The 115,343-nt window shown below is 66.9% G+C and carries 98 protein-coding genes, 1 tRNA gene and 2 pseudogenes (2 of these 101 only partly in view); 57 read left to right on the forward strand and 44 right to left on the reverse strand.

Features of this window, described 5'->3' with window-relative positions; translation table 11 throughout:
• From ABZ942_RS21775 to ABZ942_RS21800, 6 genes and pseudogenes are all read left to right on the forward strand, one after another.
• A protein-coding gene (locus tag ABZ942_RS21775) for an SDR family oxidoreductase (protein WP_357384691.1) crosses the window boundary here: on the forward strand, window positions 1-256 show its 3' portion. 527 nt of this gene lie to the left of the window's left edge; 256 of the gene's 783 nt are visible here — the last part of the coding sequence; the start codon falls outside the window, past its left edge; the stop codon is at window positions 254-256.
• A 62-nt stretch (window positions 257-318) separates the two neighbouring features.
• Complete coding sequence (locus ABZ942_RS21780) at window positions 319-1,452, forward strand: hypothetical protein (protein WP_357384693.1); 1,134 nt, start codon at window positions 319-321, stop codon at window positions 1,450-1,452.
• A complete protein-coding gene (locus ABZ942_RS21785) occupies window positions 1,439-3,016 on the forward strand; it encodes a hypothetical protein (RefSeq protein WP_357384695.1) in 1,578 nt (525 codons plus the stop codon). The genes ABZ942_RS21780 and ABZ942_RS21785 overlap by 14 nt, the downstream gene beginning before the upstream one ends.
• A 285-nt stretch (window positions 3,017-3,301) precedes the next feature.
• Window positions 3,302-5,134: a phosphoenolpyruvate carboxykinase (GTP) gene (locus tag ABZ942_RS21790; RefSeq protein ID WP_357384697.1), complete on the forward strand. Its 1,833-nt coding sequence runs from the start codon at window positions 3,302-3,304 to the stop codon at window positions 5,132-5,134.
• Window positions 5,135-5,551: 417 nt separating this feature from the next.
• Window positions 5,552-5,716, forward strand: a pseudogene (locus tag ABZ942_RS21795) (helix-turn-helix domain-containing protein); the annotation flags it as partial.
• 436 nt (window positions 5,717-6,152) lie between these two features.
• Entirely contained in the window at window positions 6,153-6,356 is a 204-nt protein-coding gene (locus ABZ942_RS21800) for a hypothetical protein (protein ID WP_357384699.1), read from the forward strand.
• On the opposite strand, the gene ABZ942_RS21805 is transcribed toward ABZ942_RS21800, so the two are convergent.
• Complete coding sequence (locus ABZ942_RS21805) at window positions 6,357-7,799, reverse strand: aldehyde dehydrogenase (RefSeq protein ID WP_357384701.1); 1,443 nt, start codon at window positions 7,797-7,799, stop codon at window positions 6,357-6,359.
• Window positions 7,800-8,008: 209 nt separating this feature from the next.
• On the opposite strand from ABZ942_RS21805, the gene ABZ942_RS21810 reads away from it, so the two are divergent.
• Window positions 8,009-8,311: a hypothetical protein gene (locus ABZ942_RS21810; protein WP_357384703.1), complete on the forward strand. Its 303-nt coding sequence runs from the start codon at window positions 8,009-8,011 to the stop codon at window positions 8,309-8,311.
• Window positions 8,312-8,313: 2 nt separating this feature from the next.
• Here ABZ942_RS21810 and ABZ942_RS21815 read toward each other — a convergent pair whose 3' ends face one another.
• Entirely contained in the window at window positions 8,314-9,108 is a 795-nt protein-coding gene (locus ABZ942_RS21815) for a class I SAM-dependent methyltransferase (RefSeq protein ID WP_357384705.1), read from the reverse strand.
• A gap of 235 nt (window positions 9,109-9,343) precedes the next feature.
• Here ABZ942_RS21815 and ABZ942_RS21820 point away from each other — a divergent pair, with 235 nt between their 5' ends.
• Window positions 9,344-10,516: a glycosyltransferase family 4 protein gene (locus ABZ942_RS21820; RefSeq protein WP_357384707.1), complete on the forward strand. Its 1,173-nt coding sequence runs from the start codon at window positions 9,344-9,346 to the stop codon at window positions 10,514-10,516.
• A gap of 132 nt (window positions 10,517-10,648) precedes the next feature.
• Here ABZ942_RS21820 and ABZ942_RS21825 read toward each other — a convergent pair whose 3' ends face one another.
• Entirely contained in the window at window positions 10,649-12,529 is a 1,881-nt protein-coding gene (locus ABZ942_RS21825) for a hypothetical protein (protein WP_357384709.1), read from the reverse strand.
• Between the two features lie 95 nt (window positions 12,530-12,624).
• On the opposite strand from ABZ942_RS21825, the gene ABZ942_RS21830 reads away from it, so the two are divergent.
• Both ABZ942_RS21830 and ABZ942_RS21835 read left to right on the forward strand, forming a co-directional pair.
• Window positions 12,625-12,930 carry a hypothetical protein gene (locus ABZ942_RS21830; protein ID WP_357384711.1) on the forward strand — a complete coding sequence of 102 codons (306 nt, stop codon included), beginning with the start codon at window positions 12,625-12,627 and terminating at the stop codon, window positions 12,928-12,930.
• Between the two features lie 150 nt (window positions 12,931-13,080).
• The gene (locus tag ABZ942_RS21835; protein WP_357384713.1) at window positions 13,081-14,331 is read left to right on the forward strand and encodes a polysaccharide biosynthesis protein; all 1,251 of its coding nucleotides are present in this window, start codon (window positions 13,081-13,083) and stop codon (window positions 14,329-14,331) included.
• Between the two features lie 413 nt (window positions 14,332-14,744).
• Here the strand turns inward: ABZ942_RS21835 and ABZ942_RS21840 are convergent, their stop codons facing one another.
• Complete coding sequence (locus tag ABZ942_RS21840; RefSeq protein ID WP_357384715.1) at window positions 14,745-15,872, reverse strand: DUF3068 domain-containing protein; 1,128 nt, start codon at window positions 15,870-15,872, stop codon at window positions 14,745-14,747.
• 339 nt (window positions 15,873-16,211) lie between these two features.
• Here ABZ942_RS21840 and ABZ942_RS21845 point away from each other — a divergent pair, with 339 nt between their 5' ends.
• Window positions 16,212-17,330: an acyltransferase gene (locus ABZ942_RS21845; RefSeq protein ID WP_357385847.1), complete on the forward strand. Its 1,119-nt coding sequence runs from the start codon at window positions 16,212-16,214 to the stop codon at window positions 17,328-17,330.
• A gap of 4 nt (window positions 17,331-17,334) precedes the next feature.
• Here the strand turns inward: ABZ942_RS21845 and ABZ942_RS21850 are convergent, their stop codons facing one another.
• From ABZ942_RS21850 to ABZ942_RS21870, 5 genes are all read right to left on the reverse strand, one after another.
• Entirely contained in the window at window positions 17,335-17,754 is a 420-nt protein-coding gene (locus tag ABZ942_RS21850; protein WP_357385849.1) for a DinB family protein, read from the reverse strand.
• A gap of 95 nt (window positions 17,755-17,849) precedes the next feature.
• On the reverse strand, window positions 17,850-22,187 hold the full coding sequence (locus tag ABZ942_RS21855) for an alpha-(1->3)-arabinofuranosyltransferase (protein WP_357384716.1): 4,338 nt from the start codon (window positions 22,185-22,187) through the stop codon (window positions 17,850-17,852).
• Window positions 22,188-22,314: 127 nt separating this feature from the next.
• Window positions 22,315-22,485, reverse strand: a complete 171-nt coding sequence (locus ABZ942_RS21860; protein WP_357384718.1) for a DUF2613 domain-containing protein — start codon at window positions 22,483-22,485, stop codon at window positions 22,315-22,317.
• A 177-nt stretch (window positions 22,486-22,662) separates the two neighbouring features.
• Window positions 22,663-23,754 (reverse strand): isochorismate synthase, encoded by a 1,092-nt coding sequence (locus tag ABZ942_RS21865; protein ID WP_357384720.1) that lies wholly within the window; start codon window positions 23,752-23,754, stop codon window positions 22,663-22,665.
• A gap of 72 nt (window positions 23,755-23,826) precedes the next feature.
• Window positions 23,827-24,315 carry a universal stress protein gene (locus ABZ942_RS21870; protein WP_357384722.1) on the reverse strand — a complete coding sequence of 163 codons (489 nt, stop codon included), beginning with the start codon at window positions 24,313-24,315 and terminating at the stop codon, window positions 23,827-23,829.
• A gap of 206 nt (window positions 24,316-24,521) precedes the next feature.
• Between ABZ942_RS21870 and ABZ942_RS21875 the strand changes: the two genes are divergently transcribed.
• The 3 genes from ABZ942_RS21875 (at window position 24,522) to ABZ942_RS21885 (ending at window position 27,659) form a co-directional block, all read left to right on the forward strand.
• Window positions 24,522-25,685: a glycoside hydrolase family 3 N-terminal domain-containing protein gene (locus tag ABZ942_RS21875; RefSeq protein ID WP_357384724.1), complete on the forward strand. Its 1,164-nt coding sequence runs from the start codon at window positions 24,522-24,524 to the stop codon at window positions 25,683-25,685.
• 88 nt (window positions 25,686-25,773) lie between these two features.
• The gene (locus ABZ942_RS21880; protein ID WP_357384726.1) at window positions 25,774-26,373 is read left to right on the forward strand and encodes a TetR/AcrR family transcriptional regulator; all 600 of its coding nucleotides are present in this window, start codon (window positions 25,774-25,776) and stop codon (window positions 26,371-26,373) included.
• A 29-nt stretch (window positions 26,374-26,402) separates the two neighbouring features.
• A complete protein-coding gene (locus tag ABZ942_RS21885) occupies window positions 26,403-27,659 on the forward strand; it encodes a DUF5685 family protein (RefSeq protein WP_357384728.1) in 1,257 nt (418 codons plus the stop codon).
• Between the two features lie 82 nt (window positions 27,660-27,741).
• On the opposite strand, the gene ABZ942_RS21890 is transcribed toward ABZ942_RS21885, so the two are convergent.
• Window positions 27,742-28,611: a MaoC/PaaZ C-terminal domain-containing protein gene (locus ABZ942_RS21890; protein WP_357384730.1), complete on the reverse strand. Its 870-nt coding sequence runs from the start codon at window positions 28,609-28,611 to the stop codon at window positions 27,742-27,744.
• Entirely contained in the window at window positions 28,608-29,966 is a 1,359-nt protein-coding gene (locus tag ABZ942_RS21895) for a 3-oxoacyl-ACP reductase (protein WP_357384732.1), read from the reverse strand. Before ABZ942_RS21895 ends, ABZ942_RS21890 begins: the two co-directional genes overlap by 4 nt.
• A gap of 362 nt (window positions 29,967-30,328) precedes the next feature.
• On the opposite strand from ABZ942_RS21895, the gene ABZ942_RS21900 reads away from it, so the two are divergent.
• A complete protein-coding gene (locus ABZ942_RS21900; protein WP_357384734.1) occupies window positions 30,329-31,651 on the forward strand; it encodes an acetyl-CoA C-acetyltransferase in 1,323 nt (440 codons plus the stop codon).
• A gap of 204 nt (window positions 31,652-31,855) precedes the next feature.
• On the opposite strand, the gene ABZ942_RS21905 is transcribed toward ABZ942_RS21900, so the two are convergent.
• The gene (locus tag ABZ942_RS21905) at window positions 31,856-33,610 is read right to left on the reverse strand and encodes an SDR family oxidoreductase (RefSeq protein ID WP_357384736.1); all 1,755 of its coding nucleotides are present in this window, start codon (window positions 33,608-33,610) and stop codon (window positions 31,856-31,858) included.
• Between the two features lie 434 nt (window positions 33,611-34,044).
• Between ABZ942_RS21905 and ABZ942_RS21910 the strand changes: the two genes are divergently transcribed.
• Window positions 34,045-35,316: a hypothetical protein gene (locus ABZ942_RS21910; protein ID WP_357384738.1), complete on the forward strand. Its 1,272-nt coding sequence runs from the start codon at window positions 34,045-34,047 to the stop codon at window positions 35,314-35,316.
• Window positions 35,317-36,639: a lipase family protein gene (locus tag ABZ942_RS21915; protein WP_357384739.1), complete on the forward strand. Its 1,323-nt coding sequence runs from the start codon at window positions 35,317-35,319 to the stop codon at window positions 36,637-36,639.
• A 152-nt stretch (window positions 36,640-36,791) separates the two neighbouring features.
• On the opposite strand, the gene gnd is transcribed toward ABZ942_RS21915, so the two are convergent.
• Window positions 36,792-37,820 carry a phosphogluconate dehydrogenase (NAD(+)-dependent, decarboxylating) gene (gene gnd / locus ABZ942_RS21920; RefSeq protein ID WP_357384741.1) on the reverse strand — a complete coding sequence of 343 codons (1,029 nt, stop codon included), beginning with the start codon at window positions 37,818-37,820 and terminating at the stop codon, window positions 36,792-36,794.
• A gap of 306 nt (window positions 37,821-38,126) precedes the next feature.
• Here gnd and ABZ942_RS21925 point away from each other — a divergent pair, with 306 nt between their 5' ends.
• Complete coding sequence (locus tag ABZ942_RS21925; RefSeq protein ID WP_357384743.1) at window positions 38,127-40,067, forward strand: VanW family protein; 1,941 nt, start codon at window positions 38,127-38,129, stop codon at window positions 40,065-40,067.
• 447 nt (window positions 40,068-40,514) lie between these two features.
• Here ABZ942_RS21925 and ABZ942_RS21930 read toward each other — a convergent pair whose 3' ends face one another.
• Window positions 40,515-40,772 (reverse strand): helix-turn-helix transcriptional regulator, encoded by a 258-nt coding sequence (locus tag ABZ942_RS21930; protein ID WP_357384745.1) that lies wholly within the window; start codon window positions 40,770-40,772, stop codon window positions 40,515-40,517.
• Between the two features lie 190 nt (window positions 40,773-40,962).
• Between ABZ942_RS21930 and ABZ942_RS21935 the strand changes: the two genes are divergently transcribed.
• From ABZ942_RS21935 to ABZ942_RS21980, 10 genes and pseudogenes are all read left to right on the forward strand, one after another.
• Entirely contained in the window at window positions 40,963-41,154 is a 192-nt protein-coding gene (locus tag ABZ942_RS21935) for a hypothetical protein (RefSeq protein ID WP_357384747.1), read from the forward strand.
• A 98-nt stretch (window positions 41,155-41,252) separates the two neighbouring features.
• The gene (locus ABZ942_RS21940; protein WP_357384749.1) at window positions 41,253-41,504 is read left to right on the forward strand and encodes a hypothetical protein; all 252 of its coding nucleotides are present in this window, start codon (window positions 41,253-41,255) and stop codon (window positions 41,502-41,504) included.
• Window positions 41,501-41,761 (forward strand): hypothetical protein, encoded by a 261-nt coding sequence (locus ABZ942_RS21945; protein ID WP_357384751.1) that lies wholly within the window; start codon window positions 41,501-41,503, stop codon window positions 41,759-41,761. The genes ABZ942_RS21940 and ABZ942_RS21945 overlap by 4 nt, the downstream gene beginning before the upstream one ends.
• A gap of 410 nt (window positions 41,762-42,171) precedes the next feature.
• Window positions 42,172-42,396, forward strand: a complete 225-nt coding sequence (locus tag ABZ942_RS21950) for a hypothetical protein (RefSeq protein ID WP_357384753.1) — start codon at window positions 42,172-42,174, stop codon at window positions 42,394-42,396.
• A gap of 495 nt (window positions 42,397-42,891) precedes the next feature.
• Entirely contained in the window at window positions 42,892-43,089 is a 198-nt protein-coding gene (locus ABZ942_RS21955; protein WP_357384755.1) for a hypothetical protein, read from the forward strand.
• A 9-nt stretch (window positions 43,090-43,098) separates the two neighbouring features.
• Window positions 43,099-43,458, forward strand: coding sequence for a hypothetical protein (locus ABZ942_RS21960; protein WP_357384757.1), 360 nt, complete (start codon window positions 43,099-43,101; stop codon window positions 43,456-43,458).
• 1,199 nt (window positions 43,459-44,657) lie between these two features.
• Window positions 44,658-44,797, forward strand: a pseudogene (locus ABZ942_RS21965) (N-acetylmuramoyl-L-alanine amidase); the annotation flags it as partial.
• 256 nt (window positions 44,798-45,053) lie between these two features.
• A complete protein-coding gene (locus ABZ942_RS21970; protein WP_357384759.1) occupies window positions 45,054-45,335 on the forward strand; it encodes a hypothetical protein in 282 nt (93 codons plus the stop codon).
• 68 nt (window positions 45,336-45,403) lie between these two features.
• Complete coding sequence (locus tag ABZ942_RS21975; protein WP_357384761.1) at window positions 45,404-45,634, forward strand: hypothetical protein; 231 nt, start codon at window positions 45,404-45,406, stop codon at window positions 45,632-45,634.
• Between the two features lie 432 nt (window positions 45,635-46,066).
• Complete coding sequence (locus tag ABZ942_RS21980; RefSeq protein WP_357384763.1) at window positions 46,067-47,170, forward strand: GGDEF domain-containing protein; 1,104 nt, start codon at window positions 46,067-46,069, stop codon at window positions 47,168-47,170.
• A 54-nt stretch (window positions 47,171-47,224) separates the two neighbouring features.
• On the opposite strand, the gene ABZ942_RS21985 is transcribed toward ABZ942_RS21980, so the two are convergent.
• On the reverse strand, window positions 47,225-49,060 hold the full coding sequence (locus tag ABZ942_RS21985; RefSeq protein WP_357384765.1) for an acyl-CoA dehydrogenase: 1,836 nt from the start codon (window positions 49,058-49,060) through the stop codon (window positions 47,225-47,227).
• A 227-nt stretch (window positions 49,061-49,287) separates the two neighbouring features.
• Between ABZ942_RS21985 and ABZ942_RS21990 the strand changes: the two genes are divergently transcribed.
• Both ABZ942_RS21990 and ABZ942_RS21995 read left to right on the forward strand, forming a co-directional pair.
• Window positions 49,288-49,884: an alpha/beta family hydrolase gene (locus ABZ942_RS21990; RefSeq protein WP_357384767.1), complete on the forward strand. Its 597-nt coding sequence runs from the start codon at window positions 49,288-49,290 to the stop codon at window positions 49,882-49,884.
• A 139-nt stretch (window positions 49,885-50,023) separates the two neighbouring features.
• On the forward strand, window positions 50,024-51,508 hold the full coding sequence (locus tag ABZ942_RS21995) for a prolyl oligopeptidase family serine peptidase (RefSeq protein WP_357384769.1): 1,485 nt from the start codon (window positions 50,024-50,026) through the stop codon (window positions 51,506-51,508).
• Window positions 51,509-51,510: 2 nt separating this feature from the next.
• Here the strand turns inward: ABZ942_RS21995 and ABZ942_RS22000 are convergent, their stop codons facing one another.
• The 4 genes from ABZ942_RS22000 to ABZ942_RS22015 form a co-directional block, all read right to left on the reverse strand.
• The gene (locus ABZ942_RS22000; RefSeq protein WP_357384771.1) at window positions 51,511-52,212 is read right to left on the reverse strand and encodes a class I SAM-dependent methyltransferase; all 702 of its coding nucleotides are present in this window, start codon (window positions 52,210-52,212) and stop codon (window positions 51,511-51,513) included.
• 10 nt (window positions 52,213-52,222) lie between these two features.
• Window positions 52,223-53,443, reverse strand: coding sequence for an erythromycin esterase family protein (locus ABZ942_RS22005; protein WP_357384773.1), 1,221 nt, complete (start codon window positions 53,441-53,443; stop codon window positions 52,223-52,225).
• Between the two features lie 96 nt (window positions 53,444-53,539).
• Complete coding sequence (locus ABZ942_RS22010; RefSeq protein WP_357384775.1) at window positions 53,540-54,646, reverse strand: DUF4185 domain-containing protein; 1,107 nt, start codon at window positions 54,644-54,646, stop codon at window positions 53,540-53,542.
• 177 nt (window positions 54,647-54,823) lie between these two features.
• Window positions 54,824-55,585: a crotonase/enoyl-CoA hydratase family protein gene (locus ABZ942_RS22015; protein WP_357384777.1), complete on the reverse strand. Its 762-nt coding sequence runs from the start codon at window positions 55,583-55,585 to the stop codon at window positions 54,824-54,826.
• A 148-nt stretch (window positions 55,586-55,733) separates the two neighbouring features.
• On the opposite strand from ABZ942_RS22015, the gene ABZ942_RS22020 reads away from it, so the two are divergent.
• The 3 genes from ABZ942_RS22020 to ABZ942_RS22030 are packed head-to-tail and all read left to right on the forward strand — an operon-like array spanning window position 55,734 to window position 58,677.
• Window positions 55,734-57,266 carry an acetyl-CoA acetyltransferase gene (locus tag ABZ942_RS22020; protein WP_357384779.1) on the forward strand — a complete coding sequence of 511 codons (1,533 nt, stop codon included), beginning with the start codon at window positions 55,734-55,736 and terminating at the stop codon, window positions 57,264-57,266.
• Entirely contained in the window at window positions 57,263-58,027 is a 765-nt protein-coding gene (locus tag ABZ942_RS22025; RefSeq protein WP_357384781.1) for a crotonase/enoyl-CoA hydratase family protein, read from the forward strand. Before ABZ942_RS22020 ends, ABZ942_RS22025 begins: the two co-directional genes overlap by 4 nt.
• A complete protein-coding gene (locus tag ABZ942_RS22030) occupies window positions 58,012-58,677 on the forward strand; it encodes a TetR/AcrR family transcriptional regulator (RefSeq protein WP_357384783.1) in 666 nt (221 codons plus the stop codon). Before ABZ942_RS22025 ends, ABZ942_RS22030 begins: the two co-directional genes overlap by 16 nt.
• Window positions 58,678-58,685: 8 nt before the next feature.
• On the opposite strand, the gene ABZ942_RS22035 is transcribed toward ABZ942_RS22030, so the two are convergent.
• Window positions 58,686-59,471 carry an alpha/beta hydrolase gene (locus ABZ942_RS22035; RefSeq protein WP_357384785.1) on the reverse strand — a complete coding sequence of 262 codons (786 nt, stop codon included), beginning with the start codon at window positions 59,469-59,471 and terminating at the stop codon, window positions 58,686-58,688.
• A 134-nt stretch (window positions 59,472-59,605) separates the two neighbouring features.
• Here ABZ942_RS22035 and ABZ942_RS22040 point away from each other — a divergent pair, with 134 nt between their 5' ends.
• The 3 genes from ABZ942_RS22040 to ABZ942_RS22050 all read left to right on the forward strand — a co-directional run bounded on the left by ABZ942_RS22040 (window position 59,606) and on the right by ABZ942_RS22050 (window position 60,551).
• The gene (locus ABZ942_RS22040; RefSeq protein ID WP_135233911.1) at window positions 59,606-59,830 is read left to right on the forward strand and encodes a hypothetical protein; all 225 of its coding nucleotides are present in this window, start codon (window positions 59,606-59,608) and stop codon (window positions 59,828-59,830) included.
• Window positions 59,817-60,113: a hypothetical protein gene (locus ABZ942_RS22045; RefSeq protein WP_357384788.1), complete on the forward strand. Its 297-nt coding sequence runs from the start codon at window positions 59,817-59,819 to the stop codon at window positions 60,111-60,113. The genes ABZ942_RS22040 and ABZ942_RS22045 overlap by 14 nt, the downstream gene beginning before the upstream one ends.
• Before the next feature lie 102 nt (window positions 60,114-60,215).
• Window positions 60,216-60,551, forward strand: coding sequence for a hypothetical protein (locus ABZ942_RS22050; RefSeq protein ID WP_357384790.1), 336 nt, complete (start codon window positions 60,216-60,218; stop codon window positions 60,549-60,551).
• A 2-nt stretch (window positions 60,552-60,553) separates the two neighbouring features.
• On the opposite strand, the gene ABZ942_RS22055 is transcribed toward ABZ942_RS22050, so the two are convergent.
• Window positions 60,554-60,844, reverse strand: coding sequence for a DUF1905 domain-containing protein (locus tag ABZ942_RS22055; protein ID WP_357384791.1), 291 nt, complete (start codon window positions 60,842-60,844; stop codon window positions 60,554-60,556).
• A gap of 104 nt (window positions 60,845-60,948) precedes the next feature.
• Between ABZ942_RS22055 and ABZ942_RS22060 the strand changes: the two genes are divergently transcribed.
• Window positions 60,949-62,169 (forward strand): acyl-CoA dehydrogenase family protein, encoded by a 1,221-nt coding sequence (locus ABZ942_RS22060; protein WP_357384793.1) that lies wholly within the window; start codon window positions 60,949-60,951, stop codon window positions 62,167-62,169.
• A complete protein-coding gene (locus ABZ942_RS22065) occupies window positions 62,166-63,596 on the forward strand; it encodes an LLM class flavin-dependent oxidoreductase (RefSeq protein WP_357384795.1) in 1,431 nt (476 codons plus the stop codon). Before ABZ942_RS22060 ends, ABZ942_RS22065 begins: the two co-directional genes overlap by 4 nt.
• 45 nt (window positions 63,597-63,641) lie before the next feature.
• Here the strand turns inward: ABZ942_RS22065 and ABZ942_RS22070 are convergent, their stop codons facing one another.
• On the reverse strand, window positions 63,642-64,130 hold the full coding sequence (locus tag ABZ942_RS22070; RefSeq protein WP_357384797.1) for a GAF domain-containing protein: 489 nt from the start codon (window positions 64,128-64,130) through the stop codon (window positions 63,642-63,644).
• 98 nt (window positions 64,131-64,228) lie between these two features.
• On the opposite strand from ABZ942_RS22070, the gene ABZ942_RS22075 reads away from it, so the two are divergent.
• The 6 genes from ABZ942_RS22075 to ABZ942_RS22100 all read left to right on the forward strand — a co-directional run bounded on the left by ABZ942_RS22075 (window position 64,229) and on the right by ABZ942_RS22100 (window position 70,553).
• Window positions 64,229-65,614, forward strand: coding sequence for a styrene monooxygenase/indole monooxygenase family protein (locus ABZ942_RS22075; RefSeq protein WP_357384799.1), 1,386 nt, complete (start codon window positions 64,229-64,231; stop codon window positions 65,612-65,614).
• A 121-nt stretch (window positions 65,615-65,735) separates the two neighbouring features.
• A complete protein-coding gene (gene sfnG, locus ABZ942_RS22080; RefSeq protein ID WP_357384801.1) occupies window positions 65,736-66,851 on the forward strand; it encodes a dimethylsulfone monooxygenase SfnG in 1,116 nt (371 codons plus the stop codon).
• Window positions 66,851-68,137 carry an acyl-CoA dehydrogenase family protein gene (locus ABZ942_RS22085; protein WP_357384802.1) on the forward strand — a complete coding sequence of 429 codons (1,287 nt, stop codon included), beginning with the start codon at window positions 66,851-66,853 and terminating at the stop codon, window positions 68,135-68,137. Before sfnG ends, ABZ942_RS22085 begins: the two co-directional genes overlap by 1 nt.
• 46 nt (window positions 68,138-68,183) lie before the next feature.
• Window positions 68,184-68,699 carry an NAD(P)H-dependent oxidoreductase gene (locus ABZ942_RS22090; protein WP_357384804.1) on the forward strand — a complete coding sequence of 172 codons (516 nt, stop codon included), beginning with the start codon at window positions 68,184-68,186 and terminating at the stop codon, window positions 68,697-68,699.
• A complete protein-coding gene (locus ABZ942_RS22095) occupies window positions 68,692-69,216 on the forward strand; it encodes a flavin reductase family protein (RefSeq protein ID WP_357384806.1) in 525 nt (174 codons plus the stop codon). The genes ABZ942_RS22090 and ABZ942_RS22095 overlap by 8 nt, the downstream gene beginning before the upstream one ends.
• Before the next feature lie 215 nt (window positions 69,217-69,431).
• Window positions 69,432-70,553, forward strand: coding sequence for a class I SAM-dependent methyltransferase (locus ABZ942_RS22100; protein ID WP_357384808.1), 1,122 nt, complete (start codon window positions 69,432-69,434; stop codon window positions 70,551-70,553).
• Window positions 70,554-70,590: 37 nt separating this feature from the next.
• On the opposite strand, the gene ABZ942_RS22105 is transcribed toward ABZ942_RS22100, so the two are convergent.
• The 3 genes from ABZ942_RS22105 to ABZ942_RS22115 form a co-directional block, all read right to left on the reverse strand.
• Window positions 70,591-72,027, reverse strand: coding sequence for an alpha/beta hydrolase (locus tag ABZ942_RS22105; protein WP_357384810.1), 1,437 nt, complete (start codon window positions 72,025-72,027; stop codon window positions 70,591-70,593).
• A 130-nt stretch (window positions 72,028-72,157) separates the two neighbouring features.
• Window positions 72,158-72,228 (reverse strand) — tRNA-Gly (locus tag ABZ942_RS22110).
• 26 nt (window positions 72,229-72,254) lie between these two features.
• The gene (locus tag ABZ942_RS22115; RefSeq protein WP_357384812.1) at window positions 72,255-72,767 is read right to left on the reverse strand and encodes a VOC family protein; all 513 of its coding nucleotides are present in this window, start codon (window positions 72,765-72,767) and stop codon (window positions 72,255-72,257) included.
• Between the two features lie 241 nt (window positions 72,768-73,008).
• Between ABZ942_RS22115 and ABZ942_RS22120 the strand changes: the two genes are divergently transcribed.
• Entirely contained in the window at window positions 73,009-73,716 is a 708-nt protein-coding gene (locus tag ABZ942_RS22120; protein ID WP_357384814.1) for a class I SAM-dependent methyltransferase, read from the forward strand.
• 4 nt (window positions 73,717-73,720) lie between these two features.
• Here ABZ942_RS22120 and ABZ942_RS22125 read toward each other — a convergent pair whose 3' ends face one another.
• Window positions 73,721-74,668: a hypothetical protein gene (locus ABZ942_RS22125; protein ID WP_357384816.1), complete on the reverse strand. Its 948-nt coding sequence runs from the start codon at window positions 74,666-74,668 to the stop codon at window positions 73,721-73,723.
• Window positions 74,669-75,064: 396 nt separating this feature from the next.
• Here ABZ942_RS22125 and ABZ942_RS22130 point away from each other — a divergent pair, with 396 nt between their 5' ends.
• Window positions 75,065-75,673, forward strand: a complete 609-nt coding sequence (locus ABZ942_RS22130; RefSeq protein WP_357384818.1) for a hypothetical protein — start codon at window positions 75,065-75,067, stop codon at window positions 75,671-75,673.
• A gap of 98 nt (window positions 75,674-75,771) precedes the next feature.
• Here ABZ942_RS22130 and ABZ942_RS22135 read toward each other — a convergent pair whose 3' ends face one another.
• The 5 genes from ABZ942_RS22135 to ABZ942_RS22155 all read right to left on the reverse strand — a co-directional run bounded on the left by ABZ942_RS22135 (window position 75,772) and on the right by ABZ942_RS22155 (window position 82,213).
• Window positions 75,772-76,950, reverse strand: a complete 1,179-nt coding sequence (locus ABZ942_RS22135; RefSeq protein WP_357384820.1) for a serine hydrolase domain-containing protein — start codon at window positions 76,948-76,950, stop codon at window positions 75,772-75,774.
• 604 nt (window positions 76,951-77,554) lie between these two features.
• Window positions 77,555-79,006, reverse strand: coding sequence for a GNAT family N-acetyltransferase (locus tag ABZ942_RS22140; RefSeq protein WP_357384822.1), 1,452 nt, complete (start codon window positions 79,004-79,006; stop codon window positions 77,555-77,557).
• Complete coding sequence (locus ABZ942_RS22145; protein WP_357384824.1) at window positions 78,957-80,561, reverse strand: hypothetical protein; 1,605 nt, start codon at window positions 80,559-80,561, stop codon at window positions 78,957-78,959. Before ABZ942_RS22145 ends, ABZ942_RS22140 begins: the two co-directional genes overlap by 50 nt.
• 123 nt (window positions 80,562-80,684) lie before the next feature.
• On the reverse strand, window positions 80,685-81,308 hold the full coding sequence (locus tag ABZ942_RS22150; protein WP_357384826.1) for a phosphatase PAP2 family protein: 624 nt from the start codon (window positions 81,306-81,308) through the stop codon (window positions 80,685-80,687).
• Between the two features lie 131 nt (window positions 81,309-81,439).
• Entirely contained in the window at window positions 81,440-82,213 is a 774-nt protein-coding gene (locus ABZ942_RS22155; protein ID WP_357384828.1) for an SDR family NAD(P)-dependent oxidoreductase, read from the reverse strand.
• 139 nt (window positions 82,214-82,352) lie between these two features.
• Here ABZ942_RS22155 and dcd point away from each other — a divergent pair, with 139 nt between their 5' ends.
• Window positions 82,353-82,952, forward strand: coding sequence for a dCTP deaminase (gene dcd, locus ABZ942_RS22160; RefSeq protein ID WP_357384830.1), 600 nt, complete (start codon window positions 82,353-82,355; stop codon window positions 82,950-82,952).
• A 207-nt stretch (window positions 82,953-83,159) separates the two neighbouring features.
• Here the strand turns inward: dcd and ABZ942_RS22165 are convergent, their stop codons facing one another.
• Together ABZ942_RS22165 and ABZ942_RS22170 are read right to left on the reverse strand one after the other, a co-directional pair.
• Window positions 83,160-83,774, reverse strand: a complete 615-nt coding sequence (locus ABZ942_RS22165; RefSeq protein WP_357384832.1) for a TetR/AcrR family transcriptional regulator — start codon at window positions 83,772-83,774, stop codon at window positions 83,160-83,162.
• A 112-nt stretch (window positions 83,775-83,886) separates the two neighbouring features.
• Window positions 83,887-84,336, reverse strand: coding sequence for a hypothetical protein (locus ABZ942_RS22170; RefSeq protein ID WP_357384834.1), 450 nt, complete (start codon window positions 84,334-84,336; stop codon window positions 83,887-83,889).
• A 590-nt stretch (window positions 84,337-84,926) separates the two neighbouring features.
• Between ABZ942_RS22170 and ABZ942_RS22175 the strand changes: the two genes are divergently transcribed.
• From ABZ942_RS22175 to ABZ942_RS22185, 3 genes are all read left to right on the forward strand, one after another.
• The gene (locus ABZ942_RS22175) at window positions 84,927-85,937 is read left to right on the forward strand and encodes an XRE family transcriptional regulator (RefSeq protein ID WP_357384836.1); all 1,011 of its coding nucleotides are present in this window, start codon (window positions 84,927-84,929) and stop codon (window positions 85,935-85,937) included.
• Window positions 85,938-86,006: 69 nt separating this feature from the next.
• Entirely contained in the window at window positions 86,007-87,302 is a 1,296-nt protein-coding gene (locus ABZ942_RS22180) for a pyridoxal phosphate-dependent aminotransferase (protein ID WP_357384838.1), read from the forward strand.
• Window positions 87,303-87,709: 407 nt separating this feature from the next.
• Window positions 87,710-88,981 carry a YibE/F family protein gene (locus tag ABZ942_RS22185; RefSeq protein ID WP_357384840.1) on the forward strand — a complete coding sequence of 424 codons (1,272 nt, stop codon included), beginning with the start codon at window positions 87,710-87,712 and terminating at the stop codon, window positions 88,979-88,981.
• Window positions 88,982-89,152: 171 nt separating this feature from the next.
• Here the strand turns inward: ABZ942_RS22185 and ABZ942_RS22190 are convergent, their stop codons facing one another.
• Together ABZ942_RS22190 and ABZ942_RS22195 are read right to left on the reverse strand one after the other, a co-directional pair.
• Complete coding sequence (locus tag ABZ942_RS22190) at window positions 89,153-90,457, reverse strand: Hsp70 family protein (protein WP_357384842.1); 1,305 nt, start codon at window positions 90,455-90,457, stop codon at window positions 89,153-89,155.
• A 138-nt stretch (window positions 90,458-90,595) separates the two neighbouring features.
• Window positions 90,596-91,918, reverse strand: a complete 1,323-nt coding sequence (locus ABZ942_RS22195) for a UDP-glucose/GDP-mannose dehydrogenase family protein (protein ID WP_357384844.1) — start codon at window positions 91,916-91,918, stop codon at window positions 90,596-90,598.
• A 134-nt stretch (window positions 91,919-92,052) separates the two neighbouring features.
• Here ABZ942_RS22195 and ABZ942_RS22200 point away from each other — a divergent pair, with 134 nt between their 5' ends.
• Window positions 92,053-92,589, forward strand: coding sequence for a YdcF family protein (locus tag ABZ942_RS22200; protein ID WP_357384846.1), 537 nt, complete (start codon window positions 92,053-92,055; stop codon window positions 92,587-92,589).
• 450 nt (window positions 92,590-93,039) lie between these two features.
• A complete protein-coding gene (locus ABZ942_RS22205) occupies window positions 93,040-93,243 on the forward strand; it encodes a calcium-binding protein (RefSeq protein WP_357384848.1) in 204 nt (67 codons plus the stop codon).
• Between the two features lie 796 nt (window positions 93,244-94,039).
• On the opposite strand, the gene ABZ942_RS22210 is transcribed toward ABZ942_RS22205, so the two are convergent.
• The gene (locus tag ABZ942_RS22210) at window positions 94,040-94,354 is read right to left on the reverse strand and encodes a hypothetical protein (RefSeq protein ID WP_357384850.1); all 315 of its coding nucleotides are present in this window, start codon (window positions 94,352-94,354) and stop codon (window positions 94,040-94,042) included.
• Window positions 94,355-94,777: 423 nt separating this feature from the next.
• Here ABZ942_RS22210 and ABZ942_RS22215 point away from each other — a divergent pair, with 423 nt between their 5' ends.
• Both ABZ942_RS22215 and ABZ942_RS22220 read left to right on the forward strand, forming a co-directional pair.
• On the forward strand, window positions 94,778-96,007 hold the full coding sequence (locus ABZ942_RS22215; RefSeq protein WP_357384852.1) for an acyl-CoA dehydrogenase family protein: 1,230 nt from the start codon (window positions 94,778-94,780) through the stop codon (window positions 96,005-96,007).
• Window positions 96,007-97,155, forward strand: a complete 1,149-nt coding sequence (locus tag ABZ942_RS22220; RefSeq protein WP_357384853.1) for an acyl-CoA dehydrogenase family protein — start codon at window positions 96,007-96,009, stop codon at window positions 97,153-97,155. The genes ABZ942_RS22215 and ABZ942_RS22220 overlap by 1 nt, the downstream gene beginning before the upstream one ends.
• A 55-nt stretch (window positions 97,156-97,210) precedes the next feature.
• Here the strand turns inward: ABZ942_RS22220 and ABZ942_RS22225 are convergent, their stop codons facing one another.
• The gene (locus ABZ942_RS22225; protein WP_357384855.1) at window positions 97,211-97,978 is read right to left on the reverse strand and encodes a lytic polysaccharide monooxygenase; all 768 of its coding nucleotides are present in this window, start codon (window positions 97,976-97,978) and stop codon (window positions 97,211-97,213) included.
• 432 nt (window positions 97,979-98,410) lie between these two features.
• A complete protein-coding gene (locus ABZ942_RS22230) occupies window positions 98,411-101,605 on the reverse strand; it encodes a heterodisulfide reductase-related iron-sulfur binding cluster (protein WP_357384857.1) in 3,195 nt (1,064 codons plus the stop codon).
• A gap of 455 nt (window positions 101,606-102,060) precedes the next feature.
• Here ABZ942_RS22230 and ABZ942_RS22235 point away from each other — a divergent pair, with 455 nt between their 5' ends.
• Window positions 102,061-102,771, forward strand: a complete 711-nt coding sequence (locus ABZ942_RS22235) for a hypothetical protein (protein ID WP_357384858.1) — start codon at window positions 102,061-102,063, stop codon at window positions 102,769-102,771.
• Between the two features lie 56 nt (window positions 102,772-102,827).
• Here ABZ942_RS22235 and ABZ942_RS22240 read toward each other — a convergent pair whose 3' ends face one another.
• From ABZ942_RS22240 to ABZ942_RS22265, 6 genes are all read right to left on the reverse strand, one after another.
• A complete protein-coding gene (locus ABZ942_RS22240; RefSeq protein WP_357384860.1) occupies window positions 102,828-103,715 on the reverse strand; it encodes an NRDE family protein in 888 nt (295 codons plus the stop codon).
• 137 nt (window positions 103,716-103,852) lie between these two features.
• Window positions 103,853-105,178 (reverse strand): S1 family peptidase, encoded by a 1,326-nt coding sequence (locus ABZ942_RS22245; protein WP_357384862.1) that lies wholly within the window; start codon window positions 105,176-105,178, stop codon window positions 103,853-103,855.
• Between the two features lie 78 nt (window positions 105,179-105,256).
• Window positions 105,257-106,615 carry a S1 family peptidase gene (locus tag ABZ942_RS22250; RefSeq protein WP_357384864.1) on the reverse strand — a complete coding sequence of 453 codons (1,359 nt, stop codon included), beginning with the start codon at window positions 106,613-106,615 and terminating at the stop codon, window positions 105,257-105,259.
• Between the two features lie 166 nt (window positions 106,616-106,781).
• Entirely contained in the window at window positions 106,782-107,885 is a 1,104-nt protein-coding gene (locus ABZ942_RS22255) for a hypothetical protein (protein ID WP_357384865.1), read from the reverse strand.
• Window positions 107,886-107,931: 46 nt separating this feature from the next.
• Window positions 107,932-110,547 carry a LuxR C-terminal-related transcriptional regulator gene (locus tag ABZ942_RS22260; protein WP_357384867.1) on the reverse strand — a complete coding sequence of 872 codons (2,616 nt, stop codon included), beginning with the start codon at window positions 110,545-110,547 and terminating at the stop codon, window positions 107,932-107,934.
• Complete coding sequence (locus ABZ942_RS22265; RefSeq protein WP_357384868.1) at window positions 110,540-112,261, reverse strand: Hsp70 family protein; 1,722 nt, start codon at window positions 112,259-112,261, stop codon at window positions 110,540-110,542. Before ABZ942_RS22265 ends, ABZ942_RS22260 begins: the two co-directional genes overlap by 8 nt.
• Window positions 112,262-112,554: 293 nt before the next feature.
• Here ABZ942_RS22265 and ABZ942_RS22270 point away from each other — a divergent pair, with 293 nt between their 5' ends.
• A complete protein-coding gene (locus ABZ942_RS22270; RefSeq protein ID WP_357384870.1) occupies window positions 112,555-114,603 on the forward strand; it encodes an IniB N-terminal domain-containing protein in 2,049 nt (682 codons plus the stop codon).
• Window positions 114,604-114,655: 52 nt separating this feature from the next.
• Window positions 114,656-115,343, forward strand: partial view of a dynamin family protein gene (locus ABZ942_RS22275; RefSeq protein ID WP_357384872.1) — the 5' end (the start) only. 1,178 nt of this gene lie beyond the right edge of the window; 688 of the gene's 1,866 nt are visible here — the first part of the coding sequence; its start codon is at window positions 114,656-114,658; its stop codon lies off the right edge, out of view.

Consider the following 115,343-nt stretch of genomic DNA (forward strand, 5'->3'; position numbering starts at 1 on the left):
GGTGATCGCGATCTGGCCGCTGTTCGTGGACACCGCCATGGTGAACGGGGTGGAAACCGGCACGACGAAGTCGCTCGGCGTCCGGCTCACCGCCGAGGACGTCGCGGCGGGCATCTGGGACGCCACCCGCAAGCGCGGCAGGCTGCCCAGGGTGCACTACGAGATCGGCGCGCAGGCAAAGGTCCTGGCGGTCGCCGCGAAGTACGCGCCGAACTGGGCTGTGCGCACCGCGAACAAATACTTCAGCGGTACCTGAGCGGTCGCCACCTGCCGCGTCGCGTCTTCTGCAAGAATTGCGCACCGTAAAGGGGGTGCAACATGCCGACAGCCACCGAGTCCGACGGGCCGCTGCGCGAACGCGGCGTGCCCGCGCGCGAACACGACCAGCTCGACCGGCTCCTCGCCGACCTGCGGTTCGGCACGGGGCGCGACAAGCAGATCGGCTATGCCGCAGGCGCCGCCGTCAGCGCCTGGCGCACGCCGCCGCGGATCCAGGTGATGGGCCGCGCGCACGCGGGCCGCACGACGGTGCTGCAGGCGCTCGCGCTCATGTCGGCGGTGGAGACCGGTCCGGTCGACGAGCCGGACATGCCGGATCCGGCCTTCGACGCCGACATCGTCATCTACGTGCTGTCCGCCGCACCATCGCCCGCGGACCGCCGGGTACTCGCCACGCTGCCGCCGGAGCGCACCATCGTGGTGTTGAACAAGGCCGATGCGATCGGCGGGCGCTGGGGCGACGCGGTCGCCGCCGCCGAGCAGTACGGCCGGGAGGTCGGCGCCGCCGTGCTTCCGGTGGTCGCCTCGCTCGCCGTGCGCACCAGGTCGGGCGCGATGACCGACGCCGACGTGCTCGTATTGCGCAGGCTGGCCACGAATGCCGATGCCGCGCTGACGCTTTCGCCCGACCTGTTCGTCGCCCCCGGCCCGGACCTCGCCGGTCGCGAAGAATTGCTGCAGCGCTGGGATCTGTACGGCGTGAGCTGCGCGCTGGCCGCGCTCGGCCACGATCCGGAGCTCGCCCCGCAGACCCTGCTGCAAATCCTGCACGCCGCAAGCGGAATCGACGCGCTGCACCGCCTGCTGCACCGCCGCTACGAGCAGGTCTCCGCGCTGCGCGGCGGCGAACTCCTCGACGAACTCACCCGGCTGGCCGCCAGGGCGGTCCCCGACGAGGGCAGCACGGCCCGAGACATCTTGGAGGCGTACCTCTTCGGCGACGACGCCCGCTGGCTCGGCCTGTGCGCGGGCTTGGCCCACCCCTCCGTCGCCCACCTCGCCGCGGGCTACGCCGCCCCGGCGCCTGCCGACGCCGACGACGCGATGGCCCGGGCCTCCCGCTGGCGCGCCGTGGTGTCCAGCGACATGCCGCCCACCGCGCGGCGGGCCGCGTTACGCGTGCACAACGGCTACATCCGACTATGGGAACGGATGAGCAGTGCCGGGCTCTGAACCCCAGCCCGCCGGGGCCGACCGGCCGCTCGAGTTGCCCGCCGAGGCGGCAGTCCCACCCGAGACCGCTCGTTCCGTCACTCCACCACCCGAGGTGGAAGCCGTGGTGGCACGGTGGAATCCGCAAGGAATCGCCTTGCTGCGTGCGGTGCAGGGGGCAGGCGCGGCCGGCGCGGTGACCTTGATCGGGCCCGCCGACGCCAACACCACGCTGCTGCGCACCGAGCTCGCCCGCTTCGAACCGCGCATCACTATCGCCGATCCGGTGGCCGACGCGAGTGCGGCGGTGGAGACCACGTCGCCGTCGGGCACCGCGCCGTCGCCGGTCGCGCTGATCCTGTTGGACGCCGGAACCACGATCGGCGCCGACACCCTGCGCATCGTGCATCGCCTGCGCTCGGACGGCACCCGCATCCTGCTCGCCATGAACGGCATTCACGCCTACCAGGATTGGCGCTCGGTGCGGGCCCGTGACCTGGAACTGCTCGCCGCGCAGGGCGCCGTCGAGCTGGACATCCTGCCCGTGTCGGCCCGCCTCGCCGCCGCGGCGCGCACCGCGAACGACGCGGGGCTGATGGATCGGTCCGGGCTCGGCGCGCTGCACGCGGCGTTGGCCGCGGCCGCACTCGGCGCGGAAGCCGAAGGCGGCGGCCGGCTCGAGGCGGTGACCGCGCGCGTACTCAGCGATACCAGGCAGCGGGTCGGCGAGCAGGTGACGGCGCTGCATTCCGGCGCCGAGACGGCCAAGCTGCGCGCGGAGCGGGCCGTGCTGCTCGCCGGTCGCGACGGCGGCCGGGCCACCGCGATGTCCACCCTGCGCGGCCAGCTGCACCTGGCGCGAGTCGACCTGATGACCGAGGTCGGCGCCCGGATCCGGGCGCTGCACACCGCGACCAGGGCCGACCTCGACCGGATGCGCCGCAGCGAACTCGGCGGCTACCCCGAGCGGTTGCAGCACGCGGCCACGGAACTGACCGGCGCGGTCGACGTCGCCATCGATCAGCGACTCGCCGAACTCGCCGCACACATCGACGGCGTCGTCGCGCCGGGAAACAGCCTGCCGTTGCGCCGCCGCGACCCCGCGCCCCGGGTCGGCCCCGACCCCGATCCGCGGCACCGCGGTGTCGAAGATCACCTCATGATCGCGCTCGGCGCGTCGGCGGGTGTCGGCCTCGGCCGACTGTTGGTTTCGCCACTTTCCCTGGTGCCCGCCCTCGATTTCGCGAGCGTCCCGGTGACCCTGTTGCTCGGTGCCGGCGCGGCGGGCTGGGTGGTGCGGGCGCGCGGGCAGCTGGCCGATCGCGCGCACGTGCGACAGTGGGTGTCCGACGCGCTGATCAACGTAAAAGCCCAGCTCGAGCAGCGGGTCGCGACCGCGCTGGTGGAAACTGAGACGGTGCTGGCCGACCGGGTCGTGCAGGTGAGTACGACCCGCATGGTGGACACCGATCGCCGAGTCGCCGAACTCGAGGCCCGTTTACGGCGGATGGTTACCGAACAACCGGGCCAGCTGGCGGCATGCGAACGCGATATTGCGATCCTCGATCGTTGGATCACGGGTTGATCTACTTATAAGAATGGGTACATAGTGACGAACCCGATTCAGTACCGGTCGTCACATCGCGTTAACCTCTAACCAGGAACTTGGGCGTCCGCTAAGTCCTCGTCCGCCGTCCAGCCGGGGCGCGCTTTCGATTGGTCGTAGCGGGTGCCTTCCCGCCAATGGTGGCGCTCGGTGTTAGTTCGCGCTGGTCAAGGGCCGTCAGCGTAGCGACTGCTCGCAGGTCGCTCGAAATGGTCAGCCAGGCGGGGACGCATCGTAGGGACCGCCCATCTCAGGAGAGTTTTCATGACCTCAGCGACCATTCCTGGTCTTCGTGGATCCGACGGTAAGCCGCCGACCGAGCACAGCGAACTACTCGCCTGGGTACAGGAAGTCGCCGAACTCACACAGCCAGATCGGGTGGTCTGGGCCGACGGTTCCGACGAAGAATGGGACCGTCTGACCGCTCAACTCGTCGCGGCGGGCACGTTCAAGCAGCTCGATCCGAAGAAGAAACCGAATTCCTTCCTCGCGCTTTCCGATCCCTCAGACGTGGCTCGGGTGGAGTCGCGCACCTACATCTGTTCCAAGAGCGAAGCCGACGCAGGCCCGACCAACAATTGGGTCGACCCCGCCGAGATGCGCGCCACCATGACCGAGCTGTACCGCGGCTCGATGAAGGGCCGCACCCTGTACGTGGTGCCGTTCTGCATGGGCCCGCTCGGTGCCGAGGACCCCAAGCTCGGCGTCGAAATCACCGACTCCGAATACGTCGTCGTCTCGATGCGCGTGATGACCAGGATGGGCAAGGCCGCGCTGGAGAAGCTCGGCACCGACCGCCCGTTCGTGAAGGCGCTGCACTCGGTCGGCGCGCCGCTGGCCGACGGCCAAGCCGACGTGCCGTGGCCGTGCAACGACACCAAGTACATCACCCACTTCCCGGAGGACCGCGAGATCTGGAGCTACGGCTCCGGCTACGGCGGCAACGCGCTGCTCGGCAAGAAGTGCTACTCGCTGCGCATCGCCTCGGCCATGGCGCACGACGAGGGCTGGCTGGCCGAGCACATGCTGATCCTCAAGCTGATCTCTCCGGAGAACAAGGCCTACTACATCGCCGCCGCGTTCCCGAGCGCCTGCGGCAAGACCAACCTCGCGATGATCCAGCCGACCGTGCCCGGCTGGCGCGCCGAGACCCTCGGCGACGACATCGCCTGGATGCGTTTCGGCAAGGACGGCCAGCTCTACGCGGTGAACCCGGAGTACGGCTTCTTCGGCGTCGCGCCCGGCACCAACCACAGCTCCAACCCCAACGCCATGGCCACCATGGAGGCGGGCAACACCGTCTACACCAACGTCGCGCAGACCGACAACAACGACGTGTGGTGGGAGGGCCTGGAGGGCGAGCCCGATCATCTGATCGACTGGAAGGGCAACGACTGGTTCCTGCGGGAGACCGAAACCCTTGCCGCCCACCCGAACTCGCGCTACTGCACGCCGATGTCGCAGTGCCCGACGCTGGCTCCGGAGTGGGACGACCCGCAGGGCGTGCCGATCTCGGCGATCCTGTTCGGCGGCCGCCGCAAGACCACCATCCCGCTGGTCACCGAGTCCTTCGACTGGCAGCACGGCGTTTTCATGGGCGCCACCCTGTCGTCCGAGCAGACCGCCGCGGCCGAGGGCAAGGTCGGCACCGTGCGCCGCGACCCGATGGCCATGATCCCGTTCATGGGCTACCACGTCGGCGACTACCTCAACCACTGGATCAACCTCGGCAAGAACGCCGACGCCACCAAGTTGCCGAAGATCTTCTACGTCAACTGGTTCCGTCGCGGCGCCGACGGCCGCTTCCTGTGGCCCGGCTTCGGTGAGAACTCCCGCGTGCTGGAGTGGATCGTCGGCCGCGTCGAGGGTTCGGCCGAGGCCACCGCCACCGCCGTCGGCAACGTCCCCGTCGCCGCCAACCTCGACCTCGAAGGTCTCAAGGTCGATCCCGACGACGTCGACGAGGCCCTGAAGGTCGACGCCGCCGAGTGGCGCAAGGAGATCCCGCTGATCGAGGAATGGTTCGAATTCGTCGGCGACAAGCTCCCTTCGGGAGTGCGTGATGAGTTCGAGGCACTGAAGGAACGCCTCGGCTGATCCGCTCGAAACCCCAACCGCCCGCACCGTTCCCCACGGTGCGGGCGGTTTCGTTTGTGCGCCAACAATTCCCATCGATTACCCATTCCACCCGCCCGCAGCCCGAATCGCACTGTCCCCCAATCTTTTCAAGCCCCGCCGTTTGAGCGGCCGCCCATCGGATACACGACGCATGTGCCTACGGCCAATTCAGGCACTGGCGAGTGGCACATGGCGGAGTGGGCTCCTGTGACTGTTTGTTACAGCCATGTGCCACTCGTCCCGCCTCGGCTTCTCATGACGCAGCTGAGCGCTTCGGCGCACAAACCGGCAGCAATGTTGGCGGGAATCCCAATGATCAGTCCGTGAAAGCTCTGTGTGGCGTCGTACGCAGCGGAGCTGTCTCGCCCGTACGACGCTGCGACGCCGGCTCGACGTGCGCAGCACACCGGGCGGGCCCGCGAACTGCTCGAAACCACTGACCTGCCAATCGAAGTGGTTGCGGTGCAGTCGGGCTTCGGTAGCGTGACCGCATCGCGCACCCACCTTCGAGCGGCGACCGGCACAACTCCGGCCGACTATCGCCGTTCGCTGCGACACTGACCGGTCGGTGCGTGGACGCGATCCGATGTGGCAGGACAGCGACTTTCGGCGCGGGCGTCGTGAATCATGGCGTACCCCAACCTGTCGCGAACGGAAGGTGGCCGCCCGCCAACCCGCCTTGCAACAAATGACGGATCATCAATCGCCGTTATGGCGTGTTTCCCGCCGCGCGAACCCATTGCTGTGGTGCTATTGGTAATGGTCGGTGTGCACAGGTCACGAGCACCATAGGTTTGCTGAAGCTCGATATGGGGTAGTTGCCCGGTGTGCGAGATTTGCGCACAAATGGCTTATGCTTGCCGTGTTCTTGGTCTCATGACCTGCCAGTCAGATTGCCAACTGTTTACTGATCGACTGAACTACTTCCCTATCGACATCGGGTTTCCGCGATGCTCGCGGCGAACGATGAGATCGACGCGCGAGAGGTGGTTGGAGCATGACCGATCTGGAGACCGGGGCGTCCATCACGCCCCTGGTTGCCGGTTTCGAACTGGCGACCGCTAGCACACCGCTGCGCCGCGCTGCCGGGCGGTTGCAGGCCGTCCTGCCCCCAGGCTGGCGCGTCGAGATCGTCGACGCGCCGAGCCTCACGGGCCGCCACAGCGAGCCCGTGCTGCGGGTGGTCATGCCGACCGACTGATCAGCCTGCCCAGCCCATGGGCATGAGCAGCGACTTCTGTTCGCAGAACGAGTCGAGGCCCTCCGGGCCGTTTTCGCGGCCGAGGCCGGAATTCTTGTAGCCACCGAACGGTGAGCTGGGATCGAACGCGTACCAGTTGATCGCGTAGGTCCCGGTCCGCACCCGCGCGGCGATCTCGGCACCGTGCTCGACGTCCGCGGTCCACACCGAGCCGGCCAAACCGTAGACCGAATCGTTGGCGATGGCCACGGCCTCGTCCTCGGTCTCGTACGGGATCACCGACAGCACCGGGCCGAAGATCTCCTCCTGCGCGATGGTCGACTTGTTGTCCACGTCGGCGAAGATGGTCGGCTCGACGAACCAGCCGCGATCCAGGCCCTCGGGCCGCCCGCCGCCGAGCGCGACACGCGCGCCCTCTTCTTTGCCTTTGGCGATGTAGCCCTCGACCCGCTCGCGCTGGCGCTCGGAAATCAGCGGGCCCAGTTGCACGGTCGGGTCGTTGGGGTCGCCGACCTTCATTGTCTGCACATGCTCGACCAGTGCGTCGAGGATCTCGTCGTACCGACTGCGCGGCGCGAGGATTCGGGTCTGCGCGACGCAACCCTGCCCGCTGTTCATCAAACCGGAGAACGCGAGCACCGGAATACCGGCGATATCCATGTCCGGCAACAGGATTGCCGCGGACTTGCCGCCGAGCTCCAGTGAGACGCTCTTGAGCTGTCCGGTGGCGATAGCGCCGATCTTCTTACCAACGGCGGTGCTGCCGGTGAAGGTGACCTTGTCGACGCCGGGGTGCGATACCAGGTATTCGGCGGCCTCGGCCTCGGCGGGCAGCACCGAGAGCACGCCCTCGGGCAGGCCCGCCTCGGTGAAGATGTCGGCGAGCATATTGGCCGTAATCGGGGTCAGCGGTGCGGGTTTGAGCACCACTGTGCAGCCGGCGAGCAACGAGGGGGCGAGTTTGTTGGCGGCGAGGAACAGCGGCACGTTCCACGCGGTGACGGCCGCGACGACGCCGCGTGGCTCCCGGCTGACACGCGAGGTACCGAACAGGCCGGTGCGAGTCTCGTTCCACGGGAACGATTTCGCGAGCCCGGCGTACGAATCCAACGCGGCCACCGCGGGAATCTGGTTGAGCGTCATCGCGATCATCTGCGGTGCGCCCATTTCGGCGGTGAGTGCGGCCATCAGGTCGGCCGAGCGCTGCTCGATCAGCCGCGCGGCGCGGGTGAGCACCTGGGCCCGCTCCTCCGGCGGGGTGGACGGCCACGGGCCGTGATCGAAGGCGTGCCGGGCCGCGGCGACCGCGGCGTCGACGTCGGCGCGAGCCACCGCGGGGACGCTGCCCACCGGCTCGACCGTGGCCGGCGAGATGACCTGAACGCGCTCGGCGGTGGCTGGCGCGGTCCAGCGGCCGCCGATGAACAAGCTGTCGTAATGCATGAGAACACGTTACAGTTTTGCCACCCGGTTGTCTGTAACCTGTTTCAGTTCTGGGTCCGCACAGTCTCACTGAGCAGGACGAATGCCAACCTGTCGGTTCGCTTTTCGTAGAACGCACTATTGCGTTCTGTTGCTGGAAAGAGGATGCTAGTAGCTACTTATCAGCGCGCTAGATTCCTGAACCGATACCACATTGGGGAGCCCGAGTCATGGCGGTGCAAGTGGTCGACCGATCGTTGATGACCAGCGACCAGACCGAGCATCAAGCGAAGAGCGTTGGTGCGGGCGGCTGGGTCGTCTCCTTCCTACCGGGCCGGACGCTGACCATCGAGCAGGCCACAGCGGCCATGCAGGCAGCGGAGGCCATCGCCGTCGTCGGAGTCCTAGCGGATCAGGTCGGATTGACCACGCTGGAAACCGTCGGACTGGCCATTCAGGAATCGCCGTGGACTCGGCCGATGCACGAGCCGTGCGGCAGGCGCAGCTGGCGCCGCGGCTGGCTGGAGCCCTAGAGCTACTTTTTGGTAGCCACCACAACGAGATTGCTCACCAATAGCTCTCGCACGACCGGGATGCGAACCAGCCACCAGGCCCAGCGCGGGTGATAGCGCGGGAAGATGGTCCGCACGTCAGCGGAAGTGGCTGCCGCCCAACGCAACCCGTCGGACGCGCGCACCGCGAACAGTGACTTGCCGAACTGGTTCTTCGGTTCCTTTCCAAGCTTGCGCCGATACCGGCGCGCCGCGTACTCGCCACCGAGGTAGTGCCACGGCCCGGTCTCGTGCCCGCCGAACGGGCCGTGCCACACCGTGTACGACAACACGATCAGCCCACCCGGTCGCGTCACCCGCACCATCTCGTCCGCCATCAGCCACGGCCTGGACACGTGTTCGGCGACATTCGAGGAAAAACAGATATCCACCGCGTCGTCGCGGAACGGCAACGCCATTCCCGAGCCGCGCACCGCACCCGCCACCGACAATCCGGCCGCGTGCATCTCCGACGGATCCGGCTCGACCGGAATGTAGCGCGCACCCGTCTTGACGAACTCGTCGGCGAAATAACCCGGCCCGCCCCCGACATCCAGAATCGTCGCCCCCGCCAAACCATTGCCGGTGAGGTCTGTGTAGAAATCGCCGATCATCGCCGCGCTGTCCTCGGCCAAACCGCCGTAGAACACGGCGGGATCGGACTGCTCGAACCGGAAACTACCGAGCAATCGCAGCGACCGACGCAACGTCGCCCGGCGCGCGAACCGGGGCGCGCGCGCTCGCACACCAGCGGACGGCGTCTTTTCGGCTTTCAACACGGCGCCGAGTCTCGCATAACGTGTCCGCCGCACGTGGCGAGGACTGGTCGTTCGCGGTTGGCGCGGTGTGCGCTGGAAATGAACTAGGCGGACGCCATCGGTCGACCAGGCATATTTGCCGACAATGCGCCGGTGGATTGGTCGGCGATCAGGCCTCGGCGCAGGCCTCGGGTTAGGGTGTAGCGCGATATCCGACGTTCCCGACCGGGACCACCTGACCGAGAGAAGCTCGACCGTGCGCGAAGTCCTCCTGCTGTGCTGGCGTGACACCGGGCACCCGCAGGGCGGCGGCAGCGAGCGGTACCTCGAGCAGGTCGGCGCGCAGCTCGCCGCACGCGGGGTCAAGGTCACCCTGCGCACCGCCCGCTACCCCGGGGCGGCGAAACGCGAGCACCTCGACGGCATCGACATCAGCCGAGCGGGCGGCCGTTTCTCCGTCTACCCGCGGGCACTGGCCGCGATGGCACTGGGCAGGCTCGGCGTCGGACCGCTGCGCGGCCTGCGCCCCGACGCGGTGATCGACACCCAGAACGGCATCCCGTTCTTCGCGACGGCCGCCACCAAGGCGCCCGCCGTCGTGCTGGTGCATCACGGACACCGGGAACAATGGCCGGTCGCCGGACGACTGGTCGGCCGAATCGGCTGGTTCATCGAGTCACGGCTGTCCCCACGGGTACATCGACGCAACCAATATCTGACGGTCTCGCTGCCCTCGGCCGAAGAATTGGCGACCCTCGGCGTCGACCAGTCCCGGATCGCGGTGGTCCGCAACGGTGCTGAACCGGTTCCCGCCGGCGCGCCGACCGGCGCCACCGAAACGCGCACCGAGAACCCGCGCATCGTGGTGTTGTCGCGGCTGGTGCCGCACAAGCAGATCGAGGACGCGCTCGCCGCGGTCGCGCGACTACGGACCCGCATCCCCGGTCTGCACCTCGACGTGATCGGCGATGGCTGGTGGGCGGACAACCTGAAGGCCGACGCGCACAGTCTCGACATCGCCGACGCGGTCACCTTCCACGGCCACGTCGATGAGCGTCGTAAGCACGAATTGCTTTCCCGCGCTTGGGTACACGTGCTGCCCTCGCGCAAGGAGGGCTGGGGTCTCGCGGTCATCGAAGCCGCGCAGCACGGTGTGCCGACCATCGGGTACCGCAGTTCGCGCGGACTCACCGACTCCATCGTCGACGGCGTGACTGGTCTGCTGGTCGATGACGTCGCCCAATTGTCGGACGCGGTAGGCGAATTGCTCGACGACCGTGCCGCGCGCACTGTCATGGGGGAGAAGGCGCGCTCTCGTGCGCGTGAATTCTCGTGGGAGCAAACGGGAAACGGTGTGTACGAGGTGTTGGCCGCAGTCGCCCGCGGTGAGCATTCTGCCGGACTGATCGCCTCCCGATCGGCCCACTGAGCCTGTCCGCTGCTACGCACATCGCCGCCGAGTTCCCGTCGTCTTGTCGACGCGCCATCGCTGAGGCGTCATTCGGGAAATGCCGCAACCATGTCCGGGTGAGTTCGCCGTGCCGGCTCGGATCCCCGCGGGTCAGCGCTTTCGGTGCGTGAGTGTTGCGACGAGTAGGCCGCCGACGAGTAGGGCAAACCAAAGTACATGGGCTGCAATGGTAAGGGCGCGATCTGTCGCTGATCCCCGGTGCCGCTGGATGGTTCCGGGGACTCGATACAGGGTGAGATCGTTGTCGCTGAATATCGGATCGAGTTGCGCGAGTGTCGTTTTCGATTCGCCAAGGGGGCCTGGCGTGCCACGTTCGAGCAGGACCCAGCCGACGCCGTGGTCGGCCAGTTCCCCGGCTGAACCGCCGTGCAGCAGTAGGGTTTCCACCGCGCGTGCGCGGGTGCCTTCGCCGGATACGATACGGCCGCGCACCGGGAGTTCGCCGGTTTGCAGGACGTCTCGAGGCACCAGGCGCGGGGCGGGATCCAGGACAGGCGCTTTCCCGCTGTATCGGAACTTTCGGAACATCCCGCCCGGCAGTACCGCGACGTCGCCGGGATCATTCATCCGGTCAGCGACCTGCTGCCACCCGGCGGGGTAGTGCACAGGTCGCATCGCACCGCCGACACCCCACGCGAGATCGAGCAATGGCAGCACCAGCAGGGCGATGAGAATCGTTGCGACCGTGCCCGTCACAGTTGTGGATAACTTCGACACCGGGGCAAAAGTCGCGCCCGGCAGCGCCGCGCTGTCGGAAAGGTCGGTCGTCGAGGCGCCGATCCCTTGTCGCGCCAAGGATTCCGAGGGCCGTGTATCGACAGTGCGCTGGGCACTGTCGATTGGTGCGGATTCTTGGTCAGTCGAGAATCGTCTGGCGAGAACCCCGCAACCCGCGGCAGCGCACAGCGCGTAGGCGGGCATCGCCAGCGCCACGTACTTCTGGGTATCACGCAGCAAGCCCGCACCGGGTACGTGGGCGACGAGCCACTCCAGCACGTGCATGCCCCACGGCGTTGCGCCGAGCGCGGGCAGCACAATGGCGAGTACCGCGAGTACGACGAGTGCGCGACGCACGTATAGATCATTGCCGCCGGTGCTCACCGAACGCACGCCCGTCGCGACGATGATGAGCAGCAGCACAGTGCCGATCAACGCGAGAAGTGTTGTGCGCGAAGCGGGTACCGCGTCGGCGTTCCAGATGCCGCCGAGCCCGGCCAGGCTGCCGAGCGTGCCGAGACCGGGTTCGCCGCGGGCGGCGAATGCGGCGATGCCTGCCGGATCGGACGGCTCGCCGGCCGCCCCGGACAGTGCGGTGGCGGTCAACCACGGCACGGATGCGGCGATCAGTAGCGCCAGTACACCGGCAAGATGCCGTCGCCCGGCAAGCGATAACGCGGTGATGCCGGCGAGCAAGGCGCCGGTCGGCGTAAGGCCCGCTGCGGCAAGGCCTCCCGCCAAACCCGCCCACGCCCCGGCAGTGCCGCGCCGTTCGACCTCGAATCGAATCCGATACGCGGCCAGGGCAACCCATGGCAACGCGGCATACCCGGCGAGCAAACTCCAGTGACCTTGCAAAAGGCGTTCGGCAACATACGGATTCCACAGCGCCACCGTGGCGGCGACCAACTGCGCAGGGACCGCCGCGCCCAGCAGTTCGCGCGCCAGCACCGCCGCTCCGTAGCCCGCCGCCCACAGCGCGACCAGCAGAATCGCCTTGACGATCAGGCCACCATCGACAACCGGTGACAACATCGCGAGCAGCGCATCCTGCGGCACGGCACGCGGCGCGGCGTCACCGAGCCCCAGCGCCGAATCGGTCAAATACGACCGCGGTGTACTCACCGCATCCCGCAGCAACAGATACCCGGACCCGAGCAGCGGACCCGCAATGAGCAGCGCGAGCACCGCGCTGTACCCGGCCGGGACACACTTCACCCACCGGTCGCGCCGCCTCCGCCCGCTCTCCGTCACGCTTGTGCACCCTACGGTCCAATGTCACCGCGCACCGTGCCGCCACGGTCGGAAAAGAACTGGGCAGCCATCCCCGGCCGCCATATCGTGAATCCGTGGTCAGGAGATCCCCGCAGGAGAAGAAGCAGCTGAGCTACGCCAAGGACTGCCGCAACGGCTACGGCGAAAACGACAAGGCGTCGCGCAAGAACCTGCCGCGCAAACGAGCGCGAGTGCATCGTGCCAACCGGCACCGAGCCCATGCGGATCTGCAAGGGGCGACCGGACCGGTCGACGCCGAGTTGTCGGATGCCGCCGAAGTCCGGCTGCGCGGTCGCCGCCCCAAGCTGTTCCGGAAACATCCGGACGTCCCGCTCGCCGACCACGTCCGCTGGCAGCTCAGGCGTCGACAGATCGGCTGATCGGCCTGAACTCACAGATGTTCCACACGCCTCACAGGGAGTGCAGGCCTTGTGAGGCGTGTGGAAGATCTGTGGGTCCGACCAGGTGGTCCGGGCCGAATCGGCAGCTGGGGCAGGGCGGGACGTCCCTGCTGACAGACAGGTGGGACGATGGCGAGCGTGTCTGCTGTCCGTCGGTTTCCTGTGGTGGCGGATCTGACGTTGGTTACGGCGGGGGCGATGACCGCCAATGTGGCGGGATATCTGCTGCAGTTGCTGGCCGGGCGGTGGCTGGGGGTTTCGGGGTACAGCGAGTTCGCGAGCCTGCTCGCGGTGCAGTTGTTGTGTGCGGTGCCCGCGTTGGCGTTGCAGAACGTGGTGGCCAGGGAGTTGGTGCGGGGCGCGAGCGTTGGGGCGCTGCGCGGGTTGCAGTGGCGGTGCGCGGTGATCGTTGCGGGGGTTGTCGCGGTCTTGGTGCCGGTGGTGACCAACGCGTTGAATGTCGGTGTCTGGGCGTGTGCGGCGGCGCTCGGTGCAGCTCCGGCGTTGGTGTTGTTGTCGGGAGAACAGGGAGTTCTGCAGGGCGGCAGGCAGTTTCGGGCCCTGGGCGTGGTGCTCGGTGCCGCCGGGATGCTCCGGGTAGCCCCCGCACTTGTGGTGCTCGCCGTGGGTGGCGGCGCCGCGCTGGCCCTGTGCGCGGCCGCGTTGGGCATCGCGGTTGCCGCAGTGTTCGCGCGGTTCGTCGCCGGGACACCGTCCGCGCGGGCGCGCACCGGAACCGGTGAGGACGCGGTGGTCCACGCCATCGGCGTACTTCCGGTGCTGCGGGCCGCACAGGTGCAGGCGGCGCTGATGGCGTTGTCGTCCACGGACCTGATCGTGGTCCGGATGGTCCTGGACGACGCGGACGCCAGCCGCTACGCGCTCGGCACTATCGCCGCGAAGATCGCGTTCTGGCTGCCGCAGGCGGTCGGCGTCGTGCTGTATCCACGGATGGCCCAGCCCACGCACTCGGCGCGGGCGATCAGATCGGCGCTGGCGGTGTTGTCCGGCATCGGCATCGTGGCAGTTGCCTGCGCCGCGCTCGCCGCGCCACTGGCTCCGCTACTGGCAGGTCACGATTACGCCCCCATCCAAGGCCTGCTGTGGCTGTTCGCCTTACACGGTGCCATCCTCGCGGTCCTGCAGGGCGCGATGCTTTCCGCCATCGCGGTGGACCGCACCGCGCTGGCCGCACTGACCTGGCTCGGCCTCGCCGTCGAAGTGACACTGATGGTTTCGTTCGCCCGCTCGATCCCCACCCTCATCACCACCGTCGCCTCGGTGGCTGCCGTCACCACCCTCGTAGTCGCGATCATCGTCTTGCGCACCGCCGATCGTGACAGCGGCGTACCCATACGCCAATCCGAGCGCCTGCCGTAGACAAGCCGCCCGAACCATGAGTTCGCGCTCATCGACGTGGTCTCCGAGGCCGACGCAGTTGACGAGCCCAAAGCTGTTGGTCGGCTCGGCTTGTGCCGCCAGCCGTGTCACCGCGCTGGCGTAGACGCGCACGGACTTGCCCGATGCGGGTGGAATCGCCTGAGAAGTCTTACGCTGCGGCAGAATTCGTTCGCGCGATGTATCGCTATGCCCGCGTTGCCGATCCAACGCACCAACTGATTTCGTGAGTACCTGGGTAACTCAGCGGGTGCCAGCTGACGCAACTGAACTCTTCAAGTTCCGGCCGCCAATGTTATTGCGCGGCACTCAGTCTGGACTGAATGCGCGAAGAGGCGGATAAGCGTTCGGCCCCCGGTCCAGGGACCGGGGGCCGAACTGTTCAGCTTACTGACTCAAGGCTGCTTCGTGATCTTGATCTGCTCGGTCGGCGGATCGTTGTCCGCACGACGCGCGCCACGGCCCTGGCTCAGCGGCCCACCGCCGCCCGCTGCGGCAGGAGTCGAACCGCCACCGCGAATACCGAGAACCGCACCGACGATCAGCGCGATCACGCCGAGCACACCGAGCACGATCGGCATGATCCGCCCGTACAGCGACAGCTTGTCGATGTTCTCCTTGGCCACCGAGATCTGCGACTCGATGGTGTTCTCGTCGAACACGATGTGCGACTTCAGCGCGGTGACCTCGGGCTTGGAGTCACGCCCGTAGTACAGGTGGATCTGCTCGCCACCCTTGATCACGGTGCCGGTCTTCGGCTCGACCCACAGGTCACGGGTGTTGGTGTACCAGCGCGCCATGGTGACGTCGCCGTCGCCGGGCACGCCCCACTTCGCGGCCGGGAAGGTCAGCTTGTTGGTCGGCGCCTTCACCACGTCGTACAGATTGGTCGCCGGGATGGACTGCTGGAAGTGGTAGACCTTCATGTTGTTGATCTCGGACTCCTCGACGAAGTTGATGTCGAAGGTCTTGCGCGCGTTGAGATCGAAGTACGGGTAGTTCTTCTTCTCGGTCCCGATCGGGAAGCGGTACTGCAGGCCGGTGTGCTGCACCGGATCCGCGATCGACTTCATTTCCTTGTCCACGGTGACCGCGATGGAGCCGTTGGGATCCTTCGCGACGGGCTCACCGGACTTGCGGTCGATGGTGACCCGGTCGATGGTCGCGGTGAGCAGGCCGGTGTCGCCCTGCTTGTCGATGCGGCGCAACGTCTGACCCGCCTGCACCGTCATCTCGTCGGCGTCGGACGGCTCCTCGACGGTGAGGAAGCGCTGCGAGACGAGCGGCACGTTCGAGTCGATCTTCGCGGACCCCTCCGGCGCGGTGAGCGACTTGGAGTCGAGCACCAGGCTGTCCTCGCCGGGCACATTGGTCGCGATGGTGGTGATCTCGAGATCGAGGGGAGTCTTCGCCAGTTTGCCGACGGTGTAGGTCGGGATCAGCAGCGCGGCGACAATCAGCAACGCGCCGAGACCCACGAGCAGGCAGGCCACCGTCCTTCTGGTTCCGGCACTCAGTGCCATGCAAACTCTCCTCGTCGTAGAACAGGGGTCGTTCCGGCGAGTACGGCGGGCCGCCCGCGGCACTCGTGAGCCCCGACACTAACAGTCCGGTGTCGTACCATGCGGTGCCGAGGCCGGAAACGGCCGAGAAATCGCCCGAGTTTAGCGCGGAATGTGAAACGTCGAGTTATCACCTGATAATTGGCGAGGCAGACTGGAGCCCAACGAGTGAAAGCATCGCGGAGCGATTCGATGAGGGGCGGCGGTCGGATGTCGGGTGGGCCCGCAACCCTGCCTACGGCCTCCGCTGCCGACGCCCCGGTGGCGCCGACCCGCGCCTTTCTACCCGCGCTCGAAGGCATGCGCGGGATGGCCGCCCTCGGTGTGTTGTTGACGCACGTCGCGTTCCAGACCGGCGCCGCGGGGACGCCGGTGATCGGGCGGGTGTGGGGACGGTTCGACATGGCGGTCGCGGTATTCTTCGCGCTCTCCGGCTTTCTGCTCTGGCGGCCACATGCCGCCGCGGCGCGCGGGCTCGGCCGCGCGCCGTCGCTCGGTTACTACCTGCGGCATCGCGCCGCGCGCATCCTGCCTGCGTATTGGGCTGTCGTCTGCGTGGTGCTGGTGCTGTTGCCGAGCGCGGCGGGAACCGCCGGGTTGCGCGTCTGGGTGTCGAATCTGGCGTTGCTGCAGGTGTTCGTGCCGTTGACGCTGACCGATGGACTCACGCAAATGTGGAGTCTTTCGGTCGAGGTGGCCTTCTATCTAGTGCTGCCATTGCTGGCGTTCGCGGCGGTGTGGTTGCGCGGCAGTGCCGTTCGATGGCGGGTTCCAGTGCTGCTCGGCCTGGCGGCGATCTGCCTGGGTTGGAACTTCATTCCGGTGCCGACGCCCGACGCGATCCATTCCGACAATTGGCTGCCCGGATATCTGCCGTGGTTCGCGATGGGAATGGTGCTCGCCGAACTCTCTTTTGGTAGCGAACGGCTATCGCAATGGCGTCGGCTGGTGGGTAACCAATGGTTGATGTGGACCGTCGCGCTGGCCGCTTTCCTGGTCTCGGCCACCGATGTCGGCGGACCCGGCGGACTCACGCACGCCGAGCCGTGGCAGTACGCGTCGAAGATGGGACTCGGCGCGATCATCGGCTTCGCACTGCTCGCGCCGCTGGTGCTCGGCGATGCCGGCCGACCGCATCGATGGCTGAAATCGCGGGTGGCCGCGACCATCGGGCGGTGGTCCTACGGCATCTTCCTGTGGCATCTCGCGGTGCTGTGGGTGGTCTTCCCGGTGTTCGGGATCGTGCCGTTCAGCGGGGACTTCGGTTACGTCGTCGTGCTCACGATCGTGCTGACCCTGCCCGTCGCGGCGGCCAGTTACGCGTTGATCGAGGAACCGATGCGGCAGTGGGCGCGCGGCCGGGACCGGGCGAAGCCGGCGCCGGAAGTCGAAGCGGAAGACCGCCTCGCGGCTCCGTGACCGGTCAGGTATCCAACTGCCGGTGCATGTCGAGCAGATGGTGGCGGAGTTCGTGCAGGGTGTGCAGCGCGAGCCAGCGCAGCGAACGTTTTTCCGGCTCCGGGTAGCTGAAGATCAGCGTCCGTTCCCAGTCCTCGGCGTCCAGTCGGTCGAGCACATTGGCGAACAGCAGTGCGGCGTCGCGGAGTTGGCGGCCGACATCGGACGGCTTCTGGTCCGCGTAGCCGTCGTGCTCGACCCGCTCGTCGCGGCCCATCGGCGCGGTCTCCGGCGTATCCGTACGGCGGGCGGCCAGCACGCGCTCCCGCTGCATGAACAGCACATCCCGCATGTGACAGGCGTATTCGAGTGGGGACCAGGTGTCGGCGTCCGGTCGCTGCCGTAGTTTCGGCGAATCGGTGAGGAGTAGGTCCGCGTATTCCACCGCGTGCTCTCTGGCCAACAGCGCGACATCAGTAGCGCGGGTCAGGTCGTAGACGAAACCGCATTCAGCACAGGAGCTCACGCAGGGTCACATTATCAACGAGGTCCGTTGCGGCGCAGCCCGAATGGCCGACCGGGTGGCAGTGCGGCAACGCCGACGGCTATCACCGCGAGTACAGCTGGCAGTTGGGCCCACAGTGAGCCGCCCATGTATCCACCTGAAGCGCGCCACGGGCCGGTCGATAGCGCCGCTGCCGACAGTGCCGTGCCGACGCCCGCCACGATGACGAGCACTCTCGGTGCGATCTGTGGATAGAAGTGGGCAGCAGCGAGTGTGCCTGCGGCGATAATGGTTCCGACCGGACCGGCGATCAAGGTCGCCGCGACCGCGAGGCCGAGTGTGCCGAGCCAGCGCGGGCCCCAGGTCAGCGGTGCGGAATCCGATACGCCGCCAACGGCATTCGTTTCGGCGGCCGGAGCGCCGTCTGCCTCATCTGCGAGGGCGGTATCGGCCTGGTCAGGCGGAGTATCCGCCTTAGATGCAACCGTTTTCGCGGTGCGTGCGCGACGCGGAATCGCCAATGCGATGAGCGGGAGGAGTAGGAACAGTCCGCCGAAGATGCCGAGGCGATACCAGCGATCGGTGGGGAACGAGACGGTGACCGGCCCTGTCGCGCCGGCTGGGAGCAGCCAGGCTTGCTGCCAGCCGTCGATGACCACGGGCTCCAGGGCGCGTCCGTCGGAAGTTGTTGCGCGCCAGCCGACGTTCGTGCTCAGCGGCAGCACCAGCAGCCGAGTTCCGGCCGTCGGCTCGGCCGGTGCGGCGAACCCGGTGCGGTCGAGGCGGAGTCGGTCGACGGAGAACAGATCGGTCGGCCCGACGGTGACGTCGGCGCGGCCCCGCGACAGCGCGAGCGAATCAGGCTGGAGCGGAGCGTCATCCGCGCAGAGGTGCGCGGGAACCGGGGCGCCGGAGCGCAGTTGGTCCGCGGTAGCGGTGACAGTGGTGCGCCGGAGCTGTCCGTCGATGTTGATGGTCGGTCCGATTTCACACGGGACAGTGATCTCTCGGTCGAGTGCCGCAGGCGCGGGATAGTCCGGACCGAGCACCGAAACCTCGGCCAGGCCCGGCGGCTGCGACTGCACGAAGCCGAGCGCCGTCATGTCCAGGACCGGCTGCCAGGACTGGATGCTGAGCTCGATGCGATCGGTCACGTAGGGGTGCAAGGAAATTCGAGTCGGCGTGCCGGGATCGCGCTTATCCAGCTCGCGCACCTGTGGACCGTCGCCGAGATTGACCGCCACCGAGGTGGGTGCGGCAGGTAAGCCACCGAGCGATGGAGTCAGTTCCAGACCGGTCACCAGCGCGGGCTCGGGCAGTTCGATGGTCAGCGTCGGCTTGGCGCCGGTCAGGGTCCGCACCGAGTCCTCCGGCGCGGTCCAACTGGTCCGCGGATCGCCGTCGGTCGCGGCGAACGCGGCGCCGCGCAGGTCGCCGACGTCGGCCTTGCCCCTGGCGACCGGGCGGTCGTGGTCGGTGAGCAGTGCCTCCAGCGCGGGGCCCTGCCTGGTCCGGACGGTCAGCTCGGGCGTGACGGACATGGCTTCGGGCACCGAGAGCGTGCGTTCGAAGGCGCCGGGTTCCTCGGGCGCCAAGGCCAGGGCCTTGCTGCAGCGCACTCGGTTCGGCGAATCGAAACACGCACTGCGCCCGGGGAATTCCTGTCCGAGATCCCACCCGCGGACCTGCGCACCCGCCTGCGTCGGCGGGAGTACGGTTCGGTGCCGGATGTCGACGCGGACCGGCTGCTCGCGGTCGGCGTAGTCGTCCAGCGTGAGCTCGCTGATGCCGAACTGCCCACCGCTCTTGCCGGTTTCGGTGCGGATCGCGGTGATGGTGACCCACTGCGTCTTGCCCGCGGGCAGCGAAACCGACACCGGCTTACCGGGTTCGGGGATGTGACTGGTCACGGTGCCGTTGGCGGTACGCACCTCGACCCACTTCACCGGGTCGCCGATGGCGGCGGCGCTGGTAGTGAAGGTCAGCTGGCCGACCCGGATCGGCTGTGTCAGGTCCAGCCGAAGCCATTGTCCGAGAGCGTGTTCGGAGCCGTTGCTGATCCAGGCCGTGGCCGGATCGCCATCGACGACGGCCGCGGTGGAGCTGCCCGGTGCGGCCCCGCCGAGCTGGGTGGCGTCGGCGGCCGAGCTGGACGCGGTGGTGGTCGCGCCCGACCATTCCCCGCGCACCAGTTCGGCGCCGGGCACCGGGTAGTCGGGCACCAGGTTGTGCGTGCGGCGGGCGTCGTCGGGGGCGCGGACGGCGGAATTGTGGTTGTCGACGCGACCGAAGTCGGACTCCCGGTCCATCGGGGTGTCAGTGATGGTCACCGGCCCGCTCGGCAGTCCGGCACGGGCCGCGTCGGCGGCGAGCAGGGTGGGGGTGTCGGTGGTTCCCGGATCGCGATGCAGTCGTTCGAGCACTTCGGGCCCGCCTTGCACAACGGGTACTGCGCCGAGCGGCACCGTGTACGCGCCGGGGAACGACTGTGGCGCACCGGTTCCGCTGCGTACCTCGGTCGGCGTGCCCGGGGTTCGTGTCTGCACCCGGTAGATCTCGACCGCCGGGTACGCGGGCCGCAGATCGCCGTCGGCGACCAGATCCTCGGCGATTACCTTGGATTCGATCGGATCGCCGAACTCGGCCACCTTCGTCAAGCCGGGCGAACCGTCGATCGCGCTGTGCGCCAACATCGGCCGGGTCGACCGCGACGTCTCCGGATCGAGATCGTTGCGCAGCACCAGAATTCCGATGCCCTGCCCGGCCAGCGTCGCCGCGAGTCCGGCCGAGGGCCTGCCGTCGGCGATCAGCCGCTGCACCGAGTCCATCGCGCGGATGGTGCCCGGCGGGTTCAGCGGCACCGCATCGCGGATCGCCCACGGCGTACTGGCCAAGGCCTGCAGCGGCTCGTCGCGGGTCAGCCCCCACACCTGGCTGCCGAACGGTGCGCCGGGCACGACCAGCGCGCGGGTATCGGAAGCGTTGTGGTGCAACCAGTCCGCGGTCTGCTGCCAATACGCGGGCACGTGGTCGTAGGCGCCGCGCGGGGCCAGCTTGCCGGTCCAGGCCAGCGAGGTGGACAGGGTCAGCGCGGTCAGGATGAGCGCGGCCACCGCGACGGTACGATCCCGCTCCGGATGCGCGAACGCGCTGCGCCACACCGGCATCGGCACCGAGGCGGGTAGCGGCACCTTGGCGAGCAGCTGAGCGAGGCCGAGCACCAACGGGATTCGGATCAGCGGCTCCAGCTTGTGCACATTGCGCAGCGGCGCACCGCCGGAATCCAGGAAGACCCGCACCGACTCCGCGAACGGCCCACCGAGCTCGCCGACGTATCCGGCGCAGATGCCGACCAGCCCGACGCACAGGATCAGCGTCAGCCGCCCGCGGTACGGCATGGACCGCATCGCCAACCCCGCCATGCCCGCCGCCGCGAGCAGCCCGGTGGCGAGCACCGCCGCGGGCTGGGTCACCAGCACCGCGCCCGCGATGCGCTCCGGCGAGACGAACGGCGTCCAGCTGTCGGTGCCGCGCAGCACCTCGGCGAGCGAGGCCCATTGCGTTGTCACGCCGGACGATTCGATGTAGTCCAGGAACGGCGGGCTCACCTTGCCGAGCAGCAGCAGCGGCACCGCCCACCAGAACGTGGCGAGCACCAGCAACGGAACCCAGGCCCTGGTGAATCGCCACCACTCCCGATTCGGCCGGTACGACGCCCACCACAGCAGCGCGGGCAAGAACGCCGCGACCGTAGCCACGGCATTGACCGACCCCATCAGCGCGAGTGCCAGCGCGCTGCCGGCCGCCGATTCGGCTCCGCCGCGTCGCTCGCGTCCAGCAGGTGCCTGTCCAGAGTTGTCCGGTGTGCGATCCGAGTCCGCCCCTGTTGCCGGTAGACCGACCGCGCGCCGCCGATTCCGGTAGCTGATGCCCAACGCCGCCGGCGCCAGCAAAACCCACGGCGCCAGCATCATCGGCAGTGTCTCCGAGGAGATCGAGCCGAGCGTGGTGAGCACGCGGGGCGACAGCGCGAACGTGACCGCCGCGATGATGCGCGACCCGCGGGTGCCGACGCCGAGGGTCTCGCAGAGCCGGATGATGCCCCAGAACCCGGCGAGCAGCAGCAATGCCCACCAGATGCGCTGAGTGGCCCAGGCGGGCAGGCCGAGTACGTGGCCGAGGGAGAAGAACGCGCCGTGCGGGAAGAAGTAGCCGTAGGCCTGGTTCTGCACCTGGCCCATCGGAGCCTGGCTGCTCCACAGATGACTGGCGCGTGCGAGGAAGCCGAGCGGATTCTGCGCCAGGTCGTATTTGGTGTCGGCGACCGTGCGTCCCGGCGTCTGCAGAAAGGTCAGCAGGAACGCCGCGAGCACCGACGCGAGGAACCAGCGTCTACCCAGCGGCGCGGTAGAGAGCGTTTGCGAGTCGCGAATGCGCGAGGCCGCGCTGTGCCGCCGCGCCGCCGGTCGGAGCGAGTCGGCAGGTGAAGCGGGGGTCAGCTCAGCGACTGCCGTACTCGACGTTGTTCAGCAACGCGGAGTCCTTGTCACCGCTGCGGTCGATGTCCGGACGCGAGTTCTGCTGCACCGCCACCGTGACGAGGAGCACCGCGATCACGCCGAGTACGGCGCCGCCGACAGCACTCGCAACACCTGGAACAGCAAACTTCATTGCGGCACTCCAATACATCGATGCAGGCACATTCCCGGTCAACCTAGCAGCCCGGTCCGCTATCCGGTGCGTTCAGCCCGCCGATTCCCGGCAGGTGACGCGGCTGGGGCGGCGATCACAGCGGATGGACGGCGCTATCAGCCGCCCGCGCGGACGGCAGACGTCGAGCGCGCCGGGTCAGTGTGTCGGGATGGCACAGTGCAGGCCGCCGAGCAGGGTGCGCAGCTTGGCGGTGGTCTCGTCGAGTTCGGTCTTGGGGTCCGAGGCGGCGACGATGCCGCCGCCCGCGTAGGCCTGCACGGTGCGTCCGTCGGCCGACAATTCGGCGCAGCGAATGGCGACCACCCACGCCCCGTCGCCGCTCGCGTCGCACCAGCCGACCGCGCCGCCGTAGAAGCCGCGGTCTTCCTCCAGATCGGCGATCGTGTCGAGCGCGAGCCCGGTCGGGGTGCCGCAGACGGCCGGAGTGGGGTGCAGCAGCAGCGCCAGGTCGAGGGCGGTGGTCGAAGCGTCGCGCAGCCGTCCGGTGATCGGGGTGGCGAGGTGCCAGACCTCGTGGGTGTTGATCAGTTCCGGGCCGTCGGGGATGGACAGTTCGGCGCAGACGGGGGCGAGTTTGTCCCGAATCCACTCGATGACGAAGGCGTGCTCGTCGCGATTCTTGGTGCTGGCCAGCAGTTCTCGGGCCTGTGCCGCATCGGCGTCCGGATCGGCGCGGCGCGGCGCGGTGCCCGCCAGCGGCCGCAGCGTGACCGTGTCGCCGTGCTTGGCGATGAGCACCTCGGGTGTCGCGCCGACCAGCGTCGCGCCGGTGCGCCCGGCCGGTGTCAGGTCGACCGCGAACACATTCGCGTGCGGATGCCGCGTCAGCAGGTGGGCCGCGACCAGTTCGGGCGCCAGCGCGTCGGCGGCCTCTGCCACCACCGACCGCGCGGCCACCACCTTGCGCAGCGGCTGGGCCGGATCCTTCAGCTGCTCAACGAGTTTCGTCACCCGCGCGATATGTTCAGCGGCACTGGGGATTTCGGTGACGAACCGCACGGCGGGCAGGTCGGGCAGCGCTGCGGGCCGCCACGGCCCCGCGGTGTGCAGCACCCGCTCGGGCACGCTCAACGCGGCGGGCTTACGCGGATCGAACGGCAGCGCACCGACGATCATCGTCGCGCCGTCCCGCAGCGCGGCCACCGCCCGATCTGCCGCATCGAACGCGACCCGGCTGCCGGATGCTCGGACCACCTCGTCCGGCTGAGCAAGCAGGAAACCATCCATAGTCTCTCGACCCTAGCCCCGTGCGGCCCCACCGCGGCCTACCCGTGAGCGCCCTCACGACTCCACTCGGTGCTAGCCCGTTTTGGCGACGGGTTCCTTGCCTGGCGGGACCATCAGGACCGGGCGGTGGCAGTGCTTGAGGACCGCGTCGGCGACGCTGCTGTGCATCAGGGCGCGGATGCCGGTGGCGCCCCGGGTGCCTGCGACGATGATGTCGACGTCCAGGTCGTCGGCGCATTCGACGATGGCGTTCCAGATGGTCGTCGTGCATTCGGCGGTGCGCGCTTCGGCATTGAGTCCGGCGAGTTTGGCCAGCCGGACGCCCTCGGTGTTGATGGTGCGGGCGTCTACGTAGGCGACGTCCTCGATCTCCTCGTCGGGCACCCACTCCGGCTGCATCACCCCGGACAGGCCGGACAGGCGAGCGGCTTGGCGCACCATCGGCTCCCACGCGGTCAGCACGACGGCTCGGTCGGCGCTGAGGAACCGCCCGGCGTACTCGATGGCCCGCTTGGCGTTCTCGGACCCGTCATAGGCGATGAGCATCAGATCGCAGGGCATGGTGACCTCCTGGTGGGAGACTCACGGCTGTTGAATAAGGCTACCTTGACCGAGAGCGGCCCACCTGCTGCCGCGCGGAATCGATCTCGCGTCGCAACACCCAGTTCGGATAACCACGCAGGCCGACTCGCCGGTGTTGTGCTACCGCCCGATCAGTGCGGCCTCGCGCAGTCGCGCCTCGCAAGCGCTCTGTACGGTTGACGTCCATGCGGAAGACGCCCCTGCTCATGCTCGCCGTGCTGGCCGCCGTCGCGACCGCCTGCTCGAGCGGCGGTGGCGGCGACTCCACGCCGTCCCGGGCGGCGAATCCCGTGCCGGCGTCCGTATCGCCCACGCAGGCAACAACATCCGCGAAACCGGATTGCACGGCCGGCTATCTCGCGCAGTTCACGCTGCGGCAGAAGCTGGCGCAGCTGTTGACCGTCGGCATCACCGGCGACGCCGATGCCGCGAACGTGGTGCGGACCGAACAGGTCGGCGGCATCTTCGTCGGCAGCTGGACCGATCTCTCACTGCTGACCACCGGCCAGCTCGACCAGGTCAAGCAGTCGGCCAAGGTGCCGCTCATGGTGACCATCGATGAGGAAGGCGGCCGCGTCTCCCGGGTGGGCAGCCTGATCGGCAAGGCGCCGTCGGCCAGGTCTACGGCGCAGACCATGACCGCCGAGCAGTTCCACGACGCCACGTTGACCAGGGGTCGCGCGTTGAAGGACCTCGGTGTGACGGTGGACTTCGCGCCGGACAGCGATGTGAGCAGCCAGCCCGACGATTCCGTCATCGGTGACCGTTCCTTCTCCGACGATCCCGCCGTGGTCACCAAGTACGCCGACGCCTACATCCGGGCCATGCGCGAGGCCGGCGTCGGCACCGTGCTGAAGCACTTCCCTGGTCACGGCTCCGGCTCGGGCGATTCGCATCGCGGCGCGGTCCGCACGCCGCCGCTGGCGGACCTGCAGAATGTCGATCTCGTCCCGTTTCGCAACCTGATCAAATCCGGCGCGGGCGTGATGGTCGGCCATCTCGACGTTCCCGGCCTCACCACCCCCGACGTGCCCGCGAGCATCAGCCCGCAGGTGATGGCGTTGCTGCGGGGCGGAAGTGGTTACGGTGCCGCGCCGTTCGACGGCCCGATCTTCACCGACGACCTCAGTGGCATGGCCGCGATCACCAGCCGTTTGTCCATCGCGGACGCAGTGGAGGCCGCGCTGGTCGCCGGCGCCGACAACGCGCTGTGGATCAGCACCAATGCGGTATCCAGCGTGCTCGATCAACTGGAGCAGGCCGTGGCGGCGGGCCGCTTACCGGCCGCGCGGGTGGACGCGTCGGTGCTGCGCATGGCCACCTTCAAGGGCGCGCTTCCGCGCTGCTGAGGCACTGTTTCCGCGACTGGTGAGCAAATACGACCCGCGGAACTTACCTTGGAGTAATATATGAGCTTCACCATTGGTAGGAGAGTGGATGGCGGGCGGAACGAAGCGACTTCCTCGGGCGGTTCGTGAGCAGCAGATGCTCGATGCCGCCGTCGAGGTGTTCTCGCGGAAAGGCTTCCACGATACGTCGATGGATGCCATTGCCGCCGAGGCGAAGATATCGAAGCCGATGCTGTACCTGTACTACGGCTCCAAGGATGAACTGTTCCGCGCCTGCATCCAGCGCGAGGGACTGCGCTTCATCGAATCGGTGGTGCCCGCGGGTAATCCGCAGCTGTCGCCGCACGAACAGGTGCGGGTGGCGCTGGAGGGTTTCCTCGGATTCGTCGACCGCAATCGCCGCTCCTGGCAGGTGCTCTACCGGCAGGCCATCGGCCAGCAAGCGTTCGCGTCCGAGATCGAGAACGCCCGCGAGCGCGTCATCGAACTGACCGCGAAGCTGCTGGAATCCAGCGCCAAGCACCCCGAACCCGGCACCAACTTCGACGTGGTCGCGGTCGCCGTGATCGGCGCGGGCGAGGCCATCGCGGATCGGGTGGCCAGCGGCCGCATCGAGGTCGCCGAGGCCGTCGACCTGCTCGACGATCTCGCGTGGCGCGGTCTGGCGGGACGTAAGAAGGCGGAGTAGGCGACGCCGCGGCGTTCCGGCTCGCCGTTGTGGGTGATCGACGTGTAGCGGTTGCCGCGTGGTTAACGGCCTGCCAGAGTTCGGAGATCATCAAGCGCAAGACCGGCTCCGACCAGGACGAGCCGGGGGAGAACGGGGCGGAATTGTTCGGGTTGCTCAGGCCGTGTTCGCACGGCGCGGCGAAGTATGGAATCGATGCGGCCGAGTGGCGCACGCATATGTGCGGGCTGTGTCTGGGGTTACGGGATGGGCACGGCCAATTGGCCCGTGCGACAACTAATGTCGATGCGATCGTGTTGAGCATGCTTACCGAGGTGCAGTCCGCGGGCGCGGTCGAGCGCACGACGGCGGGACGGTGTGCACTGCGGGGGATGCAGCGTGCGTCGGTGGCGTCCGCGAATTCACCCGGTGTGCGGCTGGCCGCTACGGCGTCACTGTTGTTGGCGTCGGCCAAGGTTCGTGACCATGTGGACGATGGTGATGCTGCCGTCCTGGCTCGTACGCCGATGGCCAAGGCCGCGAGTCGATGGGCCGGGCAGGCGCAGGTGAGCGCACAGCGGATCGGCCTGGATGTGGCGCCGCTCATCGCCGCGCTGAACGCGCAGGCGCAGCTGGAGCAGGCCGCGGGCGCAGGGACGGATGCGCTGGCGCGATTGACCGCGCCGACCCAGCTCTGCGCATCGGAGTTCTTCGCGCACACAGCGGTTTTGGCCGATCGCCCGGAGAATGTCGACGCATTGCGCACTGCGGGTTGGCAATTCGGCCGGATCGCGCATCTCGCCGATGCCGTGCAGGATTATGAGCAGGACCTGACGCGCGGCCGGTTCAATCCGCTCGCCGCCACCGGCACCACCATGCCGCAGGCGTACGACCTACTGCGGGAATCGGATTCGCGACTGCGCGAAGCCGTTGCACAAGCCGAGCTGGACGCGGTACCCACCGTCCGCTGGATGCTGCTCGACCCGTTGGCGTCGGTGCTGCGCAAGCTCGGCCAGGGCATCGGCACGGTAGTCGGCCATACCTGCGGGGTATCCCACGACCACGCCGACGTGCAAATGCACTCGCGGCGTACGGGCCAGCGCCCCGGCCTGAGCGAATCGCTCACCCTCATCCTCGGCTCGTACTGCACCGGCTACGCCTGCTTCGCTGAACACACCCAGCCGTGCACCGGCGAACGCAAGCAACCGTGGATCAACAACTGCGATTGCGGCGGTTGTGATTGTGGTTGCGGTGACTGTGATTGCAGCTGCTGCGATTGCTGCGGCTGCTGCGACTGCAGCTGCTGAACCGTTTGCCGCGCACATCGCGTAGCTGAAACGACCGGAGCCGCACCCTGATCGGGTGCGGCTCCGGTGTCCGTTCACTACCTCAACGCAGCGTGGCGGTGAGGTGCGGGAACCCCTTCTTCGGGTTCAGCACGGCCAGATCCCAGCCGCCCGCCACCTGATCCGCGTACACGTTCACCGTCGACGGCAGGAAGATCGGCTTGCCGAACTTCACCGCGTAGGTGGCCTTGCCGGGCACCCGGCCCTCGATCGTGCCGAGGATGTGCGCGGCCGACCACATGCCGTGCGCGATCGGCTTCGGGAAGCCCAAAGCCTTGGCGCCCAACGACGAAATGTGGATCGGGTTGTGGTCGCCCGACGCGGCGGCGTACTGGCTGATCGTCTTCTGATCGATCCGCCAGGTGCGCAGCGGCGGCGGCGCGGCCTCCTCCGGCTTGGGTTCGGGCTTCGGCCCGCCCGACAGCGAGGTGCGCTGCTGGTGCAGGAAGGTGGTGACCTGTCGCCAGACCAGCTCCCGGCCGACGCTGATCTCGCTGATCGCGTCGACGAGCAGCCCCTTCGGGTGCTCGCGCAGATTCTCGATGTGCGACTTGATATCCAGCGGCTCGCTCACCGAGATGTCGCGGGTCCGCTCGATCAGGTTCTCCGCGTGCACCGCGCCGACCGCGACGAACGGAAAGTCACGCTGCACAACGAGTTGCATCACGATCGGGAAGGTGAGGATGAACGGGTAGGTCAGCGGCAGCGCATCGCCGAACCGCAGCCCGGTCGCCCGGCAGTAGGCGGCCAGGTGATCCGGATCCACCCGCAGGCCGTCGAGCTGACTCGACCGATCCGGCAGCGTCGATTTACGACCCGAAACCAGCGGCAGCGGAATCGCGCCCAGCGCGGCCTTCAGGTACAGCGGGCCGTTCTTCGGTGTCTCTTTCAGCGAGATCACTTGCGTCATCATGCTCCGATCAGGCTCTGCCCGCAGACGCGAACGATGTTGCCGGTCACCGCGTTCGACGCCGGGCTGGCGAAGAAGGCGATGGTCTCGGCGACGTCGACGGTCTGCCCGCCCTGCAGCAGCGAGCTCATCAGCCGGCCCGCCTCGCGGGTGGTCAGCGGGATGGCGGCGGTCATCGCGGTCTCGATGAAGCCGGGCGCCACCGCGTTGATGGTGATGCCCTTCTCCGCCAGCTTCGGCGCCTCGGCGTTCACCATGCCGATGACGCCGGCCTTGGAGGCGCCGTAGTTGGTCTGGCCGCGGTTGCCCGCGATGCCCGCGATCGAGGACACGTCGATCACCCGGCCGCCGTCCTTCAGCGCGCCGCGGGCCACCAGGCCCTCGGTGATCCGGTGCGGCGCCGCGAGATTCACGTTGAGCACCGAGTTCCAGCGGCCCTCGTCCATGTTGGCGAGCAGCTTGTCCCTGGTGATGCCCGCGTTGTGCACGATGATGTCGATGCCGCCGAAGCGTTCGGTGGCGAACTCGGCCAGCTTCTCGGCGGCGTCGGGCGCGGTCACGTCCAGCGCGAGCGCGGTGCCGCCGACCTTGTTCGCGGTCTGCGACAGCGCCTCACCGGCGGCCGGGATGTCGGCGACGATCACGGTCGCGCCGTCGCGGGCGAATACCTCGGCGATGGTCGCGCCGATGCCGCGCGCGGCGCCGGTGACCACGGCGACCTTGCCGTCCAGCGGGCGGTCCCAGCTGGCCGGCGCGGTGGCGTCGTCCTTGCCGACCCGGATGACCTGGCCGTCGACGAACGCCGACTTGGCCGAGAGCAGGAAGCGCAGCGTCGACTCCAGGCCGGTCGCGCCGGTCGAGGCTTCGGGGTGCAGGTAGACCAGCTGTGCGGTGGCGCCGCGCAGCAGCTCCTTGGCGACCGAGCGGGTGAAGCCCTCGAGCGCGCGCTGGGCGATCTGCTCGTCCACCGTCGAGGCCAGCTCGGGGGTCGTGCCGATCACCACGATGCGGCCGGAGGCGGCGATGCTGCGCATGGCGGGCTGGAAGAATTCGTAGAGCTGCGACAAATCCTCGATCGACCCGATGCCGGTCGCGTCGAACACCAGCGCGCCGAACTTGGTTCCGGCGCTTGCCGAATCGGCGAAGGTGTAGTCCGTCAGCAGCGTGCGCAGCGGCTCGGCCACCCGGCCCTTGCCGCCGAGCAGCACCGGCCCGGGCAGAGCGGGCTCGCCCTGCTTGTAGCGACGCAGATTCTCCGGCTGCGGCAGCCCGAGCTTGCTCGCCAGGAACTGACCCGGGGAGGAGTGTACGAACGATCCGTAGAGGTTGGGCGCACCCTTGCTCTTGCTGGCTGCCACTGTTCCTACCTTTTCTGTGTTGGATTTTGCGGCGCTCGCTGTCCCTGCGTGGTTACGCAAGCTACCGCCTTCGGGACTGATGCTCACGCCGCCGGGTGGCCGGCGGCGTGCACGGTCCCTGCCGTGTGGTTACGCAAGCTACCGCCTCCGGGACTGTCGCTCACGCCGCGATGCTGTTCTCGGGTCTGCTGGTTCCCCCGGCATTTGGTCTGCTCACGCACATTTGCGGGGGTACGGTGTCGACAACAAACTTACTCCAGAGTAAGTTTAATGTAAACCAACCGCGACGGGGCGCCGATCAGTGGAGACTTCCACGCGGACTCCGGAGCGCCGAACATCCCCAACGAGACCTGGAGACTCGAGTGACAACCAAATCCCGTTCGGCGAAGAGCACCGCCAAGACCGGTAAGACCACCCGCCCGGTCGCGATCGTGGGCGGCAACCGGATTCCGTTCGCTCGCTCCGACAAGGCGTACGCGCACGCCTCCAACCAGGACATGTTCACCGCCGCGCTGGACGGCCTGGTCAGCCGCTTCGGCCTGCAGGGCGAGCGGCTCGGCATGGTGGTCGGCGGCGCCGTGCTCAAGCGGGTCGGCGAGCACGGCATGATCCGGGAGAGCGTGCTCGGCAGCAAGCTCAGCCCGTACACCCCGGCCCACGATCTGCAGCTGGCCTGCGGCACCGGCCTCCAGGCCATCGTCACCGTCGGCGACGGAATTGCCCAGGGCCGCTTCGAAGCCGGCATCGGCGGCGGCACCGACACCACGTCCGACGCCCCGATCGGCGTCAGCGAGGGCATGCGCGAGTGGATGCTCGACGCGAACCGCGCCAAGTCCAACAAGGACCGGCTCAAGCTGGTCGGCCAGCTGCGCCCGAGCATGCTCGGCATCGAGATCCCGCGCAACGCCGAGCCGCGCACCGGGCTGTCCATGGGCGAGCACGCCGCGATCACCGCCAAGGAATTCGGCGTGCCGCGCGAGGCGCAGGACGAGCTGGCCTACCTGTCGCACAAGAACATGGCCGCCGCCTACGACCGCGGCTTCTTCGATGACCTGATCACCCCGTTCCTCGGGCTGACCCGCGACGACAACCTGCGTCCCGGCTCCACCGTCGAGAAGCTGGCCACCCTCAAGCCGGTGTTCGGCGTCAAGGCGGGCGACGCCACCATGACCGCGGGTAACTCCACCCCGCTGACCGACGGCGCCTCCGCGGTGCTGCTGTCCAGCGAGGAATGGGCCACCGAGCGCAACCTGCCGGTGCTGGCCAACCTGGTCGACAGCGAGGTCGCGTCGGTCGACTACATCCACGGCCCGGACGGCCTGCTGATGGCCCCGACCTACGCGGTGCCGCGGATGCTGGCCCGAAACGGCCTGACCCTGCAGGACTTCGACTACTACGAGATCCACGAGGCGTTCGCCTCCGTGGTGCTCGCCACGCTGTCCGCGTGGGAGTCCGACGCCTACTGCAAGGAGCGGCTCGGCCTGGACGGGGCGCTCGGCTCGATCGACCGCAGCAAGCTCAATGTCAACGGCTCCTCGCTGGCGGCGGGCCACCCGTTCGCCGCGACCGGCGGACGCATCGTCGCCTCGACCGCGAAGCTGCTGGCGGAGAAGGGATCCGGCCGCGCGCTGATCTCCATCTGTGCCGCGGGCGGCCAGGGCGTCGTCGCCATCGTCGAGCGGTAGCTCCCCCCCGCCTCTCCGCGTCTTCAGGCCAGACTGAGTGCCAGTGGCGTTGGCGGCTGGCGGTGCGGCGCTGGGTGAGTTGGCCGGTCCCCGGTGAGTTACCCATGTCCTGACGAAATCAGTTGTCGCGCTGAGGCGATCGAGTGTGAGCACGCGACGAGGGCGGTATTCGGTCATGCTGTGACCGAATACCGCCTTCGTCTGTCAGCGCACCAAACTGCCTCGGGTGGCGGCGAATCGGACTACTCCCGGTGCGAAGCGGCCGAAGACGTACTGCAGCCGGGCTTCCGGAGTCACCGGGACGACGTCCTTGTTCTTCCGCACGGCCCGCACGATCTGCTCGGCGACCTTGTCCGGACCGTATCCGCGCAGGCGGTACAGGCGGTCGTAGAGCTGTTGTCTGCGCTGCTCTTCCTCGGCGGATACACCCGACATGCGCGTGTTCGCCACGATGTTGGTGTGCACGATGCCGGGGCAGATGGTGCTGACACCGATTCCGCTGCTGGACAATTCGGCGCGCAGGCAGTCGGAGAACATGAAGACCGCGGCCTTGCTGGTGGAGTACGCGGTGAACGCCTGCTGCGGGGTGTAGGCCGCCATGCTGGACAGGTTGACGATGTGCCCGCCGATCCCGCGCTCGGCCATCGCACCGGCGAAAGCGCGGCAGCCGTTGACGACTCCGTGCAGGTTGACCGCGAGTACCCGGTCGAAGTCCTCGGACGAGGTGTCCAGGAACCGCCCGGCCTGTCCGATGCCGGCGTTGTTGATCAGGACGTCGGGCACGCCGTGTTCGCGGATCACGCCGTCGGCGTGCTTGCGCACCGCGGACTCGTCGGACACATCCAACTCGTAGGCGTGCGCTTTGCCGCCCGACTGAGCGATCAACGCGACGGTCGCCTCGGCCGCGACGCCGTTGACATCGGACACCACGACTTCGGAACCCTCGCGTGCGAACGCCAGCGCGGTCGCCCGGCCGATACCGCTGCCGCCGCCGGTGATCACGACGAGCTGATCCTCGAACGGCCTGCGCGACACGCCCATTCGGGCCCGGCGCAACGCCCGGGCCGGTGGTGCACCCGCCACGGAGTCGATCAATTCGATCGCGGCCGAGGCGAGCAGCTCCGGGTGCGAGAACGGCAGCCAATGCCCGCCCTGCACCACCCGCAGCCAGACCTGATCGGCCCACTGATCCTCGTCGGCGTAACTCGATTGCCGCACTGCCGGATCGCGGGTGCCGATGATGATCTGGGTTGGCACCGTGGTGAATTGGTCGCGGGCCCGCAGCGGATTGGCGGCCCAGGTCGACCGGTAGATGCGCAGCCCGTTCGCCATGTCCTGCTTGAAGGTCGGCGCCAGGTGAATCCGCTCCGGCGGCGCGCCCTCGGCGGCGGAAAGCCCGGAGCGCCACAGCTGTTCGCTCATCCCCAGCTTGATCGCCGCCTTCGGCAGTCCCGGTAGTGCGAGGAAGGTCGAGTAGGCGAACGAACCGAGCTGGGCCAGCGGCAGCGCGATATTGCGCGGCGTCGGCCGGGCCAGCCGGGCGCGCGCCCACTTGCTGACGTGCGCGATGCTCGGCCCGGAGACCGAGGTGAACGACGCGACCAGGCGTTCGGCGTCAGGGCCACAGACGATTTCCCAGGTGGCGACGCTGCCCCAGTCGTGCGCGAGCACGTGCACGGGTGCGCCGTTGCCGAGCGCCTCGATCACCGCGACATAGTCGGCGGCCAGTGTCGTGGTCGAAATGGCTGCGGTGCCAGGCGGGTTGGACGATGCTCCGTGCCCGCGGTTGTCCACGCTCAATACCCGGAACCGGTCGGTCAGCTCCGGAACGACGTTGTCCCACAGGTGATGTGAGTCCGGCCAGCCGTGCAGCAGCAGGATCGTCGGCCCGTCCGGATTCCCTTGCTCGTAGACGGCGATGTCGACCTCGCCATTGCGGACCACATGCTTCTCGGCCATCGATTCACCCCACTATCCGGGCCGCGGCGGTCGCGGTCCGTGGACGTAGCTTCCGCCCCATTCTGTCTGAGACGGTGAGATTCGGGTAGTCCCCTGCTACCTCGATGGCCTGCGGGTGGCCCTTGTGAGCTATCTCATGAATTTTGATTCACATCGCCCAGGCATTTCACCATGTCCACAGGACGATTTATCAGCAACTAGCAGGCAACTTACGTGTTACACGTTTTCGTCGGCTGCTGAATGCTCGTCACATCGACGTTTGCGGTCGGGCTGATCTGTGTGTTTACCTGCACGTCACCTACTGTGCTACCGGGGCTATGCGACTGGCAGGGCGATTTATCACTGCCTTATCGATACGCAGCTACCGGCAGGACATCTCTTCGGCTTAACGAATTACTCGAATCGAGCTAGCAGAGAGGAAGGCTGAACAGCTGATGCGAATCGGTATGGCGCTGCGCGCCACCGCACTGGCTCTCGCGGCCGCGACCGGTCTCGGACTCGCGTCCACCGCCCCGGCGGGAGCCGCCGGCGACGTGGACCGCTACCTGGACCTGCCGCTGGTGAACCGAGACGCCGCGAGCAGTCCCGGCGGCGTCAACCCTGAGCTGCCCTATGACGTGAACGAGCTGCGCGGGCTGTTGGACGAGGCGCGCGCCGAAGGGGTTGCGCCCACCCGATACGCCGCCCTGCTCTATCAGTACTGGCTGGTCGACGTGACGAACAAGGCGGGCATCGACCTGCGGTCCTGGGATCCGCGGGCCGGCGTCGAGGCCAATCGCACCAACCTGATCAGGTCCTATCGCTACTACGAAGACCTGCAACTGAACCACCGCGAACTGCAGTGGGCGGGCATGGGCGGTCAGGTCGGCGCCGACTTCGGCGGCGGGCTCATCGATTTCGAGCTGATGGGCAACATCTACGGCCTGCCCGGTCTCTCCGAATCCGCGCGCGGTGTCATCGCCGCGGTCGAGCAGGCCGCCGGACCGCAAGCGGTGGCCCAACTTCCGCACGGGCTGATGGCGCTGGCCGAGGCGGGCTCGCAGATTTCGCCGGAGGACCTGCGCTACATCATCGGGATGATCCTGGTGATGCAGAAAAACATCTTCTCGGATCTGATGCCGATGCACGACGCCTACGTCACCGAAGGCCTGCCCGCACTGCAGGAGTTCCAGGCGGCCGGGCTGTTCGGCGACGACATCATGACGGCCTGGCGTGGGGTCGCCTCCGGTGATTACGGCCGGATCGCCTCGGGCAACGGGACTCTGCTGCGCAGGGAACAAGAATGGGTGATCCGCGACCAGTGGGACGCGGTGCGCGGCTATAAGGGCAGCGTCGGCGAGGCGATCACCTACGTCAGCGGTGCGGCCGGATCGCCGTCGGTCGCGGGCGTCGCGCCGCCACGGGAATTCAACCCGGTGCGCATGCAGGTGACCATGGCCAACGGTCAGCCCGCGCTGGTGACATTGCCACTGCCGGACTGGAATTGGTCCGAGTTCGATTCCCGCTGGGACTACATCACCACCGAGCTGCTGCCGAAGTACAAGTTCCAGGTCGAAAACAACTGGCCCGCACTGGAAGCCGTGATGCGCACGCCCTACGAGATACAAATGGAATCGCATCGACCGCTGTTCAACATTCCGCAGCTGTTGGATTCGGCCGCCAGGCAGATCCAGGTGACTCCGATCGACACGATGGCGGTGCGCTAGATGAAACGCTTCACCGTGACCGTCGCGACGGTCGCCTCGTTGGTGCTCTGCGCGGGAACCGCTGCCGCAGAACAGGAAATGCCGACGCCCGGACTCGACCGGGTCTTCAACGGCTTCGTCGTCGGGCAGATCCAAGGCGCGCAACCGGTTCCGCCGGATCAGGCGTTCCAGGCGTTGCTCGCCAACGACCCGTTCTATCAGGAGCCGTCGCTGACCGGGTCCGAACAGCCGGGGACGTTGCTGAAGGCCAAGAAGGTCGACGTGATGTTCCTCGGCATCACCCCGCCCGACGTCGAGGCCTACAAGCTGATGTACGTGACCACCGGCATCGACGGAGTCACGCCGACCATCAGCACCGGCATCCTGATGATCCCGAATCACGGTGCGCCCGTTGGTGAGAAGAAGCTGATCTCCTATCAGGAGGCCAACGACAGCGTCGGCTGGTCCTGTCATCCGAGCACGCAGTGGACCGGCGGCGACCCGCTGGACGGTTCGTCGTGGTCGGCGCTCGGCCCGCTGGCGCTGATGTTCGACAAGGGCTACGCGGTGATGATCTCCGACGTCGGCAACGACGGGGACCGCAAGCCGCACGGCGTCTTCGCGGGCAAGTTCGCCGCGCACGCCCAGCTCGACGGTGTCCGTGCGGCGTTGGCGCATCGCGAGGCCGGACTCGACCCGAACGCGCAGACGGCGTTGTTCGGCGTCGCGGGCGGCGGCGTGGGCGCGGCCTTCGCCGCCGAGCTGCAGCCGACCTACGCGCCGGAGCTCGACGTGAAATCCGCTGTGCTGGAAGGGATGGTGGTGAACCCGCGCAACTTCATGCGGGTCGCCGACGGCTCGGTCGGCTCCGGTTTCGCGCTGGCCACGCTGCTCGGCCTGGAGCCCGCGTACCCGGAGATGGCGGTGAACTCGAAGCTGAACCCGGCAGGCGTCGGGTTGGCGAACGCCTTCCGTACCCAATGCCAGACGCCCGCCTACTTCGGGCTGCCGTTCCTGCCATTGAATACGCTGTTCAACTCCGGGCTGAGCCCCGCCGACGAACCCGCCTTCCAGCGCGCGTTCGAGGACAACATCCTCGGTCGCTCCGGCACGCCGAAGGCCAAGGTGGCCATCACGTCCTGCGTCGCCGACGACTCGCCGATGTCGCTGGTGCCCGCCAAGGACTCGCGGGAACTCGCCGATACCTACCGGGCAGGCGGCACCGACGTCACCTACCAGCCCACCGATTGCGGCATGGTCCGCATGCTCACCGATATCTACGGCTGGGGTACGGACCTGTTCGGCATGCAGACGATCGACTGGATAGATCGCAACTTCGACTGAAAAGGATTACCCGCCATGGCATTTCTCTACGGCATCAACTATCTGTTCTGGTACGGCCCGCTGGCGGTCGCCAAGCTGATGGCGCAGGCGGCCGGCTTCTGACCGGTCGTTGCGTACCGCGGCTCCCGCACCGTGCGGGAGCCGCGTTTTCGCTACGCGCCGGGTAGCTCGTTGTGCCCGCCGAACGCCTTGCGCATCGCCGACAGCATCTTGTCCGCGTACAGCGATTCGCCGCGTGACGAAAACCGTTGGAACAGTGCGGAAGCGAGCACCGGCACCGGAACGCCGGTGTCGATCGCGGCATCGATCGTCCACCGGCCCTCGCCGGAATCGGAGACCCGGCCGCTGTAGGAATCGAGGTTCGGGTCCGCGTACAGCGCGCTCGCGGTGAGGTCCAGCAACCAGGAGGCGACCACCGAACCGCGGCGCCACACCTCGGTCACCTCGGGCACGTCCAGGTCGTATTTGTAGTACTCGGGATGCTCGAGCGGCGTCTCCTCGGCGGAGAACTCGCCGTCGTGCTCGTTGCCGTAGTTCGCCTTGTGCAGGATGTTCAGTCCCTCGGCGTAAGCGGCCATCGCGCCGTACTCGATGCCGTTGTGCACCATCTTCACGAAGTGCCCCGCGCCCGCGGGTCCGCAGTGCAGGTAGCCCTGCTCGGCCATCGACGGCTCGCCGGTGCGTCCCGGCGTCCGCTCGGCCGCCTCGACGCCGGGTGCGATGGACTTCAGCAGCGGATCCAGGTACCGCACAGGATCGGCCTCGCCGCCGATCATCAGGCAGAAGCCGCGGTCCAGGCCGAAGACGCCACCCGAGGTGCCGATGTCCACGTAGTGGATGCCCTTGGGGCGCAACTGCTCGGCCCGTTTGATGTCCTCGTGGTAGCGACTGTTACCGCCGTCGATGATGATGTCGCCCGGCTCCAGCAGCTCGGCGACCTGGTCGATGACGGCCCCGGTCGCGCCCGCGGGGATCATCACCCACACCACCCGCGGCGTTTCCAGGGTGCGCACGAAATCCGCGAGGTCGGTGCTGCCCTGGAAGTGGTCGCCGAGCTCCTGGCGCAGGATATCGATCTGGTGTGGGCGGCGTTCGTAGCCGACGGCGGTGTGCCCGTCCTTGACGATGCGACGCACGATATTGGCGCCCATCCGCCCGAGGCCGATCATTCCCAGCTGCATGCCATCCATCTCCCTCGTGTGTGCGGTGGCCGAACACTCGTCTACCGGATTGTCCCGCTTCGGTCCGATCCTGGTCCGTTCGGCGGTGTAACGCACGGTGCGCCGCACCGATAATCAGATCGGCTCCGCGTAGTTGCCAGACCCCCGACCCGGCAACTGCGCGGGGCCCTTTGCGTGTACCACCTGCTTCTTTGCACGGAGTTAGCTGCAGATCGGTGCTCACCGGCCGATGTCGGCGTCGCGCACTATCGTTGGCGGGACTCGCATCCTGTGAGTCCCAACTCAACCGAACGGGGAGGACGGTTCGTGACGAGCCAGTCGAGCACCGGACGCCGTGGCCACCAACCGGCGGGCGAGGTCGGCTTACGCCAGTTGCTCGAATCGGCCCAGGCCCAAGGGTCGGCCCAGGCCCACGGAACGGCCGAGACCAACGAGGCGAACCCGGCCCAGGCGTGGGGCGGCGACTCGGCGCCTACCGAACCGATCCGGGTCACCCCGTCCCGGCGCGCCACCCATCGGGCCGTGCCCGCCGAGCGCCCGGCCCGGCGGCCGATCTCCGGACCCCCGCCGCAGCGGCTGAATCGCACCGTGCTGAAGCGGGCGGGCATCGCGGTCGGTGCGGTGCTTGCGGTGGCGGGCATCGGCTACACGGTCGACTGGGTGCTGTCGTCCGGGCAGGTGCCGCGCGGCACCGTGGTCGCGGGCATCGAGGTCGGTGGCCTGGACACCGCCGCCGCGGACGCGCGATTGCGCGCGGAGCTCGGGCCGAGATCCGATCGGGAACTGCCGCTGCGCATCGGTGACGTGCAGACTCGGCTGGTGCCCGCCGCCGCGGGGTTGGCGGTGGACTGGGACGGCACCTGGGCGCGCGTCGGCACGCAGCCGCTCAATCCACTCACCCGGCTCGCCTCGTTCTTCACCACCCGCGATGTCGCGGTGGCCAGCGCCGTCGACGACGCCGCGCTCGATCGCCAGCTGACCGCGCTGCGCGTGCACGACCGGCCGTCGGTCGAGGGCACCATCGCCTTCGACAAGGCCAGACCCGTGGCCGTCGCACCGGTGCCCGGCCGAGTGCTCGACGTCGCCGCCGCACGCGACGAGCTGATCGGCAACTGGATCACCGGCATCACGGTCGACCTTCCGGTGCACCCCGCGCCGCTCACTGTCCGGCCGGAAGCGGTCGATCAGGCCCTGCGCACGGTGGCCGAGCCCGCGGTGCGCGCGCCGATCACGTTCGCGGGCAAGGGGGCGTCGGCCAAGCTCGACCCGGAGCAGATCGCCACCGTGCTTTCCTTCGTGCCCGACGGCCAGGGCGGCCTCGGCGTTTCCATCGATCAGAACATCGCGGTCGGTTTGCTGGCGCCCCAGCTGGTGGCGACGGAGATCGAGGCGAAGGACGCGACGTTCGCACTGACCGGCGGCAAACCGACGGTGGTGCCCGCGGTCGTCGGCGACAAGATCAACTGGCCGAAGACGTTCGAGCAGTTCACCGCGTTGCTGACCGCGCCGCAGGAACGCAACGGCCAGGTGGTCTACGAAAAGGTGGAGCCGAAGCTCACCACCGAGGCGGCGCAGGGACTCGGCGTCATCGAGCCGATGGGCTCGTTCACCACCAACGGATTCAGCGGTCCGTCCGGCGTGAATATCAAGGTGGTCGCCAGGAAGGTGAACGGCGCGGTGGTGAAGCCGGGGGATACGTTCTCGCTCAACGACTTCACCGGCCCGCGCGGCACGGCCGAGGGCTACGTCGAGTCCGGCATCATCGACCACGGCCGGCCGGGCACCGCCGTCGGCGGTGGTATCAGCCAGTTCGCCACCACCCTCTACAACGCCGCGTACTTCGCGGGCATGGAGGACGCGGGCCACACCGAGCACAGCTACTACATCTCCCGCTACCCGGCCGCGCGCGAGGCGACCGTCTTCGACGGCGCGATCGATCTGAGCTTCCGCAACAACAGCCCGACCGGTGTCTTCATCGAGGCCGTCACCACGGATTCCGAAGTGACCGTTCGACTCTGGGGCACCAAGACCGTCGAGGTCGAATCCGTCACCGGTGACCGGACCAAGCCGACCGAGCCGACCACCGTCAAGCTGCCCAAGGGCAAGGACTGCATCGCCTCGGAGGGCGCGCCGGGCTTCACCACCTCCGACACCCGCATCATCACCGACAAGCGCTCCGGTCGCGAGGTCTACCGGCACACCAGGACGGTCAAGTACGACCCCATTCCTGTCGTGAAATGTGAGTGAGCGCAACGATTCCGGGGCAGTGCCCCGTCTCCGTCGACGAGCCGCGCGCGGCCGCCACCTGGCTGCTTCTCGCGGCTCGAGCTGTCTTCTGGCTATCCGGTAACGCGTTACCGGTCGGACCGGGGGTGCGACGAAACATTCTGCGGCAGGGCGACTTTGGTGGGCGCCCCCCCGGCGAATGGGATATAACTACGCCAGATTCCGGGACGCGAGTTCGGTTCCGTCTCGGAGTGGGGCTCGAGGTAGAGCGAAGTGTAGGCGTTTTCCCGCGCCGGCCGCTGTGCCCGCATGGCTCTTTACGGCGCTGACGCCGATTTCACGGCGTGAAGTGTTGCGCCGCAACAGTTTGCCGGTCGGAGGTCCGATTCACTGTCTCGTGCAGTAGCTTTCGCGCCGCCGAGACCTGGGCGGCGACGGCAGCGGATGGCGATGTTCAGTTGGGTCGCGTTACTCCTTGGGGCGTTCGACGTCGCGCAGTGCCGCGGCAACGAACTCCCGCATCGGAATGTCGAGCGCCGTGCACAATGCGTGCAGCTGCTGCATGTCCGGGGACCGATCGCCGTTCTCGAAGCGTTGGATCGTGCTGACCCCGAGTCCGGTCAGTGCGGCGAGTTGCGGGCGCGTCAGAGCCCGTCGAGCCCGGGCTGCCCTGAGCTCCGCTCCGACCGCACGATTGATATCCGAAGGTACCTTTTGCACACCCATACGGACCATTCTGAGGTCCGAATGGCTACCTGGCAAACGACATGCCGTAAAAGCGCCGAGGATCCCCGCAGGGTATCGGGCATTTCGCCCCATAAAGATCACGAATGAGTTGTGACAGGTCCAAACAGATCTTAGTGAGCTCCTTATGGAACACCTAGACCGCGTGGTTGCCGGGAGAGTGCGGTGCGCCATGTCCGATGCGGGACTTTGTCTCGAGGACTTGGCCGCATGTTCCGGGCTGCCGGCATCCGACCTGCGCAGCCTGCTTGCCGCGCACGGCTCGTTCACCGTGGACGAGCTCGTCCGGATCGCCGCGGTGCTGGATGCCGCATTGTCGACCTGCTGCCCGACGAGGAGGGCATGCGATGACCGTCGCCGATGACCGCGGCTCTCCCGACGAGTCTCAACTGGGAGTACGGCGTGTCACATCAAACATATTGTGATGCGAATCACGCTGTGCCGCAAGGTGGATGAGCTGTGTTGAGCGATCGATCAGCTACCGCCGCGATGGCGCTCGGTCGGGTCGCGCGCGGCGTGCCGCGGCTCGCCGGATTCGGCGCATGGCGGCCCGGCATCTCCGGCATTCCCTACCTCGGCGGCGATGAACCATACGCCGTCGCAATGGTTCTCATCCACGATCCACGCAACCCTCGGGTACGCAGTACGACACTGGTCGCCACACCGCACCGCGCGGCGGAAGCGCCGACCGACGACGAACAGTGCCCACGGTGAGAAAGCCGACGCGAACCCGTCGCGCGAACCGCGCACTCGAGATATTCCGGCACCATATCGGTGCGCGCGTCACGTTCACCGGGCTCGCGGTCGAACGCGGTGTCACCGAACACGGCGTCATCGTCGACGTGGATCACCGAATGGTGTACGTGGACTACGGCTATCCCAATCCGATTTGTGCCGAACTCGGCAATGCCATCCCCACCCACTCGTCGAACCTTCGACTGGAAACCACTATCGCAGCGGCAGATATCTAAGTTACGTTGTTTTCATATGAAATAAATCACAACATAACCCCTGAATAGCTGGGTACTCGTAATCGAGTCGGCCGCCTGTGGGTTCATGCTCTGGAGTTGCTGGATATCGGTTCACGGGTTTGAGACGCGCTTCCTTTTGTGTGCTACTGACAGAGCGCCAACATGCTGCTATGCGGATTCTGCCTCCGCATCGGCTGGATGGCCGTAGAAGTCGCAGTAAGACACCAGATTTGCAGGACTTGTTCCGAAGTCCTCACTGTGCATGCCCCGTTATCGATCGGCAATAGCACCGTAGTCGACGGTGTGGCTGAAAGGTCGCTGACCGACGAATCCCTGTGATAGAAAAATATTGCTCGGCGACCAGCAGGTCGCCGATGGAGGGTTCAATTCTTCAAGGGGAAGATTTCCAGATGAGCAAGATTCGCGTGTTCGGCGTTGTGTTCGCGGCTAGCGCCGGCATCATCCTGGCCGGTTCGGGCCTGGCCTCGGCCGCCGACACGGGCTCCGCCGACAGCGGCTCCGCCAGCCTCAGCGCCGACGCCAAGGGCAACGTGGCCGACGAGGGCACCGGCTCGTCCTCCGTGCTCGTCGACCTCATCAAGGCGCTGAGCTCGGGCTCGGGGGCCGCGAAGTAGTTATCGAAGACACCGACATGCCTTGATCCACACCGGACGGCATATCGGCTCGGAGGGCAGACATAATTGCCCCACCTCGCAGGAGGTGGGGCAATTGTCGTTTCGGAGGCATCGCCGACTCCCGGTCAGCTGCTCAAAAGTAGCTATTTACCTGCGATTTCGAGGCCAACACGTATTCCGGGCTTGACATCCGCCGAGCGTTAGGTGCTGCCACGTGCAGCGCCAGAGCTGCGCCCTCATCCTGAACTTCCCGGGAAACTTCCTTACTATCAATCGCTTTCATACCTCCGCGAATGATGAAGCAGCAGCGCGTATTCGGCTCCGCCACGACGTGTGGCATGCCCCCCCGGAAACCTCTTCGAGATCGACGACAAGCGGGCACGAGCCTGCCGCGCACCCGCCATATACCCCCTGATCGGGGGTGGGGTGCCGCCCTCCCGCGACGCACCGCAAATCCATTGGTGCCGTGAACCTTTCGCCTATCCAAGGTCTGACGTGGGCAACACTGTCCTGGAACTGCTCGATATGGCCGACCACGCCACTCCCGCAGCTCTGCTCACCGTCGCCAAGGCTCGCGAGTCGATGTACGTGCACCGCGCCTGCTCCACGGACCACTGCCGCCGAAAAGCACTGGCCGCCAACACGTTGATCGTCGCGGGCCGCATCGTGCCGGACTCATCCCGCCGTCACTGAGGAGAGGAGGTGGAGACGATCTGGACCGCACACGACGACGCCGACCTCGAATCCGAGATCGCCGGCTGGATCCCCGCCGCGACAGGGTATTCGGGATCCGTGGTGGCGAACGAGGGCCTTGTGGTCCGGAAGCCGAAAACTGCAGCGACATGTGCTGATTCGATCGTGTTAACCGGCAACCAGTTCTACCGCACCACGGCGACGCTACAACTGTCGGTGAGCAACGTCGCGGTGATCGTCGGCGTGGGTACCGCAGCCCCCAGGGGCGGCAACACCACGGTTCTCGTCTCCACTACTCGAGACCTCGAGGTCGGCGACGTCGTGACGTGCAAGTCCAAAGCCTCTCGGAACTCACCACGTACAACCTGAATGTCGGTCCTAATGCGGATACCTTCGTGCGTGTCACGCAATGCAGGACTCCCTGTGCCACTGTCTCTTTCGGGCGTCTCACGCAAAGCCTGCATCGACAAGCGTTTTCATTTACAATAAGTGCGACAGTCGTGCAATCGGCACAAAGATGTGTGCCGATTTCTGGTTGAGCAAACAGAACCTACGGAATGCGATTCGGCATCGTATTTTTAGTGCCGGTGTTACTAGACATTTCTGTGATCCATATCTCGACAGTTACTCGCCGATAGCTGTTGGGCCGCATTGGATCTGTGCCAATGGCTTCTGTTCCGACGGGTGGCCCGACCGCCTTCCTGGAGTACTTGAGGGCACTGCCGCTTCGTCGCAGATCGCATGAGCGTCTGTTATATCTCAGCTAACGCGATCTTCCGCTGACGCCGAAACGGCCTTCGTCCACTCATCCACCACGTGATACCACTATGTACCGGCAGGTCCAGCTGCCGCGCTTCCGGCCGTGTGTGCATCGGAACGAGTGACGCAAACCGGAAGTAACAAGGGGGAAGTCGTCATCCGTCATTGACGGCATGGCGATCGACACGAAGGGATAGCGGACCGCAAACCCGTGGCTCACCTCGAGTCGCGGACGGCGGTCGAGCCCGAGGCTCCGAAGGGGGGAGCCTCGGGCCTTCCCGCGATCTGCTCCTTTTCTGCGCCATTCGTGCCGTGCTGAATCGCGTGCTCGGCCGACGCGGCCGCCGTGCGGTCGGTGCGGTCGGCACCGACGCACGCCTGGCCGACTCCGGGACGCCCACCGTGGCGGGGGCAGGCCTACGACATCGCGTTCAAGTCCCACATGAGGACTCGCACAGTTGGTGCGAGCAACGTCATGCCCGAAAGAGTCCGGATCGAACGCAATATCACCGTCTGCGCAGTGACCTATCGGAGGGAGAGCGCGGGGACCGGCAACCTCGTTGTGGAGCTGCGCAGCAAGAACAGTGGTGTGCTCGTCGGCAGTGCGGCGACGATCGCGGCAGGCAGCCACGCGGCCGACCCTGTCAAGTCCGGCTGGCCGCCAACTGGGGTTCGGCTTACACGCTTCGAGTCGTGCTGCTGAAAACAACTCTCAGATTCAGGCCGGTTTGTTGCCGCTGGCACTTCGACACATTCGTGTGCTTCGACCCGGCCTGAACTCTTCCCATTCAACGAAAGGCAGGACACCTATGTCTTGGACCGGTGATCCGGTGTGGCTCGCCGACGTGCTCCGTGATGAGGGCCTGCGGGTGATCGAATTCCCCGGCTGGTGCGATTGCGGACACGGCGATTTCGGCGATATCGAGGCATCGTCGTCCACCACACCGGTGGAAGATCGATATGTTCGGGAATGGCAGCGGCTATCCGTCGAGCCGGCCCTGGACGTTGTGGTTCTCGAGGATGAAATCCTGGTAGTCGCCGAGTATGGTCTCCAGAATCTGGCACGCTGATTGTTTGGAAGGCTGAGATCGTTCCCATTGCCGGGCTGTATTCGGCGGATCGGCCATCGATGTTACATACATTCTGTATGTGATGAATCACAACTTAGCCGGTAGATTGCTGAGTTCGCGCGTTCCATGCGGTTGATGAATTTCCCCGCACGCAATTGTGTGCCCATTGTTTGCTATGCCTATTCGGCCGGTGCCGTGAATGATCGATGTCGAATGTCTATTGCACTGGATATTGGGCGGTTGCCAGCGGCTATAGTGCCTGCCCCCAACGGGATTGCCGATAGAAATCGGGTCATGGCCTGGCTATACGCTAGCTTACATTTTGAAAGTTGCATGACCTTTGATTTGCAAGCGATGAGCAATCAATGGCGGAAAGCCGCGATGGCTGAATGGTCGCTGGATGCTGAATCCGCGTGATAGAACTGGCCTCGGTCGATGCCAATGGGGTTTTCGGCCAGAGAAGATTCTGTAAAGGAAACAGCTGAATGAGCAAAATGCGTGTGTTCGGAGTCGTGCTGGCTGCAGCGGCAGGTGTCATCGTCGCCGGGTCGGGTTTGGCTACCGCTGGTGCGGCACCGGCCATTACGGTGGAGCCGGGTATCACGGTGCAGCCGGTGATCGGCGTCGGTGAGCCGGATCCGACGGCAACGGGCTCGAGCAAGGCCATCACGGACCTCGCCAAGGCGCTGTCGAGCGGCTCGGCGGGCGCCAAGTAGCTCGTCGAAGAGATTAGAGATACAGCCCCGCGTACTGCTGGGGATGGACGGCGGGGCGTCCAGAATTTCACGAAGCGGCCCGGAGCGATCCGGGCCGCTTTGTCGTATCCATGACCTGCTCACCTCGGTAGGCGCGGATATCGTCGGCGTTTGCTGAAGATTCACGCTTTTGCCGGGATTTGGATCGGACATATCGGGAAGTGGTTCGAGACGACAGGACCCAAGATCCGGGCCGCAGACTTGGTCGAATGCACAAAATGATGTTGACCAGCGCTGATGCTTTACAAATGAGCTACCTGACACATGGCGGACACGTGCACCGCCGGGCAGAGAGTCATACACTTGACCAGTTAGCTGGTGAGATTCCGATGATGAAATCTTGCGCTCGGCGTCTGCGATGGAATTGATCCTTCTGCGCTTGGTGGTGGTCCGGTGGCCAATGCTCGCGTGATGGTCAAGGCTTGGTGGCACGATCAGGCCGATTACAACTGGCTGGCGCGCGCTCTCGACTCGCACGCGGCCGTGCACTGGACCAAGGTGATCGTCGGTGCGGGCGGCGTGGTGCTCGCGGGCATCGCCATCCTGGTGTTGGCCTCCGACACCGGTCCGCCCAGCGAGATCGGCCGGGCGCTCGACTGGATGATCGCCGCGTTCGCACTGTTCTGGGCCGTGCGCTGGTGGTTCCTGCCATGGCCGAGCCGGGGCGAATCGCTGACGCTTTTCGCGGCCGCGGATCTCGCGATCACGGTGGCCTGCCTGCAGGAAGCGAATCGGGTGTACGGCGCGCTCGGGGTGATCCTGCTGGTCGTCACGGGCGGCTACCTGGCGGTCATGCACAACGCCAAGGTGCTGGCGGTGCACGCCACCTGGACGGTGCTTTCGGTGGTGGCGTTGACGGTCAGCATGGTTGCGGTGGGCGGCGATCCGATGGTCGGCCTGGCGATCGTGCTGATCTCGGTGGCCGCGGGCGTTGTCCTGCTGCCTACGATGCAGTTCTGCTACTGGGTGCTGCGCCAGGACGCGATCACGGATCCGTTGACCGCCCTGTTGAATCGTCGTGGCCTGGAACTGCATCTCGCGAAGGTGGGTGCGCCGGGTGGCCGGACGCCGACCTGCGCGATCGCGCTGGATCTCGATCGGTTCAAGGACGTCAACGATCGCTTCGGGCACGGGGTGGGCGACGAGGTGCTGGTGCGGACCGCGAAACGGCTACGCGCCGCGGTCGGCGAGCGGATGGTGGTCGTGCGCACGGGTGGCGAGGAGTTCGTGCTCTTCGGTCACCTTTGCGTGGAGACGGCGCGGACCCAGGCGGAGTTGGTGCGGCGCGTTGTCGCGGAGCCGGAGCCGGTACGGCGATCGGCCGAGCCGGTGGAACCGGTGACGGTGACTGCGAGCATCGGTGTGGTGGTGGTCGACGACGCCTGGCTGCCGCACTCGGTATTGATCCAGCGTGCCGACACCGCCATGTATCAAGCCAAACAGCTCGGCGGCAATACCGTCGTCATCGACGAGCTCATCGAATCCAGCGCTGCCTGAACACGAAAACGGCCCGGAGTGATCCGGGCCGTTTTCGTCGTTTGTGCGTCAGTATCAGAACGCCGCTTCGTCGAGCTCCATGATGTCGTTGTCCAGGTTCGACAGGATGGTGCGGACCGAGGTCAGCTCCGGCAGCATGTTGCGCGCGAAGAACTGCGCGACCGCGACCTTGCCCTGGTAGAACGACTCGTCGGCGCCGGTGGCGCCGTTGTCGAGCGCCTTGATGGCGATCTCGGCCTGCCGCAGCAGCTGCCAGCCGATGAGCAGATCGCCGACGGCGAGCAGGAAGCGGACCGAACCGAGGCCGACCTTGTACAGCTCGGACGGGTTCTCCTGGGCGCCCATCAGGTGCCCGGTGAGCGTCGCGGCCATGCCCTGCACGTCTTCCAGCGCGGTGGCGAGCAGCTTGCGCTCACCCTTCAGGCGACCGTTGCCTGCCTCGGTCTCGATGAACTTCTGCACCTGGCCGGCCACGTGGGCCAGCGCGACGCCGCGGTCACGGGCGATCTTGCGGAAGAAGAAGTCCTGCGCCTGGATGGCGGTGGTGCCCTCGTAGAGCGAGTCGATCTTCGCGTCGCGGATGTACTGCTCGATCGGGTAGTCCTGCAGGAAGCCGGAGCCGCCCAGGGTCTGCAGCGATTCGGTCAGGTACTGGTACGCCCGCTCGGAACCGACGCCCTTGACGATCGGCAGCAGCAGGTCGTTGACCCGGTCCGCGAGATCGGCGTCGGCACCCGAAACCTGCTGGGCGATATCGGGATCCTGGTGCGCGGCGGTGTAGAGGTAGATCGCGCGCAGGCCCTCGGCGTAGGCCTTCTGGCTGGCCAGCGAGCGCCGCACATCGGGGTGATGGGTGATGGTCACGCGGGGCGCGGCCTTGTCGGTCATCTTGGTCAGGTCGGCCCCCTGGACGCGCTGCTTGGCGTAGTCGAGTGCGTTCAGGTAACCGGTCGACAGGGTGGCGATGGCCTTGGTGCCGACCATCATGCGCGCGTTCTCGATGACGTCGAACATCTGCGCGATGCCGTTGTGCACCTCGCCGACGAGCCAGCCCTTGGCCGGAATGCCGTTGCCGCCGAAGGTGACCTCGCAGGTGGCCGAGACCTTCAGGCCCATCTTGTGCTCGACGCCGGTGACGAAGACGCCGTTGCGGTCGCCGAGTTCGCCGGTCTCGTGGTCGAAGTGGAACTTCGGCACGAAGAACAGCGACAGCCCCTTGGTGCCGGGGCCTGCGCCCTCGGGGCGGGCCAGCACCAGGTGGACCGTGTTCTCGAACATGTCGTCCGCGTCGGCCGAGGTGATGAAGCGTTTCACGCCCTCGATGTGCCAGGTGCCGTCTTCCTGCTTGACGGCCTTGGTGCGACCGGCACCGACATCGGAGCCGGCGTCGGGCTCGGTGAGCACCATGGTGGCGCCCCAGTCGCGGTCGACCGCGATCTTGGCCCACTTCTTCTGCTCTTCGGTGCCGTTGTTGTGGAAGATGGTGTTGAAGCCGGGGCCTGCGGCGTACATGTACGCGGCGGGCTGTGCGCCGAGGATCAGCTCACTGATGGCCCAGTGCACGGTGCGCGGCACGCCGAGTCCGCCGAGCTCCTCTGGGATGCCGAGCTTCTCCCAGCCGCCTTCCTGCAGCGCGCGGAAGGACTTCTTGAACGATTCGGGGATCGCGACGGTGTGCGTCTGCGGATCGAAGACCGGCGGGTTGCGGTCGGCGTCGGCGAAGGACTCGGCGAGCGGGCCCTCGGCCAGGCGACGCACCTCGTTGAGCATCTCTTTGACGGTGTCCGTGTCGAGGTCGCCGTAGGCGCCGCTGTCGAGGATGGACCCGAGTCCCAGGACCTCGAAGAGGTTGAACTCCAGGTCGCGGACGTTGCTCTTGTAGTGACCCATTGTCAGTACTCACTCTCCGTTGAGTTGGTGCGGTCGGTTGGTTGACCGTTCCCGCCCGTTGTCGCTCCACCGGTTAGCCGGTTTTTCCGCATGCTACTCGCGGGTAACTTACGGACTATATTACCGGTCGGTAATGGACTGGCAAAGGCTGGAGCGTGAATGTGACGCGAAAAACAGCGGCGCGCGCGGTGCCCGGAGTTGACACGCCGACCGGGTTACCGTGAACCGTGCGCATCGAGACGAGTGCCGGACCGGCCGAGATCGAGCTCGACCGGCCGCGCAAGCCCGCCTTCCTGCTGCTCCTCACGCACGGCTCGGGCGGTGGCATCGAGGCGAAAGACCTCCTGACCGTGCGCGATGCCGCGCTCGACCTCGGCGGCGCGGTGGCCAGGGTGGTGCAGCCCTACCGGGTCGCCGGACGGCGCGCGCCGGGCTCGGCGGTCAAACAGGACGAGGCCTGGCTGGAGATCGTGGCCGCGCTGCGGGCTCGGATCAAAAAGGTTCCGCTGATCCAGGGTGGCCGCAGCAACGGCGCTCGGGTGGCCTGTCGTACGGCGGTCGCGGTCCAGGCGCGCGGGGTGATCGCACTGTCGTTTCCGCTGCACCCGCCGGGGAAGCCGGAGAAGACTCGGCGCGAAGAACTGCTCGACGCAGGTGACATCGAGGTGGTCGTCATCAACGGCGGCAGTGATCCGTTCGGCATCCCGGATGCCGCCGACGCCGCAGAAGTACGAGTGATCCCCGGCCAGCCCCACTCGTTCCGCACCGGGTTCGACGTCATCGCACACACCGTCACGCCGTGGTTGCAGCGGTGGAGTACGTAGCTGTTTCCGTTCAGGGCCGATCGCGTTACTCGTCGGCAGCGCATCCCCCGGTGGCGGTACATCGAAAGTACTTGTAGGACCGAGGTTCTAGCTCCGCGGCCCGATGTAGGGCGACGACCGCGTCGATAGCGTTCGATGCATGCAGAGTGCCTTGATCGCCTGGCTGCAGCGCACCTCGTCAGCGATCCGCAAACCGTCCATCCGACGATCAGTTCTTCTCGTGGCCACCGCTCTCGTGTGCTTCGGCGCGAGCGTGCCCACTGCCGGTGCGGTTCCGTCCGACGACCTGGACCGACAAGAGGTCACCTTTCAGAGTCACGGGCTGACGCTGCACGGCACCGTTTTCCTACCGCGTGCCGCCGTCGACGCACGACGGCCAGGCATCGTGCTCATCCATGGTTCGGGCCCGGGGCCGCGCAGCGAATACGTCCCCGAGGCGGAGGCGTTCGCCCGCGCAGGCATTGTCGCGCTGGCCTTCGACAAACGCACGGACGGCTATTCGCACATGAAACGAGACTTCAGTCTGCTGGCCGATGATGCGCTCGCCGGTGTCGAGACCCTGCGCGGTCGCGCCGACGTGGACCCGGCCCAGGTCGGGCTCTGGGGATTCAGCGAGGGCGGCTGGGTGGCTCCGCTGGCCGCCGCGAAGTCGCCGGACGTCGCGTTTCTGGTCACCATCGGCGCGTCCGGGTTCGACCCGCTGCGCCAGCAGGCCTGGAGTTTGGGCAATCAGCTACGCCACCATGGGATTTCCGGAGTATTCCGCGATGCGGTTGCCCGGCCGGGGGCGCTGCTGATGTCCGACACCGGACTGTTCCCGGAAGCCGGGTATGACCCGGTTCCCGTGCTCGAGCGGCTTCGACTGCCGGTCTTGGCGCTATGGGGCGAGCACGACACCCAGATCCCGCCTGCCGAGAGCGCCGCGGTGTTCCAGCGGGCGCTGGACCGCGCAGGTAATCAGCACGCCACCATCCGTTTCGTGCCCGGGGCCGGCCATTCCGGGCACGCCACCACCGATGGCTTCGACAAAGTCGGCGGTCTGGTCGTCGACGGCAAGGCGCTCGGCGCGCTCGGACCCGGCTATGTCGACGTGATGACCTCCTGGGTCCAGTCGGTAGCGGCCGGACACGCACCGCCGTCCAGCGCTGAACCTGTTCCTGCGCAAGCAGATACGAGCCAGCCTCCGTCGAGTGGCGCCTGGTACGAGGCGGCCGCGGTGCGATATGCGGCCCTGGCGCTGTTGCTGATCGGCTTCGCTGGATACCCGCTCACCGCCTGGGTCGGGCGACGCGCGGAATCCGGTCGTCATCGGGCCGAGTGGCCGGCCCGATGGTTGTCTGTGACCGGGTTCGTTGCCGTCGGCGGAACGCTGATCTACCTGCTGTGGATCTTCGCCACCAGCGGTGCGGGTGCCACCGCGTTCGTCGCGGGCCGCACCTTGCCATGGCTACTGCTGCAGATCTGTGCCTGCGCGGTGCTGCTCGCGACGGCCGCCACCGCGATCACCTGGTGGCGGACGCGGGACCAGGTGACCGGGGTGGTCCGGGTCCGGCTCGCCTCACTGATCCTCGCGGGCGCGTTGTTCATACCTTGGGCCCTGTACTGGCAGTTACTCCTGCCATGACCTCACGAGGCCGGTTCGATCTCATCCGATCCGGTGGCCGGGCGGGTGGCGATGACCAGGGCGTCGATGGCGTCGCGGCCCTCGGTGGGACGGAAGACGCGCTCGGCCAGCTGGATTCGAATGTGGTGGTCGGCGATGGCCGCACCGAGGTCGGCGACGATGTCGTCCGGGGTGAAGAGGACGTCGGGGTGCTGCGGGCCGCCGTAACCGTCGGTGAGGTTGGTGGTGTCGTGGCCGAGGACGAGCAGGGTGCCGTCGGGGACCAGCAGCTCCGCGGCTCGGCGGACCACCTTGCTCCGCTGGTCCGCGGGCAGATGCAGGAACACCATCAGGACCAGCTCGAACGGACCGGTGATCTCCGCCGCGTCGAAATCGGTGACGTCGGCGCACTGCCAGCTGACGCGGCTGCGCACCGAGCGAGACAGCCGGGTGGCGATGGTGCGGCCCTTGTCGACGCCGACCTGCGAATAGTCGACGGCGTGCACCTGCCAGCCATGGGTGGCCAGCCACAGGGCGTTGCGGCCTTCGCCGCAGGCCAGGTCCAGGGCGCGAGGCAGCTCGGGTGCTTCGCCGTCCGGGCCGTCCGGGCGCAGTGGCGTCCGTCGCTCGAGGCCGAAGACGTGCTCCACCACGGTGCTGTTCGGCGGTGCGCCCCAGACCAGGTCGGTTTGGGCGTAGCGCTCGTCCCAGTCGGTCGCATCCATGACCGCGAGTCTATTGACCGTCGAGCGGCAGCCAATGCACCGGCGAGGTTTCCCGGACATGTACCAGGACATCGAAGGCGTCGGCCAGGGAGGCGACGGAGATGTTGGCTTCGGCGTCCTTGGCAGGGTCGTAGATGCCGCTGATGACGCGTGCCTTGGCCGGGCTTGCCAGCCACGCACGCACCGCCTCCGGCGCGGTGTCGCGGAGGTCTACGTAGTAGGCGGGCAGGTCGACCGAGCCGAGGATCGCATCCACCAGGTCGGGCTGGGGGTCGGGCGCCGTGGTCATGCCGAGGTCGCCGTGGTGGAAGCCGAGGGCGACCGAGGCGTAGCCGGCGCCGAACTCGTCGTGCAGGTAGGCGCCGAGGCCGCGGAATTCCGCTGTCCCCATGCCCAATCGGAGGTTCGTGGTGTGTGCGATGCCGTCCCAGTAGACGATCTTCGCGCCCGTGTCGCGCTGCCGATCGATGACCCGCTGTCCGGCGGGTCGCTCGTCACGGGCGAACCCGCCCTGTCCGGCGACGCTGTTGTCGTGGAAGTCGGCAATCAACTGCAGATGCCGGTGGGCATCCGCGTATTCCGTTGTGGTCGGCAGGTTTTCGAACAAGGCAACAGCGTCTCGCGCGTGTTCGGCAAACGGGCGTCCCGGATGAATGCCCTGATGGCGCTGGACATGTTCGTCCACCTGATGCGCCGTCCGAATCGGCGCGAGGTGAGCCTCGATGGCTGCCAACCGATCCGGCGCGACTCGGCGCACGTAGTCGAGCACCACGTCGTAGTCCGCGGGCTCGGCGCTCGGCGGCTGGACACCGAACACTCGAACCTGGTCGTCGGGATGCGCCTGGTTGAACGCGCGGATCCACTCCAGTGCCGCAACGGTTTCCGTCGTCCGCCACGGCCGCCACGAGCCGGCGAGTACCGATTCGGGATCACCGGCTCCGGTGCGCACGTATCGATCCCACCGCTCGCCGGAACGAGCGCTGTCCTGAATTGCCAACCCGCGGAAACCATGTCGTTCGACCAGTGCACGGAAGACCCGCTCCTGCATCCCGTAGATCTGCCGGGAGAATCGTGTCGACTCACCGAGCCCGACCACCGTCGCCGACCCGAGCCGATCGATCAGCGGATCGAGGTCGGATCCGGTGTAACCGGGATCGGTATCGACGATCGGACGGGCGTTGGCGCTGAGCCACGCACGGACGGTGGCGATCTCGGGTGCGACGGTTCCCATGGTTCCTCCTGCGGCGACGACGATCTGACACGGCCAAGCCTCATACATGAAGCATTGTTGAGGTCAAGGCCGCGTCGGAACTCGGCGGTGGAACCCCTACAGCGGTGTGCGCATGAGCAGCACGTTGTACTGGCTGTGCACGGTCGTCAGGTAGTACAGGTCACGCCCGGTCTGGTACGGGAAGATCGACGGCGCGTACGCGCTCGGCAGTTCCCTGGTGTCGATCAGCACCTCGGGATCGCTCCACGGACCGGTCGGCGCCGACGCGCGACGCAGCACCACCGAGTTGAACGGGTCGGTGGTGAGCGAGATGTACTGGCCGAGATAGGCGTTGTACATCACCGACAGCTCGCCGACGCCCCACATGATCGGTGCCGCGGCGTTGACGTCACCGCGCTTCCATGCCCCGCCGTCCCAGTATTCGTACGCGCCGAGATCGGCGATCTGGGCTTCCGGCACCCGCGCGACGAACGCCTGCTGGTTACGGCCGGACGGGGTGCCGTACTCGTAGATGAAACCGCCGTCCTTGAGGAAGGCGTTCATCTGGAAGTTGCTGTTGCCGCCGTCGTCCGGGCGTCGGGTGGCGGGCAGCTCGCCCCAGGTCTCGCCGTTGTCGCCGGAGGCGGCGAGCCCGGAGTAGTTGGTGCTCCACTGCCCGACCTCGTCCCAGCTGCGCACGGACATGAGGCTCATGAATTGGACGCCGCCCACCGAGATGCCCGCGGTGGGAATGCGGCTAATCTCCAGAAAAGGTATTTTCGGGCTCGGTATCAGATCGCGCGCCTGACCGAATACATCGCGGACCACGCTGTCGAAGTAGATGCCGCCCGCCGGATTCTGGGTGTGGCTGCGCGTCAGAATATTGGACCGCCACGACCACATGCTGCCAGCCAAAAGGTTCGGAAATCCGACGCCCGCGGTGTCGCCGAATGCGGTCAGCAACTCGCCGTTCCCGTTGTCCCACATGATGCCGAGGTCGGTGCCGAGCACGTTGTAGGCCTGGGTGTTGTTCGGGCTGGCCATGCCGGTCATCTGGAACACGGCCTTGGTGCGCCCGACGAGGTTGGGCAGGCCGTTGGTTCCGTTGAGTACCGGAATCGGATTGATGGTGTTTGGGTCCGCGATGGCGGGGGTACTCGCAGTGATAAACAATGCCGAAGCGCCCGTCAACGCCGAAAGCAAGATGGCTGCCGTCTTGGTCAAGGTTCGTGAGCCCTCCGTGTCCTCGCCGAGAAGCAATGCGAAACACAGACTCCCGCGATACACAGACCACTCGCGGTGTGTACGCACCACAATTCGACTGGCTGGCAAATCTCTAGGAAATGCTAACAGCGCAGTCGTCGAAAATGTGGTGCGTACCTCAAATGGGCTCGTTGACCGCTAGCTCTTGGCGGGCTTGCTCCGCGTCGTGGCCAGCCGAATGATCAGCGGCAGTTGCGTTGCGCGTTCCACCGCGAAGGTGCGGCGTGTCGAGGCCTCCCACGCCTTGTCGAACAGTCGCTTGACGCCCGCGACCGCATGCGGTGAGCGGATCGCGATGCGGTCGGCGAGCTTCTCCGCGGCCGCCATCGGGTCCGCGGTGACCTCGGTGACCAGGCCGATGCGCTCGGCGTACGCGGCGTCGACCGTATCCGCGGTCATCGCCAGCAGCAGCGCCTTGTCGACGCCGATCAGCCGGGACAGCGTTGCCGCGCCGGTCATGTCGGGCACCAGGCCGTGCTTGGCCTCCATCACCGAGAACTCCGAGTCCGGGGTGGCGAAGCGGAAGTCGGCGGCCAGCGCGAGCTGCAGCCCGCCGCCGTAGCAGCGGCCGTGCACCGCGGCGATCACCGGAACCCGCAGCCTGCGCCAGGCCCAGCAGGCTTCCTGAAACCTGTTGGTGTCGCGCCATGGCAGCGGAATGAAGCTGCGCACGATGGACAGTGGGTCGCCGGTCGCCTTGGCGATGTCGAGGCCGCTGCTGAAGCTCGGGCCGTTGCCGGACAGGATGACCGCGCGCACCTCGTCGTGGCCCGCGATGGTGTGCGCGGTGTCGATCAGGTCGCCGAGCATGTCGATGGTGAGGCCGTTGTGCTTGTCCGGCCGGTCGAGGGTGACGTAGGCGCGGTCGCCGTCGAACCGCAGCGCGATGTTGGTGCCCATGCCCGGATCTTACCCGTGAGTCAGTTCTGCGTTCTGGGCCATTGCCCGGCCGTGCGGTCTCTGTTCTAATCGAACCCGAGTTACCGTCAATGCTGACGGTAACCGCGCCGACGGTGCCGTCGCCGCCCGCAAGATCATCGGAGGAACAATGCTGCCAGCGGGAATGGATCCCCGGACGCCGGTGCTCGTCGGCGCCGGGCAGATCGTGCACCGGAGCGGCGAATCGGGACTGCCCGGCCCGGTCGAACTCGCCGCGGAATCCCTGCGCCGCGCGGGCGCCGACAGCGGCACCGGCGATCGGCTGGTGCGTGCCGCCGACCTGATCGCGGCCGCGGCGCCGGTGAGCAGGCCGTACCCGGATCTCGGTGCGTTGGTCGCGGCCGAACTCGGCGCGTCCCCGAAGCGCACAATGCAGTCCGTGCGTTTCGGCGGTGACGCACCGCAGCGCCTGGTCAACACGGTCGCTCAAGCGATTGCCAACGGGCAGTCCGACATTGCGCTGATCACCGGCGCCGAGGCGGTGGCCGCGTGGAACACCGCCACCCGCACCGGCGCCGCGCTGCAGTGGCCGGAGCAGCCCGACGACGTGCAGCCGACCGAACTCATCGGCTCGGACCGCGCGCCCAACTCCGACATGGAAACCGCGGCCGGGCTGTGGGGTCCGGTGTACTTCTACGCCCTGATGGAAACCGCGCTGCGCGGTCGGCTCGGGCTGAGCGAGGACGAACACCGCGCGCGAATCGGCGGACTGTGGTCGCGGCTGTCCGCAGTGGCGGCGGGCAACACGTACGCATGGCAGCCCGCGGCGCAATCCGTCGCCGATCTGGTGACGCCGACGCCCGCGAATCGGATGGTGTCTACGCCGTATCCGAAGCTGCTCATCGCGAATCTTTCGGTGAATCAGGGCGCCGGACTCATCCTGTGCAGCGCGGCCGCCGCCACTGCGGCCGGGGTGCCGCGCGACCGCTGGGTGTTCCCGCACGGCGGCGCCACCGCGACCGACGAGTGGTTCGTCTCCGAACGCGCGGACCTGGCCGCCTCGCCCGCCATCGCCGCCGCCGGACAGGCCGCGCTCGGCGCAGCCGGTATCGGCATCGACGATGTCGCGCACATCGACCTGTACTCCTGCTTCCCGGTCGCGGTGCAGGTGGCGGCCGAGGCGCTCGGGCTGCCGATCGACGATCCGGCGCGGCCGTTGTCGGTCACCGGCGGGCTCACGTTCGGCGGCGGTCCCGGCAACAACTACAGCACCCATTCGATTGCGACGCTGGTCGGCTTGTTGCGCGAGGACCCGAGTGCCTATGGGCTCGCGACCGCGCTCGGCTGGTACATCACCAAGCACGGCGTCGGCGTGTACTCGGCCGAACCGCCTGCGCAGCTGTTCCATTCGATCGAGGCGGCGGTGCCCGTCGCCCGTCGCGACGCGGCTCCCGGCTACACCGGACCGGCCACGGTCGAGTCGTACACCGTCGCCTACCGCAAGGGCCCTGCGCCCGACCACGTCGACGAACCCGAAGCCGTCGTGGTCAGCGCGCTGACGCCGACCGGCGCCCGCATACTGATCCGGGCGTCCGACGCCGAGACGGTCGCGGCGTTCGATGACGGCGACCCGCTCGGCGCCGCTGCCGACATCACCGCTGCCGACAAGCTCACTCTGCGCTCCGAGAGGACTGTCCGATGAACGATCTGATCTTGATCGAACGACGCGACGCGATCACCCTGCTGACCATCAACCGCCCTGCGGCCCGCAACGCCATCAACCTCGCGACCGCGCAGGCCATCGAGACCGCCGTCGACGAGTTCGAGGCCGACGACACCGCCAGGGTGCTCGTGCTCACCGGCGCAGGCGGAACCTTCAGTGCCGGTATGGATCTCGTCGCCGCGTCGAAGGGCGAGATGCCGATGACGCAGCGGCGCGGTCCGCTCGGTATCGCCGCGAAACCTCCGGTGAAGCCGATGATTTCGGCGGTCGAGGGTTTCGCGCTGGCCGGTGGCTTCGAGTTGGCGCTGTCCGGCGACCTGATCGTCGCCGCCGACAACGTCCAGTTCGGTATCCCGGAAGTGACGCGCGGCTTGGTTGCCGCCGGCGGCGGTGTGCTGCGCCTGACCCAGCGCCTGCCGCGCAGCATTGCCGCCGAACTCGCGCTCACCGGTGGGCGGATCAGCGCCGAACGGCTCTATCAGCTGGGCCTGGTCAATCGGGTCACCGAGCCGGGTGCCGCATTGGACGTGGCCCTGGAACTGGCTGCCGCGATCGCCGCCGCCGCACCGCTGGCCGTCGCCGCGAGCAAGCGGATCATCGACGAGTCGCCGGACTGGACGGTGACCGAGGCCTTCGCCAAGCAGGGCGAGATCGCTTTGCCCGCAATATTTTCCAAGGACGCTGCCGAGGGCGCGCTCGCCTTCGCGCAGAAGCGCGAACCGCGATGGCAGGGACGCTGACTTCCGCCGGGGAACGTGTCCGGGAGACGCAGGCGCAGCGCCGCGCGCGCATGCGCACGCGCCTCCTGGACGCTGCGGTGCAGAGCCTGATCGAGGTCGGTTACGCGGGCACCACCACGCTCGAGGTGCAGAAGCGGGCCGACGTGCCGCGCGGCACACTACAGCATCACTTTCCGACCAAGGCGGATCTGCTCGCCGGTGCGGTCGAGCATCTCGCCGCCCGCCGATTCGACCAGCTGACAAGGGAATTCGCGGAACTCCCGGCTGCGGCGGATCGACTGGAAGCCGCTGTCGAGCTGACCATGCGAATGCTCAGCGGGCCGTCGTTCTGGGCCGCGCTGGAGATGTGGGTCGGTGCGCGTACCGATCCGGAACTGCTCGCCGCGTTCCTGCCGCTGGAGCAGCGGCTGTTCGAGTTGATGCACAACAGCATTCGGGACGTCTTCCGTGCGGAGTTCCCGGATGACCCTCGGGTGCCGACGATTACCGAGTTCACCATCGAGATCATGACCGGTCTCGCCCTGCGGGTGCTGCTGACCGGTGAGGTGGATCGGAACCGAATCATCCAGCACCGCTGGCGAAATGCGGTACGCATCCTGCTGGGGACGGCGCACCCGGACACGCTGACCGAGCCGCGTCAGGAGCGATGACCGCGGTCTTACTTCTTGCCGACGGTGTCCAGCACTGCTTGCGCGCACGCGGCGGGGTCGTCGTAGAACGGCGTGTGCCCACAGCCGTGCAGGGTGCGATGTTCGGCCCCCGGTAGTACCGCGCGGGCGCGGCGGCTCTGGGTGCGGTAGGTCAGCAGGATGTCGCGATCGCCCCAGGCGATGGTGACGGGAATGTCTGGCAGGGCGCCGATTTCGTGCAGCTTGGCGGTGGCGAAGGAAGCCATGGCGGACTCGAATCCCGGCGCCTCGGCCGCACCGTTCGCGGTATCCACCGCCACCTGGGCGCTGACCGCCCAGGCCTTACCGAACACCAGGGTCAGGAACGCGGTCCGCCCCGCGGCGGTACCCAGGATCGTCGGCAGCGCGGGCTTCAGCTGACGCGCGAGCAGCCGTGACTTACCGAGCGACTGCTGACACCAAATGCGACCGGCGTTGTCCCAGAACGCAATCGGCGAAAAGGCGGTGACCGAGCGAGCCAACCCGCGGGCACCGAGGTTCAGCGTGATCAGTCCGCCCATCGAGTTCCCCGCCAGGTGCGGCCGCTCGATCCCTTGCGCGGCAAGGAATTCCGCGAGCGCCTCGGTGAGCGTGTCGACGGTTGTGGTGGCCAGCGGCGCCGAATCGCCGAAGCCGGGCAGATCGACGGCGATCACCTCGTAAGACGCGGCCAGCGTGTCGATGATCGGCTCCCACACCTGCCACCGGCTGCCGATGCCGTGCACCAGAACCAGCGGCTCACCCGCACCGACCCGATGATGGTTCAAAGCAGTCATCGCACCCATCCCAACTCTTCGCCCGGCGCTGCGCCCACAGTAACAGCAGTCACCAGCCATCAGTTGCCGGTCTGCCGGTGAGGACCGCATAATTTCCGCTGGCAGCGGCACGAAAAGCCGGTACGATAAATGGTATGGCAACGCGTAAGGTAACCCTTTCGCTGGACGAGGCCGCCTGGTCCTTCGCCGAGCAGGCGGCGGCCCGTGCGGGCATGTCGCCGTCGGCCTGGATATCGAAGGCCGCTCGGCGTGAGGCCGTGCGCACCGGGTGTGGTCCGGCACCGGACGTGACGGCGCAGGCCGCCGCCGACGCGGCCGAAATGGCCGCCGCCGAGGAGGCGATGCGTGCGGCGGGGTGAACTGTGGATCTACAACCCGCATGGTTCGCCGCGACGCCGCACAGTTGTGCTCATCAGCAGTGACGGCATCAACGAGTCGCCGAGGCCGTGGCTGATCGCCGCCGAGGTGGTCGAGGACGATCCCCAGGACATCCTCGCGGTGCCGGTGCAAAGTTACGGCTGGGTGCACGCCGGGAATATCGGCCGTATCTTCCGGGGGTGGCTCGCGGAACGAGTCGATGAAATGGAATCGGAGACACTGGAACGCCTGGATACCGCGCTGCGCGCCGCGATGGATTTGTGAAAACGCGCACCCCGCGAAGGTTTCCCGCCTGATCGGTACCATCGTGGCCGACGTCCCACAGCGTCCATTCGACGGTGTCCATTTCGACAGATAGGGATTCAGGTGCGGATCTCCCTGATCGCCGCGGCGCTCATCGCGCTGCCGGTGCTCGCGGCATGCGGCAACGACAAAGCGGCGGCAGCGCCGGCGGTGACGCAGGCGGACCTCGCCAAGTCCCTGCAGGACAAGGGTCTCAAGAGTCAGCAACTCGCCGACTGCGCCGCGAAACTCTTTATCGAACAGGGCATCTCGCAGGACGGCCTGCGCGTGATGGTCAGCAACGAGTACGACACCAAGGCCGCGGACCAGGAAACCCTCGGCATGAGCAAGGACGACGCGGAGAAGGCGCGCACCGCGAGCACCCGCATCGCCACCGAATGCATCACCGTTCCGCACTGACCTCACAGGGCGACAACGAGCTCGATCCGCGGTAGTGATCCGGCGCCGAGCTCTTCGGCGCTGCGAACCGCCTTCTTCACCGGCAGCACATACGTGGCGCGTGATTTACTCGGGAACAATGAGGTGGACCAACGGCTCGCGCCGATCGTGACGTGCACGCGGACCGCGCCGAACTGGGCGTAGCGCTCCTCGATCTCGTCGGCGATCTCCTCGGGCAATGAGACGAAATGCCACGACCCCTGCCCGGAGTGTTCCCACACTTCCGCGGTGAACGAGTACTGCGATCCAGCCACGTCGCGACTGTAGCGGGGCCCACCGACAAGTGTGCTGGACCACCATTTCGATCGCGGTGCGCGCAACCAGTGAGCTGAGCAGGGTGCTGCGCCATCGTGGGGTGATGACATCCCTCGAGGCCAAATCCGCCACAGACTCCGAACTGGATGCGGTCTTCGGACCGATCTTCGAGCGCATCGCGCAGGGCGCGGTGGCGCGCGAAGTCGATCGTCGCCTGCCGTTCGAGGAGGTGGGCTGGCTGCGCGAGGCGAAGTTCGGCGCGTTGCGGGTACCGGTCGAGTTCGGCGGGTACGGCGTCACCGTGCGGCAACTGTTCCGGCTGCTGATCGAGCTGGCGGCGGCCGAATCGAACCTGCCGCAGGCACTGCGCGTGCACTTCTCGTTTGTCGAGGATCAGCTGCTCGCGGAGCCGGGACCGAGCCGCGAGCAGTGGCTGCGCACGACGACGAGCACGCTGGTCGGCAATGCGATCACCGAGCCGGGGGTGGGCGCGGTCGACCGCTACCGCACCCGGCTGACCAAGGACGGCGACCGCTGGCTGCTCAACGGCGTGAAGTACTACAGCACCGGCTCGCTGTACGCCGACTACATCCTGGCCGCGGCCGACCGCGACGGCGAGCGGGTGGGTGTGCTCGTCGACGCGAATGCCGAGGGCGTGCGCCAGCACGACGACTGGGACGGCTTCGGACAGCGGCTGACCGCCAGCGGCACAACGGAATTCACTGATGTCGTGATCTCCGCGGAACGAATCCTCGGCCCCGGCTACGGCGCACCCGGCCCGACCTACGCGACCTCGTATCTGCAATTGGTCCAGCTCGCGGTGCTCGCCGGTATCGCACAGCGTGCGGAGCGGGACGCCCGGGAATGGGTGGCTGGACGCACCCGCAGTTACTCGCATTCCGCCGCGGGCGTGCCGCGCCAGGATCCGCTGGTGCAGCAGGTGATCGGCCGCCTGTCGGCCGCCGCGTTCGCCGCCAGGGCCACGGTGCTCGCCGTCGCCGATGTCCTCGACGAGGTACTCGCCGGTGGCGCCAAGGACGAAAAGTCCTTGGTGGCAGCCGAACTCGCCGCCGCACAGGCGCAGCTCGCGGTGATCGATCTGGTACTGCCCGCCACCACGCTGCTCTTCGAGGTCGGCGGCGCCTCGGTCGTCTCGGAACGCCAACGGCTGGACCGGCACTGGCGCAACGCGCGCACCATCTCGGTGCACAACCCGGCCATCCAAAAGGCCAGGGCGATCGGCGATCACCTGCTCAACGGCGCCGATCTGCCGTTCGCGTGGAGCGCGGGCGAACGCAAGCCCGCGGCGGAGGCGGCGCAGTGACCCGCCGAATTCGCTTCAACGCCTTCGACATGAACTGCGTGGCCCACCAATCACCGGGCCTGTGGCGGCATCCGGACGACCAGTCGCATCGGTACAAGGAACTGAGCTACTGGACCGACCTGGCGAAACTGTTGGAGCAGGGGCGATTCGACGGCATCTTCATCGCCGACGTGCTCGGCACCTACGACGTCTACGGCGGTACCGATGTCGCGGCGCTGCGGCAGGGCGCGCAGATCCCGGTGGCCGACCCGCTGCTGCTCGTCTCGGCGATGGCCGCGGTCACCGAGCACCTCGGGTTCGGCATCACCACCGGCACCGGCTTCGAGCATCCCTTTCCGTTCGCGCGCAGGCTCTCCACCCTCGACCACCTGACCAACGGCCGCATCGGCTGGAACGTGGTCACCGGCTATTTGCCCTCGGCGGCACGGAATTTCGGCGCGGACGACCAGCTCGACCACGACGAGCGCTACAACCAGGCCGACGAATATCTCGAGGTGCTGTACAAGCTGTGGGAAGGCTCGTGGGAGGACGACGCGGTGGTCCGCGACGCCGCCGCGGGCGTCTACGTGGATCCGGCGAAGGTGCACCACATCGGCCATCAGGGCAAGCACTTCACGGTGCCCGGCATCCATCTCTCGGAGCCGTCACCGCAGCGCACGCCCGTGATCTATCAGGCGGGCGCGTCGATCCGTGGCGTCCGCTTCGCCTCGGAGAATGCCGAGGCCATCTTCATCGCCGCGCCCTCGAAACGACTGCTCGCCCACACTGTTTCCCGAATCCGGGCGGCATTGCGGGAGGCGGGCCGCGATCCGTACTCGGCTCGGATCTACGCGTTGGCGACCATCATCACCGACGCCACCGACGAGGCGGCGCAGCGCAAGCACGAGGAGTACCTGTCCTACGCCAGCATCGAGGGCGGCCTGGTCTTCATGTCCGGCTGGATGGGCATCGACCTGTCCGGCTATGACCTGGACGATCCGATCGGGCAGGTGGAGAGCAACGCCATTCAGTCCGCCGTCGCCGCCTTCCAGGAGTTCGACGACGACGGCCGGGAATGGACGGTGCGCGATATCGGCCGGTGGGCGGGTATCGGCGGGATGGGCCCGGTGTTCGTCGGGTCCGGCGCCACGGTCGCGGACCGACTGCAGGAATGGGTCGACGATACCGATCTCGACGGCTTCAATCTGGCCTACGCCATCACCCCCGGCTCCTTCGAAGACGTTGTCCAGCACGTTGTTCCGGTGCTGGCCGAACGCGGCGCCTATGCCACCGACTACGTCCCGGGCACCCTGCGCAACGCCCTGTTCGGCGCGGGCGACCGGCTGCCCGACGAGCATCGCGGTGCGCGCTATCGGGTGGGCGCACCCGGATCCACCGTGCTGCCCGACGAGGTTTCGCGTCCCGGAGTTGCCATCACCGCGCCATAGACCGAGCGTTCCGGCGAGCACCCGGGTGTTCGCCGGAACGACAGGCTAAGACGGGAGGGAATCGAGGTAAGCCGCGGCGACGGATTCCAGCCCGTCCTTGTCGATTTCGTCGAACCGGTTCGGTTTCGGGCTGTCGAGGTCGAATACGCCGACGAGTGCGCCATTGTGCACCAATGGAATAACGACCTCGGAGCGTGTTTCGGCGTCGCAGGCGATATGGCCGGGGAATGCATGCACGTCGGGCACCAGTTGGGTTTCCCTGGTCTGGGCCGCGGTCCCGCACACGCCTTTCCCGATGGCGATGCGGACGCACGCGGGCTTGCCCTGGAACGGCCCGACGACGAGCTCGTTTCCATCATAGAAATAGAACCCGACCCAATTCAGGTCGGGCAGCGCGTGAAATATCAGCGACGCGACATTGGCGGCGTTGGCGACCCGGTCCGGTTCGCCCGCCACCAGCGCTTGCGCCTGCGCGGCGAGCTGCTGGTACTGCTCGGTCCGGTCTCCGGTCAGTTCGGCAACGGTGAACGACATGGCCCGAATGGTACGCCAGGGAAAACCCCTGTCTGCTCATTGATTCTCGTTGATCGCAACACTCACGAGGGCCAGGTCACGGCACGGATGATCCGAACATGACAACGCAGAATTCCGTTCCCCGTTCCACCCGTTCGGCCGCGGTAATCGGTGCCGGCCAAACCGGCGTCACTGCGGCACTGGGCTTACTCGACGCCGGATTCGACGTCACCCTCTACAGCGACCGCGATCAACGCGCATTGCGCGACGACGTCCCAGCCACCGGCACCGCGCTCGAATTCGGCATCACCCAGCAGGCCGAGTCCGCCCTCGGGCTGGACACCTACACCGCGCGGGCGCCGCGGCACACCGGACTCAGTGTCCGCATCGCCGGACCGGACCGCGCCGAATTGATCCAATTCGACGGCCATTTCGACGGATACGTCGGCATTGCTGTCGACACTCGCCTGAAGGCCGACGAACGATTGACCGCCTTCCAGGAGCGCGGCGGTCGCTTCGTCGTCGAGAAGGTGACGCCGGAATCCCTCGACACGATCGCCGCGGCCAACGCGCTCACCCTGGTCGCCACCGGCCGCGGCGGACTGTCCGACCTGTTCGCCATCGACCAGGCGCGCACCCCGTACGACGCGCCGCAGCGCACGTTGCTCACCGTCACGGTGACCGGAATCGGTTACGACAAGGACGTTTTCGCGCATCGCAGCGCGGCGGGCGGCGGGCACAGCGGCTTCTCCATCCTGGCCGAGCAGGGCGAGGCATGGTGGGGCCCGTACCTGCACAAGGACGCGGGCCCGAGCTGGGCTTTCCTCGGCTGGGCCCGTCCGGGCAGCGAATGGGAAACCCGGTTCGCCGCAGCGGATTCCGCCGAGTCCGCGCACCGCATCGTGCAGGATCTGTACCGGGACTTCATCAACTGGGATCTGCCCGAGGTGCTGGCCACCCAGGTGATCGCCGACGACCCGCATTCCTGGCTGAAGGGCGCCGTCCGGCCGGTGGTGCGATCCGCCGTCGGGCACACCACGGGCGGGCACGTGGTGGCCTCGCTCGGTGACACCTCCGCCGCCTACGACCCGATCGCGGGTCAGGGCGCGCAGAGCGGGCTCATCCAGGCGCAGCGGCTCGTCGCGGCCGCCGCGGTGCACGACGGCGCGTTCGACGAGGCCTGGTTCACCGAGCAGTACGCGGGCTTCCTCGCGGTGCGCGGCGACGCCGCCAACAAGGTCACCCGGCTGTTCCTCGGCGATCCGGAGCTGGCCGAGATCGGCAACACGCTCTTCGCCGCCGCGAGCGTCGACCCGAAGTTCGCCGCCGCCCTGGTCGGCCTGCTGCACCACCCGCAGCCGTTCCTCGCGGTCGACTCGGTCGAGACGGCCAACGAATTCATCACCAGCGTCACCGGCGAAGACGCGGCGGCCCTGCTCGGCCGCTTCGTACCGGCCGGAACGTTCGCCCGATCCACCTACGCAGACACCCTCGCCAACGCCTGACAACCCGAACATCGCCTGCACCGCGATCCGATCGCACAGATTCAAACCCTCGTGCCGGTCGGATCGCGGTGCTGGAGTGGGAAGAGATCGACGGCTACCCCCGACCCCATGGAGCAAAGCTATGACCACGGAGCAGATCGCCGATGAGATCACATTCGCCTACTGGGTGCCCAATGTCAGCGGGGGACTGGTCACCAGCGAGATCGAACAGCGCACCGGCTGGGATTTCGAGTACAACAAGAAGCTGGCGCAGACCGCGGAGAACAACGGCTTCGAGTACGCGTTGTCGCAGGTGCGCTACACCGCGTCCTACGGGGCCGAGTTCCAGCACGAGTCGACCTCGTTCAGCCTCGCGCTGCTCGGCGCGACCGAACGCCTGAAGGTGATCGCGGCTGTTCACCCCGGCCTCTGGCACCCGGCGGTGCTCGCGAAGTTCGGCGCCACCGCCGACCACCTTTCCAACGGCCGCTTCGCCATCAACGTCGTATCCGGTTGGTTCGCGGGCGAATTCACCGCGCTGGGTGAGCCGTGGCTGGAGCACGACGAAAGGTACCGGCGCAGCGCCGAATTCCTCGAGGTGATCCGCAAGATCTGGACCGAAGACGACGTGAACTACGGCGGCGACTTCTACCGGATCCGCGACTTCACGCTGAAGCCGAAGCCACTGAACACCCCCGAACGCCCGAATCCCGAACTGTTCCAAGGCGGTAACTCGACCGCAGCCCGCCGCAACGGCGGCCGCTACGCCGACTGGTACTTCTCCAACGGCAAGGACTTCGACGGCGTCACCGAACAACTCGACGACCTGCGTGAAATCGCCAGGGCCAACAGCCGCGAGGTGAAGTTCGGCCTCAACGGCTTCATCATCGCCCGCGACACCGAGAAGGAAGCGCGCGATACCCTGCGGGAGATCATCGAGAAGGCGAACAAGCCTGCGGTGGAAGGCTTCCGGGACGCGGTGCAGCAGGCCGGTGCGTCCACCAAGGACCACAAGGGCATGTGGGCCGACTCCTCGTTCGAGGACCTCGTGCAGTACAACGACGGTTTCCGCACGCAGCTGATCGGCACACCGGAGCAGGTGGCCGAACGCATCGTCGCCTACCGCGAGCTCGGCGTCGACCTGATCCTCGGTGGGTTCCTGCACTTTCAGGAGGAAATCGAGTACTTCGGCGCGAAAGTGCTTCCGCTGGTTCGGGAATTGGAGGCCGCACGACGGCCGGTCGCGGCGGTCGGCTGATGACCGCGGTCGCGGCCGACCGGATAACATCGGCCGCGCAAGCCTTTTCGGTCGCGACACAGCTGGCGGCGGACTTCGCCCAGGGGGCGGCCGCGCGGGACCGCGGCCGGGTACTGCCGCATCAGGAGGTGGAGCGGCTCGCGGCCAGCGGGCTGCTCGCCATCACCGTGCCCGCCGCGTACGGCGGCGCGGACCTGCCGCCGAGCGCCGTGGCGGAGGTGGTGCGCATCCTCGCGGCCGCCGATCCGAATATCGCGCAGATTCCGCACAGTCACTTCGTGTACGTGAATCTGGTGCGGCTGGCCGGTACCGCGGAGCAGCGGCAACGCTACTTCGCGCAGGTGCTCGACGGTGGGCGGATCGCTAACGCCCAGTCCGAGCGCGGCGGTGTCACCATCGCCGATATCTCCACCACCTTGCGACCCGCCGGGAATCAGTTCCGCGTCGACGGGCGCAAGTTCTATTGCACCGGTTCGCTGTTCGCGAATCTGCTCGCCGTGCTGACCAGGCTCGACGATCCCGAGGGGCGCAGTGGCCTGGAGCCGGGGGAGTACATCGCGTACCTGCCTGCCGATACACCGGGCGTGCGGATCATCGATGACTGGAACGGCGTCGGCCAGCGCACCACCGGCAGCGGCACCGTCACGTTCGAGGAGGTGCTGGTCGAGCGAGACCAGCTGATCCGGCGTGCCGCCGCCGTGCAGGCGCCCACCGGTTACGGCGCGTTCGCGCAACTGCTGCATGTGGCCATCGATGCCGGGATTGCGCGTGGTTCGCTCACCGCCGCAACGGAATTCGTGCGGACTACGAGCCGTCCCTGGTTCGAGTCCGGTGTCGCGAATGCCATCGATGACCCGCTGTTGATTCAGCGTTTCGGTGAGCTGGCGGTGACCGTCACGGCGGCCGAGGCAACGCTCACCGCGGCGGGTGTCGCCGTCGACGCGGCCACCGGGACCGGACAGCAGGGTATTGCGGAACCCCCCGAAGGGGGGCTTGTCAGATTCCCGCCGAGTGGCACAGTTGATAGCGGACAAGACAATGCCGCCGGTCGGGCATCGCTGGCGGTAGCCGCAGCGAAGGTGCTCGCCGACCGCGCGGCCAACGAGGTGTCCAGTGCGCTGTTCGAAGTGGGGGGAACACGCAGTGCCGCGTCCGATCTCAATCTGCATCACTTCTGGCGCAACGCGCGCACACATACCCTGCACGATCCGATTCGATGGAAGTACCAGCACCTCGGCCGTGCGCTGTTGCACGGCACCGCGCCACCGCTACACGGCGTGATCTGACCGGGCTGCCGGTCGAAACAGCATGTGATTGAAAAGGATACGAAAAGTGACAGTGACGGTCGTAGTAGGCAATCCGAAGCCCGCCTCCCGCACCTTGACGGCGGCCACGCTGGTCGCGAAGGGGCTGCGTCCCGAGGAGACGCCCACCGTCATCGACCTGGTCGATTTCGGCGCCGCCCTGCTCGGCTGGGGCGATCCGGCCGTGGCGGCGGCGGTGCGCACCGTATCCGAGTCCGAGCTCGTGGTTTTCGCGAGCCCGACCTTCAAGGCCACCTACACCGGACTGCTGAAGCTGTTCCTCGAGCAGTTCGACGGCGGGACCGGACTGGCGGGCGTCCTCGGCGTGCCGGTGATGCTGGGCGCGGGACCCGTCCATGCGCTGGCGCCCGATCTGTTGCTCAAGCCTGTGCTCGTCGAGTTGGGTGCCACCACGGCGCTGCCCGGTCTGTATCTGTCGGATCGCACCTTCCAGGAGGACGGCGTGATCGATCGCTACAGCGCCCGCTGGCGCTCCGTCGTGCAGGCGCTGGCCGGTACCGCAGCGGTGACCAATCATGCATGAGCTCTTCGAGTTTCCCGCGGACGGCAGCGGACTGCGCAGTGCGTTCGCCAATTTCCCCAGCGGTGTGGTCGCGGTATGCGCCGAAATCGACGGCGCCCCACAGGGTCTCGCGGTGAGCACCTTCGTGCCGGTCTCGCTGGATCCGCCGTTGGTGTCGTTCTGCGTGCAGAATTCCTCATCTACCTGGCCCAAGCTCGCCACCGCCGGTCATCTCGGCCTGAGCCTGCTCGGCACCGATCAGCAGGATGCGGCCCGTTCGCTCGGTGCGCGCAACGGTGATCGGTTCCGGGGTACCGAGCTGCATCGGGGCACCGGCGAGGCCATTTTCATCGACGGTGCGTCCGCCTGGATCGAGGGCGTGCCCGAGGCGCACGTGCCCGCGGGTGACCATGCGGTGGTCATTTTGCGGATTCACCGGATCGCCACTCGTACCGATGTCGATCCACTTGTCTTCCACGGCAGTCGATTCCGTCGATTGGATGCGGAGGCCAAGGAGCGCAGCCAGATCGCCAGCTGACCGATCGTGCGCAGCGGGTGACCCGATCGGCTGTGGTCCTCGGCCGGTATGGGAAAATGGAATTGCATCTATTCGGAAGGGTCGGTCATGGCAATGGGCATGGTTCTCGGTGACGTTTCCTCGCGCACCTCGACGCGGTAGGAACACCCACCCTCTGTAACTCCTCGTCGCGGTGCACTCCGTGTCCCCGCATGCTCGACAACGAGGAGTCACCGATGTCCACGATGACCTGGACCGAAGCCGATACCGTCCGATCCGCACCCTGGCATTCCGAAAGCGCGACACCGTCGCCGACCCGGATCGTGGTGGCCGACGATCGGATGACCGCAGCGACCGCCTACCGCCTGGCCTGTGAAGGCACGGCGTTGCTGTGGCGCGGCGATTACCACAATGGCAGGCAGTTGCTCCAGGCGATGAGCCGCCGCGTCGACCGGAAGACCCCTGGACCAGGCGATAGTCCGGCCGAGTCGTTCCGATTGCAGCGCAGGGCGCGCAACCATCGTGCGCGGGTGCTCGGCAAGTTGCTCGTTCAGCTCGAGGGCGATCATGCGCTCGCGCTGCGTCGCGCGCCCGATGTGCGCAAGGCGTGTGACGACGTGTACGGGCCGCCGCGCGAGTCCATGCTCATCGCCCTCACCGAGCTGCTCGGCGTGCTCGGTGCGGCCCAGTGGCGGGAGAACGGTGTGCAGATACCGTCGCTGAACGCCAGCATCTATCCGCACTACGGGGTCTTCTCGCCGATTCGTGGCGAATACATCGATCTGGTCGCGCGCGCCCCGCTCGCGTCGACTGGCGTGCACACCGCCTTCGACCTCGGCACCGGCACCGGCGTGCTGGCCGCGGTGCTGGCCCGGCGCGGTGTAGGGCACATCGTCGCCACCGACGACAGTCCGCGCGCCCTGGCGTGTGCCCGCGAAAACATCGAGCGGCTCGGGCTCGCGGCGTCCGTCGATATCGTCGGGCCCGCGCTGTTTCCGGAGGGGCGTGCCGACCTCATCGTCTGTAACCCGCCGTGGCTACCGGCTCGTCCGACCTCCGCGATCGAGCACGGTGTGTACGACCAGGACAGTGGCATGCTCCGCGGTTTTCTCGCGGGTCTGGCCGACCATCTCGAGCCCGGCGGCGAAGGCTGGCTCATCCTGTCCGACCTTGCCGAACATCTCGGACTGCGCACCCGTGACGACCTGCTCGCGATGATCGACTCGGCCGGACTGCACGTCATCGACAAGACCGACACCACCCCGCGCCACCCGCGCGCCAAGGACGCGACCGACCCGCTGCACGCCGCTCGCGCAGCGGAAGTCACCTCGCTCTGGCGGCTGGTCGCCTCCCCGTAGTGATCGAATGGCGCACAGTGTCACTCGGCGGCCTTGATCAGGCTGCGGGGCAGCGGGTTTGGGGGATGGTGAGGTTGATGAGGTACTGGTCGGCCGCGTTGGTCGTGCAGGGCGAGCGGTCATAGACGCCGTGGCCCCAGCCCTCGTAGGTCAGCAGGGTGGCGCGTGGCGTGTTCGTCGCGACGCTCAGTGCCCACTCGTACGGCGTCGCCGGGTCGTGCAGTGAGTTGATGACGAGAACCGGTGGCCCGTCCACGATCTGCGGGCGGTGCGCCGGGTTCGGCGGCGCGATCGGCCAGCCGGAGCACAGCGAGCCTGCGCCCCAAGCGAAGTGGGCGCGCAGCGGTGCGGAGTTGTCGTTCTGTTCGCGCCACAGTTGGGTCCACTGATCCTGGCCCGCGATGTCGAAACGCCAGTCGGAGCAGACGATGATCTCCGGCATCGGCGCTGGTTTGCCCTGCCGTTGGGGCGTGGCAGGCGCCAGCGGGCTCCCCGCAGGCTGGTCGGCCCATGCCTCGAGATCCGTTGCCAGCTGAGACCATTCGGGACGAAAGAGCCGTTGGACAATCTGCGCGTTCAGGTCGAACGGTCCCATCTGCTCGGTCGCGTCGGTGAGGTCACGCAGCTCGCCGCGCGCAGCCTTGGCATACACCTCGCCGAAGATCCGGTCGACCTCCGCACCGTGCAGGACACACTGTGGATCCCGCGCACACCACGCTGCGAACTCGCCGAAAGTGTCCTTGCCCGCCCGTGCTTCACTGGCCAGGAACGCCCGGCCATCCAAGCTGTGATCGTCCACGCTGTCCAACAGCATGGCGCGCAGGTGTTTCGGGAACAGCTCCGCATATGCCTGTGCGGGCATCGTCCCGTAAGACCTGCTGTAAGTACTGATTTGGTCCACCCCGAGTGCCACCCGCACCGCCTCGACATCCCGCGCGACACTGACCGCATCGAGATGATCCATCAGAGCCCCGGTGTACTGCCGACAGCTTGCCGCGAGATCCCGTGCATACGACTGCACTTCATCGATCCGCCCACCCAACTCCGGCACCAGATTCGGTCGATACGTAGCCAACCCCGCATCACACCGCACCGGATGACTCCGCTTCACCCCACGCGGATCAAGACTGACAATATCGAACCGCCCCCGCAGCTCAGCGGAAAACTTTCCCCCCTTGATGATTTCGTCCACCCCCGACGACCCCGGCCCACCAGGCAACGAAACCAACGTCCCCACCTTCTTGGACGGCTCATCAGCCCGATCCCGCACCACCGCGACATCAATCTTCTCGCCGTCCGGCACGGACCAGTCCACCGGCACAGTGACTGTGCCACAGTCGAACTCGGTCTTCTCAGCACAGGGCTGCCAATTCAACGAGGGACTCGGCGCGGCGTCCGCCGTACACGCGGTCAACACCCCCGAACCGAGCCCAGCAGTCAGACCCACTACCAACACAGCGCGAAGAAACAACATGCCCAGATCGTCAGCCCACCTTTCCCCCGCCCACATCCCTCCACCGAGCGATCCCGAACTCATCCCCCAGTACTGCGGACAGCGAAAAAGCCCCGCACCAGGATCCCTGGCCAGGGCTTTCGCTTCAAAGAGCCGATGACGGGAATCGAACCCGCGCTGTCTGCTTGGGAAGCAGAAGTTCTACCATTGAACTACATCGGCAGACCGGTAAAGGTACTTCCGAGACTTTAGCAGAACCCTCCCCGCGCCGGGAAAAGTCCTGGCAGATGCCGCTGACCTGCCGGAACAGGGTATTGCGGCGGTGACGGTGCGCGGCGGGGTGACTGCCTCGACGGGTCGGATGTTGTCCGAGGCGCTTGGTGCAGCTCGACGACGTTTCCGTCGGGATCGGACAGGAACGACTGCCGGCCTCGACCTATCTGAACGGGATCGGAGACTGTGAGTCCCTGCGATCGCAACGCCGATACCGTGAGGTCGAGTTTGTCGACGAGGAGGGCGAAATGCTGGCCCAGGGCGGGTGGGATGTCGGGGTGTTCGATGAGGTGGATCTGTCGGTCGCCGACGTCCAGCCAGGCACCCTCGACTCCGAGGTTGTCGGGGCGGTCGGTTCGCTGGGTCAAGCCGAGCACGTCGACATAGAAGCGTAGGGCTCGATCGATGTCGCTCACGTTGATCGAGACGTGATGGAGCGCAAGTACCTTCGCGTCCGCCGTCTGTCCCCTGTGGATGTCTTCTGACATGATGCTGGCCTCGTCTCCCCCGAAGAGCCTGAATCAGTTGTCCGCCAATACCATAGCGCGATTGGATGTCCCGAGTAGGGCAGAACGGGTAAGAAGCACCGGCACCGCAGACGCGGCGTGGACCGAAGCGGTACGATCACAGACGTATAGCGGGTCGGTGAGTGATTCCCGTCCGGGGAGCAGATGCCTTGGCGGGTATCCGTTTTCGGAGAGCCCTGCCTGGGTGGCGAGGGAGTCGGGTATGGATTCAACGTCCGGTATCAGTCAGGCTGAGCGTGACGGATCGGCGCTGTACTCGCCGAAAGTTCTGTCCATCTATGACTTTTGGGTCTGGTTCAACTGTCGTTTCGTGTGGCGCTGCCCCCTCCGGCAGACGCTGGCCCTGTACAACGCCAACATGTCCGGCGATCACCTGGACATCGGCACCGGCACCGGGTGGCATCTGTGCCACACCACCTACCCCACGACCCAGCCGACGGTCACCCTGGTCGATTTGAACCAGCATTCGCTCGATGAGACGAGCCGGCGTCTGCGCCAACGCGGCATCGACCCGGTGGCCCGGGTCGCAAGCGTGTTGCAGCCGTTGCCGGTCGACCGCCGCCGGTTCGGTTCGGTCTCGGCGACCTGGCTCATGCATTGCGTGCCGGGCGGGTGGGACAGCAAAGGTAAGGCCTTCGGCCACATTGCCGATGTGCTGGCCGATGACGGCGTGTTCTTCGGCGCGAGCGTCCTGGCCAGGGATGTCCCGCATACGGCGCTCAGCCGTGCCACGCTGCGCCGATTCTGGCGTACCGGCGTCTTCCACAACGCGGCCGATGACCTGACGGGTCTGGTGGCCGCGCTCGAGCGCGCGTTCGAGTCGGTGGAGGTCGGCACGCGTGGTTCGGCCGCGGTGTGGACGGCGCGCGGGCCGCGCCGCGCACCGGAGGGCGCCACCGAATCGACCTGACAGGTCATCGGGCTGGGACGAGCAGGATTCCGATCAACGACCCAGGCCGAACTCGGCCGTGGGGCATCGCGAACAGTGCGGCCTGAAACAGCGACCCCTCGATCGAAATCGTCTGCTCGACAACATCGTTGGTGGGCGCGGTGATCAGTCGGTCCAGGTCGATCTGGGTGAGCACGCGAGCCAGGCGCGGTTCGTCGGTGAGCAACGCGTCGGCGAGATCGCCGGAGCCGGCCACGACGTAGCGGGAATGCGCGTCGACCATGATCAGGCTGGCGCCGGTGTACCGGACGAGGGTGCCCAGCCGGGTGTCGAGCTCACGATGGGGCAGATGCAGGGTGAGCCCGTAGACGGTGCGCCCCGGCTGCGGTGCGCCGAGATTCGTTGCCGACGACCAGAAGTGCACCCAGTTGTCCTCCGGGCGGATCGACCATGTCGCGTCGACGGTGACGCCCTCACGCTCGTGCCCCGCGTCGTGCACCAGGGCGGTCCATCCGGGGGCGTCGTCGGGATTCAAATTGCGGAACACGCCCATGATCGGTTTGTACTCACCCACGCTGCGTTTGACCCCGTACAGGTCCAAGTCGTCGCCGGCGGGAGAGGTGGCGAGCTTGCGCAGGTCCATGATCCAGCTGTTGTACACCGGGCGCGGTGTCACCGGCGGCGATGCCAGCCACACGAGCAGCGCGACCGCGGTGCCGTCGGCGGCGTTGACCCAATGCGTCCGGCATTCGATCCCGGCTTCGGTGCGTGCGTGGTCGATCTGCGGTCCGTTCATGACGTCCGCGACGACACCGCGAAACAGGGCTTCCCCGGTGTGGTCGAAGCCCAGCTTCGGCGCGATGCGGCGTAGCCGCCGAGCCACCGGCTGACCGCCGGCGGAATGAACAACGATCTCGCCGTGGAGCAGGGTGCCGATGAGGTCGATGCCAACCCACAGTCTCGGTAGGTCCATGACCGGGCAGCCTAGTTCGGCAGGGACCGGATTTCGGCGTGTTCACCGCAAGGGGAGGATGTTAAACTGGCGCTCGTACCCGGCTGGTGAGCGACTCCCGCGTCGGAAGCGAATTCTCTTGTGTGAATGAAGCTTTCGGCTGCACTGGGAGGGGTCTCATTATGCACCAGTATTCAGGCCATCGCGCGTCGAGGGAGCAGGTTGCGGGTAGCGCCGGCTATTCGGCAGCACCGCACGGCCTGCACGAAATCGTTGCGTCGTACGGCGTCGATGCTGTCCACACGCGGATAACGCAACTGCGTGACCGCGGCGATCATCTAGCGGCGGATTGCATTGCGCGCGAGTTGGGTTCGCTGCGGTCTCATGATGATCCGTCCGTGCCCATACGATAGGCCCGTGCGGAACTTCTTCAACTCACCACATCTCGACTGGCCTCAGCTGCACGGATCGCTGCACGTCTACGTGCTCCCCGACCCGGAGTTCACCGCATCGGTGCAGCCCGCGCTGGATGCCGTCGAAGCGTTCGAGGGCTGCGCCGCCGTACAACCGCGCTGGCAACACGCGACCGTCACTCGAATACCGTTGTGGCGCAACGAAGTCGACGACGAAGCTATCGTCCGCTACTCCGGCGCGCTAGCAACCCTCGCCGCCGACACCTCCGCGTTCACGATTCCGATGCAGGGCCCATGGTTGCACGACTACGGCGTCGGCGTGGCCGCCCCTGAAGACGCCCAATGGAAACACCTCTACACCGCCACCCGAGACGCGGCTGTACAAGTCTTCGGAACTGACCGCGCCCTACCCGCCCCACCACCAATGCCACACGTATCACTCGGCTACGGCACCGCCGAACGAGACTCCACCCCAATAGAACTCGCCCTATCCACCATCAAAACCCCCGCCTCCCTCGTCGTAGACACCCTCCACTTCCTGGCGGTCGACGTGGATCCAGACGAGGGCAGGTTCACCTGGAACTCGATCTCATCACATGCCTTGAAGGGGTAGTCGAGAGGTGACGGGCAGGGCGGAATCGAATCCGCGCTGTCTGCTCTGGATGTAGAAGTTCTGTCGATGACATATCGGCGGACTCACATTCTCGTGAACTAGCCGATTGACTTCTTGAGGGCTGTGATCCAGGGGAGCCAGCGGGGGTCGGGGCCTGCTACGTCGTCCCAGAGCATGTTGGTGCAGGTGTAGCCGACGGCGAGGCCGGATTCGGGGTGGGCGAAGCTGATTCGGCCGCCGGTGCCGTTGTGGCCGAAGGATCCGGTGCCGAGCATGGCGTGGGCGGGACCGGGGATTTCGTAGCCGTTGGCGAAGCGGTGGGTGACCGGGAGGATGTCGAGCGGTGCCGGGCCGCGCAGCTGGTCGGTTTGGGGTTGCCGTGCTCGATCCACGGTTGCCGGTGTCAGCAGGCGGATGCCGTCGACCTCGGCGATGGTCGCGGCGTACATCCGCGCCAGCGAGCGGGCGTTGCCGATCCCGTTGCCTGCCGGTACCTCGGCCGCGTGTCCCTCGCGGGTGTTGAGTAGTGCGACGCCGGCCTCTCGGGTTTCCACGGCCGCGAGGAGTGTCCGGATCAACGGCGCGTCGAGGTCTATCCCCATCCCGCTCAGTACCGACGCTATTTGCGCGGACGTGGGTTGCTCTTTGCGGCTGAACTGCGGGACGACGCGGTGTTCCTCGGTTTCCGGCAGCCCGATCCACAGGCTCAACCCGAGGGGGCCAGCGATTTCGGCGGCGAGGAAGTCGCCGACGCTCTTGCCGGTGACCCGCCTGATCAGCTCACCGGCCAGATAACCCCAGGTGATCGAGTGGTAGTAGAAGGCGGTGCCCGGCTGCCACAGCGGAGTCATCGACGCGAGGGCGGACGTGCACATCGACCAGTCCGTCAGCTCCTGGGCCCCGATGCCGGCCGCCGGGTCGAAGCCGGGCAGCCCCGCCCGGTGGGCCAGCAGTTCGGCGACGGTGATCTCGCCTTTGCCGCCCGCCGCGAACTCCGGCCAGTACTCGCGAACCGGAGTCGACAACGTGAGCTGCCCCCGTTCGACCAGCATGTGCACGCAGGTCGCGGTCACCCCCTTCGACACCGACATCAGCACCGACAGCGATTCGCCGTCCCACGCCATACCGGTTTCCGGATCCTGCCCGGCCCACAGATCGACGACAACCCGGCCATCCCGATAGACACACAGCTGCGCGGCCCCCTCATCACCGGCCTGCGCCCGCGCGAACGCGTCCCGAACCGCCTCGAATCCACGCTCGACCAATCCGTCCACCACGCGAACGCCTCCTCAACGAGCTCGACCGGGGCACGTCAATCTACGAAACCCCCTCTAGGCCAAGACATTATTCGAAGAGCCCGGTATTCGACAGTTGGCGCCGCTGCATACGGTCAGCATGCCGTTGCGGTGCGCGATGGCCCAGTTCGAGACGGGGAGTCGAGTGCTGTGAGTCCAGCGTCGGAAGCCAGGAGAGTCAGCTGTAGTTGCTCTTGTGGATTCGCACCGGTCAACCGGGGATCGTGGGACCATTGAGATATGGAGTCGCACGAATCAGTTGCCGTTGTGCTCGTAGATGTTTCGGGGACCATTCGGTATTGGAGCGTGGGTGCGACGCTACTGTTCGGTCATGAGAACTCGGTCGGGCTGACACTCGATGTGATAGTTCCCGAGGAATTTCGCGAGCAGCATTGGTCCGGTTTCCGGCTGGCCATGGAGACGGGGGTTTCGGAGGCGTCCGGCGGAAGGTTCAATATCCCCGTGCATTGTTCGGACGGTGCGGTCAGAAGCTTTCCGGGGACTTTTTCGGTGCTGTGGGACGGGCATGGTGCGGCGGTCGGCGGGGTGGGAACGTGGACGCAGCGGCGTGGCGATGAAGAACCGTTCACGCCTGTCGCAACGCCGTAGCGGTGACAGTGCGACTACCTTCCAGGGACGCATGTAGACGGCTGAAGGTGTCGCTCTGGTCCGGGTCAACTCTATAAATGGCCTGATATATCTCTTCCATAGCATCGAGAAATGCCGTGCGGTCGATAACGGCCTGCTGATATACACGACCGAATGGTTTGTACATCAAGTGCAGAACGCGGCAGGGGCCGGGTGTGATGGCAGGCTGCTCGTAGGTGATGTCTAATTCCTGAAACCCGACTCCGGAAAAAATCGTGCGATTGGTGTCCCCGTCGCACTCGATGTACCAGCCCGGGATATCTGCGATGCGCATACCCAGTTCGCCGATGTCGCGTACCATTCTTTCCTCGATCCGCATAATGAGGGACCGCAGCAGTCCGGTACCTCGAAGGATGGGATCGAAGCCGACGTAGCCGCCGAAACCGGCGTGTGGCATCGTCAGAAAGGACGCTATTCCCTCAGCTTTCTGCTCCGCCGCGCCACGAATAGTCCACAGGTGATAACGATAGCCCTGCCGGTTGATCAACCCGCCGGGAGTCAGCGCCTCGGTGAGGTATGCGCTCGGTACCGCCGTCGAAGGATCAGTGAATATCTCCGAATATACCCGAATTGCCTCTGCCATTTCCGGGTCCTGGTCGGTGACGACTTCGCTGATGTAAAGCTCTTCCTTTCCGATTCCGGAAACATATTCATCGAACGGGGTGAGTGCAACCGTGCCACTCAGCTCGAGTGCGGATGCCATCTCGCGATACTCGTGGTTATCCGTTGGCTCGGGAATACGCATCGCCCAGCGAAGGTACTCGGCGACGAGTAGTTGCACATCTTTCGAGGGGACGGTGGCGCCATAGCGGGGTGAACAGGTATTGGCCATCAACAAGAGGTTCTCGACCGGCGACTGGTTCGGTGACAATGCCGGTTGGATATAACGGAAATCCAGCCGGCGATACTTCCAGTGATGCCAGATGCGTGCTCTGGCGAAGGGGTCGAAACTGTCAGCGGTGACCGGTGTGCGGTAGGGGTCGTCCATCTCACCCACAATCCAGTCGAGCTGACCGTGATTTCGTACTCCGTCCGTGTGGAGCAAGTGTTCGGTGTGCTGCAATAGGCGATGCCCCAACCCGGATCCCCGCAGTTCGGGGCGCACCAGTATGTATTCGAGCACGCCCGCATTGGGCTTATCGAGGTAGTCGGAGATGGACCCGCCGAGCGGGGCGCCGTTTTCGTCGGTCGCCACTACGACATGATAATTGTTCTTCCCGTACCAGCCGTCGGCCTTACGCTGTAGGTAGTCCTCGATGTTCTGCAGGGACTCCCGTTCGTCGGCGTCGGGAAACTCGGGCACGTAGCAATCGTCATAGAAACGCCTGAGTAGCGCGGTATCACTCGGACCCAGTTCCCTGATCTTGTGCGCGCTTGTCGGCCGACTCATAATATTTCCTGATGATTTTCGGAAGCTTGCATGTCGAATAATCACCCTTCATGAAGAGATTATCGCGCTCATATGTCAGCGTAAGGCGTTCCAAGGTCGAGCTTCCGGCCGAAGATTCGATGATCTGCTGCCGGATGATATTCATCTTGGCGCGAATAGTCGGGGCGTTCTTGGGATCCTTGTGGATTGGATCATGACCGCATCCCGTCTCATCTATCGCGCCAACGAAACGAAGGTGTAGTGCGGTGTTCATCTCCAGTATTTGCATGGCGCCATGGACGGCGTTCTGGGCGAGGTTGTTGATCTGGAAGTCATAGCTGTCACGGTCGGCGATGTTGGCGTGCGCAAAGAATGGCACGAGGTCCATCCACTTCTCGTCCGGGTGGTTCGCGCGAAGCGTGCCGTCGCGGTCCGTGCACATCGCGAACATTATCCATATGTATGCCGAGTAGTATGTCGCACTTGCTTGTGCGTTGTTGTTGCCGCGGCCGATTTTGATTGCCGGCGTTTCGCCGGCTGCGTCGAGAACGATGCGTCTGTCGCGCCAAACGGCTTCCTGGGCCGGGCAGATGTCGGCCTGGTGCAGTGCGGCCCCCCAACGCAATCGGCCAGTCACTCTTGCCTGCCACGCGAACGCTTCCGGCGGCGTCGCGGCCCCGAGCGCGCTACTTATCTCTGCGGCGGAGCACATGACCGACAGGGAGTTGTCCTCGTCGCCGCTCCCGAACTGTAGCGCTTTCTCGCCGCGCCACGGTGTGCAGGTGCACAAGGAAATACTCGGCCCCCATAGCAGCCAGCAGTCGAAAATGAATAGTTGAATCTTACGAGCCGTGTTACCTCGAAGTTCATCGTCCTCGATGATCATGGCCCTGCCGTAGTCATCGATAGCTCGCTGCCAATCCTCATCGTAGCGCTTGAGGACTCCGGTCAGGAGGTGCAGCGGCGTGATGAAGCCGGATCGGACCGTTACTCTTGAAATGAAGCACGGAGCTTCGCCGGCGGACAGGCGCTCCGTGTAGAGCGCGTTGAAATAGCTCTTTATCCTGTCTGAATCGATCAATGGCGTGAGGTTGTCGATTTCGATCGACCTCGCGGATTCTTCTGCGCGCGCAAGCGTGCGCAAATCTGTCCAGATTTCCTCCAGCCACTCCTTCTTATCTTGACGATATTTCTGCAGTGCGGTCCGGTACTTCTTGTTGCTGGCTTTGCGGCCTCTTCCTGTATCGTAATCCAGGCGTAATGGCCGGTCCGGCGGTGGTTTCAGAATCTCTAATTCGATGCGTAGCCTGACGGCTTTGCGTAGCGATCCGGCTTGGAATCCTCGCAGTAACAGTCTGAATAAAGTCAAAATCGCTGTAATATAAGCACGAGCGGCACTGTAGTACGGCGTAGCGGATGGTCGACTTCGAACGAGCAGTTGGATCGAAGGTGAGAACTGGTACAGCATATAGGACATGACCGTGATGAGGCCGAGCAGCGTAAGAACGCCGCCACCCAGGTATGCGACTGTAGTCCAGAAAGAATCGAAGATGGCCACTGTTGGCCGAAAGGACATGGGATGATCCTCCGAAAGCATGTTCTGAAACTCTGATGTTCAACATGATTGGCACGTTGCCCAAAGTTCGAACATCTCATATCACCCTACGCCCAGTGGGCTCGCCCTGAATTCATAAATCTGTCAAGGGGAATTAACTGGATTCTCGGAGTATTCATTTGTTCGGCCGATACCGTTGCAGGTGCGGTAATGGTAGCCACCGAGGCAGATGATGACCCAGAGAGCCCCGACGGCCCAGCCGCCGAGGACATCGGTCGGCCAGTGGACGCCGAGATAGATGCGGGAAAAGCCCACTGCGGCAATGAATGCGATGGCTGCAAGGGCGGCGATCCAACGGGTTACCGGGCTGCGTAGGTGTGGGATCAGCAGGATGGCGACGATACCGACTACGGCGATCGATCCAAGGCTGTGGCCGGAGGGGTAGGCCGGGTTGGTTTTGAGGACGATCTGGTGGATGGCGGGCGGGCGCGGGCGGTCGATGAGGCGTTTGCCGCCGTCGGACAGGGCCCAGGCGCCTAAGCCGGTGGCAGCGACCAATGCGGTCTCCGGCCATCGGCCACGCCAACCGAAAGTGATGACGGCCAGCGTCGCGAGGATGGTCATGGCAAGGGGGCCACCGAGGTTGCTGACCGTTGTCGCGATGGGTGTCAGTGTGTCGTTGCGGTGTGTGATCGCCCAGTTCGAGAGAGGCGAGTCGATCGCGGTCAGTCCGTTTTTCGTCAGCACGTTGCTGGTAAGGCCGACCACGAATATGGCAAGCACTGCGGCCGAGACAACGAGCAGGGGAACTCGATGGCGACAGGGCACGGGATTCGAGGTCATCACCCCACGATCCCACCTCGTGGCTGTGGATTCGCTGAGGCGGGGAGGACGGGGGATCAGAACATGCTGTAGCCGCCATCGATGAGCAGGGTGTCCCCGGTGTGATACGAACTGGCGGGGCTCGCCAGGTACACCGCGACCGCCTCGAAATCGGTCGGCCGCCCCCAGCGCTTCGCGGGAATACGCGGCTGCACCCGGTCGCGGAACCGGTCCCACGCGAAAACGCCGTCGGTCATGGGTGTTTCGATCCACCCGGGCAATACCGCGTTGGCGCGAATGCCGTGCTTGCCGAGCTCGACCGCGATGGAGTTCATGATCGCGATCAGCCCGGCCTTGCTCGCCGCGTACGACTGACCACGCGGAACACCCTGGCGGGCAGCGAGACTGGCGGTTGCGACCAGGCTGCCGCCGTCGCCCTGCGTCACCATCACCTTCGCGGCCTCGCGCAGCGTGACGAACGCGGCGTCGAGATTGATCGAGGTGACCCGGCGGAACTCGGCGAGATCGGTCTCCAGGAACGGCGAGGCACCGGCCGGCACACCGGCATTGACGAAACACGAGTCGATCCGGCCGAGCTCGTCGGCCGTCCTGGCGATGGTGTCGATCACCTGCTGCTCGTCCCCGACATCGCAGGACAGCGCGAGCACCCGACCGCCATAGGCGCGCAGGATGTCGGCGGCATCGGCATTGCGTTCGGCGTTGCGGCCGACGATGCACACGTCGGCGCCCGCCCGGGCGAGGCCGCGGGCGAAGCCGAGGCCGATGCCGGAATTGCCGCCGGTGATCACGGACACGTGGCCGGTCAGGTCGAACAGCGAAGCCTCGGTCATGCGAACATCCCTTCGGTCGCGGGCCACCGCGCCCGAACGAATGCGAGAATATCGGCCTCGCTGTTTCGCCGCGCGGCGAAGGCCGCCCAGCGACGGCGCGGCTGCCGAGCACGGACGAGCAGGCGCTACGCTGCTCGGCGTGCTGCTTTCCGATCGTGACATCCGTGCGGAGATCGCCGCTGGGCGTCTCGGCGTCGAGCCGCTCCTGGAGAGCCTGATCCAGCCGTCGAGCATCGACGTGCGGTTGGACGGGATGTTTCGGGTATTCGACAACTCCCGCTACACCCACATCGATCCCGCGCAACGCCAGGACGAGCTGACCAGTCTGGTCGAGCCCGCCGAGGGTGAGCCGTTCGTGCTGCACCCGGGCGAGTTCGTGCTCGGTTCCACCCTCGAGGTGTGCACGCTGCCGGACGATCTGGCCGGTCGGCTGGAGGGCAAGTCGAGCCTCGGCAGGCTCGGCCTGCTGACGCACTCGACCGCCGGTTTCATCGATCCCGGCTTCAGCGGCCACATCACCCTCGAGCTCTCGAACGTGGCCAACCTGCCGATCACCCTGTGGCCGGGCATGAAGATCGGCCAGCTCTGCCTGCTCCGGCTGACCAGCCCGGCCGAGCACCCGTACGGCAGCGCCACCACCGGCTCGAAGTACCAGGGGCAGCGCGGACCGACGCCGTCGAAGTCCTACCTGAACTTTCCGCTGCCCGACGAAGCGGTGGACGCCGCGAAATCTCGGTAGCGTTTCTGTCGGAACCGACCCCGGTCGAATCGTGCGGGCCCGGTGGGTGTTTCGGCGAGACGTTCGGCCGGCCGCCGCACCTGCCGCCCGTGAAACTCGGCGAGTTCGACTGCGCCATTGCACAATTCGTCAATTGGCAGATCGAGCCACCGCCGCGCGGTCGACGGATCGAGTTGCAGCTGAATGCTGCGCAACAGTAAAGGCGGCTCAGTCGGTCCGGACCGAGTCGAGATAGGCTCGCACCATAGTGGTGAACGCCGCCAACTGGGCACTGTCCTGTTCAGGTGTCGGGAATGCGGCATCGGTGACGGCGCTCGCGTCGAAGTACTGCAGCGCAATCGATCCCACCGTGCGCAAGGCCTCGGGCGCAACCCCGGCCGCCACCGGCAATGTGACCGCGTGCTCCACGATGGCCGCCCGGTATTCGGCGCGAGCAACCGCCATGTGTGCGGCCAACGCCGGATCGGTGCGCGCCGCGACGTTCAGTTCGATCCAGACCGCGTTCGTCGGCACGCGCGCACTGTCGCGCAGCAGCTCGAGTATCGCGCCGAGGTCGGCACTGTCCGGCAGTTCGGCGATCGCGGCGATGAACCCGGCGGTCAACCGCCGCCCCGCCTCCACGGCGGCGGCCACGATCAGGTCGAACAACGTGTCGAATCGACCGAACAGTCCGCCGTGCGACACTCCGGCGCGCTGACAGATCTCCCGCACCGACATGCGGTGGTAACCGATCTCGACGATGCACTGAATCGTCGCGTCGATCAGCTTGGCTTCGGTCCCTGCCCGGCGTTCGGCCTGCTGGCGCCGTGATTGCGCGGTCATGTCGCGGGCCGTCGAAAGCCCGGTCCGAGTCCGCCCCGTCGACTGCCAAAAAAGGGGCGGACTCGGCCCGGTCCGGCGCCGAGCGGCAACGGGAACCGATCGCGGCGCGTGATCAGTCCCCGCCGCCCGCTCCCACCGCCAGCGCCGTCGTGATGATGACGGATAGCGGTGGCAGCGTGTCGCCGCGCCTCGGCGGGGATACCCAGAAGCACCCTTCCCGGGTCCACCGTCCGAGGCCGGTCGGCAACATCACGGCACTGCCGATGGCAGGAATGCCGATATCGAGACGATTGAGCACCTCCAATACCTGCGTTCCCGGCCTGCTGTCCGGTTCGGCCAGAAAGCTCCACCGGATCTGCCTGGCCAGCATGGGCCCCCTGGTCCCTTGCTGATCCAGTGCGGCGCGCACCTTTTCGGCACGAGCGGTAGGCAGGTGGACAACGCAAACGCGGCCGGTGATCGGCAGCATGACGAAGCCGCCACGCTCGGTCACCGGTAGCCCGAACTCGTGCCGATAGAACGCCACCCAATCGTCAACAGTCCTGAGTTTCTCCACATTCACGGCGAACTCCTTGCCTCCCGCCCTCCAGGGTCCCGGTCCGGACCCTGATGCGGTATTGCCCGCACGCCCGCCTTCTGCTGCCCTTCCGCTGCCTCTGTCACCAGCCACCGTTTCGGATTCTTCTGATACCAGGTCTGTTTCGTATATGGCCGAGCTCACAAACCCCTCGTACCCTGGGAAAGAGTTCGTTCGGAAGGGATGACATCGTGGTCCGGCAATGGTCAGGTAAAGAGGCCCGTGCCCTTCGCGATGCCAAGCGCATGAGCATCCGGCAGTTCGCGGCCCACCTCGGGGTACACGAACGCCTGGTGTCGAAGTGGGAGGCCGGCGGCGTCCGGGTCCATCCACGTCCGATCAATCAAGCCGCTCTCGATACCTCCCTGGCCAGGTCGGACGACGTTGTGCGGGCACGGTTTGCGGCAATGATCGATCAATCGATGGCCGACCGACCGACCCCGCCTGGAATCGATGCGCCCGCCGATGACTCGGCGCGCGTCCAATATTCGAGCGACGCGGACCTTTTGGCTCTCATAGACGCCGGTGCGATGAGAGGCGATGCGTTAGCAGCGATTTCGGAGAGGGATCTGATCATGGCGGCTGCCCATGAGGCCAGCGAGCACGCCGGCCAGGCGGAGAGCACAAATGTGGGTGCGACCACCTTGGAACAGCTCGATGCCGACGTCACGCGCATCGCGAACGACTATGTGCATGTTCCTCCGGTGCCGATGATGGTCGAGATGCTGCGGGTGCGGCGCCGGGTGTACCGACTGCTAGAGGGCCATCAGCGCCCCGTCGACACCAGCCACCTGTACCTGTTGGCCGGCACGTTGTCGGGTCTGCTGGCCAATGCGAGTACCGATCTCGGCTACTTCGACGCAGCGGGCGAACAGGCCAGGGCGGCGTGGGCCTATGCCGAACTGTGCGGGCACAACGGGTTACGCGCTTGGACCCGCGGCATGCACGCGCTGATCGAGTACAAGGCGGAGCGGCCGCGGCGCGGGGTGTTGCTCGCGCAAAGCGGTCACCAGTACGCGGAGTCGGCGACGGCGAAGGTGCGGCTGTTCAATATCGAGGCGCGGATCTGGTCGCGGCTGGGCAGCCCGTCCGACACCGACCGCTGCATCCGGGCCGCCGACGACGCGCGTGAGGTGCCCGAGACCGACACGCTGCACGACGAAGTCGGCGGGGTGTTCGGGTTCAGCGACGCGAAGGCCCAGTACTACGCGGGCGCGACCTACATCCACCTCGGTCAGGCCGGGCCCGCGCTGGCCGCCACCCAGCGCGCCATCGAGCTGTACACGAGTGGGCCGTCGGAGCAACGCTCCTATGGCGCCGAGTCGCTGGCCCGGGTCGACTGCGCGGCCGCACACCTGATCAACGGCAGCCTCGATGGTGCCGCCGAGGCGCTGCGGCCGGTGCTCGGGCTCGCGGAGGACAAGCGCATCGCGCAGCTGGAGGAGCGGCTCACCGGGGTGCGCAGGCGGATCGCGGGACCGGACTTCCGGGACGCGGTCGAGGCGCGTTTCCTGGACGAGCGAATCGAAGAATTCTGCGGTGCGACGGCCGCGAAAGGGATACCGCCTGGCAACCCCGCTTCCTGAGGTCCTCATCACATCGCCGGATTCCGCGCCGGGCTCGTCCGCATCGGCGCAGTGAAATACGGGCAATTGATGACAAGCGGGGCTTTATCCTCTTGCGACGGGTGGCACCATAGGACCGTGAGCCCAAGTCATCTACCGCATCGCCCGCCGCGTGTTCTGGAGCAGTCCACGAAGCTGCAGAACGTCGTCTACGAGATTCGTGGACCGGTACACGCGCAGGCAGCACGGCTGGAGGCCGAGGGGCATCGGATCCTCAAGCTCAATATCGGCAACCCCGCCCCGTTCGGGTTCGAGGCCCCCGATGTGATCATGCGCGACATCATCGCGGCGCTGCCGTATGCCCAGGGCTACTCCGAATCCAAGGGCATCCTGTCCGCCCGGCGTGCGATCGTCACCCGCTACGAGCTGGTGCCCGGCTTCCCGGAGTTGGAGGTGGACAGCGTCTATCTGGGTAACGGTGTCTCCGAGCTGATCACCATCACCATGCAGGCGCTGCTGGACAACGGCGACGAGGTGCTGATCCCCGCGCCGGACTATCCGCTGTGGACCGCGATGACCAGTTTGGCCGGTGGCACGCCGGTGCACTATCTGTGCGACGAGTCCAGCGGCTGGCAGCCCGACATCGCCGATATCGAATCGAAGATCACCGACAAAACCAAGGCGCTTTTGGTGATCAATCCGAATAATCCGACCGGCGCCGTATATTCTGCGGAAATTCTTCAGCAACTCGCCGATATTGCGCGCAAGCATCAGCTGCTGCTGCTCGCCGACGAGATCTACGACAAGATCCTCTACGACGACGCCAAGCACATTTCGCTGGCCTCGGTTGCGCCAGATCTGCTGTGCCTCACCTTCAATGGGCTGTCCAAGGCGTATCGGGTGGCCGGCTACCGCGCAGGCTGGCTCGCCATCACCGGCCCGAAGGAGCACGCGTCCGGCCTGCTGGAGGGCATCGATCTACTCGCCTCGTCCAGGCTGTGCCCGAATGTGCCTGCGCAGCATGCGATTCAGGTCGCGCTCGGCGGTCATCAGAGCATCGAGGATCTGATCCTGCCCGGCGGGCGGCTGCTCGAGCAGCGCGATGTCGCGTGGGAGCGGCTGAACATGATTCCCGGTGTGTCCTGCGTGAAGCCGAAGGGCGCGCTGTACGCGTTCCCCCGGCTGGATCCGAATGTCCATGAGATCCATGATGATTCGAAGCTGATCCTGGATCTGCTGCTGCAGGAGAAGATCTTGATGGTGCAGGGCACCGGCTTCAACTGGCCGGAGCATGATCACCTGCGGATCGTCACGCTGCCGTGGGCCAGGGACCTCGCGGTGGCCATCGAGCGGTTCGGCAACTTTCTGTCGAGCTATCGCCAGTAGGTTGCGCGGACGCGGAGCGGTCGTCGAGTCGCCCCGCTTCTAGCTCATAAACAGACCGAATGTACGGATATATGCGAAGTTTGGAGACTAGCTAGCGCATTAGAAGTACTTTTGTGTACAGTAGGACTCGGCACTTTCGAGTGCCCGACCGGGTTGCCTACCCCCCTGGGTTAACCCGGTCTCGGGTCCGGCCGCCTACCCCCCTGGGCCGCCGGCCTGTGGGCGGCGGAGACATCCCCCTGCTCTCCGCCGCCCCCTCCGAACCCTTCCCCGGCCATCGCGCCGACTCCGGCCCGACCTTTCCGGTCGCCACGCCGCTTTTGAAAATGAAATCCTTTAAGCTCGGCTGCGGGCAGCCGACTTGGGCTGAACAGCCGTTCCTTACAGGGTAGGAGCCCCGCGCAGCCATGACCGAGCATCACCATCACCACGACCACTCCGGTCCGATCGCGATCGGTGAGAATGCCGCCCGCGTCGTCGTCGGATTGCTCACCGTCATCGGAGCCGTCGTGCTACTCGGCGCGGTCCTGCTATGGCCGAGCAATCAGCACATCGACATTCCGCTGCCGATGCAGAACGCGGGCGGCGGCGCGGTGCAGACCGAGGCGGGCACGGTGGTCATGCAGGACATCGGGCCGTGCGGCAGCACCTCGAACGGCAAGGTGTTCGTGGAGAAGCCGGACGTGCCGCGCAACAGCCCCTACACCTGTCAGCGCAGCCTGGTCGACATCGAGTCCGGGCCGCACAAGGGCAACAAGACGCTGTTCGAAATCCCGCCTGGCCCAGGGCAACCCGATCTGCACGCGGGCGACAAGATCCGGGTGGTGCGGCAGGCGGATCCGAGCGGCACGCCGATGTATTCGTTCGAGGACTACTCGCGCGGCATGCCGTTGTTGTTGATCGTCGCGGTGTTCGTCGTGGTGGTCGTGGTGGTGGCGCGCTGGCGTGGGCTGCGCGCACTGCTCGGGCTGGTGTTCGCCTTCGCGGTGCTGGTCATGTTCCTGCTGCCCGCGCTGCTGGACGGCAAACCCGCGATCCCGGTCGCGCTGGTCGCCGGCGCGCTGATCCTCTATGCCGTGCTGTATCTCGCGCACGGGGTGAACCTGCGCACGAGCTCGGCGCTGCTCGGGACGCTGACCTCGATGCTGGTCGCGGCGCTGCTGTCCTGGGTCGCCATCAAGATGACCCATCTCACCGGGCTGTCCGAGGAACAGAACACCAACGTCGCCACCTATATCGAGCATGTCAGCATCACCGGGCTGTTGCTCGCCGGGTTCATCATCGGCTCGCTCGGTGTGCTCAACGACGTCACCATCACCCAGGCGTCGGCCGCGTTCGAGTTGGCGGCGATCGACGAGTCGGCTACTCGGCGTGAGGTTTTCACGGCGGCCATGCGGGTCGGGCGGGACCACATCGCGAGCACGGTGTACACCCTGGTGCTCGCCTATGCCGGTGGTGCGCTGCCACTGCTGATGTTGTTCAGTGTCGCGGGCCGATCCATCCGCGATGTGCTGACCGGTGACGCGGTGGCCATCGAGATCGCTCGTTCGTCCGTCGGCGGTATCGCGCTCGCGCTGTCGGTTCCGCTGACCACGGCCATCGCGGTGGTGCTCGCGAAGCCGTTCGGCAGGCGGGAACACGTCGAGCCGCCGCGTCGGGCCCGGCACGCGCGCAACTGATTCCGCGCGCTCGATCATCGGCGGACGTCTCTTGATTTCCCGCGCGGCGAATCGCCTGCGATGTCGGGAGGTCAAAGGATGTGCGCCTCGTTACCGCGCAGTCCCTATGGCCGAGCGCACAGCTGACTTCTCGACTGTTCAACTCGCGTTAACGCGAGCTGCCTCGAACGGTCAGCGCGGCGGAGGCGGCGGGAACGGGAACACCTCGGGCGGGATCGTCGGCACCACGATCGGCGGAAGGCCGGGCACGACAATGGTGTTCGGGCCTGGCGCGGGCGGCGGCGGATCGGTGGTGGTCTGGCGGCGGGGCGGGGGCGCGGCGACCGATTCCGCGGCCGACTCGGTCGGGGTGGCGGGCGCGACCGCGATCTGCGGGGCCAGGTTGGTGGTGCGTGGCGAGGTGGTGGTCGGCGCGGAGGGCGAGCCCTCGCTGTGCGAATCGCGTTGCAGCACCTGCGGGCCGTAGCCGAGGCCGAGGCCGATCGCGGCGACCACAGCAAGCGCGCTGACGGTCAGCACCGCGCCGCTGATCTCGCGCTTGCGGCGCTTGGGCGGGGCCGACAACCACGCGGGCGACAGCTCGGGGTCGAGGGTCGCGGGGGCGGCCACGGGCTCCGGCAGCACCGGCCGGGCCAGCAGCGCCGCGCCGCGGGCGACCACCGTCTCCGGGCTCTCCGGCACGATCACCGGCACACCCATCCAGCGTTCGAGCACCCTGGCCACCAGCGGAATCCGGGCGCAGCCGCCGATGGCGAGTACGCCGTGCACCGGCCGGTCGGAGCGGGTGATCACGTCGCGCGCCATCCGCGCCGACGATTCGATCGCCAGCATGATCAGCGATTCGAAGTTCTCCTGCGCCAGCAACACCAGGCCCTGCTCGCTGGGCAGCGCGACCGCGGTGTTCGTGGACAGTTGTTCCTTGGCCTCGCGACACAGCCCGTCCAGCGCGGCCAGGCCGGCGGCGTCCGGCGGATGCGCGATCCGGCCGGAGGCGATCTGCTGTTCGCGGATCAGCGAGTCGAGGTAGTCGCCGCTGATATCGCTGGTGCGCTCGCTGTGGCGGACCTCGCGCGACTGGGTGTCGACCACGCTCACGGTGAGCCCGGAGCTGCCGAGGTCGTAGACGACCAGCGAGGAGATGCCGCGGATATCGCCGGTGGACTGGGCGAATTCGAGCGCGGCGACGACCTCGGGGACGAGTTCGTAGTTGGTGAGCTGCTGGCGCGCCATGGCCGCCCGGACCGCGCGCGCGTGCTGCTCGCTGCGGTACGCGATGGCCGTGGCGGTGATGCCCGGTGTGGTCTCCAGCGTGACGCCGATCGCCTCGGCGGCCAGTTCCTCCACCGTCTGCTCGGCGACCGGAATGGTCTGCAGATCGAACGAGTGCGCCTCGACGTGTCCGTGGGGGTTCGCGGTGTGCGGACGCGCCATACGGACGGCGCCGGCCCCCACCGAAACTCCCAATACCGAACTCATCAGCTGCCCATCTCGTTCACACTTCACGACATGCGAGCCAGCGCGAAGGCCCGCTCCCCGGACCATACCGTCGACGAGCGTCTGTGCATACGGCAGGACTATTCGTCCGGCCGTAGACCCCGCCTTCGCGACGCAACTCTACGGTGTGCCGAGACCCGCGTACACCCATCCGGCCGCTCGCCAGTTGGCACGATTGAGACAATTCCTCCCGTCGATGATCGACTTTGTCCGAACTACCCGATTCAGATCCTCCGGGCGCAGCGCCGTGAACTCGTCCCATTCGGTGAGCACCAACACAACGTCGGCTCGCTCACACGCCTCCGCCACCGAGGTCGCGTAGTTCAACGTCGGGAACACCCGGCGTGAATTCTCCAGCGCCTTAGGGTCATACACCGTCACCACCGCGCCGTGCAGTTGGATCATTCCGGCCACATTCAGCGCGGGCGAATCGCGCACATCGTCGGATTCCGGTTTGAACGCCGCGCCGAGCACCGCGACATTCGCGCCGAGCAACGAACCGCCGCAGGCGCGCGCGGCCATGTCCACCACTTTGGTGCGGCGGCGCATGTTGATGTTGTCGACCTCGCGCAGGAATGCCACCGCGTGGTCGGCGCCGAGTTCGCCGGAACGCGCCATGAACGCCCGAATATCCTTCGGCAGACAACCGCCGCCGAAACCCAGTCCGGCATTGAGGAATCGGCGGCCGATGCGGGCGTCGTAGCCGAGCGCGTCGGCCAGCATGGTCACATCGGCGCCGGTCGCCTCGCAGACTTCCGATACCGCGTTGATAAACGAAATCTTAGTTGCCAGAAAGGCATTCGCCGAGACCTTGACCAATTCGGCGGTGGCCAAATCGGTCAGCAGGAACGGCACCTCGTCGGCGATCAGGTCCGCGTAGATCTCGCGCACCAGGTCCTCGACCCAGCCCGCGGCGGCGCGCGCCCGATCCACCCCGAGCACCAGGCGATCCGGGCGCAGCGTGTCCTTCACCGCGAAGCCCTCGCGCAGGAACTCCGGGTTCCAGGCCACCTCGACGTCGGTCGAGGTGAGTTCACGGGCCCTGATGCCGAGCGCCGCGGCCGTGCCGACCGGCACCGTCGACTTGCCGATGATCACCGACGGACGCTCCAGCAGCGGCGCCAGCGTGTCGACCACGGCGTGCACGTACTTCAGGTCGGCGGCGTACTCGCCCTTTTTCTGTGGCGTGCCGACGCCGAGGAAATGCACGTCGGCGTGGGCGGCCGCCTCGGCGTAAGAGGTGGTGAAGCGCAGCCTGCCGGTATCGAGGTTGCGCCGTAGCACGTCCTCGAGACCCGGTTCGTAGAACGGCACCACACCATCGGACAGCTTCGCGACCTTGCCCGGGTCGACATCCACCCCGATGACGTCATGCCCGAGCTCGGCCATGCACGCTGCGTGCGTGGCCCCGAGGTACCCGGTTCCGAAGACTGTGCATCGCATGATCGATTGATAAGCCCTGCCGGTGGCCGCACCACGTCACCGAGGCAAGGGTCACGGCAACGGTAGGTGTACATGTGGCGACATATATCGGGCTGGACGCCCTGACCTGCGATGATGCCGCTAGCATCGATCGGATGCGACGTCGCCGATGGGCCTGGACCGGGCTGGTCCTCGCCGCTGTCGTCGCCATAGCCGTGACCGCCCTGTGGCCCGTCTACGTCCGCCCGCGCACCGACACCCCCGTCCCCGCCGATGCCATTCTCGTGCTCGGCGGAGCCCACGACGGCCGCGAACAACTAGCCCTCCGCCTCGCCCACGAGGGCCTGGCCCCGCGCGTCCTCGTCGCCAACCCCTACGAGCACAGCGCCATGATCAACCGAATCTGCCACGGCGGCTACAGCTTCGAGGTGGTGTGCTTCGACCCCTCGCCCCGCACCACCCGAGGCGAAGGCCGCGAACTCGCCCGCCTGGCGCGCGCGGGCGGCTGGCACCGCGTCATCGTCGTCACGTTCACCCCACACATCTCCCGAGCCCGCTACATCCTCGGAAAGTGTTGGGACGGTGAACTTCTCTTCGTCGACCCGGAACCGCGACTGTCCGTCGTGCGATGGGCATACGACTATGTCTATCAATCCGCCGGGTACCTCAAGGCTGCTTTCGAGGGGTGTTAGCGGCCCACCGCAGGCACGTGCGCTTGTCCGGCGATTGACCGACACGGCGCGTGCGTGTTCGGAAGTACGGTTGACCCCTCACTCATTACGGGAGCAGGGAACGACATGATGTCGGACCGATCGCACCATTCGAATCCGCAAGGGCCGCTGCAAGAGTGCCCGGTCGCGCGGAATAGGCGGGCATCGACGCGGGGAATGATGATCGCGGGCATCTGCGGGTTGGTCGTGGTCGCCGCCGGCTGCGGGGCGGACACCGTCAGCGGTAAGGCGGTGATTGCCTCCTCCGCGACCGCATCGGTTGCGGCACCGATGAGTTCCGCTGCTGTCACATCACCGGCCGTCGCTATCCCCAAAACAACCGTCCGACAGGAAATTCCGACGCCGCCGGCTCCTGCACCACCTGTGCGACCGGCGCCGGTCGCCCAAGCATTGATGCCGAACGTGGTGTGCATGAATCTGCAAGCCGCGCAGAACAAGATCCAGGAAGGTGGAGTGTGGTACTCGAGGTCGACCGATGCGACCGGAAAAGGCCGCATGCAGGTCCTCGACGCGAACTGGATCGTAGTCGCGCAAACCCCCGCACCCGGCGTCCTGATCGGCGAGGGCGACGCCGTCCTGTCGGTAGTCAAGATCGGCGAACGCAACCCCTGCTAGACGCCCTGTCTAGCGACTGCTGCCTAGGCGGCGTACCTCGACGTTCTGAGCCGGTTGGCGAGCGAGGAAACGTAATGAATCGAAGCCACGCTGACGGAACTCTCGGGGGACCAGTAGCCACGACCGATGGGTTGGATCCGAAAGCTGCTGGGCCAGTAGCCGAATCCGGCTTCGATCGCTGCCTGCCATTCGAGTCGCCTCGGCGCGCGGCGTAGTCAGGGCGCAGACGAGTACTGCAGCGTCATCGAGATGTCGGTCCCGATCTCGTGGATCTTCGCGGTAGGCAGCACCTTTGAGTATCAATGCGCCGAGCACGTCCGGAATACTCAGCGTGATAGTGACACCGGGGCTGATCTCCAGCTCGCAATTGGCCGTTTTGCGTAGCGCCGACGCTCCCGCCGGTACCTGAAAGACCGGGCGTCCTGCGACCGCCGGGCAGTGACTCGGTGCCAAATGGTCGGCCACCATGACATCGACCTGGTCGGATCCACGGACGAAGCGGTGTACTGGCGCTCGACGACGGCTCGGAATCTGCAACTCATATCCCAATGTCTTCAACGCACACCGAGCGCGATCGAAAGTTGTTGCGCCCGTCTCGATATGCAAAACCATGTCGACATCGACGGTCGCGCGTATCGCTGGGAATCCGGCTCGGATGGTGTGCAGCTGAACCATCAATCCGCCGATCAACGTCCATTGATCTCCGGGCAGAACGGTGACCAGTTCGGCGACCTGGGGCCACGGAGGTCCCCACCCGCCTGCGGGAGTGGGAATTTGCCACAACGGGCGATCGTGCTCATCGCCCACGATGGCTCAAATCTCCGAGCAGTGCTGTCAGATCCCGCAGCCCTGCCGCATGCTCTCTCGTATCCAGCGATTCGGCCAGGTCCAGGGCGATAGCCGCGCGTGGCGGCTGTTCGTCGGCAAATGCGTCCTCGGTGGTGACCGTTCGGAGCACGACGTTGCCTGCCACGTCTGCGGACAGGCCGAAGCCATCGACGATGGGGCCGAGGGCATCGGATGGAATGTAGCCGTCGAGTCGGTCGGCGGCCCTGGTCAAACCTAGCCGTGCCAGGTCGGCCTCGGTGAGGGCGGATGTTCCCGATCGCACGATGTGGGCGGAGAGTTCATCGAGTGACGATGGGTGACAGCGGAATCGCTGGACCTGTGCACGTCGACTCGTCAGGTAAGCAAGGTCGCCGGCTTCCGCCCTTCGAAGGCGATGGGTGAGGCGCACCCGCTCCGGCGGGGTGATCCAGGCTGCATCCGAGCCCGAAAGGATCGTCAGCGTCGCCCAAGCGATGCGTTCGGTCCATGGCCGACCGCGGCGCCGCCGCTGCTGAGCCAACCGACCATATATGTAAATAGATGCAGTTCATCAGGGTCTGAGAAGGGAGCGTTCAGTAATCGCCCCAGTAAGTGCTGGCGGGCGACATCAGTTTGCTACAGTGGCGAGTGACACATAGGTTCTTGTCGCGTTTCGGCCTGCGAGTCGACAGCGATGCGATGGCGCGCACACCCTCTGGGAGGGCTGATGGATTACGACTGGTCAGCGGTGGATTTGGCGTTTCGGGATGAGGTGCGCGAGTTCCTCGAGGCGAAGTTGACGCCGGAGTTGCGGCGGGCGGGGCGGCTGGCGACGAGTGTGTATCCGGACCACGAGGCGAGCATGGCGTGGCAGCGGATTCTGCACGAGCGGGGGTGGGCGGCGCCTGCCTGGCCGGTGGAGTTCGGTGGGTGCGATTGGAGTTTGACGCAGCACTACATCTTCAATCGGGAGTCGACGTTGGCGGGGGCGCCCGCGTTGTCGCCGATGGGGATCAAGATGGTGGCGCACGCGATCATCGCGTACGGGACGGCGGAGCAGAAGGCGTTCTATCTGCCGGGGATTCTGACCGGGGAAGTCTTCTTCTGCCAAGGGTATTCGGAACCGGAGGCGGGATCCGATCTGGCGTCGCTGACGATGGCGGCGGTCGAGGACGGCGACGACCTGGTGTGCACGGGCAGCAAGATCTGGACAACCCATGCGACCGAGGCGAATTGGATCTTCTGCCTGGTGCGCACGTCGCGATCCGGGAAGAAGCAGCAGGGCATCACGTTCCTGCTGATCGATATGACCACGCCGGGCATCGAGATTCGGCCGTTGGTGATGACCTCGGGTGAACAGGTGCAGAACCAGGTCTTCTTCGACAATGTCCGGGTGCCGAAGAGCAATGTGCTCGGGCAGATCGACGACGGGTGGACCGTCGCGAAATACCTGCTCGTGCACGAGCGCGGCGGGTCGATGGCGCCGTACCTGCAGGCGATGGCACAGGAGATCGCCGTCGAGGCGGCCCAACAGCCTGGGCCGGACGGCAATTCGCTGATCGATGATCCGGCGTTCGCGGCACAGCTGGCCGAGGCACGGATTCGCACCGAGGTGCTGGAAATCCTGGAGTACCGCACGATTTCGGCGATGGCACGGGGCCACAACCCTGGACCGGCGTCCTCGATGCTGAAGATTCTGGCCACCGAGCTGAGTCAGAAACTGACCGAACTGGCGTTGACGGCCGCCGGTCCGCGTGGCCGCGTGTACCAGCCGCATGCCACGAAACCGGGTGGTCCGATCGCGGAATTCACGCCGCCGACCGACGATTACCGCAGCGGTGCGGCGTGGCAGGCCGTCGCGCCGTTGCGCTACTTCAACGACCGCGCGGGCTCGATCTACGCGGGCAGCAACGAGATTCAGCGAAACATCCTCGCCAAAGCAGCATTGGGGCTCTGATGGACTTCACCCTTACCGACGAGCAGGAGCTGCTCCGCACCGCGATCGCCGGATTCCTCGGCGCCAGATACGAACTGGCGAAGAGTCGCACCGCGGCGAAGGTCGGCGCCGGCTGGCAGCCCGCGGTGTGGCGCGGATTCGCCGACGAACTCGGCATTCTGGGCGCGACCCTGCCCGAACGGGTCGACGGGATGGGCGGCGGCCCGGTCGAATTGATGGTGATCGCCGAGGAACTCGGGCGGGCGCTCGTGGTCGAGCCGTTCGTGGACACCGTCGTCGTCGGCGCCGGATTGTTGAACCGGTCCGGTGGTGAGCGCGCCGACGCGTTGCTGCGGCAGATCGTGTCCGGCGACGTGCGCACCGCTTTCGCCGCGCTGGAACCGACTTCGGGCCAGACGCTGCACGATGTGTCGACTACCGCACGGCGCGAAGGTGATGCGTGGATCATCGACGGTACGAAGACCGTGGTGACCAGTGCGCCACTGGCGACCCACCTGCTGATCACCGCACGCACCGCAGGCAGTCGCCGCGACGAACACGGTATCTCGTTGTTCTGCACCGACTTCGACGCGGACAACCCGCCCGCAGGCGTCGAGGTGCACTCCTATCGGACCATCGATGACCGCGTCGCGAGCGACATCATCTGCACCGGCTTCGCCCTGCCCGCCGACGCCGTGCTCGGTGTCGAAGGAACCGCCTGGGTCGCCATCGAACCGACCGTCGACGAGGCGATCGCGGCCATCGCCGCCGAGGCCGTCGGCTGCATGCGCAAGGTGCTCGCCGACACCCTCGACTACGTCAAGCAGCGCAAGCAATTCGGCCAGCCCATCGGCAGCTTCCAAGTCCTGCAACACCGCATGGTCGACATGTACATGGAGCTCGAACAAGCCATCGCCGCGGTCTACTTGGCCAGCTACTCGCTGCACGCCGACACCCCGACCCGCGCCCGCGCGGTCTCCGCCGCCAAGGTCACCGTCACCCGAGCCGCCCGCTTCATCGGCCAGAACGCCGTCCAACTACACGGCGCCATGGGCATGACCGAAGAACTGGCCATCGGCCACTACTTCAAGCGCCTCACCGCCATCGACCAAGAATTCGGCACCGCCGACCACCACCTCGCCCGCTACGCCGCACTGACCCGGCCCTAGGCAGGCAGCCGTCCCGGGCCTCGACGTGGGGTCGAGGTCCGGGATGCGGGGTGGCTCAGATCTTTTGCCACAGGGCGGGGGTGTTCGGGGGTTCCCAGCCGGGGTTCGCGGTGTGGGACTGGAGGCAGATGTAGCGGAGGCCGTCGTAGGTGACCTCGTTGCCTGCCGTGTAGCTGGTGCCCACGGTCCATGGGCGGGAGCCGGGTGGGGTGGTTGTGGGTGGCGTTGTGGTTGTCGGCGGCGCCGTTGTTGTCGTGGGTGGGGTGGTCGTCGTGGTGGGGGTGGGGGTTGTCGTGGGCGGAGTGCCGCCGATGTTCAGGTCGACGCAGGAGTAGAAGGCGTTGGCGGTGTCGGCGATGTTCCAGATGGCCAGGAGTTTTTGGCGGCCGGTGATATTGCCGAAATTCACGGTGTGCGTGACGGTTTGGCCGGGCTGCTGGTTATTGCCGGGGACGACGCCGACTCGCGTGCTGCCGATGTAGTACTCCCAATTGGAGGTGCTGTGCCGGGCGGTGTTCGTCCAGGTGAAGGTGGCGGACTGGCCGACCGTGGTCACTTTCCACGGCTTGCTGTCGTCGTTGAGGTCGGCGAATTGGGAAAGATTGCCGTTGCAGGTGCGCAGGCCCTTCGGTCCCTCGACGCTTTGCGGCTCGTACTTGATCGGGCCGCAGGACACGGTGCCTGCCGCGCATTGGGCCTGCCTGCTCGGCGGCGACGAAACGTAACCGTGTGCGTTCGCCAGACCGGCCGGGAACAAGACCGCCAGGAAAGGTGCGACTCCTATTGCTGCGCCGAGTACCGTCAGCTTTCGTTTGTTGATCATTGCGCTCCTAATAGCCTGAGCAGCAGAGGCCGGCATACTGATCAGTAATCAAACATCATGGCAGAGGGAACATTTCGAGCTCTAATGTGCCAAAGACGATAATTCGCTTACTGGAATCGCGGCAAGGGCCGGGCCACCTCGGTACCCGGAGGCCTTACATATCCGAGCCGGGATCGGTAGTGCCGTAAGGGAACTGGTGATTGCTGCGTGACGTAGCGAGCACTCCCCAGTGCCTCCCCACTCGTCTGCCGCAGTTCAGGTAAACGTAGTAGACGCGGTGCCGCATTCTGGTGTGGATTCGGTCGATCAGGCACCCGTAAGCCCGTGGGAATCCGATTGTGTGTCAATGGAATGACCGGATTGTGTATACAGGTCGACCCGGGTCCATCGCGTGGACCCGGGTCGATCTGGGTTGTTATTCGATTGTGCTGATCAGTTCTTGCGACCGGGTGCCTTGGCGCCGGACTTGAAACCGAGGCCGCCCGGCTTGGCGGCCGGAGGAGTGGCCTCGGCGGCACCGTTACCGTTGGCGGGCTGCTCCGGAGTCGATTCCGGCGCAGCGGATTCCGTGGCAGGTTCGGCTGTCGGCTCAGCCGCGGACGGCTCAGCCGGCGCGGAGCCGCCCGGTGCCTTCGCCCCGGGACGCTTGAACCCGGACTTCATGGCCAACCCCTTGGCCGGAATCGACGGCTTGGTTTCGGTGGGTTCTGAAACCGGTTCGGCGGCGGCGGTTTCCGGGGTAGCGCTGCTCTCGGCGGCGGCCGCCGGGGCGGCGGGGGCCGTTGCGCCAGGTGCTTTGGCGCCGGGCGCCTTGGCGGCGCCCTTCATCCCCAAGCCCTTGACCGGCTTGGGCGCCGGTGCCTCGGCCGCAGGCGCGGACTCTGCCGCGGGAGCGGTCTCAGCGGCCGGAGTCGCCTTGGCGCCGGGCGCCTTGGCGGCGCCCTTCATGCCGAGCCCACCGGGCTTCTTGGCGGGGCCCTTCATGGCGAGGCCCTTGACCGGTGCGGCCGGTGCCTCGGGAGTCGATTCGCCTTCGGCCGCAGGGGCTTCGGTGTCGGCCTTGGCGCCGGGCGCCTTGGCTGCGCCCTTCATGCCGAGCCCACCGGGCTTCTTGGCGGGGCCCTTCATGGCGAGGCCCTTGACCGGTGCGGCCGGTGCCTCGGAAGCCGATTCGGCTTCGCCCGCAGGGGCTTCCGCTGCCTTGGCGCCGGGCGCCTTCGCGGCGCCCTTCATGCCGAGCCCGCCGCCGGGTGCCTTGGCCGGACCCTTCATCGCGAGCCCACCACCGGACGGTGCCGCCTTCGCGGGTGCCGACGTCTCGGCCACAACCTCGGGCTCCGGCTCGGCGACCTCTTCGACCACAGGCGCTTTCGGCTGCTGGACAACAACCAGGTTCTCGCTGAGCTTGGCCGCATCCACCCGATCGATGGCGTCCAACATCAACTGCGCGACGTCGACGACCTCGACCCCTTCGCCCTCGCCCTTCTCCTGACGGGCGGTGACACCGTCGTTGAGCATGACGCGGCAGAACGGGCAGCCGGTCGCGATCTTGCCGGGCGTGGATCCCGGGTTGGCCGCGAGCGTGTTCAGCCCCTCATCGACCCGGTCGACATTGATGCGCTTGCCGAGCTGCTCTTCCATCCACATGCGCGCACCACCGGCACCACAGCACATGGAACGTTCGCCGTGCCGCGGCATTTCGATCAGCGTGGAGCCGGAGGCTTCCATCAGTTCACGCGGCGCGTTGTAGACCTTGTTGTGCCGACCCAGGTAGCAGGGGTCGTGGTAGGTGACGTTCTGCGATACCGAGGCGACCGGGATCAGCTGCTTCTGGCGCACCAGGCGGTTGAGCAGCTGTGTGTGGTGCACCACCTCGTAGTTGCCGCCCACCTGCGGGTACTCGTTGTTGAGCGCGTTGAAGCAGTGCGCACAGGTGACGACGATCTTCTTTTTCTTCTCCTCGACCCCCTCGAACACCGAGTTCAGCGTCTCGATGTTCTGCGCGGCGAGCTGCTGGAACAGGAACTCGTTGCCCGCACGCCGGGCCGAGTCGCCGGTGCAGGTCTCCTCGGCGCCGAGCACCATGAACTTCACGCCCGCGGTGGCGAGCAGCTCGGCGACCGCCTTGGTGGTCTTCTTCGCGCGGTCCTCGTAGGCGCCGGCGCAGCCGACCCAGAACAGGTAGTCGTAGCCGTCGAAGCTGTCGGCATCCTGCCCGAACACCGGAACGGTGAACTCGACCTCGTTGATCCAGTTGAGCCGGTCCTTGGAGTTCTGGCCCCAGGGGTTGCCCTTGTTCTCCAGGTTCTTGAACAGGCCTGCGAGCTCGGACGGGAACTCCGATTCGATGAGCACCTGGTAGCGGCGCATGTCGATGATGTGGTCGACGTGCTCGATATCGACCGGGCACTGCTCGACGCACGCACCACAGGTGGTGCACGACCACAGCACCTCGGGATCGATGATGCCGCTGACGTCGGTGCCGCCGACCAGCGGACGCTCGGCCTCGGCCTTCGCCGCGTCCGAGATCTTCGCCAGCGCAGCCTCATTCGGCTTGCCCTCGGCATCGACCAGGCCGATCTCGTCGCCGCCCATGTCCTTACGGCCACCGGCCAGCAGATAGGGCGCCTTGGCGTTGCCGTGGTCGCGCAGCGACATGATCAGCAGCTTGGGCGACAACGGCTTTCCGGTGTTCCAGGCCGGGCACTGTGACTGGCACCGGCCGCACTCGGTGCAGGTGGTGAAGTCGAGCCAGCCCTTCCAGGAGAAGTCCTCGATCCGCCCCGCACCGAAGGTGTCGTTGTCCGGGTCGGCGGTCTCCATGTCGACCGGCTGGCCCTTGGACATCATCGGCTTGGCCGCACCGAGCGCGACGCCGCCGTCGTCCTCACGCTTGAAGTAGATGTTCGGGAACGCCGAGAACCGGTGCCACGCCACACCCCAGGTGGTGTTGCGGCCGACGAGGTAGAGGAAGGCCATGCCCGACATCAACTTCACGAAGGCGAACAGCGCGACCATGGTGGTGCTCGCGGGCAGCAGCTTGGCCACCTGCATGGTGAAGAAGTCGGTGTACGGGTCGGAGTGCCCGTAGGCGGCGATCTTGCCCGCCTTCACGAAGATCATGCCGAGACCCTCGATGAGCACGATGCCCTCGATCACGTACGCGGGACCGAACTTCGAGCCGCTGAACCGGGACAGCCGCTCCGGCAGCCGCGGGTGGTTCAGCTGGCGCAGGATGATCAGCGTGCCGATACCGACCACGGTGCCGATGCCGAGGATCTCGTCCCACAGGTGGTAGATCGGCCAGTTGCCGATGATCGGCCAGTGGAAGGACGGGTCGAAGGTCTGACCGTAGGCCTCGAACCACAGGATGGCGCCGCCCATGAAGCCGATCATCACCAGCCAGTGCGCCCAGCCGACGGTGCGGAATTTGGCCATCCGCGTGTGCGCGAGGAACTCGATGACCATCTGCTTGAAACGCGGGAAGAACGGTCGCCAGCGATCCGGTGCGGGCTGTCCGATCATGATGGCGCGGACGATGCTGCGGACGCCGCCGAAGAACGACGCCCAACACAGGAGGCTGAGCGTCGCCCCAATCGTGCCCAGCGTCACTGTCAGGGCATTCATGTCGCGACCTTTCTCTAGAGGCAACACGAGCGAGGGCAGTTCGGGACCGCCCCGCTTGGCTCGTATCCTAACCGGCAGTAAGTTACCCACCAGTAACTTATGCTATCCGTCGTACCATTTACAGCTGGGCTATGCCCCCTCTTGCTGGGGCTTGACTCAAATTAAGCCTGTGATGAACGTCACACCAGGTTTGCCAATCCAAGCGCGTCTTCAGGTGATCACCACCGTAAACGTCGAGGCATCCGGCCTAATCGGTAAGGACAGGCTTAGTCTGCAAGGCGCGGAATGCATCTCGCTTATGGCTCGCCGGTGGATTACGCTCACGACGTTCTGTCTGCTGTGCCTGTCTTCACACTGCTCGGGGAGGATCCGGGGCGACCGCCCGGGTTTGATGAAGAGCGCTCTCGCGTGCGGGGATCGGCGGGCAGGCGACCTGATGATGGATTGGAAACTGAATGAACCTCCGCAGAACCACCGCGGGTGCCGCGTTGGTCATCGGCGCGATGACCATCGGTCTCGGGACCGCGCATGCCGAGCCTGTCGCCGCACCGGCCGACCCCGGCATCAATTACTCCGTCAAACTGGTCGACAAGACGGTAGTCGCGTCGCTCAAGGGGGGCACCTTCTCGGTCACCGAGAAGGACGGAGCAACCGCCGCTGATCCGAAGATCTCCGTCGCCAACGTCCGGGACGGCCAGGGCAACACCCTCGTCTCGTTCCCGCTCGACGTGGACGTCGACGGCAAGCTCGTTCCGGTCAAGACCGAGGTGAAGAAGGACGGCGCCGTTCTCGAGGTGACCCCGCAGAAGCCTGCGGATCTGGTCGTCACGGACAAGCCGGTCATCGCCAAGCCGAGCGTCGCGCAGGACATCGCGTCGCCGATCGAGAACCAGCGCGCGCAGAACGAATTCGCGAGCAACTTCGGCATTGCGACCGCGATCGGTGGCTTCGTCGGCACGGCCATCGGTGCCACCATCGGTTGCATCCTGACCATCCCCGCGTTCTGCTTCCCCGGCCTGGTGGCCGGTGCGGGCATCGGCGGCATCCTCGGCACCATCGTGGTCGGCGGCCCGACCCTGATCGCCGCGGGTCTCGAGCTGCTCAACACCTTCCAGGCTGCGGACGGCACCACCAAGTGGGCCGACAAGCCGCTGCCGGCCAAGTAAGAACCGCTCTGACAACTGGCCCGTCTCTCTTCGGAGAGGCGGGCCAGTCGTCGTTTTCAGGCCGGAAGATCCAGGGTGCCGTTGAACGACACCGCACCTTTGCGCCGCCCGAACCGCCCGAAGGTCCGCTCCGCCATCTCGAACGAGCCGTCCTCGCGCACCAGCAGCACCGTGCTCGCCCGGGTGCCGTGCGCGGCGTCGGCGATGAACCGGGACGACACCCGCCGCTCCAGCAGACGCGGCACCCCGGTGTCGGGCAACTCCGAGTCGGCGGCCTTGGTGCGATCGGCCAGCACCGCGAAATAGCGGTCGACGGCACCGGGATCGGACTCGACCACCGACCGCAGTTCGATCACACCGCTGCGTACCTTGGGCCAGATGGGCTGTGGGGCGGTCAAATCCGTCTCTCCGGGGTTCAGCCCTGCCGAGCTGACGAATGTGCCGTTGGAGAGGCCGTGAAAGCCGGGAGTCAGCTCGCGCGGCGGCGTGTCGCTGCGGTTGGAATGCCACCACAGCGATTCCAGGTCGGACACCACCAGGTTGTAGCCGTTGTAGTCGTCCGGTGCGGTCGCGACGTCGAGCACGTATTTCTCCGGGCCGAGGAAATCCACGCCGGGATGCCGAGCCGAGGTGCCGCGCAGGAAGTCCATCAGCAGCGCACCACGGGAACGGGCGTCGGCGCGCTCGTTCTTCGGGTTGCGCACATTGGTCACCGTCGCGAATCGGTTGCGGCCCTTGTCCTCCCGCAGCAGCCCGAGCCAGGTGCCCGGCGGATCACCCTCGGCTTTGTGCACCGCTCCCTGATCTCGCCCGGCCAGTAGTCCGGACACCTCCGGCCACCAGCGCATGGAGTCGGTCGACCGGCCATAGAACTCGTCTCGGTTGGCCGCGACGATCAACCGATACTCCGGATGAGCCCGCCAGCCGATCAGTACCAAACACATACGGTCCAGAATGCCGGAACATTGCCGACCGCAGCACGCCTTGCGCGCTGGACGGGCCGCGCAAGGCCAGTGGAACCGTCGCCAGGACAGCGAAAAGGCCGACAGCACTACGCTGCCGGCCTTGTCGACTGGTGGAACTAGTTGGTGCGAATCTTCAGCCCCGGGTTGTCCGAGAGCACCACGCTCACCGGCTGCGCGAACAGCTGCGGTGCGTTGCCGGTCAGGGCGCCGATCAGGTTGGGGATCTCGCAGATCGGGTAGTCGGCCACCGACGACGCGCTGGAGATGCCGAGGGCGAGCCGGCCGGTCACGATCGGGCCGCCGCTGTCGCCGGGCAGCGCGCAGATGTTGGCCGAGAAGGCCTGGGTGAGCTCACGCTCGCCCACCTGGACGGTCTGGTCGACCGCGTTCACGACGCCACAGCTGAAGCCGGTCCGCGAACCGGACTTGCAGACCGGCGCGCCGACGACCGGAGTCGCGACACCCTCGATGCGCACCGACGCGGCGCCGGGCACCCGCACCTCGTTGTTGCTGAACCGATCCCGCGCCTGGTCGGCGATCCGGACGATCGAGTAGTCCTGCGCGCCGAGCACCGACTTCTCGAAGCGGCCGAGCTCGTTGCCGAGCCGGTCACCGTTGAGCTCATGCACCCGCGCGGCGTTGTCGTTGCCCGCGGACGGGATGTCCGGGTTGCAGTGGCCCGCCGTGACATTCACGATGTTGTTGTTGCGGTCGGTGCCGTTGAAGCCGAGCGAGCAGCGCAGCGAGAGGCGCCCGGCGACCGAGGCGTAGCCGTCGCCGCCGGCGAGCACGCCGTTCGCGGCGCCGGCGATCTCGGTGGCCTGCAGCGTGCCCTGCTCACCGGCCACCGGCGGCGCCATCACGATGACCCTGGCCGGGTCGATGAAGTTCGGCATCGGCAGGCCGGCCTTGTCGACGCGCACCGCGATGCTGTTGTTGACCGTGTCGATCACCACGCCACGCACGAGGGCCGACACCGCCTCGGGCTGACCGTCGAGCCAACGCTGGAACGCGGTCTTCTCACCGCGCAGCGCGGACTCGCTCTTGGCGACGTTGCGAACCTCGAAACCCGCTGACTCCGCGGCCTTTCGGGCGTCGTCGGCACCGGGGCCCTGCGCCAGCGCGACCACGGCCTTGCCGTTGTCGTCGAGCCACGAACCGGCGAAGACCGCCGGGAACTGCCGCTGCGCGGTGGTGGCGAACCCGGCGACCTGCTGGGCCACGTCGGCGCGGTGCAGGTACTCCTCCGGGGAGATCTTCAGATCGCGGGCGATGGCACTGACCAGTTCGGCGGGCAGACTCGGCGCCGGATCGGGTTGTGCCGTCGCTACTGCCGCCGTGGGCCCGAACAGCAGTATCGCCGCCGAGGCGGCGATAGCTGATTTTCGGACCCGGGTCTGTCGCGCAGCTGATCGGAGATGACCTATACGTGGCAGGAGCATGCCCAGACTATATGGGCTCCAGCGCGGTATGCCTACTTATAACGAGGACCGGTTTTTTCGCCCGGCGCTCAGCACGCCTTACCCGGCGTTGGGCCGGGTCCGCACCGTGATGCCACTGCCGACGCCGCCGCCGGACGACGCGTCGATATCGGCCAGGATCGGCCGGATCGGAATGCCGAGACTGGCCGTGCCGCCGTACTGCGCCAGCGCGATATTGGCCTCGTTGCAGTCCGGTGCCTCGGCCGCGTTGGAACCGCTGGTGATGCCGAGGGCGAGGGTGCCGGACACGATCGCGCCGCCGCTGTCGCCACCGAGGGTGCAGGCCGAGCTGGCGAAGCCGCGCACGGTCTTGCTCTCCCCCTCCGCGGTGTACAGCTGGGTCTCCACCCGATCGGCCACCACGAAGCCACACGTGAAGGTGGACGACTGCCCCGACTTGCACACCGGCGCGCCGGTGATCGGGTCGGCGGTGCCGGTGATGGCGATCGTGGTGCCGTTGGCGCCGCGCACCGTCGGCTGGTCCATGCCCGCACGCACCGCGCGGTCGTTCAGCTTGATCACCGAGTAGTCCAGCGCGCTCTGCCCGCCCAGCTTCGCCTGGACGAACGAGCCGAGCTCCGGGCTGTTCGGGATGTCCTTGACGTTGGGGAAGTAGACGGTGGCGTCTTGGTTGCCCTTGTCGACGTTCGGATCGCAGTGTCCCGCACTGATATTCAGCGCGTTGCCGGCCGCGTCGATGCTGTTGAAGCCGAACGAGCAGACATCGACGCCCTTGAGCGAGGCGTCGTGCAGCGAAACCGGGGCGCTGATGTAGGTGTCGCCGCCCATCGGCCGCCGTTCCACCCCGCCGCCGCTGCCGGGCGAGAGGATGACTTTGATGTTGGCGATCAGGGTCGGCAGGTTCAGCAGGTGGCCCGCCGGGGTGTTGGCGACGCTGAGCACCAGCTGACTGTTGAGGAAGTCGATGGCGACCGAGTTGATCGCGGTGGAGATTTCCTTGGGCAGACTGGTGATCCACTGATTCAGCTGCATCAGCGAGCCTTCCAGACCGTCCGCGGACACCGGGGCGAGCCGGGTCTGGTAGCCGTCGGCCGCGGCGATCTTGGCGGCGTCGAGCGAGGTGACCGCGACGACGGGCTTGCCGTCGGTGCCGATCCAGGCGCCGGCGAAGGCCTCCGGGCGTTCCGAGCGGAAATCGCGGGCATAGTCGCGCAGCTGCTGGGCGCGGGCCGCACGGTCCAGGTACTCCGTCGGAGTCATCTTCAGATCTCGGGCGATCGCCTGCACCAGTTCCGACGGCAGGTTCTCGGCATTCAGCTGTGCGGGTGTCGCCGGTGCCGCCGCGGCGATGGTTGTGCAGAGCAAGGGTGCGAGGAAAACGGTCGAAGCGAGGGCGACAGCTTTGACCGTGGCGCGGCGCGCCACCAACTTGCGCATGAAATCCCTTCGTTGGCACGCACGTGCCAGCTCAATCCGCGGCAACGGGCCTGGAATCCGTTGGCTCACAGTCGTCCTCCAGCAACAGACCGGGCGCCTGCAATTCATCCGACAACACCGGTCAGCGCATCACTTTAAGGCACAAACCGGGGAAGGTCTCTACTAATCACCGACTGCTCGGTATCTGCAGGCCAGGGATCGTCGGAATCTGCGGCAGCGGGTTGTACGGCGTCGTGGTGGTGGGCCGCGGGCGAGTGGACGGGCTCGGCGTCGTCGTCGGTGGCTCGGTGGTCGGCGGCGGCGGTGGAGGCGGCGTCGTCTCCGGCGGTGGGGGCGGCGCGGTGGTGGTGACCGGTGCCTCGGTGGTCGTCGGTGTCACCGGAACGGTCGGGAAGTTGATCGGCGGTGCGGGGGGCGGTGTCGGACTCACCGAGACCTGATCGGATTTGGCGTCGCGCATCGGCGGTACCGGCGTGGTGCCGTCGTCCCGGAACAGCACGGCCATCGCGAAGCCGCCGAGCACGAGTCCGATCAGCGCGGCGGCGCCGATCAGCAGTGGCAGCTGTTTGCGGTCTTTCGCCGGTTCGGTTTTGCGCGCGGGCTCTTGCGGCGCGGCGGTTTCCGCCGTCGCCACCACTTCGGCCATTGGGATGGCCGCCGAGTACGCCTGCGGCGTCGGATCCGATGCGGGCACGGCCGGGATGATGACGGTGTCCACCGTCGAGTTCTCGGCATGGGTCGGGTCCGGCGGCGTACTGCCCGCCGGCGTGGACAGCACCGCGGCCAGGGCCGCGCGGGCGGCGTCGTAGGCGTACGTGCTGCCCGGCGCGCCGACCTCGGCGCTCGGCAGGTCGGCCTCGCTGACCAGCAGCACCGACCGCAGACCCAGGTAGTCGAGTGCGTCGCGCAAAGCCTGGACGTATTCGCGCGGCCAGTCACCTGGGTGGGTCGCGTAGAACTCGGCCGGACCGTTGAGGTGGTCGGCGGTGAGGTTGATCAGGCAGAACAGCGCGGTCGCGACCAGGTCCTCGGCCCGATAGGCCTCGCCGTCGTCGACGGAGATGCCCGCCGGGTCGCCGACGGCTTGCGCGAAGCCGGTGATCGCATGGGCATTCTCGTCCGGCGGTGGCCCGCCGAGCGTGGCGTCACCGTCGTCGGACATGTACAGCAGCGACTCGCGGACGATGAACAACGGTTCTTCGCCGCCGTCGGTGACGATCGCCGCCGTGCACTCGTCCTCGGCGATGCGTAGGCCCACCCCTGTGGCCATCCTCAGTACCTCGCTTCGGCTTCCCGGCTGACGAACCCGCACTCTGTCACACCAGTAGGGAGCCGTGTCCCATGGCGCGGAGCATCGACAATAACTCCGATCGGGACCGAGCACCGATTCGGCGCCGAATACGGGCGACATGATGCTCCACCGTCTTGGCGGAAATGTACAGACGAGCACCGATCTCCCGGTACGTCAGCCCGAGCAGGACCAGCTCGGCGACTTCCCGCTCGCGCTCGCTGAGGATCGCGGTCGGCTCGCCGACCGCCGGATCCGGGGCGGGCTTGCTGCCCTGCTGCGGCGGCGTCGCGGCCGGCGGCAGGATCGGGTCCTGCGGTTTGGCGTCGGCGCGGACCGTTCGGGCCAGTTTGAGCAGCGCGGTCGCGGTCGCCGAATCGGCCGCGGCGAGGGCGGCCTCGCTGGCCAGCCGGGCCGCGTCCCAGGTCATGCCGATCTCGCTCAGTCCCGCGACGGCCGCCTCGACCGGCGCCGTCGATACCTCGCCGCGCAGCACGAGCACCCAGGTGCGGCCCGCGTCGGCGAGCACGGCGGCGTGCCGGTCGCCCGCTTCGGCCGCGGCCTTCAGCTGCCGGGCATGCGGGAGCAGTTCCTGCGGGCTCTCGTGCAGGATCGCGGCCTGCACGCCGTACCAGTGGAAGGCGTTCGCCCAGGCGGGCGGTTCGGCCAACCCGTGCAGCAGTGCTTGTGCGGAGTCGACCAGCGGTGCGATGCGGCCCTCGTCGCGCAATCGGATTCCGGCCAGCCACAATTCGCCGATCGGCAGCAGCGCGAGTAGGTCGGCCTCGACATCGTCGAACATCAGATAGGCCGCCTGCCAGGCCTTCGACAGCGCGGCGTGATCGCCGGTGCGCCTGGCCAGGCCGACCGCGACGCCGTGCGCGAGCAGGCGGTCGCGCACGTCGAGCGAATCGTGATCGAGCGCGGCAACCGTTGCGGCGGCGGCGCGTTCGTCGCCGCCGAGCATGGCCGACCAGGCCGCGAGCACCTGGAGCTGATGGCAGCGCAGGCCGCTTGCGGTGGCGCGGCGCAGTGCGTCGCCGGCGCGGCGCGGCTCGCCGGTGCCGAGGCAGAGCAGCGTCGCGATGGACACCGCGGTGCAGGGGAGGAACCGGTCGACGCCGGAATCGGCGTGCGCGGCTTGCACCAGGGCGGAGACTGCCGCGGGCGTGCCGTTCGTGGATAGCGTTGGTGCGGTGGGGATTCCGTGGTCGCCCTGGCGTCCGTCCAGCGTGCCGGCCAGTGCGGTGGCGATCAGCCGGGCATGGGCGGTGGCCTCGGTCGGCGGCCACTGCGTCGACGAGCCGGACATCTCCGCTGCGCCGGATACGTCGCCGGCCAGCGAGAGAACCGTGGCCCCGATGGCCCAGTCCGCGCCGACGCGTTGCGCGCCGAGCCACGAATACAGTTGGGCCGCACGGGCGACCAGGCCGCGCCGGGTCAGCGCCGCGGCGCAGATCCGCACCGCGTCGGCGAGTTCCGTGCTGGACACACCGGATCGGGCCAGCACCGGTTCGGCCAGCCGCATGGCTGTTTCGCCGTCGCCGTTGCGCCCGGCGGCCTCGGCCCAGCGCAGTGCGATGAGATCGGGGTCGGCACCGGTCGCCGCGGCCGCCGCGTAGTAGCGCACCGCCTCGCGGCCCGCCTTTTCCGCTGCGGCGGCGAGGAATTCGGCCAGGCGCGGGTCGCGGACGCCGGATTCGGCGAGCAGCAGCGCGGTGTGGTCGCGCAGCAGGCCGGCGTCCAGCCGCGCGCCGAGCAGCTTGCGCTGGACCGCGACGAACCGTCGGTCGCCGAGCAGCGTGCGCAACGGCCCGACGGCCGGGGTGAGCAGTAGGTCGGCATCGGTGACCAGGGCGCTGGCCCTGGCCCGATCGATGAGGTGCTGTGCGGCAACGGGTTCCACGCCGAGCACCTCGGTGAGCTCGCTGGCGTCCAGGCCGGCGCCGGTGGTGGCGACGACGAGGGTTTCCAGCAGATCCGGCGCGAGGTTGTCCAGCAGCGCGCGGGCCCAGGCGGCGATGGCCGCGTCGACCGCGCCGATGCCCGCGTCCAGCCGGGCCGAGCAGGCGGCGGTCAGCGCGGCGACCACGCCGCCGCGGATGCCGTCGGTTTGCCGGTGGATGTGCTGGGACACCTGGCGCGGCACCATCATGCCGAGCTCCCTGGCGAACGGGGCGATGTCGGCGACGCCGAGGGCGCGCAGTTCCACCACCCGGCCGCGCCGGGCGATCGTGTCGGCCAATGCGCGCAGGCGCAGGTCGTGCGGGCGCGGCTGGGCCGCGATCACGACCGTGCGCTGGCCGGATTCGATAGTGGTGCACAAATATTCGAGTTCGGACTGGCTGAGCGTGTGGGCGTTGTCGACGATCAGGGCCGGGCGCAGCTCGGTCGTCGGCGCCGGGTGGGTGCCGGATCCGTTGGGGGAGCTGACGTTATCGGTGGGTGGCGTATCGACCGCCGGGGTGTCCTGGAGGGGAATGCCGCGTGCGCGCAGCCGCAGGCGAATCTCGTTGAGCAGGGTCGATTTACCGGTCTGCGAGCGGCCGCGGATGAGGAAGACGACCGGCTGATGGTCGGCGGACTCCAGTTCCCGAAGGATCTCGCGCGCGGACGGCAGGGTGTCGAACGCGATGTCAGCCACCGTTTCCTCCGAGGATCTGGCCGGGGGCACGCAGCACGGTGCCGACGGTGTTGCCGACGGTATCGGCCGGGTCCTTCAGGACACCGGTCGGCAGGCTCGGTGCCTGCGGTGGGGTCGGCGGCGGAGGATAGTTACCCGGTGCCGGGCCGGGCCCGGGCGCGGGTGCGGGCGCCGGAGCTGGCTGCGGCTGCGGGGCCGGTTGTGGCGCACCGGGTTCCGCGGGCGGTGCGGCGGGCTGATCGGCGGCGGGCTGACTGTTCACCACGGCCACGGTCGTCGCGGCGGGGGAATCAGGTTGCCCCGCAGCTGGTTTCGGGCGACCTGCGGCGGAGGTGGTCGAGTCGGTCGCGGCGACCGGTTCGTTCGGAGCGGCCGGATCACCGGCCTGCGCCCCGTTGGTCGCGGCGATCTCCGCCGCGGACGAGTGGCCGGTCGAGGCCGGGTTCGGGCCGGGCTGGGCGCCGGTACCGATCGCGACGGTGCCGGTGGCGAGCAACCCGAGCACGACCGCGGCGCCCGCGACAATGGCGGCGCGCTGCCTGCCGCTGAACCGCGGTTTGCGCGGCGCGTCACCCGTCGGCAGCGGCGAGATCGCCACGGAGGGAAGCTCTTTGGTCTGCGGCGCGGCCGGGACGGGCGGTGCGACCGGCGCGGTGACCGTCGCCAGATCCGCGGCGAGCGCGGCGGCGCCGCGGGCACTGGTGTTGGCCGGGTCGGGGGCCGCGACCACGGGAAGGCCGAATTCGGTGGAGATCAGCTCGGCGACCAAAGGGATCGCGCCACCGCCGCCGGTGAGCAACACCTTGCTGATATCGCCGATGTCGAGCCCGGCCCGGTGCACCGCGTCGCGGATCAGGTCGATCGAGGTCAGCACGGGCGCGCGAAGCAGGTCCTCCAGTTCGCCGCGCACCAGCCGGACATTGCCGCTGTGCGTGTCCGCCGGATTCAGCCGCACCGGCACGACCGTGGCGGTATTTATCGACAGCTCTTCTTTCGCTGTTCTGCAGCGCTCGCGTAATGCCGACAATTCCCGCTCGACCACCGGGTCGTACGGGTCGAAATCATTTGCAAGCACAGCGTTTGCCAGCACGTAGCGCATGGTCAGCAGATCGAATTCCGCCCCGGCGACGTCCGTGGTACGCAGTGGGGTGCCGAGCAGGCCCGCGTGATCGCCGGTGCGCACCACCGAGACGGTCAGGCCGGCGGCGCCGAGGTCGTACACGACCACCGCACCGTCGCCGAGCGGGCCGTGCGCCGATTCGAGCCAGCGGACCGCGGCGGTCGGTTCGGGCACCAGGGTCACCCCGCGCAGGCCCTCCCGATCGAGGGCGGCGCGCTGGATGTCGACGGTGTGCCCCGGCCACCACGCGGGGTGGCAGGCGACCGTCGAACCGTACTCGCGGGCTTGCGTGCTGATCTCGTCCATCAGGCAGGCGACGGCGGCGGCGACGAGGTCGGCGGCGGAATGCGCGGTGCCGTCCTCGGCGAGCATGTCCACCGGATCGCCGACCCTGGCGAGAAAGCCGTCGACCAGCACGTCGCTGGAATGCCGACCGGCGGCGTGCGCGGCGGTGCCGAGGGCGGGCGGCGTGTCGGCCGCTAGGCGGAGCACGCTGGGATGGGTGACTACGCGGTCGCCGCCATCCTCCGCTGCCGCCACCGCGACCGAATTCGACGCCCCGACAGTGATGCCGAGCGCCAGACGCTGTGTCATTCGTGAACCCCGTTCGAAAACTCTGTGGTCCGGTGTCGCTGCTGTCTAGTCCGAGTGCGGAAGGCGGTACGAGCACGCCGACGCACTCGTTGTTTCGGTTGCTGGCCGTCAGCCGTTACCGCCTCCAGGGAACTTCCGGGGAAATTCCCCTAATGCCACGGATGCCCCTAAGGGCGGGATCAGGTGAGTTGTGGGGGTCGGCCCCGTTACGCGTAACGAGCGGCGCCCCTAGCGTGAAATGCATTCCAACGATGCGGATCGCGGAGGTCCGCCGGCTCTCAGGAGATTTTCTGATGACACCCAACGCGATTCTCGAGTTCATCCTCAACCTGCTGCGCGACCACGAGGCGGCGGTCGGCTACTGCGCCAACCCGACGCAAGCGCTGGTGGCGGCGGGTTTGCCCGCCGTCACGCCGGAGGACATCGCCGCCGTCGCCCCGATGGTCGCCGAGTCGGCGCTGGTCACGGGCGGCTCTCAGCTGTCGGCGATCGTCGCCGCCGGGGCACAGACCGGTGCCGCCGCTGTGCTCGGTGCCGCGGGCACTGTCGGTACCGCCGCGGCGGCCGATGCCGGGTTGAACCTCGGCGCTGATCTGGGCATCGATCTGGGCGGCCAGGTCGGCACGGGTCTCGACCTCAACGCGGGGTTGAACACCGCGATCGGCACCGGGCTGCAGGTCGGCGCGGATCTCGGTGCGGGGCTTTCCTCGGGTCTGGGCACTGTCGCTGATATCGGTGCGAATCTGTCTGCCGCGGTCGGTGGGGCGCTCGGTGTGGCGGGGCAGGCGGTGACCGGTATCGGTGCCGATGTGCAGGGTGCCGTGGATGCCGGGCTGCACCTGGGGACGGGGCTCGAAACGAGTATCGGTGGTGCTCTCGGCGCGGTCGGACAGGCCGCGACCGGAATCTCCACCGGTCTCGACGCGGCTGTCGGCGCGGGCACCCAGGTCGGGGCTGATCTCTCCACAGGGCTGCAGGGTGCGCTGCACGCGGTGACCGGTGTGACGACCGGACTCGATGCGGCTGTCGGTGCGGGTGCTGATCTCGGTGCCGGTCTGAATGCGGGTCTGCACGGCGCGGTGGATGCCGGGAGTCAGTTGGCCGGCGGCTTGTCCACGGGGTTGGGTGTCGACGCTGCGGCGAATCTTGGCACGGGCTTGTCTGCCGGTTTGGGCGGCGCGCTCGACGCGACCGGGCAAGCCGCGGCAGGGTTGTCGACAGGGCTCGGTGGTGTCGCGCAAGGTGCGGCTGATCTGAATGCCGATCTCGCGACCGGGCTTGGTGGTGGATTGTCCACAACCGTTGGGGGCGTGGCTAATTCGACGGCGCAGGCGACGGCCGGGCTGGCGACCGGACTCGGTGCGGCGGTTGGCGCGGGTACCGATATCGGCGCTGGTTTGGATGGTGCAGTGAATACGGGCGTGCAGGTCGGTTCGGGTCTGGAGACCGGGCTGTCGGGCACTGCGGGCGCGGCTCTCGGTGCAGGAACGCAGGTGGGGGCCGATCTCGGTACCGGGTTCGCGACGAGTGTGGATAGCTCGATCAACGCCGGGGCCCATGCGGGCTCGGGCTTGGAGACCGGGCTGTCGACTGGACTTGGCGGTGCCTTCGATGCCGGCGCTCAGGCCGGTGGCGCGGTTGATGCGGGCACGCACGCGGTAACCGGATTGGCGACGGGCTTGTCCACCGGAATCGGGGCTGCGGCGGATGCCGGTGCTGGCCTGGGTGGTGGGCTTTCCACCGGACTCGACGGTGCGGCCGGTGTCGGTGCGCACGTCGGGTCGGGTCTCGAGACCGGTCTCGGCGGTGGCCTCGATGCGGGCGCCCATGCGGCGACCGGCCTCGAGACCGGGCTGTCGACGGGAATCGGTTCGGCTGCGGGTCTCGGTGGCGATCTGTCCACGGGTATCGGCGGTGCGGTGGATACCGGTGCGGGACTGGGCGGTTCGCTCGGCAGCATTACCCACGGAGCTGTGGATACAGGCGTGGGCATTGGTGGTTCGCTCGGTGGCGTTACTCATGGTGCTGTGGATACGGGTGCGGGGCTTGGTGGTTCGCTCGATGGCACAACCCATGGTGCTGTGGATACCGGTGCGGGACTCGGTGGTTCGGTTGGCAGCACAACGCATGGTGCAGTGGATACCGGTGCCGGGTTGAGCGGTGACGTCGGGTCGACCGCGAATGCGTGGTCGTCACTTGATGTTTCCAGTGCCTTCGGGTCGGGGCTGGACAGTACCGCCGGTGTGCACGGCGATACCGGACTGTTCGGCGACACGCATGCGGGCGCGGATCTGGCCGGCAGTGCCGGTGCGGATCTCGCCGGCGACGCGATGCTGCACTGATCGCCCCGCCGCCCTGACAACGCTCGTTCCACTGGAAGAGGTCGATACCGCGATGGGGACGCCCGCACCGAACGCCACGCCACCGGCGGTACCGCTGCTGTCGGTACTCGGCGAAACCATCGCGGCGGCACGCGCCGCGGGTCGCAACGATCTGGTCGGCCGCCTAGAGGTGGCGGCGGATCGGGTGCGCGATCCGCGGCGGCGCATTGTCATTGCGGGACAACTGGATCAAGGCAAGAGCCGGTTCGTCAACGCGCTGCTGAATCTCGAGATCTGCCCGGTGGGTGACGATGTGACCACCACGATCACCACCTTGCTCGCGTACGGCCCCGAGCCGAAGGCGGAGCTGGTGCTCACCGGTCCCGGCGGCGACTCCGGCGGCCCGGAGACCCGAGTTCTCGTGCCGATCAACGAGATCGGCACGATCACCGCCCGTTCCCCGATGGCGCAGGGACGGCGGATCCTGCGCTTGGAGATCCAGGTGCCCAACGCCTTGCTGGCCGACGGCATCGTGCTGGTCGACACCCCGGGCGTCGGTGGGCACGGAAGTTCTTACGCGGCAGGCGTGTTGAGTATGGTGCCCGCCGCCGACGCGGTACTGGTGCTCTCGGACGCATCCACCGAGCTCACTGAGCCGGAACTCGCGTTCCTGCGTCAGGTGCGCGAACTGTGCCCTACCGTCGCGCTGCTGGTTACCAAGACCGACCTGTACCCGCATTGGCGCCAGGTGCGCGAGGCGG

Source organism: Nocardia sp. NPDC046473, assembly GCF_040645995.1.
Taxonomy (GTDB): Bacteria; Actinomycetota; Actinomycetes; order Mycobacteriales; family Mycobacteriaceae; genus Nocardia.

Bases quoted from the DNA above. Each gene is read 5' to 3' on its own strand.
- ABZ942_RS22155 (WP_357384828.1), bottom strand. From the start codon at position 82,213: ATGACCGAGGCTTCGCTGTTCGACCTGACCGGCCACGTGTCCGTGATC.
- ABZ942_RS22005 (WP_357384773.1), bottom strand. From the start codon at position 53,443: ATGGGAACCGTCGCACCCGAGATCGCCACCGTCCGTGCGTGGCTCAGC.
- ABZ942_RS22270 (WP_357384870.1), top strand. From the start codon at position 112,555: ATGACACCCAACGCGATTCTCGAGTTCATCCTCAACCTGCTGCGCGAC.
- ABZ942_RS21840 (WP_357384715.1), bottom strand. From the start codon at position 15,872: ATGGCACTGAGTGCCGGAACCAGAAGGACGGTGGCCTGCCTGCTCGTG.
- ABZ942_RS22120 (WP_357384814.1), top strand. From the start codon at position 73,009: ATGGATTCAACGTCCGGTATCAGTCAGGCTGAGCGTGACGGATCGGCG.
- ABZ942_RS22000 (WP_357384771.1), bottom strand. From the start codon at position 52,212: ATGGATGCGACCGACTGGGACGAGCGCTACGCCCAAACCGACCTGGTC.
- ABZ942_RS21810 (WP_357384703.1), top strand. From the start codon at position 8,009: ATGGCGGTGCAAGTGGTCGACCGATCGTTGATGACCAGCGACCAGACC.
- ABZ942_RS22060 (WP_357384793.1), top strand. From the start codon at position 60,949: ATGACATCCCTCGAGGCCAAATCCGCCACAGACTCCGAACTGGATGCG.
- ABZ942_RS22250 (WP_357384864.1), bottom strand. From the start codon at position 106,615: ATGCGCAAGTTGGTGGCGCGCCGCGCCACGGTCAAAGCTGTCGCCCTC.
- ABZ942_RS22185 (WP_357384840.1), top strand. From the start codon at position 87,710: ATGACCGAGCATCACCATCACCACGACCACTCCGGTCCGATCGCGATC.
- ABZ942_RS22225 (WP_357384855.1), bottom strand. From the start codon at position 97,978: ATGATCAACAAACGAAAGCTGACGGTACTCGGCGCAGCAATAGGAGTC.
- ABZ942_RS21845 (WP_357385847.1), top strand. From the start codon at position 16,212: ATGCGCGGGATGGCCGCCCTCGGTGTGTTGTTGACGCACGTCGCGTTC.
- ABZ942_RS21905 (WP_357384736.1), bottom strand. From the start codon at position 33,610: ATGGCCGAGAAGCATGTGGTCCGCAATGGCGAGGTCGACATCGCCGTC.
- ABZ942_RS22190 (WP_357384842.1), bottom strand. From the start codon at position 90,457: ATGAGTTCGGTATTGGGAGTTTCGGTGGGGGCCGGCGCCGTCCGTATG.
- ABZ942_RS21995 (WP_357384769.1), top strand. From the start codon at position 50,024: ATGCAGAGTGCCTTGATCGCCTGGCTGCAGCGCACCTCGTCAGCGATC.
- ABZ942_RS21975 (WP_357384761.1), top strand. From the start codon at position 45,404: ATGAGCAAAATGCGTGTGTTCGGAGTCGTGCTGGCTGCAGCGGCAGGT.
- ABZ942_RS22235 (WP_357384858.1), top strand. From the start codon at position 102,061: ATGAACCTCCGCAGAACCACCGCGGGTGCCGCGTTGGTCATCGGCGCG.
- ABZ942_RS21890 (WP_357384730.1), bottom strand. From the start codon at position 28,611: ATGATGACGCAAGTGATCTCGCTGAAAGAGACACCGAAGAACGGCCCG.
- ABZ942_RS21880 (WP_357384726.1), top strand. From the start codon at position 25,774: ATGGCGGGCGGAACGAAGCGACTTCCTCGGGCGGTTCGTGAGCAGCAG.
- sfnG (WP_357384801.1), top strand. From the start codon at position 65,736: ATGACCACGGAGCAGATCGCCGATGAGATCACATTCGCCTACTGGGTG.
- ABZ942_RS22215 (WP_357384852.1), top strand. From the start codon at position 94,778: ATGGATTACGACTGGTCAGCGGTGGATTTGGCGTTTCGGGATGAGGTG.
- ABZ942_RS22095 (WP_357384806.1), top strand. From the start codon at position 68,692: ATGCATGAGCTCTTCGAGTTTCCCGCGGACGGCAGCGGACTGCGCAGT.
- ABZ942_RS22165 (WP_357384832.1), bottom strand. From the start codon at position 83,774: ATGACCGCGCAATCACGGCGCCAGCAGGCCGAACGCCGGGCAGGGACC.
- ABZ942_RS21930 (WP_357384745.1), bottom strand. From the start codon at position 40,772: ATGGGTGTGCAAAAGGTACCTTCGGATATCAATCGTGCGGTCGGAGCG.
- ABZ942_RS22035 (WP_357384785.1), bottom strand. From the start codon at position 59,471: ATGACTGCTTTGAACCATCATCGGGTCGGTGCGGGTGAGCCGCTGGTT.
- ABZ942_RS21800 (WP_357384699.1), top strand. From the start codon at position 6,153: ATGACCGATCTGGAGACCGGGGCGTCCATCACGCCCCTGGTTGCCGGT.
- ABZ942_RS22100 (WP_357384808.1), top strand. From the start codon at position 69,432: ATGTCCACGATGACCTGGACCGAAGCCGATACCGTCCGATCCGCACCC.
- ABZ942_RS22180 (WP_357384838.1), top strand. From the start codon at position 86,007: ATGACAAGCGGGGCTTTATCCTCTTGCGACGGGTGGCACCATAGGACC.
- ABZ942_RS22220 (WP_357384853.1), top strand. From the start codon at position 96,007: ATGGACTTCACCCTTACCGACGAGCAGGAGCTGCTCCGCACCGCGATC.
- ABZ942_RS21860 (WP_357384718.1), bottom strand. From the start codon at position 22,485: ATGAAGTTTGCTGTTCCAGGTGTTGCGAGTGCTGTCGGCGGCGCCGTA.
- ABZ942_RS21970 (WP_357384759.1), top strand. From the start codon at position 45,054: ATGAATTTCCCCGCACGCAATTGTGTGCCCATTGTTTGCTATGCCTAT.
- ABZ942_RS22140 (WP_357384822.1), bottom strand. From the start codon at position 79,006: ATGAGTCGGCCGACAAGCGCGCACAAGATCAGGGAACTGGGTCCGAGT.
- ABZ942_RS21915 (WP_357384739.1), top strand. From the start codon at position 35,317: ATGAAACGCTTCACCGTGACCGTCGCGACGGTCGCCTCGTTGGTGCTC.
- ABZ942_RS22255 (WP_357384865.1), bottom strand. From the start codon at position 107,885: ATGGCCACAGGGGTGGGCCTACGCATCGCCGAGGACGAGTGCACGGCG.
- ABZ942_RS22195 (WP_357384844.1), bottom strand. From the start codon at position 91,918: ATGCGATGCACAGTCTTCGGAACCGGGTACCTCGGGGCCACGCACGCA.
- ABZ942_RS22245 (WP_357384862.1), bottom strand. From the start codon at position 105,178: ATGCTCCTGCCACGTATAGGTCATCTCCGATCAGCTGCGCGACAGACC.
- ABZ942_RS22175 (WP_357384836.1), top strand. From the start codon at position 84,927: ATGGCGGCTGCCCATGAGGCCAGCGAGCACGCCGGCCAGGCGGAGAGC.
- ABZ942_RS22230 (WP_357384857.1), bottom strand. From the start codon at position 101,605: ATGAATGCCCTGACAGTGACGCTGGGCACGATTGGGGCGACGCTCAGC.
- ABZ942_RS21780 (WP_357384693.1), top strand. From the start codon at position 319: ATGCCGACAGCCACCGAGTCCGACGGGCCGCTGCGCGAACGCGGCGTG.
- ABZ942_RS21935 (WP_357384747.1), top strand. From the start codon at position 40,963: ATGTCCGATGCGGGACTTTGTCTCGAGGACTTGGCCGCATGTTCCGGG.
- ABZ942_RS22020 (WP_357384779.1), top strand. From the start codon at position 55,734: ATGCTGCCAGCGGGAATGGATCCCCGGACGCCGGTGCTCGTCGGCGCC.
- ABZ942_RS21805 (WP_357384701.1), bottom strand. From the start codon at position 7,799: ATGCATTACGACAGCTTGTTCATCGGCGGCCGCTGGACCGCGCCAGCC.
- ABZ942_RS21950 (WP_357384753.1), top strand. From the start codon at position 42,172: ATGAGCAAGATTCGCGTGTTCGGCGTTGTGTTCGCGGCTAGCGCCGGC.
- ABZ942_RS22040 (WP_135233911.1), top strand. From the start codon at position 59,606: ATGGCAACGCGTAAGGTAACCCTTTCGCTGGACGAGGCCGCCTGGTCC.
- ABZ942_RS21910 (WP_357384738.1), top strand. From the start codon at position 34,045: ATGCGAATCGGTATGGCGCTGCGCGCCACCGCACTGGCTCTCGCGGCC.
- ABZ942_RS22145 (WP_357384824.1), bottom strand. From the start codon at position 80,561: ATGTCCTTTCGGCCAACAGTGGCCATCTTCGATTCTTTCTGGACTACA.
- ABZ942_RS22015 (WP_357384777.1), bottom strand. From the start codon at position 55,585: ATGGGCACCAACATCGCGCTGCGGTTCGACGGCGACCGCGCCTACGTC.
- gnd (WP_357384741.1), bottom strand. From the start codon at position 37,820: ATGCAGCTGGGAATGATCGGCCTCGGGCGGATGGGCGCCAATATCGTG.
- ABZ942_RS21870 (WP_357384722.1), bottom strand. From the start codon at position 24,315: ATGCCCTGCGATCTGATGCTCATCGCCTATGACGGGTCCGAGAACGCC.
- ABZ942_RS21875 (WP_357384724.1), top strand. From the start codon at position 24,522: ATGCGGAAGACGCCCCTGCTCATGCTCGCCGTGCTGGCCGCCGTCGCG.
- ABZ942_RS21985 (WP_357384765.1), bottom strand. From the start codon at position 49,060: ATGGGTCACTACAAGAGCAACGTCCGCGACCTGGAGTTCAACCTCTTC.
- ABZ942_RS21835 (WP_357384713.1), top strand. From the start codon at position 13,081: ATGGCGAGCGTGTCTGCTGTCCGTCGGTTTCCTGTGGTGGCGGATCTG.
- ABZ942_RS22205 (WP_357384848.1), top strand. From the start codon at position 93,040: ATGAATCTGCAAGCCGCGCAGAACAAGATCCAGGAAGGTGGAGTGTGG.
- ABZ942_RS22075 (WP_357384799.1), top strand. From the start codon at position 64,229: ATGACAACGCAGAATTCCGTTCCCCGTTCCACCCGTTCGGCCGCGGTA.
- ABZ942_RS21790 (WP_357384697.1), top strand. From the start codon at position 3,302: ATGACCTCAGCGACCATTCCTGGTCTTCGTGGATCCGACGGTAAGCCG.
- ABZ942_RS22030 (WP_357384783.1), top strand. From the start codon at position 58,012: ATGGCAGGGACGCTGACTTCCGCCGGGGAACGTGTCCGGGAGACGCAG.
- ABZ942_RS22265 (WP_357384868.1), bottom strand. From the start codon at position 112,261: ATGACACAGCGTCTGGCGCTCGGCATCACTGTCGGGGCGTCGAATTCG.
- ABZ942_RS22070 (WP_357384797.1), bottom strand. From the start codon at position 64,130: ATGTCGTTCACCGTTGCCGAACTGACCGGAGACCGGACCGAGCAGTAC.
- ABZ942_RS22105 (WP_357384810.1), bottom strand. From the start codon at position 72,027: ATGTTGTTTCTTCGCGCTGTGTTGGTAGTGGGTCTGACTGCTGGGCTC.
- ABZ942_RS22240 (WP_357384860.1), bottom strand. From the start codon at position 103,715: ATGTGTTTGGTACTGATCGGCTGGCGGGCTCATCCGGAGTATCGGTTG.
- ABZ942_RS22200 (WP_357384846.1), top strand. From the start codon at position 92,053: ATGCGACGTCGCCGATGGGCCTGGACCGGGCTGGTCCTCGCCGCTGTC.
- ABZ942_RS22025 (WP_357384781.1), top strand. From the start codon at position 57,263: ATGAACGATCTGATCTTGATCGAACGACGCGACGCGATCACCCTGCTG.
- ABZ942_RS22125 (WP_357384816.1), bottom strand. From the start codon at position 74,668: ATGGACCTACCGAGACTGTGGGTTGGCATCGACCTCATCGGCACCCTG.
- ABZ942_RS22115 (WP_357384812.1), bottom strand. From the start codon at position 72,767: ATGTCAGAAGACATCCACAGGGGACAGACGGCGGACGCGAAGGTACTT.
- ABZ942_RS21865 (WP_357384720.1), bottom strand. From the start codon at position 23,754: ATGGATGGTTTCCTGCTTGCTCAGCCGGACGAGGTGGTCCGAGCATCC.
- ABZ942_RS22085 (WP_357384802.1), top strand. From the start codon at position 66,851: ATGACCGCGGTCGCGGCCGACCGGATAACATCGGCCGCGCAAGCCTTT.